General features: G+C 63.5%; 89 protein-coding genes, 4 tRNA genes and 1 pseudogene. 41 read left to right on the forward strand and 53 right to left on the reverse strand.

Going from position 1 to position 89,669, the window contains the following annotated elements; translation table 11 throughout:
* Window positions 1–222 precede the first annotated feature (222 nt).
* From fecA to ACI2KK_RS19685, 3 genes are all read left to right on the forward strand, one after another.
* On the forward strand, window positions 223–2,532 hold the full coding sequence (gene fecA / locus ACI2KK_RS19675) for a TonB-dependent Fe(3+) dicitrate receptor FecA (protein WP_404670202.1): 2,310 nt from the start codon (window positions 223–225) through the stop codon (window positions 2,530–2,532).
* A 327-nt stretch (window positions 2,533–2,859) separates the two neighbouring features.
* Window positions 2,860–3,207, forward strand: a complete 348-nt coding sequence (locus ACI2KK_RS19680; protein WP_404670203.1) for an HPF/RaiA family ribosome-associated protein — start codon at window positions 2,860–2,862, stop codon at window positions 3,205–3,207.
* Between the two features lie 127 nt (window positions 3,208–3,334).
* Window positions 3,335–3,619: a DUF3509 domain-containing protein gene (locus ACI2KK_RS19685; protein WP_404670204.1), complete on the forward strand. Its 285-nt coding sequence runs from the start codon at window positions 3,335–3,337 to the stop codon at window positions 3,617–3,619.
* Window positions 3,620–3,637: 18 nt separating this feature from the next.
* Here ACI2KK_RS19685 and ACI2KK_RS19690 read toward each other — a convergent pair whose 3' ends face one another.
* Both ACI2KK_RS19690 and ACI2KK_RS19695 read right to left on the reverse strand, forming a co-directional pair.
* Window positions 3,638–3,937: a hypothetical protein gene (locus ACI2KK_RS19690; protein ID WP_404670205.1), complete on the reverse strand. Its 300-nt coding sequence runs from the start codon at window positions 3,935–3,937 to the stop codon at window positions 3,638–3,640.
* Window positions 3,938–4,042: 105 nt separating this feature from the next.
* The gene (locus ACI2KK_RS19695; RefSeq protein ID WP_369989765.1) at window positions 4,043–4,513 is read right to left on the reverse strand and encodes a phosphate-starvation-inducible protein PsiE; all 471 of its coding nucleotides are present in this window, start codon (window positions 4,511–4,513) and stop codon (window positions 4,043–4,045) included.
* A 239-nt stretch (window positions 4,514–4,752) separates the two neighbouring features.
* Between ACI2KK_RS19695 and ACI2KK_RS19700 the strand changes: the two genes are divergently transcribed.
* Window positions 4,753–5,016, forward strand: a complete 264-nt coding sequence (locus ACI2KK_RS19700) for a YebG family protein (RefSeq protein ID WP_217887763.1) — start codon at window positions 4,753–4,755, stop codon at window positions 5,014–5,016.
* A 65-nt stretch (window positions 5,017–5,081) separates the two neighbouring features.
* Here ACI2KK_RS19700 and ACI2KK_RS19705 read toward each other — a convergent pair whose 3' ends face one another.
* A complete protein-coding gene (locus ACI2KK_RS19705; RefSeq protein ID WP_404670206.1) occupies window positions 5,082–6,104 on the reverse strand; it encodes a Glu/Leu/Phe/Val dehydrogenase dimerization domain-containing protein in 1,023 nt (340 codons plus the stop codon).
* A gap of 123 nt (window positions 6,105–6,227) precedes the next feature.
* Between ACI2KK_RS19705 and ACI2KK_RS19710 the strand changes: the two genes are divergently transcribed.
* Window positions 6,228–7,034 carry a SirB1 family protein gene (locus tag ACI2KK_RS19710; RefSeq protein WP_404670207.1) on the forward strand — a complete coding sequence of 269 codons (807 nt, stop codon included), beginning with the start codon at window positions 6,228–6,230 and terminating at the stop codon, window positions 7,032–7,034.
* On the opposite strand, the gene maiA is transcribed toward ACI2KK_RS19710, so the two are convergent.
* The 3 genes from maiA to hmgA are packed head-to-tail and all read right to left on the reverse strand — an operon-like array spanning window position 7,028 to window position 10,271.
* The gene (gene maiA / locus ACI2KK_RS19715; protein WP_404670208.1) at window positions 7,028–7,660 is read right to left on the reverse strand and encodes a maleylacetoacetate isomerase; all 633 of its coding nucleotides are present in this window, start codon (window positions 7,658–7,660) and stop codon (window positions 7,028–7,030) included. The two genes, ACI2KK_RS19710 and maiA, sit on opposite strands and share 7 nt — an antisense overlap.
* A gap of 13 nt (window positions 7,661–7,673) precedes the next feature.
* Entirely contained in the window at window positions 7,674–8,966 is a 1,293-nt protein-coding gene (gene fahA / locus ACI2KK_RS19720) for a fumarylacetoacetase (RefSeq protein WP_404670209.1), read from the reverse strand.
* Window positions 8,967–8,969: 3 nt separating this feature from the next.
* A complete protein-coding gene (gene hmgA, locus ACI2KK_RS19725; RefSeq protein ID WP_404670210.1) occupies window positions 8,970–10,271 on the reverse strand; it encodes a homogentisate 1,2-dioxygenase in 1,302 nt (433 codons plus the stop codon).
* 196 nt (window positions 10,272–10,467) lie between these two features.
* Here hmgA and ACI2KK_RS19730 point away from each other — a divergent pair, with 196 nt between their 5' ends.
* Window positions 10,468–11,250 carry an IclR family transcriptional regulator gene (locus ACI2KK_RS19730; protein ID WP_404670211.1) on the forward strand — a complete coding sequence of 261 codons (783 nt, stop codon included), beginning with the start codon at window positions 10,468–10,470 and terminating at the stop codon, window positions 11,248–11,250.
* Window positions 11,251–11,773: 523 nt separating this feature from the next.
* Here the strand turns inward: ACI2KK_RS19730 and ACI2KK_RS19735 are convergent.
* The 4 genes from ACI2KK_RS19735 to ACI2KK_RS19750 all read right to left on the reverse strand — a co-directional run bounded on the left by ACI2KK_RS19735 (window position 11,774) and on the right by ACI2KK_RS19750 (window position 14,948).
* On the reverse strand, window positions 11,774–12,688 hold the full coding sequence (locus ACI2KK_RS19735; protein WP_404670212.1) for an SDR family oxidoreductase: 915 nt from the start codon (window positions 12,686–12,688) through the stop codon (window positions 11,774–11,776).
* 117 nt (window positions 12,689–12,805) lie between these two features.
* A complete protein-coding gene (locus tag ACI2KK_RS19740) occupies window positions 12,806–13,711 on the reverse strand; it encodes an alpha/beta fold hydrolase (protein ID WP_404670213.1) in 906 nt (301 codons plus the stop codon).
* Between the two features lie 174 nt (window positions 13,712–13,885).
* Complete coding sequence (locus ACI2KK_RS19745) at window positions 13,886–14,572, reverse strand: LrgB family protein (RefSeq protein ID WP_217841813.1); 687 nt, start codon at window positions 14,570–14,572, stop codon at window positions 13,886–13,888.
* Window positions 14,562–14,948 carry a CidA/LrgA family protein gene (locus tag ACI2KK_RS19750; RefSeq protein WP_404670214.1) on the reverse strand — a complete coding sequence of 129 codons (387 nt, stop codon included), beginning with the start codon at window positions 14,946–14,948 and terminating at the stop codon, window positions 14,562–14,564. Before ACI2KK_RS19750 ends, ACI2KK_RS19745 begins: the two co-directional genes overlap by 11 nt.
* A 99-nt stretch (window positions 14,949–15,047) precedes the next feature.
* Here ACI2KK_RS19750 and ACI2KK_RS19755 point away from each other — a divergent pair, with 99 nt between their 5' ends.
* On the forward strand, window positions 15,048–15,926 hold the full coding sequence (locus ACI2KK_RS19755) for a LysR family transcriptional regulator (RefSeq protein ID WP_404670215.1): 879 nt from the start codon (window positions 15,048–15,050) through the stop codon (window positions 15,924–15,926).
* Window positions 15,927–16,171: 245 nt separating this feature from the next.
* Here ACI2KK_RS19755 and ACI2KK_RS19760 read toward each other — a convergent pair whose 3' ends face one another.
* Entirely contained in the window at window positions 16,172–16,627 is a 456-nt protein-coding gene (locus tag ACI2KK_RS19760) for a flavodoxin (RefSeq protein WP_404670216.1), read from the reverse strand.
* Window positions 16,628–16,831: 204 nt separating this feature from the next.
* On the opposite strand from ACI2KK_RS19760, the gene ACI2KK_RS19765 reads away from it, so the two are divergent.
* The 5 genes from ACI2KK_RS19765 (at window position 16,832) to ACI2KK_RS19785 (ending at window position 19,695) form a co-directional block, all read left to right on the forward strand.
* Window positions 16,832–17,449: a hypothetical protein gene (locus ACI2KK_RS19765; RefSeq protein WP_404670217.1), complete on the forward strand. Its 618-nt coding sequence runs from the start codon at window positions 16,832–16,834 to the stop codon at window positions 17,447–17,449.
* 291 nt (window positions 17,450–17,740) lie between these two features.
* Window positions 17,741–18,316 carry an antibiotic biosynthesis monooxygenase gene (locus tag ACI2KK_RS19770; protein WP_404670218.1) on the forward strand — a complete coding sequence of 192 codons (576 nt, stop codon included), beginning with the start codon at window positions 17,741–17,743 and terminating at the stop codon, window positions 18,314–18,316.
* Between the two features lie 46 nt (window positions 18,317–18,362).
* Window positions 18,363–19,055: a dihydromonapterin reductase gene (gene folM, locus ACI2KK_RS19775; protein WP_369989746.1), complete on the forward strand. Its 693-nt coding sequence runs from the start codon at window positions 18,363–18,365 to the stop codon at window positions 19,053–19,055.
* 9 nt (window positions 19,056–19,064) lie between these two features.
* Complete coding sequence (locus tag ACI2KK_RS19780; protein WP_404670219.1) at window positions 19,065–19,361, forward strand: DUF1244 domain-containing protein; 297 nt, start codon at window positions 19,065–19,067, stop codon at window positions 19,359–19,361.
* Window positions 19,354–19,695: a HopJ type III effector protein gene (locus ACI2KK_RS19785; RefSeq protein WP_404670220.1), complete on the forward strand. Its 342-nt coding sequence runs from the start codon at window positions 19,354–19,356 to the stop codon at window positions 19,693–19,695. Before ACI2KK_RS19780 ends, ACI2KK_RS19785 begins: the two co-directional genes overlap by 8 nt.
* Before the next feature lie 303 nt (window positions 19,696–19,998).
* Here the strand turns inward: ACI2KK_RS19785 and ACI2KK_RS19790 are convergent, their stop codons facing one another.
* Both ACI2KK_RS19790 and fabV read right to left on the reverse strand, forming a co-directional pair.
* The gene (locus ACI2KK_RS19790; RefSeq protein ID WP_404670221.1) at window positions 19,999–20,895 is read right to left on the reverse strand and encodes an alpha/beta fold hydrolase; all 897 of its coding nucleotides are present in this window, start codon (window positions 20,893–20,895) and stop codon (window positions 19,999–20,001) included.
* Window positions 20,896–21,035: 140 nt separating this feature from the next.
* Complete coding sequence (gene fabV / locus ACI2KK_RS19795) at window positions 21,036–22,247, reverse strand: enoyl-ACP reductase FabV (RefSeq protein WP_404670222.1); 1,212 nt, start codon at window positions 22,245–22,247, stop codon at window positions 21,036–21,038.
* A gap of 212 nt (window positions 22,248–22,459) precedes the next feature.
* Between fabV and ACI2KK_RS19800 the strand changes: the two genes are divergently transcribed.
* A complete protein-coding gene (locus ACI2KK_RS19800) occupies window positions 22,460–23,524 on the forward strand; it encodes a hypothetical protein (protein WP_404670223.1) in 1,065 nt (354 codons plus the stop codon).
* A 297-nt stretch (window positions 23,525–23,821) separates the two neighbouring features.
* Here the strand turns inward: ACI2KK_RS19800 and ACI2KK_RS19805 are convergent, their stop codons facing one another.
* On the reverse strand, window positions 23,822–24,673 hold the full coding sequence (locus tag ACI2KK_RS19805) for a LysR substrate-binding domain-containing protein (protein WP_404670224.1): 852 nt from the start codon (window positions 24,671–24,673) through the stop codon (window positions 23,822–23,824).
* Between the two features lie 134 nt (window positions 24,674–24,807).
* On the opposite strand from ACI2KK_RS19805, the gene ACI2KK_RS19810 reads away from it, so the two are divergent.
* The 4 genes from ACI2KK_RS19810 to ACI2KK_RS19825 are packed head-to-tail and all read left to right on the forward strand — an operon-like array spanning window position 24,808 to window position 28,967.
* Entirely contained in the window at window positions 24,808–25,863 is a 1,056-nt protein-coding gene (locus ACI2KK_RS19810) for an agmatine/peptidylarginine deiminase (RefSeq protein ID WP_404670225.1), read from the forward strand.
* A complete protein-coding gene (aguB, locus tag ACI2KK_RS19815; protein WP_404670226.1) occupies window positions 25,860–26,756 on the forward strand; it encodes an N-carbamoylputrescine amidase in 897 nt (298 codons plus the stop codon). The genes ACI2KK_RS19810 and aguB overlap by 4 nt, the downstream gene beginning before the upstream one ends.
* Window positions 26,757–26,758: 2 nt before the next feature.
* Window positions 26,759–27,853, forward strand: a complete 1,095-nt coding sequence (locus tag ACI2KK_RS19820) for an extracellular solute-binding protein (protein WP_404670227.1) — start codon at window positions 26,759–26,761, stop codon at window positions 27,851–27,853.
* 4 nt (window positions 27,854–27,857) lie between these two features.
* Entirely contained in the window at window positions 27,858–28,967 is a 1,110-nt protein-coding gene (locus ACI2KK_RS19825; RefSeq protein ID WP_404670228.1) for an agmatine/peptidylarginine deiminase, read from the forward strand.
* A gap of 137 nt (window positions 28,968–29,104) precedes the next feature.
* Here the strand turns inward: ACI2KK_RS19825 and ACI2KK_RS19830 are convergent, their stop codons facing one another.
* From ACI2KK_RS19830 to ACI2KK_RS19840, 3 genes are read right to left on the reverse strand one after another with little or no spacing between them, the layout of a single operon-like run.
* On the reverse strand, window positions 29,105–30,781 hold the full coding sequence (locus ACI2KK_RS19830; RefSeq protein ID WP_404670229.1) for a phosphoethanolamine transferase: 1,677 nt from the start codon (window positions 30,779–30,781) through the stop codon (window positions 29,105–29,107).
* A gap of 16 nt (window positions 30,782–30,797) precedes the next feature.
* Window positions 30,798–31,334: a cytochrome b/b6 domain-containing protein gene (locus ACI2KK_RS19835; RefSeq protein WP_404670230.1), complete on the reverse strand. Its 537-nt coding sequence runs from the start codon at window positions 31,332–31,334 to the stop codon at window positions 30,798–30,800.
* A complete protein-coding gene (locus ACI2KK_RS19840) occupies window positions 31,334–31,600 on the reverse strand; it encodes a PepSY domain-containing protein (protein ID WP_369989727.1) in 267 nt (88 codons plus the stop codon). Before ACI2KK_RS19840 ends, ACI2KK_RS19835 begins: the two co-directional genes overlap by 1 nt.
* A 147-nt stretch (window positions 31,601–31,747) precedes the next feature.
* Here ACI2KK_RS19840 and ACI2KK_RS19845 point away from each other — a divergent pair, with 147 nt between their 5' ends.
* The 3 genes from ACI2KK_RS19845 to ACI2KK_RS19855 all read left to right on the forward strand — a co-directional run bounded on the left by ACI2KK_RS19845 (window position 31,748) and on the right by ACI2KK_RS19855 (window position 35,342).
* Window positions 31,748–32,413, forward strand: coding sequence for a response regulator (locus ACI2KK_RS19845; protein ID WP_404670231.1), 666 nt, complete (start codon window positions 31,748–31,750; stop codon window positions 32,411–32,413).
* A complete protein-coding gene (locus ACI2KK_RS19850; protein WP_404670232.1) occupies window positions 32,410–33,765 on the forward strand; it encodes an ATP-binding protein in 1,356 nt (451 codons plus the stop codon). Before ACI2KK_RS19845 ends, ACI2KK_RS19850 begins: the two co-directional genes overlap by 4 nt.
* A 398-nt stretch (window positions 33,766–34,163) precedes the next feature.
* Window positions 34,164–35,342: an acetyl-CoA C-acetyltransferase gene (locus tag ACI2KK_RS19855; RefSeq protein ID WP_404670233.1), complete on the forward strand. Its 1,179-nt coding sequence runs from the start codon at window positions 34,164–34,166 to the stop codon at window positions 35,340–35,342.
* 119 nt (window positions 35,343–35,461) lie between these two features.
* Here ACI2KK_RS19855 and ACI2KK_RS19860 read toward each other — a convergent pair whose 3' ends face one another.
* Complete coding sequence (locus ACI2KK_RS19860) at window positions 35,462–36,169, reverse strand: SDR family NAD(P)-dependent oxidoreductase (RefSeq protein ID WP_404670234.1); 708 nt, start codon at window positions 36,167–36,169, stop codon at window positions 35,462–35,464.
* 76 nt (window positions 36,170–36,245) lie between these two features.
* On the opposite strand from ACI2KK_RS19860, the gene ACI2KK_RS19865 reads away from it, so the two are divergent.
* On the forward strand, window positions 36,246–37,202 hold the full coding sequence (locus tag ACI2KK_RS19865) for an arsenic resistance protein (RefSeq protein WP_404670235.1): 957 nt from the start codon (window positions 36,246–36,248) through the stop codon (window positions 37,200–37,202).
* Between the two features lie 171 nt (window positions 37,203–37,373).
* On the opposite strand, the gene ACI2KK_RS19870 is transcribed toward ACI2KK_RS19865, so the two are convergent.
* Window positions 37,374–37,901 carry a histidine phosphatase family protein gene (locus ACI2KK_RS19870; protein WP_404670236.1) on the reverse strand — a complete coding sequence of 176 codons (528 nt, stop codon included), beginning with the start codon at window positions 37,899–37,901 and terminating at the stop codon, window positions 37,374–37,376.
* Window positions 37,902–38,091: 190 nt separating this feature from the next.
* A pseudogene (locus tag ACI2KK_RS19875) lies at window positions 38,092–39,087 on the reverse strand (5-methyltetrahydropteroyltriglutamate--homocysteine S-methyltransferase); the annotation flags it as partial.
* A 364-nt stretch (window positions 39,088–39,451) separates the two neighbouring features.
* Here ACI2KK_RS19875 and ACI2KK_RS19880 point away from each other — a divergent pair.
* The 3 genes from ACI2KK_RS19880 to ACI2KK_RS19890 all read left to right on the forward strand — a co-directional run bounded on the left by ACI2KK_RS19880 (window position 39,452) and on the right by ACI2KK_RS19890 (window position 42,643).
* Window positions 39,452–40,930 carry a methylenetetrahydrofolate reductase C-terminal domain-containing protein gene (locus ACI2KK_RS19880; protein ID WP_404670237.1) on the forward strand — a complete coding sequence of 493 codons (1,479 nt, stop codon included), beginning with the start codon at window positions 39,452–39,454 and terminating at the stop codon, window positions 40,928–40,930.
* Between the two features lie 163 nt (window positions 40,931–41,093).
* A complete protein-coding gene (locus ACI2KK_RS19885) occupies window positions 41,094–41,777 on the forward strand; it encodes a hypothetical protein (RefSeq protein ID WP_404670238.1) in 684 nt (227 codons plus the stop codon).
* An 11-nt stretch (window positions 41,778–41,788) separates the two neighbouring features.
* Window positions 41,789–42,643 carry a hypothetical protein gene (locus tag ACI2KK_RS19890; protein WP_404670239.1) on the forward strand — a complete coding sequence of 285 codons (855 nt, stop codon included), beginning with the start codon at window positions 41,789–41,791 and terminating at the stop codon, window positions 42,641–42,643.
* A 368-nt stretch (window positions 42,644–43,011) separates the two neighbouring features.
* Here the strand turns inward: ACI2KK_RS19890 and ACI2KK_RS19895 are convergent, their stop codons facing one another.
* A complete protein-coding gene (locus ACI2KK_RS19895; RefSeq protein ID WP_404670240.1) occupies window positions 43,012–44,088 on the reverse strand; it encodes a helix-turn-helix domain-containing protein in 1,077 nt (358 codons plus the stop codon).
* Window positions 44,089–44,316: 228 nt separating this feature from the next.
* On the opposite strand from ACI2KK_RS19895, the gene ACI2KK_RS19900 reads away from it, so the two are divergent.
* A complete protein-coding gene (locus tag ACI2KK_RS19900) occupies window positions 44,317–45,594 on the forward strand; it encodes a flavohemoglobin expression-modulating QEGLA motif protein (RefSeq protein ID WP_404670241.1) in 1,278 nt (425 codons plus the stop codon).
* A gap of 115 nt (window positions 45,595–45,709) precedes the next feature.
* Here the strand turns inward: ACI2KK_RS19900 and ACI2KK_RS19905 are convergent, their stop codons facing one another.
* Both ACI2KK_RS19905 and ACI2KK_RS19910 read right to left on the reverse strand, forming a co-directional pair.
* Window positions 45,710–45,925, reverse strand: coding sequence for a hypothetical protein (locus ACI2KK_RS19905; protein WP_404670242.1), 216 nt, complete (start codon window positions 45,923–45,925; stop codon window positions 45,710–45,712).
* Window positions 45,918–46,058, reverse strand: a complete 141-nt coding sequence (locus ACI2KK_RS19910; RefSeq protein WP_404670243.1) for a hypothetical protein — start codon at window positions 46,056–46,058, stop codon at window positions 45,918–45,920. The genes ACI2KK_RS19905 and ACI2KK_RS19910 overlap by 8 nt, the downstream gene beginning before the upstream one ends.
* A gap of 797 nt (window positions 46,059–46,855) precedes the next feature.
* Here ACI2KK_RS19910 and ACI2KK_RS19915 point away from each other — a divergent pair.
* Window positions 46,856–47,941 (forward strand): DUF3396 domain-containing protein, encoded by a 1,086-nt coding sequence (locus tag ACI2KK_RS19915; protein ID WP_404670244.1) that lies wholly within the window; start codon window positions 46,856–46,858, stop codon window positions 47,939–47,941.
* 173 nt (window positions 47,942–48,114) lie between these two features.
* Here ACI2KK_RS19915 and ACI2KK_RS19920 read toward each other — a convergent pair whose 3' ends face one another.
* From ACI2KK_RS19920 to ACI2KK_RS19935, 4 genes are all read right to left on the reverse strand, one after another.
* Window positions 48,115–48,330 carry a hypothetical protein gene (locus ACI2KK_RS19920; RefSeq protein WP_404670245.1) on the reverse strand — a complete coding sequence of 72 codons (216 nt, stop codon included), beginning with the start codon at window positions 48,328–48,330 and terminating at the stop codon, window positions 48,115–48,117.
* Entirely contained in the window at window positions 48,323–48,463 is a 141-nt protein-coding gene (locus tag ACI2KK_RS19925; protein WP_404670246.1) for a hypothetical protein, read from the reverse strand. The genes ACI2KK_RS19920 and ACI2KK_RS19925 overlap by 8 nt, the downstream gene beginning before the upstream one ends.
* A gap of 639 nt (window positions 48,464–49,102) precedes the next feature.
* Complete coding sequence (locus tag ACI2KK_RS19930; protein ID WP_404670247.1) at window positions 49,103–49,318, reverse strand: hypothetical protein; 216 nt, start codon at window positions 49,316–49,318, stop codon at window positions 49,103–49,105.
* Between the two features lie 737 nt (window positions 49,319–50,055).
* Window positions 50,056–50,199: a hypothetical protein gene (locus ACI2KK_RS19935; protein ID WP_404670248.1), complete on the reverse strand. Its 144-nt coding sequence runs from the start codon at window positions 50,197–50,199 to the stop codon at window positions 50,056–50,058.
* A gap of 1,403 nt (window positions 50,200–51,602) precedes the next feature.
* Here ACI2KK_RS19935 and ACI2KK_RS19940 point away from each other — a divergent pair.
* Together ACI2KK_RS19940 and ACI2KK_RS19945 are read left to right on the forward strand one after the other, a co-directional pair.
* The gene (locus ACI2KK_RS19940) at window positions 51,603–52,793 is read left to right on the forward strand and encodes a reverse transcriptase family protein (RefSeq protein WP_404670249.1); all 1,191 of its coding nucleotides are present in this window, start codon (window positions 51,603–51,605) and stop codon (window positions 52,791–52,793) included.
* Window positions 52,786–53,517 carry a retron Ec48 family effector membrane protein gene (locus ACI2KK_RS19945; protein ID WP_404670250.1) on the forward strand — a complete coding sequence of 244 codons (732 nt, stop codon included), beginning with the start codon at window positions 52,786–52,788 and terminating at the stop codon, window positions 53,515–53,517. Before ACI2KK_RS19940 ends, ACI2KK_RS19945 begins: the two co-directional genes overlap by 8 nt.
* A gap of 276 nt (window positions 53,518–53,793) precedes the next feature.
* On the opposite strand, the gene ACI2KK_RS19950 is transcribed toward ACI2KK_RS19945, so the two are convergent.
* The gene (locus tag ACI2KK_RS19950) at window positions 53,794–54,570 is read right to left on the reverse strand and encodes a hypothetical protein (protein WP_404670251.1); all 777 of its coding nucleotides are present in this window, start codon (window positions 54,568–54,570) and stop codon (window positions 53,794–53,796) included.
* Window positions 54,571–55,330: 760 nt separating this feature from the next.
* Here ACI2KK_RS19950 and ACI2KK_RS19955 point away from each other — a divergent pair.
* Entirely contained in the window at window positions 55,331–56,284 is a 954-nt protein-coding gene (locus ACI2KK_RS19955; RefSeq protein ID WP_404670252.1) for a PIN domain-containing protein, read from the forward strand.
* Window positions 56,285–56,485: 201 nt separating this feature from the next.
* A protein-coding gene (locus ACI2KK_RS19960) for an IS5 family transposase (RefSeq protein ID WP_404670253.1) occupies window positions 56,486–57,339 on the forward strand; the annotation gives its coding sequence in 2 pieces (ribosomal slippage) (window positions 56,486–56,827 and window positions 56,830–57,339; 852 coding nt in all).
* Between the two features lie 163 nt (window positions 57,340–57,502).
* On the opposite strand, the gene ACI2KK_RS19965 is transcribed toward ACI2KK_RS19960, so the two are convergent.
* The 4 genes from ACI2KK_RS19965 to ACI2KK_RS19980 all read right to left on the reverse strand — a co-directional run bounded on the left by ACI2KK_RS19965 (window position 57,503) and on the right by ACI2KK_RS19980 (window position 60,293).
* Entirely contained in the window at window positions 57,503–58,201 is a 699-nt protein-coding gene (locus ACI2KK_RS19965; protein WP_404670254.1) for a hypothetical protein, read from the reverse strand.
* Between the two features lie 151 nt (window positions 58,202–58,352).
* A complete protein-coding gene (locus tag ACI2KK_RS19970; protein ID WP_404670255.1) occupies window positions 58,353–59,507 on the reverse strand; it encodes a Fic family protein in 1,155 nt (384 codons plus the stop codon).
* Window positions 59,508–59,748: 241 nt separating this feature from the next.
* Window positions 59,749–59,824, reverse strand: a tRNA-Thr gene (locus ACI2KK_RS19975).
* A gap of 58 nt (window positions 59,825–59,882) precedes the next feature.
* Window positions 59,883–60,293, reverse strand: a complete 411-nt coding sequence (locus ACI2KK_RS19980) for a pilin (protein ID WP_369989694.1) — start codon at window positions 60,291–60,293, stop codon at window positions 59,883–59,885.
* Window positions 60,294–60,510: 217 nt separating this feature from the next.
* On the opposite strand from ACI2KK_RS19980, the gene ACI2KK_RS19985 reads away from it, so the two are divergent.
* From ACI2KK_RS19985 to yacG, 4 genes are read left to right on the forward strand one after another with little or no spacing between them, the layout of a single operon-like run.
* The gene (locus tag ACI2KK_RS19985; RefSeq protein WP_404670256.1) at window positions 60,511–61,719 is read left to right on the forward strand and encodes a type II secretion system F family protein; all 1,209 of its coding nucleotides are present in this window, start codon (window positions 60,511–60,513) and stop codon (window positions 61,717–61,719) included.
* A 2-nt stretch (window positions 61,720–61,721) separates the two neighbouring features.
* A complete protein-coding gene (locus ACI2KK_RS19990) occupies window positions 61,722–62,588 on the forward strand; it encodes a prepilin peptidase (RefSeq protein ID WP_404670257.1) in 867 nt (288 codons plus the stop codon).
* Window positions 62,588–63,211, forward strand: a complete 624-nt coding sequence (gene coaE, locus ACI2KK_RS19995) for a dephospho-CoA kinase (RefSeq protein WP_404670258.1) — start codon at window positions 62,588–62,590, stop codon at window positions 63,209–63,211. The genes ACI2KK_RS19990 and coaE overlap by 1 nt, the downstream gene beginning before the upstream one ends.
* Window positions 63,208–63,408: a DNA gyrase inhibitor YacG gene (gene yacG / locus ACI2KK_RS20000; RefSeq protein WP_217841780.1), complete on the forward strand. Its 201-nt coding sequence runs from the start codon at window positions 63,208–63,210 to the stop codon at window positions 63,406–63,408. The genes coaE and yacG overlap by 4 nt, the downstream gene beginning before the upstream one ends.
* Window positions 63,409–63,666: 258 nt before the next feature.
* Here yacG and ACI2KK_RS20005 read toward each other — a convergent pair whose 3' ends face one another.
* The gene (locus tag ACI2KK_RS20005) at window positions 63,667–64,350 is read right to left on the reverse strand and encodes an energy-coupling factor ABC transporter permease (protein ID WP_404670259.1); all 684 of its coding nucleotides are present in this window, start codon (window positions 64,348–64,350) and stop codon (window positions 63,667–63,669) included.
* Between the two features lie 118 nt (window positions 64,351–64,468).
* Between ACI2KK_RS20005 and ACI2KK_RS20010 the strand changes: the two genes are divergently transcribed.
* The 3 genes from ACI2KK_RS20010 to ACI2KK_RS20020 all read left to right on the forward strand — a co-directional run bounded on the left by ACI2KK_RS20010 (window position 64,469) and on the right by ACI2KK_RS20020 (window position 66,784).
* Window positions 64,469–65,098, forward strand: a complete 630-nt coding sequence (locus tag ACI2KK_RS20010) for a DUF1780 domain-containing protein (RefSeq protein ID WP_404670260.1) — start codon at window positions 64,469–64,471, stop codon at window positions 65,096–65,098.
* 132 nt (window positions 65,099–65,230) lie between these two features.
* Complete coding sequence (locus ACI2KK_RS20015; RefSeq protein ID WP_217841777.1) at window positions 65,231–65,404, forward strand: DUF3094 family protein; 174 nt, start codon at window positions 65,231–65,233, stop codon at window positions 65,402–65,404.
* Window positions 65,405–65,488: 84 nt separating this feature from the next.
* Window positions 65,489–66,784 (forward strand): NAD(P)/FAD-dependent oxidoreductase, encoded by a 1,296-nt coding sequence (locus ACI2KK_RS20020; RefSeq protein WP_217841776.1) that lies wholly within the window; start codon window positions 65,489–65,491, stop codon window positions 66,782–66,784.
* 243 nt (window positions 66,785–67,027) lie between these two features.
* On the opposite strand, the gene ACI2KK_RS20025 is transcribed toward ACI2KK_RS20020, so the two are convergent.
* The 6 genes from ACI2KK_RS20025 to rluD all read right to left on the reverse strand — a co-directional run bounded on the left by ACI2KK_RS20025 (window position 67,028) and on the right by rluD (window position 72,325).
* A tRNA-Lys gene (locus tag ACI2KK_RS20025) sits at window positions 67,028–67,103 on the reverse strand.
* A 6-nt stretch (window positions 67,104–67,109) separates the two neighbouring features.
* A tRNA-Pro gene (locus ACI2KK_RS20030) sits at window positions 67,110–67,186 on the reverse strand.
* Window positions 67,187–67,190: 4 nt separating this feature from the next.
* Window positions 67,191–67,266: transfer RNA gene (locus ACI2KK_RS20035), tRNA-Asn, on the reverse strand.
* Between the two features lie 365 nt (window positions 67,267–67,631).
* Entirely contained in the window at window positions 67,632–70,196 is a 2,565-nt protein-coding gene (gene clpB / locus ACI2KK_RS20040) for an ATP-dependent chaperone ClpB (protein ID WP_404670261.1), read from the reverse strand.
* Window positions 70,197–70,625: 429 nt separating this feature from the next.
* A complete protein-coding gene (gene pgeF / locus ACI2KK_RS20045; RefSeq protein ID WP_404670262.1) occupies window positions 70,626–71,366 on the reverse strand; it encodes a peptidoglycan editing factor PgeF in 741 nt (246 codons plus the stop codon).
* Window positions 71,363–72,325 carry a 23S rRNA pseudouridine(1911/1915/1917) synthase RluD gene (gene rluD / locus ACI2KK_RS20050; RefSeq protein ID WP_217841773.1) on the reverse strand — a complete coding sequence of 321 codons (963 nt, stop codon included), beginning with the start codon at window positions 72,323–72,325 and terminating at the stop codon, window positions 71,363–71,365. Before rluD ends, pgeF begins: the two co-directional genes overlap by 4 nt.
* Before the next feature lie 149 nt (window positions 72,326–72,474).
* Here rluD and ACI2KK_RS20055 point away from each other — a divergent pair, with 149 nt between their 5' ends.
* Together ACI2KK_RS20055 and ACI2KK_RS20060 are read left to right on the forward strand one after the other, a co-directional pair.
* Window positions 72,475–73,494 (forward strand): outer membrane protein assembly factor BamD, encoded by a 1,020-nt coding sequence (locus ACI2KK_RS20055; RefSeq protein WP_217841772.1) that lies wholly within the window; start codon window positions 72,475–72,477, stop codon window positions 73,492–73,494.
* Window positions 73,495–73,588: 94 nt separating this feature from the next.
* Window positions 73,589–73,813: a PP0621 family protein gene (locus tag ACI2KK_RS20060; RefSeq protein ID WP_404670263.1), complete on the forward strand. Its 225-nt coding sequence runs from the start codon at window positions 73,589–73,591 to the stop codon at window positions 73,811–73,813.
* A gap of 319 nt (window positions 73,814–74,132) precedes the next feature.
* Here the strand turns inward: ACI2KK_RS20060 and thiO are convergent, their stop codons facing one another.
* Genes thiO through pilV form a run of 5 tightly spaced genes read right to left on the reverse strand, consistent with a single transcriptional unit; the run spans window position 74,133 to window position 77,151 of the window.
* A complete protein-coding gene (gene thiO / locus ACI2KK_RS20065) occupies window positions 74,133–75,230 on the reverse strand; it encodes a glycine oxidase ThiO (RefSeq protein WP_404670264.1) in 1,098 nt (365 codons plus the stop codon).
* 53 nt (window positions 75,231–75,283) lie between these two features.
* Window positions 75,284–75,682 (reverse strand): type IV pilin protein, encoded by a 399-nt coding sequence (locus tag ACI2KK_RS20070; protein ID WP_404670265.1) that lies wholly within the window; start codon window positions 75,680–75,682, stop codon window positions 75,284–75,286.
* A 1-nt stretch (window position 75,683) separates the two neighbouring features.
* The gene (locus ACI2KK_RS20075; protein ID WP_404670266.1) at window positions 75,684–76,154 is read right to left on the reverse strand and encodes a hypothetical protein; all 471 of its coding nucleotides are present in this window, start codon (window positions 76,152–76,154) and stop codon (window positions 75,684–75,686) included.
* Window positions 76,151–76,798, reverse strand: coding sequence for a PilW family protein (locus ACI2KK_RS20080; protein WP_404670267.1), 648 nt, complete (start codon window positions 76,796–76,798; stop codon window positions 76,151–76,153). Before ACI2KK_RS20080 ends, ACI2KK_RS20075 begins: the two co-directional genes overlap by 4 nt.
* Entirely contained in the window at window positions 76,795–77,151 is a 357-nt protein-coding gene (gene pilV, locus ACI2KK_RS20085; RefSeq protein WP_404670268.1) for a type IV pilus modification protein PilV, read from the reverse strand. Before pilV ends, ACI2KK_RS20080 begins: the two co-directional genes overlap by 4 nt.
* 138 nt (window positions 77,152–77,289) lie before the next feature.
* On the opposite strand from pilV, the gene ACI2KK_RS20090 reads away from it, so the two are divergent.
* The gene (locus ACI2KK_RS20090) at window positions 77,290–77,739 is read left to right on the forward strand and encodes a GspH/FimT family protein (RefSeq protein WP_404670269.1); all 450 of its coding nucleotides are present in this window, start codon (window positions 77,290–77,292) and stop codon (window positions 77,737–77,739) included.
* On the opposite strand, the gene ispH is transcribed toward ACI2KK_RS20090, so the two are convergent.
* The 6 genes from ispH to murJ form a co-directional block, all read right to left on the reverse strand.
* Window positions 77,740–78,687, reverse strand: coding sequence for a 4-hydroxy-3-methylbut-2-enyl diphosphate reductase (gene ispH, locus ACI2KK_RS20095; protein ID WP_404670270.1), 948 nt, complete (start codon window positions 78,685–78,687; stop codon window positions 77,740–77,742).
* 14 nt (window positions 78,688–78,701) lie between these two features.
* Entirely contained in the window at window positions 78,702–79,139 is a 438-nt protein-coding gene (fkpB, locus tag ACI2KK_RS20100; protein WP_217841764.1) for an FKBP-type peptidyl-prolyl cis-trans isomerase, read from the reverse strand.
* A complete protein-coding gene (gene lspA / locus ACI2KK_RS20105; protein ID WP_217841763.1) occupies window positions 79,132–79,644 on the reverse strand; it encodes a signal peptidase II in 513 nt (170 codons plus the stop codon). The genes fkpB and lspA overlap by 8 nt, the downstream gene beginning before the upstream one ends.
* Window positions 79,637–82,468 (reverse strand): isoleucine--tRNA ligase, encoded by a 2,832-nt coding sequence (gene ileS, locus ACI2KK_RS20110; RefSeq protein ID WP_404670271.1) that lies wholly within the window; start codon window positions 82,466–82,468, stop codon window positions 79,637–79,639. The genes lspA and ileS overlap by 8 nt, the downstream gene beginning before the upstream one ends.
* A complete protein-coding gene (gene ribF / locus ACI2KK_RS20115; protein WP_369989658.1) occupies window positions 82,465–83,415 on the reverse strand; it encodes a bifunctional riboflavin kinase/FAD synthetase in 951 nt (316 codons plus the stop codon). The genes ileS and ribF overlap by 4 nt, the downstream gene beginning before the upstream one ends.
* Window positions 83,416–83,533: 118 nt before the next feature.
* Complete coding sequence (murJ, locus tag ACI2KK_RS20120) at window positions 83,534–85,072, reverse strand: murein biosynthesis integral membrane protein MurJ (protein WP_404670272.1); 1,539 nt, start codon at window positions 85,070–85,072, stop codon at window positions 83,534–83,536.
* 250 nt (window positions 85,073–85,322) lie between these two features.
* Here murJ and rpsT point away from each other — a divergent pair, with 250 nt between their 5' ends.
* A complete protein-coding gene (gene rpsT, locus ACI2KK_RS20125; RefSeq protein WP_003247625.1) occupies window positions 85,323–85,601 on the forward strand; it encodes a 30S ribosomal protein S20 in 279 nt (92 codons plus the stop codon).
* A gap of 251 nt (window positions 85,602–85,852) precedes the next feature.
* On the opposite strand, the gene ACI2KK_RS20130 is transcribed toward rpsT, so the two are convergent.
* From ACI2KK_RS20130 to ACI2KK_RS20140, 3 genes are read right to left on the reverse strand one after another with little or no spacing between them, the layout of a single operon-like run.
* A complete protein-coding gene (locus ACI2KK_RS20130) occupies window positions 85,853–88,156 on the reverse strand; it encodes an MlaD family protein (protein WP_404670273.1) in 2,304 nt (767 codons plus the stop codon).
* Window positions 88,149–88,772 (reverse strand): paraquat-inducible protein A, encoded by a 624-nt coding sequence (locus ACI2KK_RS20135; RefSeq protein WP_404670274.1) that lies wholly within the window; start codon window positions 88,770–88,772, stop codon window positions 88,149–88,151. The genes ACI2KK_RS20130 and ACI2KK_RS20135 overlap by 8 nt, the downstream gene beginning before the upstream one ends.
* Entirely contained in the window at window positions 88,759–89,418 is a 660-nt protein-coding gene (locus tag ACI2KK_RS20140) for a paraquat-inducible protein A (RefSeq protein WP_217841757.1), read from the reverse strand. Before ACI2KK_RS20140 ends, ACI2KK_RS20135 begins: the two co-directional genes overlap by 14 nt.
* Between the last annotated feature and the right edge of the window lie 251 nt (window positions 89,419–89,669).

Genomic DNA, 89,669 nt, shown 5'->3' on the forward strand with positions numbered 1-89,669 from the left:
GCCGGCAAGCCGGCTCCTACAGGTACGGCACTGGCCTGAAGCTTATGCAATCCCTGTGGGAGCAACTGTCTTGCTCAATTTCTAAAAGCTGGCGCGATCCCTGTAGGAGCCGGCTTGCCGGCGATGAGGCCGGTACAGAAAAAATATTTTCACCGACCTGAGCCATTTCCCCAGCCTCGCGTGACAGAGAAGGCAGAACCCTTCTCACAGGACCACCGCACCATGCTTCTGCGCCCCAGCCCCCTCGCCTGCGCCCTGCTGCTCGTCGCCCCGTTCGCCATCGCCGAGCAACGCGCCTACCACATCGCCCCCGGCAACCTCGAACAGGCCCTGAACCAGTTCGGCCGCGAAAGCGGTGCGCTGATCTCGTTCGGTTCGAACGTCACGCAAGGCCTGAGCAGCCCGGGCCTGGACGGCCAGTACGACACCGCGCAAGGTCTCGACGCCCTGCTGCGCGGCAGTGGCCTGCAGGCGCGCCAGGAGGCCGACAATGCCTACAGCCTGCAACCGCAGCAGGTGCCGGCAGCGGGCGCAGCCGTGGAGCTGGGCGCCTCGACGGTGGTCGGCGACTGGCTGGGCGAAGCGCGCCAGGACAACGTCTTCGAGCACCCCGGTGCCCGTGACGTGGTACGTCGCGAGGAGTTCGAGCGCAGCGGCGCCAGCACCGCCCGCGAAGTGCTCAACCGCATCCCCGGGGTCAACGCCCCCGACAACAACGGCACCGGCAGCCACGACCTGGCGCTGAACTTCGGCATCCGCGGCCTCAACCCGCGCCTGGCCTCGCGCTCCACGGTGCTGATGGACGGCATCCCGGTGCCCTTCGCACCTTACGGCCAGCCGCAACTGTCGCTGGCACCTATCAGCATGGGCAACATGGATGCGGTGGACGTGGTGCGCGGCGGCGGCGCGGTGCGCTACGGCCCGCAGAACGTCGGCGGCATCGTCAACTTCGTCACCCGCGCCATCCCGGAACAAGCAACGTTCAAGGCGGCGATGCAAAACCAGATCAGCCCGTCGTCCAGCCACGACGGTTTCAAGAACAGCGCCAACCTGCTGGTGGGCGGCACCAACGCCAACGGCCTGGGCGGTGCCCTGCTGTATTCCGGAGTGCGCGGCGGCGACTGGCGCGAGCACAGCGACACGCAGATCGACGACCTGATCCTCAAGGGCAAGCTGCAACTGGACGAGGCCAACAGCCTGCACGCCATGGCCCAGTACTACGAGGGCGAGGCCGAGATGCCCGGCGGCCTGAGCAGCGCCGATTTCGACGCCGACCCGTACCAGTCGACGCGCCTGAAGGACAAGTTCTGGGGCCGCCGCACGCTGTTCAACTTCGGCTACGACTACAAGCAGGACGACCGCCAGTTCAGCGTCAACAGCTTCTTCACCAAGACCCTGCGCAGCGGCTACCTCGACCAGGGCAACTTCGTCTCGCTGTCGCCGCGCGAGTACTGGGTGCGCGGCATCGAGACCCGCTTCTCGCAGGGCCTGGCCCTGGGCGACAGCTGGCACGAGCTGGGGGTGGGCTACCGCTACGTCAACGAAGCCGGCCACGAACTGCGCTTCCGGGAGCCGACCAGCGCCGACGTACTGCCCACCACCAACAGCCGCAACGACCGCGACACCCGTGGCAGCACCGAAGCCCACGCCATCTACCTGGACGACCGCATCGACATCGGCCGCTGGACCATCACCCCGGGCGTGCGCTACGAGATGATCGACTCCGAGCAGAGCAACAAGCTCAACGGCCAGCGCTACCAGGGCAGCTACAACACCGCGCTGCCGGCACTGAACGTGATGTACCACCTGACCGACAGCTGGAACCTGTACGCCAACACCGAGGGTTCGTTCGGCAGTGTGCAGTACAGCCAGATGCCCAACCGGGTCAGCAGCGGCGAGGTGAAACCCGAGAAAGCACGCACCTGGGAAGTCGGCACCCGCTACGACAATGGCGACCTGCAAGCGGAGATCGGCGCGTTTCTGATCAATTTCGACAACCAGTACGAAAGCAACCAGACCAACGATTCGGTGATCGCCCGCGGCGAAACCCGCCACCAGGGTATCGAGACCAGCCTGCGCTACGCCCTCGACGGCCTGAGCCCGGCGCTGGCCGGGTTCGATGTGCATGCAAGCTACGCCTTCGTCGATGCCACCATCCGCGAGGACGGGCCGAACAAGGGCAACCAGGTGCCGTTCTCGTCGCGCCACAAGGGCGCCTTGGGTGTGGGTTACACCGAGGGCCCATGGCAGTTGAACCTGGACAGCAGCTTCCAGAGCAGCCAGTACGCCGACAACGCCAACACCGGCACCGAAAGCGCCGACGGCAGCACCGGGCGTATCCCCGGCTACATGCTGGTGAGCACCCGCGCCGGCTATGATTTCGGGCCGCAGCTGTCCAACCTGAAAGTGGCGGTGGGGGTGAAGAACCTGTTCAACCGCGAGTACTACACCCGCTCGTTCGACGACAACAACAAGGGCAAGTACGTGGGTGAGCCGCGGACCTTGTATGTGCAGACTTCGGTGGAGTTCTGACGACTGAGCAATGGCTTGGCGGAAGCGGGATTGTCTCGCGAGGGATGGCACCGGCTGCGCCGGTGTTCGCGGGCAAGCCCGCTCCCACAGGTACTGTGCCTGATCCAGGCTGTTCACAATCCTGTGGGAGCGGGCTTGCCCGCGAAGCAGGCGACGCGATGCCAGGGGTAATGTCCGATACCCGGCTTGGCTGAAAAAATTATTTTCAAATTGGGCTTGAATTCGTTCTCCAGTTGCCTGACCTTAGAGTCAAGAGGCGCACAAAGACCAACGCCCTCAAAGGCTTGGCAGCGCTTTCTGTGAGCAAGCTGAATAAGGATTGAAGTCATGCAAATCCAGGTCAACAGCAGCAATCAGATCCAGGGCAACGTCCGCTTGAACGAGTGGGTCCGCAGTACTCTGCAGAGCAACCTCGAACGTTACGAGGACGACCTCACCCGCATCGAAGTGCATTTGCGCGACGAAAACGGCGCCAAGCCCGGCACCCATGACAAACGCTGCCAAATGGAAGCGCGCCCCAAAGGCCACCAGCCGATTTCCGTGACCCACAGCGCAGGCTCCCTGGACCAGGCCGTCGATGGCGCGGCCAGCAAGCTCAACCACGCACTGGAGCATTTCTACGGCAAACTGCGCAGCAAGCGCGGGGGGCTGGAGCTGAGTGACCCGGACGCCTGACCCGTCAGCCACACACAACAACGCCCGGGCTTGCGCCGGGCGTTTTCGTTTTCACCGATCAGCGGGCCTGAACCAACCCCGCCCTGCCCCGGTCAACCCCTGCAGTCATTCATTGCAGACAGCGACCATGAACAACCCCTTCGAGCACATCAGCGCCGCCTTCGCCCCCGAATACCGGGTAAACCTGAGCATCGAACGCCTGGACGGCAGCATCATGTTGACCCTCTCCGATGACAGCGGCGTGGTGGCCAAGCGCCTGATCAGCCAAGCCCAACGCAACGACCCGGTGCGCCTGCAGCGGGTCATCGACAGCATCCGCCTGGGGCTGGCCATCGAGCTGGGGCAAAACCCGCTGGAGGTGCTTGCCGCATTGACCGGCGAAGCTCGCCGTCCGTGGCGAGTAGCCATTTGAAGCGTCGCTGCCGCATGTTCAACGCATCAGCAAGGTGCCAATGAAACGCTCCACGTCGGGCAGGCGGACGCCTTGCAGACGCAAGCCAGGGTCGAAGGTGTCAGGCTGGCTGAATATACCGCTAAGCCCTTGATCGTAGGTCGGCTCCTCGCCTTGCACCAAGTGCTCGAACACCTCGTCCACCAATGAGCGCGATGAGACCACTTGTTCATCGATCAGGTCGACGACCTGGGTGATGAACACCTCTTCTGGGGTGACCCCGAACATCATGCAAGCCTGCGCCAGGTATGCGTACACAGATTCAGCATCGAGATGCATACGGTTCTCCTATCGGCCAGCCGAGCTCGCGACTCAGGTCGCGACAGATAACCCGCTGCCGACAGGCATTCAAACGCCTGCGAGGCGTTCATGAGCCGTACATAGTTATTTGCCGTCCTCGACTTCCTTGCCGTTGGCGTCCAGCACCTTGGTGGACGGGTAGCGGTAGGATGCGTAGCGCACCACCAGGATGGAGAAGGCCAACAGCAGGATGCCGCCGCACACGTACAGCAGGCCGGCATCCGGCGCCTTGTGGTGCGACACGTCGCCGATCAGCAGGCGGGTCAGCGCGGTGATGGCCACGTACAGCAAGAAGCGGATGGGCATGTGGTTGGTCTTGAAGTAGATCCCCACCATCGCCCCCAGCTCCAGGTAGATGAACAGCAGCAGGATGTCATCGACGCTCACCCCGCCCTTGCCCAGCATGTCGATGAAGGTGGCCACCGCCGCGTAGGCGGTGATTGCGCCGATACCGAACAACGCCAGGTAGTGGAACGCCTCCACGCACAGGTTGCCCAGCGAGTCGGCCGAGCCGTGCAGGCCCTTGCGCAGTTTGTCTGCCCATTTGTTGTTCACGATGTTCGATTCCCCGATAAGACAGAAGGATGATGGATGGCGCGCATGACGCTTGTGCCATGCAGTTAAAGGGCCATGCCCCCTGCCTTGGAAGGTGGCCGATTGCCGCAGGGCACCTGTGGGCTAGGCTGTTTTTCTGTGCAAAGGGCCATCATGGTGGTTGCAGGCAGGTGGCCTGCCCCTGTACTGTATGCGCATACAGTAAAATCCCAACCAGCTAAAAGGCACAGAGGTGATGAATGGCCGTCGAAGTGGTGTACCGCAGCAGCCGCGACCCGGAGCGCTTGTTCATGGATAAGGCCGAAGCAGACCGTCACGACAAGATGCTCGAACTCGCCGAGCGCCTGGCCGAAGTGCTGCAAAAGGCCGTGCCGTCGCTGAGCGAAAAGCAGGTCGAGGAAGCCGGCATCTATATGGCCAAGAACCGCGATGTGTTCGCCCGTGCGTTCAAGAGCCAGCCAGATGCGCTGTCTGAATTGCTGGAAGGCGGGGAAGCCGAGTAACAAGCATCGCGGGGCAAGCCCGCTCCCACAGGTATGCTGTGGGAGCGGGCTTGCCCCGCGATGGGTCATCCGCCATAGAGCATCCGCTCCGCCAACATCTGCGCTACCCGCGCCGGCGAGCGTTTTTCGGCCTGGGCGTGGGCAAACACTTCGGTCAACCGGGTGGGGATGCGCGCCAGGTGCGCGGTGATACTGCCCAGGTCCGCCCCGCGGTGGGTCAGCGCCACGTAGATCAGCCCGCCAGCATTGATCACGAAATCCGGGGCATACAAAATGCCGCGCTGCTCCAGTTGGTCAGCCACCTGCAAGGTGGTCAGCTGATGGTTCGCCGCCCCCGCCACCGCCGCGCAGCGCAGTTGCATAACCGTCTGCCCGTTGAGCACCGGCCCCACCCCGCAAGGGGCGAAGATATCGCACGGGGTGCTGGTCAATGCCTCGTTGACTACCGGGTGCGCCCCGAACTGTTCCACCGCCAGGCGCACCTTGCCTGGGTCCAGGTCACTGACCAGCAACTCGGCCCCGGCTGCGTGAAGTTGCTCGGCCAACGCATACCCCACATTGCCCAACCCCTGCACCGCCACCCGCAAGCCCTCCAGGTTGTCGCTGCCCAGCCGCGCCATTGACGTGGCGCGAATGCCGGCGAACACGCCCATGGCCGCATGGGGTGACGGGTCGCCCGAGGCGGTGGTGCTGGTGACGTGGGGGGTGGACTGGGCAATGCAGTCCATGTCCAGGGTCGAGGTGCCGCTGTCCACGGCGGTGATGAAACGCCCCTGCAAGCTGTCGACAAAGCGCCCGAAGGCCTCGAACAGCGCGGCGCGGTTTTCCACATGGGCGTTGCGCATGATCACCGCCTTGCCACCGCCCAGCGCCAACCCGGCAAGCGCAGCCTTGTAGCTCATGCCCTGAGCCAGGTGAATGGCATCGATCATCGCACTTTCGTCATTGGCGTAGGGCAGGTAGCGGCAGCCGCCCAAAGCCGGCCCCAGCTGTTCGCTGTGGATGGCCACTACCGCCTTCAACCCGGTGGGCGGGTCAATGAACAGGTGCAGTGACTGGGTGCGGGTACTTTGCATGAGCGCGAACATCGGCGGGCTCCCCGGCAGGTGCTGCATCCAGTATAGGCAGCAGCCCACAGCCCGCTGCACAGGCAGACCACTGGACGAAAAGCACTGCCAGGGCTAAAAGTACAAGCGTGATGGAGACCCGCCATGAATTCACGCCAAGCCTGCCTGGCCTGCCTGGAACGCGAGCCACCCGCCCTGCTGGAAGCCAGCCTGTGGATCGCTGCCGAGCATGACCGCAGCGTCGACCCGGCCACCTGCATGGCCCAGTTGCGCGACCTGCAACGCGACATCAGTACCCGCCTGCCGATGCTGCCGCTGAGCGAACTGGCCCAGCCGCTGCTGCGCCAGCTCAATGCCCTGGGTTTTCAGCAGGACGAATACCACCCGCTGCGCCCGCAGGCGGCGCTGATGGACAAGGTGCTGCAACGCCGCCGCGGCCAGCCGCTGCTGCTGGCGATACTCGCCCTGGACCAGGCCCAGCGCCTGTCGATTCCACTTGAAGGGGTCAACTTCCCCGGCCACTTTTTACTGCGCGTACCCGGCGCCGACCACCTGCTCGACCCCTGCGGCGGCCGCCGCCTGTACCCGGCCGACTGCCGCGAACTGCTGGCCCGCCAGTTTGGCCCGGACCTGCCCTTGACCGGCGAGCACATGCGCAGCGCAACGCCCCGGCAGATGCTTCAGCGCCTGTCGCGCAACCTGCGCCAGCTGCACAGCAGCAACGACAACGCCATGGCCGCGCTGGTGGATGCCGAACGGGTGATGCAGCTGGGGCCGGTGCAGGTCAGCGACTACCTGGCCCGGGCCACCCTGTACCAGCTGTTGGACTGCCCCCAGGCCGAACGCTTTGACCTGGAGCATGCCTTGCTGCTGACCGACGACCCGGTGCAACGCCTGAAACTCAGTGAACGCCTGGGCCAGCTACCGTCGGGCAAGCGTTCGATTCACTGAGGCGGGGTGTCCGGCTGGCGTGCCGGGTGGGCCTCGATGAAAGCTGGGTGTTGCGCGGCCAGGGCCGCTACCCGGCGAATGCGAGGGTAGGCGGCCAGGTCGATGTTGAAGCGCTCGGCCGCATACAGCTGCGGGATCAGGTACACATCCGCCAGCCCCGGCGCTGCGCCGAAGCAAAAGCCCTCATCACCAATCAACTGCTCCACCGCAGCCAGGCCCTGGCTGATCCAGTGGGCGATCCACTGGTTGACCTGGGTTTCGTCGTGCCCCAGCTGGCGCAGCTGGTTGAGTACGCTGACGTTGTGCAACGGGTGCACATCGCAACCAATGATTGCCGCCACACCACGTACCCGCGCCCGCGCCTCGGCCCCGTCGGGCAGCAGCGCAGGCTGTGGATAAGCCTCTTCCAGGTACTCGATGATCGCCGGCGATTGCAGCAGCAAGCTGCCGTCATCGGTGCGCAGGGCCGGCACCCGGCCCTGGGGGTTGAGGGCAAGATACGTCTCGCCGCGCTGCTCGCCCTTGAGCAGGTTGACCGGCACAGCCTGGCAACCCAGGCCCTTGAGCGCCAGGGCGATGCGAACCCGGTACGACGAGGTGGAGCGGTAGTAGGTGTAAAGCTGCATCGCCCTGCCCTCCTCAGTTGGCTGCGACTATGGTGCCGCGGCACTCGCCGAAGCCGATGCTGGCAACGCCCTCAGCCACGCAGCGGGCGCGCAGGATGATTTCGTCACCGTCCTCGAGGAACTTGCGCACCTCGCCGCTGGCCAGCTCCACCGGGTGCTTGCCGCCCTCGGTGATCTCCAGCAGGCTGCCGAACGAGCCCTCAGCCGGGCCAGACAAGGTGCCGGAACCAAACAGGTCGCCCGGTTGCAGCTGGCAGCCGTTGACGCTGTGGTGGGCGATCAGCTGGGCCACGGTCCAGTACATGTTCAGGGTGTTGCTCAGCGCCAGGCGCTGGGCCGGCAGGTTCTGCTCACGCATGTTCGCGGTCAGCAGCAGCACTTCCAGTTCGATGTCGAAGGCACCCTGGGCCTGGTCCTGCGCATTCAGCAGGTAGGGCAGCGGCTGCGGGTCGCCTGCCGGGCGGGCGGGCTGGGCGCGACGGAACGGTGCCAGCGCCTCGGCGGTGACCACCCAGGGCGACAGGCTGGTGATGAAGCTTTTGGACAGGAACGGGCCCAGCGGCTGGTATTCCCAGGCCTGGATATCCCGCGCCGACCAGTCGTTGAGCAGGCACAGGCCGGCCAGGTGCTGCTCGGCCTCGCCGATCGGGATCGCCTGGCCCATGGCATTGCCCTGGCCGATCCAGATGCCCAGTTCCAGCTCGTAGTCCAGCCGCGCGCAGGGGCCGAAGCTTGGTTCGGTTTGACCTGCCGGCAAGGTCTGGCCCTTGGGACGGATCACCTCGGTGCCCGAAGGGCGCAGGGTGGAGGCGCGGCCGTGGTAGCCGATGGGCACGTACTTGTAGTTGGGCAGCAGCGGGTTGTCGGGGCGGAACAGCTTGCCGACGTTGGTAGCGTGCTGGATACCCACGTAGAAGTCGGTGTAGTCACCGACCTTGGCTGGCAGGTGCATCTGGCACTCGCTGGCCGGGTACAGCGCCGCCTGCAGCGCAGCCTGATGCTCGCTGTCTTCGCCCAGCAGGGCCAGCAGGCGTTCACGCAAGGCCACCCGGGCCGGGCTGCCGAGGGCGAAGAAGGCGTTCAGCGCACCGCCCCGGGTGGCCTCGACGGCTGCCTTGGCGGCGCCATCGAACAGGCCGGCGGCCAGCACCGCCTCAAGGTCGAGGATGGCGTCACCGATGGCCACGCCGCAGCGCGGCGCCTGCGAGGGGCGGCTGAAAATGCCCAGCGGCAGGTTCTGCAACGGGAAGTCGCGGTGCCCGTTGGCGTGCTCGACCCAGCTGCGGGCATTGGCGGTGTGGTTCATCGGTTATCTCCGGTTCGGGTTGAAGGTGCTCGGCAGGGTGGCCCAGCAACTGTCGTAATCAGCCTGCAACTGCGGGCTTTCGAGGGCCTGCTGGCTCGGGCGCAGCACCTGGCTGGTCTCGAACATGAAGGCCATGGTGTTGTCGACCTTGTGCGGCGCAAGCTCGGCGGCAATGGCCTTGTCGCAGGTTTCGGCGTCGGGGCCGTGGGCGCTCATCACCCCGTGCAACGAGGCGCCGCCCGGCAGGAAGCCCTCGGCCTTGGCATCGTAGGCGCCGTGGATCAGGCCCATGAACTCGTTCATCAGGTTGCGGTGGAACCATGGCGGGCGGAAGGTGTTCTCGGCCACCATCCAGCGCGGCGGAAAGATCACGAAGTCCATGTTGGCCAGGCCATGCACGCTGGTGGGCGAGGTCAGCACGGTGAAGATCGACGGGTCGGGGTGGTCGAAGCTGACCGTGCCGAGGGTGTTGAAGCGGCGCAGGTCGTATTTGTAGGGCACGTTGCTGCCGTGCCAGGCCACCACGTCCAACGGCGAGTGGGCCAGCTCGCAGGCCCAGTGCTCGCCCAGGAACTTCTGCACCAGTTGCACCGGGCCGCTGGCCTCTTCATAGCAGGCCACCGGGCTGAGGAAGTCGCGCGGGTTGGCCAGGCCGTTGCTGCCGATCGGGCCCAGGTCGGGCAGGCGCAGCGGCGCGCCGTGGTTTTCGGCGATGTAGCCACGGGCCTGGCCGTCGGGCAGCTCGACACGGAACTTCATGCCCCGCGGGATCACCGCAATTTCCAGCGGCTCGACCTCCAGTACACCCAGCTCGGTGGCAATGCGCAGGCGGCCTTGTTCAGGCACCAGCAGCAGCTCGCCGTCGGCATTGAAGAACACCCGCTCCATGCTGCGGTTGGCGCGGTAGATGTACACGCTGACCCCGGCCGGTTTGTCTGCGGCGGCGTTGGCCACCATCGGCAACCAGCCGTCGATGAAGTCGGTGGGCTCGCTTGGCAGCGGCTGCGGGCTCCAGCGCAACCGGTTGGGGTTGATCGCCCCCAGCGCGCCGGCCAGCGGCTGGCGCTGGCAGCGTTCGAAGCGCGGGTGCAGGGCCGACGGGCGGATGCGGTACAGCCAGGTGCGGCGCAGCTCGCTGCGGGCCATGGTGAACGCGGTGCCCGAGAGCAGCTCGGCGTACAGCCCGTAGGGCGCTTTTTGCGGGGAATTCTGCCCCACCGGCAGGGCGCCGGGCAGGGCTTCGCTGGCGAATTCATTGCCGAAACCGCTCAGGTAGGCGAGTTCTGGGGCGGTGCTGCGGGTCATCGATGCCTCCGGGCTGCGGGGAGCTTTTACGGGCAGCTGGCTGCGGGGCCCGACCTGATGCAACCACTTGGCGGCAGGCTGGCAGCGCGTCTGCATTGTTTTTATCGTAATCAGATTACGAATAACGTAATTTGCTCCTGTGCAGGCGTCAAGCTATAAAGGCGCCACCTCGCAAAATCCGGACAGACACCCGCCCATGGCCAGAGCCAGCACCAGCGCCGACACCGGCAAACAGAAAGTCCGCTCGGCGGAAGTCGGCACCGATATCCTCAAGGCATTGGCCGAACTGTCGCCGTCCACCTCGCTTTCGCGCCTGGCCGAACACGTCGGCATGCCGGCAAGCAAGGTGCATCGCTATTTGCAGGCGCTGATCGCCAGCGGCTTCGCCGAGCAGGACCCGGCCACCAACCACTACGGCCTGGGCCGTGAGGCGTTGCGGGTGGGCATGGCGGCGCTGGGCAGCATCGATGTGCTGAAGGTGGCGGCGTTGCCGCTGTCGGAGCTGCGCGACGAGCTCAACGAAAGCTGCTTTATCGCCGTGTGGGGCAACCAGGGGGCGACCGTGGTGAGCATCGAGCCTGCGGTGCGGGCGGTGACGGTGGTGACCCAGATCGGTTCGGTGCTGCCGCTGCTCAGCTCGTCCACGGGGCTTGTGTTCGCCGCGCACCTGCCGGCGCGCGAAACCATCGAGCTGCGCGACCGCGAGCTGGTCGCCCTGGGCCAGACCGCAGACGATTACCTGCAGTTGCTGGAGCAGATCCGCCAGCGCGGCCTGCACCACGTGCATGGCTTGCTGATGCCGGGAGTGGATGCGCTGTCGGCGCCGGTGTTCAACGCCATGGGCCAGGTGGCTGCGGTGATGACCGTGGTCGGGCCGACTTCTATCTTCCATGCCGACGAACACGGCCCGGCCGCCAAGCGCTTGCTGGCCGCGGCCCGGTCGGTCAGCTGGCGGATGGGCTTCGCAGGCGACCGTTGAAAAGCCTTACAAAGCGTTACTCATGTTCAGCGGGTGATCTGGTTATAGTCCTGCCGCCACTTTTACCCGAAACGTAAAGGTGAATGTCAGAAGAGGCTATTTTTCCCACAGGATCAAGCGCTTATTCTGATCTCACTGGCCGGCACGAAGCGCTTCTCCCCCCCTGCACTTCGCGCCCGCCCAGGTTCACCGACGTTGATTTTGAAGCTCCTTGATCTAACGTCTCGATTGGCCGCTGCGTTTGCAGCGGCCTTTTTTATGCCTGTGAATAACTGCCTCGAATTGGCCCGTGCTTGTGGGGGGTTAACTGTCTCGCTCGATATTTCGAGGCTGGCGCGATCCCTGTAGGAGCGGCCTTGTGTCGCGATGGGCTGCAAAGCAGCCCCGGCAATTTCGAGTGATATACAGATATTGGGGCTGCTGCGCAGCCCATCGCGACACAAGGCCGCTCCTACAGGGATCGCGCCAGCTTGTAGAAAATGAGCAAGACAGTTGCCCGCACAGACTCCACGACCCCGCGCGCTCAATCCGCCGGGTACTTCTGCAAATTCGCCATCATCTGCTGCAACGCCTGCAAGCTGTCCTGCGGGTGCACGGCCCCATCGAAATCACCGATGCGCCCCCAGTTGTCGGCCACCTGCTCGGGGGTAAAGCCTTCGCGCGGGTCGAAGCCCACCCCCAGGCTGCGCTCCCAACGCAGCTTGCCGACCCAGCCACCGCCCACCTCGAACAGCTCGCCGCTGTCCTGGCACTGTTCACTGCCCAGGTACACCACCACCGGGCTGACCAGCTCGGGCTTGAGGCGCTCGAACACCTGCGGCGGGATCAGCCCCTCGGTCATGCGGGTGCCGCCGGTGGGGGCGATGGCGTTGACCAGGATGCCGTGCTTGCGGCCCTCGATGGCCAGGGTGCGGGTCAGCCCGTACAGGCCCAGCTTGGCCATGCCGTAGTTGGCCTGGCCAAAGTTGCCGTAGATGCCCGAGGTGGACGCGGTGAAGATCACCCGGCCCCAGTTCTGCGCCCGCAGGTGCGGCCAGGCGGCGTGGGTGACCTTGTAGGCGCCCTGCACATGCACCTGGTAGACCAGCTCCCAGTCGCTGCCGTCCATCTTGTGGAAGGTCTTGTCACGCAGAATGCCGGCGTTGTTCACCAGCACATCCACCCGGCCGAAGCTGTCCAGCGCCTGCTCGACGATACGCGCGCCGTCGGTGACCGAGTCGTGGTTGGCCACTGCGGTGCCGCCGGCGGCGCGGATTTCCTGCACCACGCGGTCGGCTGCCGACTGGTTGGCGCCTTCGCCATGGGTGGAGCCGCCCAGGTCGTTGACCACCACCCGCGCGCCGCGCGCGGCGAACAGCAGGGCATGGGCACGGCCGAGGCCGCCGCCGGCCCCCGTGACGATCACTACGCGGTCTTGCAGGTCGAGTGGCTGGCTCATGGGCAGGGCTCCAGGCGGGTCAAGGGATGCCCGGCAGTGTCCGCCAGCGCCAGGGCGCGGACAATCAAGCCCACCCAGGCGAATGCCGGGTGATAACGCAGCGCGATGATCGCCCGGTCAGGACCAGGCGACCTTCTGCGGAATGTAGGTCAGAGGCTGCTCACGAAAGGCCAGGTAATGGCGCAGCACCTGTACCGGCGCCTCGGTGTGCGGGTAATGGCCGATGCCCTGCAGGGCGACGGTGTCCGGGTCGGGCACCTCCTCCCGGTAACGCTGCAGCATGTGCGCCCCGGACAGCGGGTCGACCACCCCGTTGATGAAGCGCAGCGGCACACCGCCCTGGCGCAGGGCACCGCCCCAGCGTTCGCGCTGAGCGTAGCGCTCGGGCATGAAGTTGATCAGCTTGTGCAGGATGCGCGCGCCACGGTTGGCGACGATCAGGCTCCACAGGTCGTCCAGCGCGCTCTCGCTGGGGTGGGTGCAGGGCCCGTAGACCTGGCTGACGTTGCGCACCAGGTCGTCACGCCCGAACGAGCGCCCCACCAGCCAGCCGACGCGGCTGAGCAGCAGCTTCTGGATCAACAGCATGCGGCAGCTCTCGGGGAACAGCCCGCTGTTGAGAAACACGCAGCTGGCGATGTCGAGGCGCTGTTCGTGGTGCCGGGCCAGCAGCTCTTGAGCAACGCTGCCGCCGTAGTCGTGGGCCAGCAGGTGCACCGGCTGGTCGATCTTCAGGTGGGCCAGCAGCGCCTGCTGCAGGTCGGCCTGTTCGAGCAGGCTGTAGTCGTGGTCTGGAGGCTTGGCCGAATCGCCGAAGCCGAGCATGTCGCAGGCGACCACACGAAAGCGTTGGGTTAACGGTGCCCACAGGTAGTGCCAATCCCAGCTGGCGGTGGGGAAACCGTGAAGCAATAGCAGAGGCTCTCCATGCCCTGCTGTCCAGTAACGGATGCTCTGGCCCCGGAAGGTGAAACCCTGGCTCCGGGTGCGCCAGACGCACAATGGAATTTCAGCCAGTGGCATCAGGGTCTTCCCGGTGTGTAAGTGTCGGAATAGGGCAAGGCTGCGTTCATTGCAGGTTCACCTCGGCACATGCATGTGCTCTCTATGTCGAGGCTCAGTGTAGGAGGCAATACCAAGGTATTAAGTCGCCTTGGCAGCCAGCCTGATGACCGAGCGAGCCTGTGGCACGAACGGTCACACCAGCATCACCAACAAGGGCGCGGCGAACAGGTTGAGCAGGCCGGTCAGCACCATTACCAGGCCTGCCACCGAGCCCTCTTCGCGGCCCACTTCGCGGGCCCGGCTGACACCGGCGCCGTGGGCGCCGACACCGAACAGTGCGCCGCGGGCCAGCGGCGTGCGCAGTGGCAGCCAGCGCAGCAGGATGCCGCCGAACATCGCACCAAGCACGCCGGTGAACATCACGAACACCGCGGTGAGCTCCGGCACCCCGCCCAGGTCCTGGGCCACCGGCATGGCGAAGGGGGTGGTGATCGAGCGCGGCAGCAGCGACAGGCTCACCGACTCGTCCAGCGCAAGGCCATGGGCCAGCGCCCAGGAGCTGCCGATCGACGCCACGCTACCGGCCAGCATGCCCACCAGCAGCGCCGGCCAGTGCCGCGCCAGCAAGGCGCGCTGCTGCCAGATGGGCACCGCGAACGCCACCGTCACCGGGCCCAGCACGCCCATCAGCCAGTGGGTGTTGCGGGCGTACTCGGCGTAGGCGGTGTGCAGCGGCACCGCCACCGCCAGCAGCAGCGCCGGCACCAGTATCAGCGGCGACAGCAGGTAGCGCCCGGTGCGCCGGTACAGCCAGCGGCTGCCCAGGTAGGCGGCCAGGGTGAAGGCCAGCCAGAACAGCGACATGGGCTCAAGGTTCATGGCGCAGCCTCCAGCGGCACACCGCTTCCACGGTGATGGCGGTGACCAGCATCACCAGCAGTGTGCTCACGGCGATCACCAGCAGGATGCGCCAGCCTTCGCTGCGCAGCAGGCTGCCGTAGTCCAGCAGGCTCATCAGCGCGGGGATGAAAAACAGCAGCATCTCGGCCATCAGCCAGCCGGCGCCCAGTTGCAGAGCGGCGGGCTTGAGCAGGCCGGTGGCGAACAGCAGCAGCAACAGGGCCAGGCCCATCACGCCGCCTGGGATCGGCCAGCCGAGCCAGGCGGCGAGCTGGCCGCCGATCAGAAACAGGGCGAGCAGCACCGCAAGCTCAAGCAGCAGACGCAGGGTTTTCTTCAGTAATGCAGGGTTCATGGCGGGGGTTCCTCGACAACATGGCCATTGTAAAAGTCAGCCAGCCACGCCAGAAGCGAATTGTTAGACTTGCGGCCATTCCAATATGGAATTCAAGGCATGGACTTCAAACAACTGCGCAGCTTTATCGAAGTGGTGCACAAGGGCGGCTTCACCCAGGCCGCCGGCACCTTGCACATCAGCCAGTCGGCGGTCAGCAAGCAGGTCGCCCAGCTGGAACAGAGCATCGGCCAGCCGCTGCTCGAGCGCCACGGCTCGCAACTGCACCTGACCGCCGCCGGGCGCATCGTGCTGGAGCGTGGCGAGGTGCTGCTGCGTCAGCGCCAGGAGCTGCTGAACGAGCTCGACGACCTGGGCCAGATGGCCCGTGGCGAGCTGCGCCTGGGCTTGCCGCTGCTGGGCAGCGATGCGCTGTTTGCCGGGTTGTTCGCCGAGTACCGGCGGCGCTACCCGAACATCCACATTCAGTTGCTCGAAGGTGGCAGCCGCATGGTCGAGCAGGCGGTCAACAGTGGCGAGTTGGAGCTGGGCGGCAGCCTGACGCCGAGCGACCCGGCGTTCGACTACCAGCCGTTTTGCAACGAGCCGCTGGATGCCCTGCTGCCGGCCGATCACCCGTTGGCCGGGTTGACCGAGGTGGCGCTGGCGCAGTTGGCCGAGACGCCGTTTCTGCTGTACCAGCGCAGCTTCGTGCTCAATGACCGGTTGCTCAGCGCCTGCCAGCAGGAAGGCTTTACCCCCAAAGAAGGCGGGCGCAGCGGGCAGGCGGACTTTTTGGCGGCGCTGGTGGCCGCCGGGCAAGGGGTGGTGCTGCTGCCGGCCATTGTCGCGCGGGCGCTGGAGCGGCCGGGGGTGGTGCGGCTGCCGTTGCGCGCGCCGGATTACCTGCGCTGGGACATTGCGTTCATCTGGCGGCGCGGGGCGTACCTGTCGCGGGCGGCGCAGGCGTGGTTGGCGTTGTTGCGTGAGCGGGGTTGAAGGGCGGGTCTGCTGTACCGGCCCTATCGCCGGCAAGCCGGCTCCTATGGAACAAATCACAACTCGTTGATTTAACGAAGATTCTGTGGGAGCGGCTTTAGCCGCGAACACCGGCGAAGCCGGTGCCATCTACCGCGGCGCCTGCTTCGCGGCTAAAGCCGCTCCCACAGGGACTGCATAAACTTCACGCCAGCGCCGTACCTGTAGGAGCCGGCTTGCCGGCGATAGGGCCAGAGCAGGCAAAATCAGCCCTTCAGGGCTTGCGCAAACTCGGCCAACCAAGGCTCGGCATCGGTTTCGGGGGTGACGGTTTCGCTGGCGTCCAGGCGTAGCATCGGCAGCACCTCGTTCACGCCCAGCTCGGCGAACAGCTCGCGCAGTTGCTCGCCACCGCCGCAATACGTGTCGCCATAGCTCGAATCGCCTAGGCCGATCACCGCACCCGGCAGGCCGCGCCAGGCTGCCGGCAGGGTGTCGCGAATGCTGCTGTACAGCGGCATCAGGCTGTCGGGCAGCTCGCCCATGCCGGTGGTCGAGGTCACTGCCAGCAGCGCCTGCGGGGCGAAGCCTTCGAGGTCCTGCAGGGTGGCGCGGGCGGCGTGCCAGGCTTCGAAGCCGGCGGCCTTGAGCAGCGACTCGGCGTGGCGGGCAACTTCTTCGGCGGTGCCATATACGGAGCCGGAAATAATGGCGACTTTCATCGGGTAAGCGTTCCGAAACTGAGTGAAAACGTAGGATACTAGCACCCAACAGTGGCAAAAGGCCGCCTGCGCCAAAAGTCACAAGCCTGGCAGCTGTTTGCGACAGCCCGTCGCCCGATCCGACCAATGACCTGAACCAAGCGCATTCGCCGCGGTCAATCGCCGTGAAGCAATCGCCATTTTCGATCGCCACCGAGTTCGACCATGCAAGCAGACGCCCTCCTCTCCCAGGACGAGCTGGACTTCATCCAGGACATGCAGCACATCCCCCAGCTGAACCTGGCCGACCCCATGTCGAGCCTGCTGGTCAATGGCGACCGTCGGCTGAAGGACTTGCTCACCCGCCTGGTGGCCAACGAGCAGGTAACCTTGCAGGCGAACTTCAACAACCAGCAGATCAGCTTTCCGCTGCAACTGGTCGAAGACGAATTCCATTCCATGCACCTGCAACTGGGCGCACCGGACATCTACGAAGACGGCCCGATGCTGCGGCCCTGGCGCCTCTCGTTGGATCAGCCGGCCCCGCTGCTGGACGACCACCACCAACCCAGCCAGCTGTGGGTGCGCGATATTTCGTTCAAGGGCGTGCTGCTGGAAATCCGCGGCCTGCCCGAAGCGCCGACGCACTTCGACCTGCATTTTGCCCCCGAAGGCATCCCGGCCATCGGCCTGAGCGGCGTGCTGCAACGGCGCATCGGCCCGGACCTGGCCGCCTACGACCTGACCCGCAGCCCCGCCGAAGAGATCGAGCGGCTGCGCGAGTACATTCTGCAAGCGCATCGCCAGGCGCACCCTGAGCTGCATGCGCAGGTTGCGGTCTGACCGCATCCAAATCCCTGTAGGAGCCGGCTTGCCGGCGATCACCGGCGCAGCCGGTGCCATCCTTCGAGGGCCCTATCGCCGGCAAGCCGGCTCCTACAGGGGGTCAGCGCACAGCCGCCGGCATCAAATCGCGGGGCAAGCCCGCCCCCACGCAAACCTCCCCTTGCCTGTAACCGCTTTTCAGCGATAATCCGCGCCCGATTCTTGCAAGCAAGCCTGCGCCGCCCACCACCCCGGGCCGCACGCCATAGGGGCCGGCTACCCGCCAGCCCCGCCGCCAGGAGATACACGATGTCTACCCACCCCGTCACCTTGATGGTGTCGCGCCGCGCCGCCCACGGCCGCTACCAGGACCTGCTGGCCTGGCTGCACGAAGGCGAGCAGCTGGCCACCGACTTCACCGGCTACCTCGGCTCGGGCATCCTCGCCCCACCCGCCGAAAGCGACGAATTCCAGATCATCTTCCGCTTCACCAACGCGCAGACCATGCACGCCTGGGAACATTCGGCCTCGCGCCGGGCCTGGTTGCAACGTGGCGACGGCCTGTTCGAACGCCCCGTCGAGGCGCGCGTGAGTGGCATCGATGACTGGTTCGGCACCCATACGGTGCAAAAGCCGCCACGCTGGAAGCAGGCCACGGCCATCTGGCTGGCGTTCTTCCCGGTGTCGCTGTTGTTCAACGCGCTGTTCGGCCACTGGCTGGGCTACCTCGACCTGCTGCCCCGCGTGCTGCTGAGCACCCTGGCTCTGACGCCGCTGATGGTGTACCTGTTCATCCCGCTGTCCACCCGCCTTCTGGCCGGCTGGCTCAACGCCACGCCCAAGGCCGGCACGGGCAGCGCCGCCGAGGCTCGCAAGGCTACCTAGTTCGGGTATGCTGGGGCATCCGCAAAAACCACAGACCGCCCCGAACATGAACAGCCCCATCCTCATCACCGGAGCCAGCCAGCGCGTCGGGCTGGCCCTGGCGCTGGAACTGGCGCAGGCCGGCCATACGGTGGTCAGCGCCAGCCGCCAGATCCATTCGCAAGCGGCCCATCCGAACATCCAGCAGTTCCAGGCCGACCTGACCGTGGCCGCCGAGCGCCAGGCACTGATCGACCACCTGCACAGCCACTACGACGGCCTGCGCGCGGTGATCCACAACGCCTCGCTGTGGCTGGACGACAACCTCGACAACCTCGAGACCATGTTCCGCCTGCACGTCGAGGCGCCCTACCACCTCAACCTCGCCCTTGGCGGCTTGCTGGGCAAGGTGGAGAAGGCCGACATCATCCACATCTGCGACGAAACCTCCTCGCGCGGCAGCAAGAGCCACATCGGCTACGCCGCCACCAAGGCGGCGCTGCAGAACATGGTGCTGTCGTTCGCCGAAAAGTACGCGCCGAGCGTGCGCGTCAACGGTATCCTGCCCGGCCTGCTGATCCTCAAGGAAGACGGCGACGAGCAGTACCGCCAGCAGACCTTGAAAAAAGCCCTGCTGGAATTCGAACCCGGCGCCCGACCGCTGATCGACGCCGTGCTGTTCTTGCTGCAAAGCCAGTACAGCACCGGCAGCCAGGTGGTCATCAACGGTGGCCGCCACTTGAAGAACCGCATGACCTGAGGCCCACCCATGACTGCGCAACAACAACTCGAACTCGAAGCCGCCGCGTTCCGGCGCCTGGTCGACCACCTGCAAAAGCGTACCGACGTGCAGAACATCGACCTGATGAACCTCTCCGGCTTTTGCCGCAACTGCCTGTCCAAGTGGTACAAGGCTGCCGCCGACGAGCGCCAGGTCGAGCTGACCCTGGATGACGCCCGCGAAGCGGTGTACGGCATGCCCTACGCCGAGTGGAAAGCCCAATACCAGAAAGAAGCCAGCGCCGAGCAACAGGCGGCGTTCGAACAAGGAAAACCCCGTGACTGATCTGAACACCCTGCGCAGCAGCCTGGCCAGCGGCGAACACCTGTTTGCCGACACCCTGGCGTTCATTGCCGAGCACTACAGCTACCAGCAACAAGCTTTCGACAACGGTGAGGTGCACAACGCCGCCGGGCAGAACGAAGGCTCGTGCAAGACCCTGGGCCTGGCCCTGCTCGAAGGTTTGAGCGACCAGGAAGCGCTGCTGGCCTTCGGCGAGCACTACCGCAGCGTGGTCGCCACCCCCGAGGGCAGCGACCATGGCAACATCCGTGCGCTGATCAAGCACGGGCTGGCGGGCGTCAAGTTCGCCGCCCAGCCATTGACCCGCAAGGGCTGACGTACGCCGGCTCCTATGGAACAAATCACAACTCGTTGATTTAACGAAGACTCTGTGGGAGCAACTGTCTTGTGCTGCCTGTTGCGGCCTCATCGCTGGCAAGCCAGCTCCTACAGAAGCTCATGCAATCCCTGTGGGAGCGGCTTTAGCCGCGAACACCGGCGAAGCCGGTGCCATCTAGCGCGGCGCCTGCTTCGCGGCTAAAGCCGCTCCCACAGGTGTCGCGGGCGCGCTTGCGGCCGCAGTTATCTGTGCGACAGCGCAGCCCGAAGGGCTGGGTGATCTCCTACAGGGAATGAGCACTCAGCTGATGACCCTGCCCGGCACCGGGTCGGCTAACTGCCCGGCCTGCAGCCAGCCCAGCGCAATCGGCCACAGGCTGTGGCGAAAGCGCTCGTGAAAGAACGCGAAGTGGCCAATCTCACCCACCGCAATATCCCCAGGCGCCACCCGCAGGTGGCGGCGTTCGCCAGCGTGCAGGTAAGCCAGCAGGCGCTCGGTGGCCGCCACGGTGCCGAACGGGTCGTCGGTCAGGCTCACCGCCAGCGTTGCCGCACGCACGTGGGAGAACGGCAGCGTTTGCAGTGAACGCCCGCTGGGGCGGTGCTCGTAGCGCGCCGTGGGCGTGCTCCAGTCATGCACCACGCCCGCCGGCGTGTCCTCCAGCCAGCCCAGGCGCTTGCCGGGGAAATAACCGAACAACCGGGTCAGCAGCGGCATCAGCACATGCCACTTGCCGTACAGCCGCCAGCGCTGCCCGGCGGCGTAGTCGCGCCAGTAGGCGAACTGCGCGCCCACCAGCACCGCATGGCGCACCTGCGCCGCCGACGGCGCCAGGCCCAGGGCCCAGCCGCCGAAGCTGTGGCCGACCACATGCACCGGCTGGCCGGGGTGCTCGGCAGCGGCCAGTTGCAACATGGCTTCGAAGTCCAGCCGCCCCCAGTCGCTCCACGAGGCCTGGAAGCCGCGCAAGGACGCCGGGCGCGATTCGCCGATGCCACGGTAGTCGTAGGTGAGCACGTCGAAGCCCTGGGCGAACAGGTAGTCGGCAAAGCGGGAGTAGTAACGGCAGCGCACCGAAGTGGCAGCATTGATGATCACCAGCGGGCGCTGGGAATCGGCGGCGTCATGGCGCCAGCGAAAACCGGCGAGGCGGTAGCCGTCGGCGGCGGTGTGGCTGAAGGGGGTGGGGCTGCTCATGGCGCGGCTCTTTGAGGTTGTGCGCCAAGCTTACAAAAAATGGTTGCCTGCACCAACGCAATCGCGGGGCAAGCCCGCTCCCACGCAGCCCGAAGAGCGGGCGTGGGAGCGGGCTTGCCCCGCGATGGTTGCAACGGCGATTACAGCTCGATGCAGTCGAACTTCACGTCGGTGGCCACGTCTTCGTCGTAGTTGACGTCAGCGCGCTCGAAGCCGAACAGGTTGAGGAACTGCTTCTTGTAACCGGCGTAGTCGGTCAGCTCGAACAGGTTCTCGGTGGTCACCTGCGGCCACATGGCCTTGCAGGCGTCCTGTACGTCGTCGCGCAGTTCCCAGTCGTCCAGGCGCAGGCGGGCTTTCTCGTCCACTTCGGCCGGGGCGCCGTCGGCGCGGTACATGCGCTCGCGGAACATGCGGTCGAGCTGGTCCTGGGTGCCTTCGTGGACGCCCTTCTCCTGCATGATCTTGAACACCATCGACAGGTACAACGGCATCACCGGGATGGCCGAGCTGGCCTGGGTGACCACCGACTTGAGCACCGCCACGTTGGCGCCGCCTTTCACTTCACCGGCCAGCTTCTTGTCAAGGCGCAGGGCGGTTTCGTCCAGGTCCTGCTTGGCCTGGCCCAGGGCGCCGTGCCAGTAGATCGGCCAGGTGATTTCGGTGCCGATGTAGCTGAAGGCCACGGTGCGCGCACCTTCGGCCAGCACGTCGGCGCCAGCCAGGGCGTCGATCCACAGCTGCCAGTCCTGGCCACCCATGACGGTGACGGTGTCGGCGATTTCCTGCTCGGTGGCCGGCTCGATGCTGGCCTCGATGATGGTGTCCTTGTTGGTGTCGATGGCGGTCGACTTGTACGGCTGGCCGATCGGCTTGAGCGCCGAACGGATCACTTCACCGGTCTGCGGCAGCTTGCGCACCGGCGAGGCCAGCGAGTAGATGACCAGGTCGACCTTGCCGCCCATTTCGTTCTTGATCAGCTCGATGACCTTGGCGCGGGCTTCGTCGGAGAAGGCGTCACCGTTGATCGACTTGCTGTACAGGCCTTCGGCCTTGGCGAACTTGTCGAAGGCCGCCGAGTTGTACCAGCCGGCGGTGCCGGCCTTGGTCTCGCTGCCCGGCTTTTCGAAGAACACGCCCAGGGTATCGGCCTTGAAGCCGAACGCTGCGGTGATGCGCGCTGCCAGGCCGTAGCCGCTGGAGGCACCGATCACCAGGACTTTCTTCGGACCATCCTCGCGCACGCCCAGCTTGCGGGTGGCTTCGATCTGGTCACGGACGTTGAGCTCGCAGCCCTTGGGGTGAGTCGTGGTGCAGATGAAACCGCGAACCTTGGGATGAATGATGGCCAATGTCTGTACCTCGTCAGGTTTAGGCTGAGCAAGCGCCCGAATAGAGGGCGTTTGCGTTTGATCTGGAGGGTGAGACTACCCCCGAACGTAATCCGACACATATTACGGGGTGAGGCCGGGGATGCAAAACCGCCCCACCCGGAATCACTGCCCTCTCGCTTGCCTGGCTGTGACTGCGCACGCTGCGCAACCACCCTGCAAGGAGACGCCCGATGATTCGCACCACCCTGCTGGCCGCCAGCCTGATACTCGCAAGCCACAATGCCCTGGCCCACCCCACGCGCCTGGCCAACGCGGTGGAATACGGTACCGCGCACTGCCTGAAGCCTGCGCAAGCCAGCGACACCACCGTTTGCGAGGTATCGGCCATGGTGCGGGTTGGCGATCGCCTGATCCTCGCCAACGACAAGCCGATCCCCGGCGGCTCGACGCTGTTCAGCCTGCCGCTGGAGAAGGACCGCATCGGCGAGGGGTCGCCGACCTATCTCAAAAGCCCGGCCATCGACCAGAGCCGCAAGCTCGAAGCCATGACCCTGACCCTCGACGGGCTGCATGTGATCGCCAGCACCGGGTTCAACCGGGTGGGCGACGAGCGCGATGCCAGTTCCGATGCCTACAGCACCCTGCTCTACTGGCCGGCCAACCAGCCGGAAAACGCCCGGGTGGTGGCCCCCTCGACCCGCCAGGGCATCACCAGCTCGCGCGCCCTGCGCGAGCAGATCGCCAGGGCTGTGGGGGCGCCGTTCTTCCAGGTCGAGGGGCTGTCGGTGGCACCGGGCAACCGTCTGCTGCTGGGTATCCGCAAGCAGGGGCAGGATTACCAAAGCGCCAGCGACGTGTTCAAGATCCTGGCGGCGCCGTTCAGCATCGATAAGGACATGCTGCGCCTGCAAGGCGATTTCGAGCTGTTGTTCGAATTCACCCCGCAAGTGCCCGGCGAAGGCAAGCCGCTGGGGCTGTCCTCGATCGAGTATGACCGTTTCAACCACGACGCCCTGCTGGCCCTGACCAGCTTCGAGGATGAAACCTCCATCGGCGGTTACCTGTGGTCGATCCCGATACAGCCGCTGCTGGCACGCAAGCCGGTCACCCCCGAACTGTTCGTCGATGGCATGGGCGCGCCGCTGCGTTTTGGCAACAAGCCGGAGGGGCTGGAAGTGCTGGACGCCTCGACCTTGCTGATCGTGCATGACGATGACCGTATGCAGGTAGGCAGCAGTGCCGACAGCCAGGCCAGCGGGCCGGATGAGTTTGCTTACAGTGCGGTGAAGTTCTGACAGTAGCCGCGATGGATGGCACGGGCCTGGCCCGTGCTCTCCCTGTAGGAGATTACCCAGCCTCTTTGGGCTGCGCTGCCACGCAGAGAACTGGTCTCGCAGATATACCGCGCCCCTGTGGGAAGCGGCCTTGTGTCGCGATGGGGCGCGAAGCGGCCCCAAGGTCTCGGCCTCATGCAAAATTGCCGGGGCTGCTGCGCAGCCCATCGCGACACAAGGCCGCTTCCCACAGAGACCTCGTTAAATCAATGAGTTGTAGTTTGGTCCACGAGAGCCGGCTTGCCGGCGATGAGGCCGCTACCCGCCCGCCAACGCCTCCTTCAACCACGCCAGAAACCCCTGCGCCAGCGGGTCAGCCTGGCTGTCGCGGTGCACCAGGCAACTCCAGGCCGGGCCGCGCACGCGCTGGGCCGACAGCGCCTGCAAACGCCCTTCGCCAACCAGCCGGCGCGCCAGCAACTGGCTGACCAGGGCAATGCCCAACCCCTCCCCCGCCGCATCCAGCAGCAGCCCCGGGTCAGAGAAATTCAGGCCCTTGCCCTGCTGGCCAACCGGTTCGCCGCCCTCCACCTGCCAATGGCTCCAGTCCATCTCCCGCTCGCCGTGCAGCGTGGTGCGCCCTTCAAGGGGCAGCGCCGGGTGGCAGGCCGGGTACAGCTGGTCCTGGTGCAGCACGCTGAAGCTGCATTCGGCCTGGGCGCCGATGTCGTCGCGGATCGCCAGGTCGATGGTTTCGCTGGCCATGTCCGGCACCTCGAAGCTGGTGAACAGCCACAGGTCGACCTCTGGGCAGCGCTGGTGAAAATCGGCCAGGCGCGGCAGCAGCCAGTGGCGGGCGAAGGCCGGCGTGGTGTTGACCACCAACTGGTTGGGCTTGCGGTACTGATCGAGCCGGCGGATGCCCACCGCCAACTGCTGCAGCAGGCTCTGGGTGGTGCTGAGCAGGTCGTGGCCGGCATCGGTGAGGCTGACGCTGCGCCCGCTGCGGTGGAACAGTGGTTGTTCCAGGTAGCTTTCCAGGCTGCGGATTTGCTGGCTGATGGCCGACTGGGTGAGGTTCAGGGCCTCGGCAGCCTTGTGGAAGCTGCCCAGGCGGGCGGCGGCTTCGAAGCCGCGCAGGGCGTTTAGCGGGGGCCAATGCTTGAGCATGCTGATAAACCTGACTAATCAAAAATCCGCTAAATCTATCGTTTGTCGCGCCCTGCAGCCAGCCATAACATGGGCATCAACACCCGCGACGGCGGGCTTCGTTGATAAAAATCCCTAATAGATCGGAGTTCTCTATGGACCTGTCCCACTACAGCGGCTGGCGCATGCCTGCCGAATGGGCCCGCCACGCCGCCACCTGGATGATCTGGCCGCACAACCAAGCGTTGTGGGAGTCGGGCTGGGGCGTGAGCCTGGCCGAGGTGCAGCGCGACTACGCCCGGGTGGCCAGCGCCATCGCCCGCTTTGAGCCGGTGAAGATGGTGGTCGACCCCAGTGCCGTGCAAAGCGCCCGCACCCTGTGCGGCGCCGGCATCGAGCTGGTGGAACTGGCCGTCGATGACAGCTGGTGCCGCGACAGCGGGCCAACCTTCCTCACCCACCCGCAGTTGGGCGTGGCGGGCCTGAGCTGGCGCTTCAATGCCTGGGGTGGCAAGTCCGAACACGCCAAGGACCGCAGCCTGGCCCGGCGCATCCTCGACGAGCTTGGCCTAGAAGGCCTGAGCACGCCGCTGTGCAACGAAGGCGGGGCCATCCACGTGGACGGCGAAGGCACGCTGATCACCACCGAGTCGGTGCTGCTTAACCCCAACCGCAACCCCGGCATCAGCAAGGCCGAGTTCGAAGACTGCTTCGCCCGCCTGCTGGGCATCCGCAAGACCATCTGGCTGCCGGGCGACCCGCAGTACGTCACCGGCGACATGACCGATGGCCACGTCGATGGCGTGTGTGCCTTCGCCCGCCCCGGCGTGCTGCTGGTGGACGCCACCCACGACCAGGGCTCGGTGTACGCCGAAGTGGCCCGGGAGAACCGCCGCGCACTGGAACTGGCCAGCGACGCCCAGGGCCGCAGGTTCGAACTGCTCGACCTGTACGAAGCCACGGCCGCAGTCGACACTGAAGCCGAGGTGTTCTGCGCCTCGTACACCAACTTCTACCTGGCCAACGGCGCGGTGATCATGCCGGCCTACGGCATCGACGCCGACCAGGCCGCCGCGCGCCAGCTGGCCCTGGCCTTCCCCGGCCGCGAGATCGTGCCGGTGCGCATCGACCATATCGCCCACGGCGGTGGCGGCATCCACTGCATCACCCAGCAGCAGCCGGCCTGGCCGCTGCAAGGGGCGCGGCCATGAGCATGCTGCGCATCGCCACCACGCAGATGGCCTGCAGCTGGGACCTGGCGGCCAACCTCGAACGCGCCGAACAGCTGGTGCGCCAGGCGGCCAGCCAGGGCGCCCAGGTGATCCTGCTGCAGGAACTGTTCGCCACCCCGTACTTCTGCATCGAGCAGTGCCACAGCCACCAGGCGCTGGCCGAGGATTACCACCACAGCCCGCTGCTGCGCCGCTTCGCAGCCCTGGCCAAAGAGCTCGGCGTGGTGCTGCCGCTGAGCTGGTACGAACGGGCCGGCAACGCCTTTTTCAACTCGCTGAGCGTGGCCGACGCCGACGGCCAGCTGTTGGGGGTGTACCGCAAGAGCCATATCCCCAACGCCATCGGCTACCAGGAGAAGGAGTACTTCAGCCCCGGCGACACCGGTTTCAAGGTGTGGGACACCGCCTTCGGCCGCCTGGGCATCGGCATCTGCTGGGACCAGTGGTTCCCCGAGACCGCACGCTGCCTGGCGCTGATGGGCGCCGAGGTGCTGTTGTTCCCCACTGCCATCGGCAGCGAGCCCGGCGCCGCCGGGCTGGACTCGCGCGACCACTGGCAGATGGCGATGCGCGGCCACGCCGCCGCCAACCTGCTGCCGGTGGTGGCCGCCAACCGTGTCGGTGAAGAAGTGGCCCGCAGCGACGGGCAAGTGTCGATGCGCTTTTACGGCTCGTCGTTCATCAGCGACCACAAGGGCGCGCTGCTGGCCGAGGCCGACCGCAGCAGCAGCGGCGTCTGGCTGCACGACCTGGACCTTGCGCAGATGCGCGAAGACCGCCTGAGCTGGGGCATCTACCGCGACCGCCGCCCCGACCTGTACGCACCGTTGCTGACCCTGGACGGCCGTACCCAACCTGCTGCGAGGGCCTGAGCATGCCACGCCGTTCATTGCATTCGCTTGCCCTGGGCGCCCTGCTGGCCTGCACAGGCCTCGCCCAGGCCGAACAGGAGCCGCTGCGCCTGTACAACTGGGCCGACTACTTTGCCGAGGACACCCTCAAGCGCTTTACCGCCGAAACCGGCATCCCGGTGATCTACGACGTGATGGATGGCAGCGAGGTGCTCGAAGCCAAGCTGATGTCCGGGCGCAGCGGCTACGACCTGGTGTTCCCTGGTGACACCGTGGCCGAGCGGCTGATGCGCGCCGGCAGCCTGCAGCCGCTGGACCGCACGCAACTGACCGCACTGGACGACATCGAGCCGGGCCTGCGCGCCTTGCACGAGCGTTACCCCAAGGCCAGCAAGGCTACCGTGCCCTACACCTGGGGCACCATCGGCCTGACCATGGATGTGCAAAAGATCCGCCAGCGCCTGCCCGACGCGCCGCTGGACAGCCTCGACTTGCTGTTCAAGCCGGAACTTGCCGCCAGGTTCGCCGACTGCGGCATCTCGATGATCGACTCGCCCGACGAGGTGCTGGCGGTGGTGCTGCACTATCTGGGCCGCGAGCCGCGCAGCGCCAAGCCCGACGACCTGGCCGCCGCCAGCGCGCTGCTCAAGGGCATCCGCCCTTACGTGCGCAAGTTGCAGTCACAACCGGTGACCGAGCTGGTCAACGGCAACACCTGCCTGTCGTTGGGCTACAGCGGTGACGTGATCCAGGCCCAGCGCGGCGCCGAGGCTGCCGGCAAGGCCATCGACCTGCAATACCGCGTGCCCCGCGAAGGCACCACGGTGTGGATGGACACCATGGCCATCCCCGCCGACGCCAAGCACCCCGAGTACGCCTATCGTTTCATCAACTTCGTGATGCGCCCGGAAAACATGGCCGCCATCAGCAACGCCACCGGCTACCCCACCGCCAGCGCCAAGGCGCGGCCGATGGTCGAGGCGCGGCTGCGTGACAACCCGGACATCTACCTCGATGCCGCCAGTTATGCCCGGCTGATCACAGGCCAGGACATCCCCCAGGCCGACATGCGTGCGCGCATGCGCGTCTGGACCCGCTTCAAGACTGCACAGGACTGAGCCCATGCCCACCCGTCGAACCTTTTTGCAACTGTCCATGGCCGCCGGCGTGGGTGCCGGCCTCGGCCTGCCCCTGGGCATGGCCCGCGCTGGCGCTGGCGAGCGCTGGTTCATGCCCGACGAGGGCGAGCCACAGCACTGCGCGTACCTGGCTTTCGGCGCCCAGGACGCCATCTGGGAAGACTTCACCGCCGATGTACAGGCCGCGCTCGGGCGCATTGCCCGGGCCATTGCCGTCTACCAGCCGGTGACCGTGTTCTGCCGCGCCAGCGAGCGCGAGCTTGCCGAACATGCCTGCGGCGCCCACAACATCACCTATGTCGAAACTGCGCTGGACGATATCTGGATGCGCGACATCGGCGCCAACCTGGTGCTGGACGACGACGGCGCCCTGGGTGCGGTGGATTTCAACTTCAACGGCTGGGGCAACAAGCAGCGCCACCGCCAGGACGCCAAGCTGGCCGCCACCATGGCCCGCCTGGCCGGCGCGCAGTACCAGCGCAGCGAGCTGGTGGGCGAAGGCGGCGGCATCGAGGTGGACGGCCACGGCACCGGGATCATGACCGAGAGCTGCTGGGTCAACGGCAACCGCAACCCCGGCTGGAGCAAGGCCGAAGTCGAGGCCGAGCTGAAGGCACGCCTTGGCCTGCGCAAGATCATCTGGTTGCCAGGTATCAAGGGCCAGGACATCACCGATGCCCATGTCGACTTTTATGCGCGCTTCGCAGGCCCCGGCGTTGTGGTGGCCAACCTGGACAACGACCCGCGTTCCTATGACCACGCGGTGACCCGCCGGCACCTGGAGATACTGCAGAACGCCACCGATGCCGACGGGCGCAAGTTGCAGGTGCACACGCTGTCGCCACCGCTCAAGCCGCGGCGCAGCAAGTTCAGCCAGGGCAACGACGACTTTGCGGCGGGGTATATCAATTACTTCGTCATCAATGGCGCGGTGATTGCGCCGCAGTTTGGCGATGCCGAGGCCGATGAGAAGGCGCGGGCGTTGCTGGTAAAGCTGTACCCGGGGCGCGAGGTGGTGCAGCTGGAGATCGATGCCATCGCGGCCGGGGGCGGCGGGATTCATTGCGTGACCCACCAGCGGCCGGCGGTGTAGGGGGGCTGCTTTGCAGCCCTTTCGCGACACAAGGCCGCTCCTACAGGTTACGCGTCAGGCCGAGCATCACGCGCCCCCTGTAGGAGCGGCCTTGTGTCGCGAAAGGGCCGCAACGCGGCCCCCGACAATCTACAGCCTTACCCCCCACACCCCGCCCGGCGCCCCTCGCCCAACCACGCACTCAACTGCACCGGCGCCAGATGCACCAACCCTTCTGCGGTCTCGCACACCGGCTGGATGTAGTTGTCGCTGAACAACAGCTTGCCGTGCACAAAATGCTCGTCCTTGCGCAGGTTGGGGTTGTCGATGCGCGTCCCCAGCCGCGCCGCCAGCCACTTGCCGATCTCGTAATGGCTCACCCAACGCTCCGCCGCCAGCAGGTCCATGGCCGGGCCCGGCGCGTCGCGGCTGAGCACGATCACCGGCACGTCACTGACCTCGGGCACCAGGTCGTTGTGGCCCCACTTGCCGTCCTCGCCCAGGCGCTGGCCATGGTCACCGGTAATCACCAGGTAGCGCTCGCCCTCCAGGCGGTCGAAACGGGCGATCACCTCTTCCAGCAGGCCATCCAGATAATGGATGGAGTTGTCGTAGGCGTTGGCCTGGCCCTCGGGGCCGCGGTCCGGCCAGGGCACCTGGCCCGGTTGGTGGGTGTAGTTCTGCGCATAGGGCAAATGCGCGGTGCGCAGGTTGAGCACCACGAAGTTGCGCGCCGCGAAGCGCTGCTGGTCGAGGATCTCCAGCAGGGCGTGGTCCTGGCGCTTGAGAAAGCGCAAAGGGTGGTCCTCGCGGGTAATCGACACATCCAGGTGGCGGCTGCCCAAATGCGCCAGCAGGCGCGACTCCTGGGACGAGATCCAGTGGGTGCGCATGCCGGCCTGGCGGGCAAAGCGGAACAGGTTGACCTGGCCCTCGCGCAGCAGGTGGTCCTGGCCCGGCTCGCGGATCGGGTTGAGCAGGTAAGGCAGGCTCACGTCGGTGGCCACCCCGGCCGACACGCCGGGGCGCACCAGGGCGCTGGGGTGGCTGGCCAGGTACTGCTGCAGGCGTGGGGTGGTCTGCCGGGCGTAGCCGTATACGCCCATGCGCTCGCTGCGCAGCGAGTCGGCCACCACCAGCCACACATGCTGCGCAGTGCTGGGGATGGTGCTGAGCCGGTACGGCGCGAACGGCGCCTCGGGCAGCGCCTGCTGCGGGCTGAACGCCAGGCGCACGGCCCAGGCCGAAAACGCATTGAGGCTGTTGTGCAGGCCGCTGCGGGTGGGGCCGGGGGTGAACGAGTCGAGGTTGCGGTAGGTGGCGCGGTAGGGCTTGGCCAGCAGCACCACGGCAATCAGCACCAACGCCCAGCGGCTGGCCGGCAGTGCCACCCGCCCGGGCAAGTACCAGTGCAGGGCAATCAACACCGCATACGGCAGCACTACGCTCAGGCCCGCCGTCCAGTGCGCACCCAGGCTGTGCCGGGCGGTCTGCCCCACCTCGCCCGGCTCACGCAGCAGGCTGTGGATATCGATGGCGCTCAGCGGCTCGCCGAAGAAACTGATATTGGCCAGTTGCAGCAGTTGCATGGCGGCGAACAGCAGCAGGATCGCCACCACCACCGCCCGCAGGTTGCACAGCCACAACGCCAGGCAAAACGCCCACAGCCCGGCGACCCAGCCGGCTTCAAGCTCGGCGCGGTTGTTGCCGGTAAACAGTTGCTGGATGAAGTCATCGGCCAGCAGCAACAGGCAGCTCAGGCTGGCCAGGGCGCACAGGCGCAGCCAAGCCGCGCCGCGCTCGGGGCGCGGGCGCAGGGTGAGGGACAGCAGCATGGGGAGCTCTCGGGGGTCAGGGTTCGTCGCGGTGGCGGCGCCGGCCGGTGATCATCGACAGCGGCAGGTTCTCGCCCATGCGCAGGCTCTCCACCAGGGCCGCCACTACATGCACGCACACCAGCGCCAACAGGCTGTCGGCCAGCAGGCTGTGCAGGTCCATCGGCCAATCGGCGCCCCACAAGGCGTCGACTTCTTCGGCCAGAAAGCCGGTCAGGCCCAAGCCGCCGATGCAGGTGAGCATCAGCAGCATCACCAGGGCGCCGACAGGCGAATGGCCGAGGCGGTGGTACGGGCGGTTGTGCAACAGCGCGCGGATATGGGCGCCAAGGCGCGCAGGGGTCGGCCAGAAGTCGGCCCAGCGCGCGCTGCGCGGGCCGGCGAAGCCCCACAGCACACGCACCGCCAGGCAGCCGACAGCGTAGTAGCCCAGCCACTGGTGCCAGCTCTCGCCTTCTTCGTTGATGAAGTAGTTGGCGACGAACACGCCGGCGAACGACCAGTGGCACAGCCTTAGCAGCGGGTCCCACAGGCGTACCGTGGCGCCGGTCATCAGTCTTCGATCTCGGTCTTCACTGCCTTGCCGCTGACCGGGTCGTGGTAGATCTCGACCTTGCGGCCGTCCTTGTCGAAGCCGTAGATCTCGTAGCAATTACCCTTGGTGACCTTGAACTTGTTGATCTTGTAACCCTGCTCCTTGAGCTGGGCCTGGAACTTGTCCGGGTCCTGCCAGGTGCTCTTGTCGGCGGTGGTGCACTGGGTGGCGGCGAAGGCGCTGGTGCTACCCAGCAAAAGGGCTAAGGCAAGGAGTGTACGCATGGCAATGATCTCCGGTTGGAAGGTGTGGACCCGCACGATGCGCTACCAGGCTTAATGCCAGCTTAGTAGGTCATGACTAGTTACATTTCATTGGGCGACAGGCTGCAGGCAGGCCCCATCATGGCGCCTTCGACGGGAGGCCCTTGCATGCGTGTACTGCTGGTGGAAGACGATCAGGCCCTGGCCCAGGGCATCCGCACCGCCTTGCGCGGCGAGGGCTACACCCTGGACTGGCTGGCCGACGGCCTGGAGGCGCAGCGCGCGCTCAACGACGAGACCTTCGACCTGGTGCTGCTCGACCTCGGCCTGCCCCGCTGCGACGGCCTCGACCTGTTGCGCACCCTGCGCGCCAGCGCCCAGGGCGATGTGCCGGTGCTGGTACTGACCGCCCGTGACGCCACCCGCGACCGTATTCAGGGCCTGGATGCCGGGGCCGACGATTACCTGGTCAAACCCTTCGATGTGGACGAGCTCAAAGCGCGCATCCGCGCCCTGCTGCGGCGCAGCCAGGGCCGTGCGCAACCGCTGCTGGAGCACGCCGGGGTAAGCCTGGACCCGGCGCGTTTCGAGGTGCGCCACCACGGCCAGCCGGTGGCCCTGACGCCTATGGAGTTCCAGCTTTTGCACCAGCTGCTGGCGCGCCCGGGCACGGTGCTGACCCGCGAGCGCCTGGGCGAAATGCTGTACGGCTGGCACGAAAGCGGCCCGGGTAACACGCTCGAAGTGCTGGTGCACAATTTGCGGCGCAAGCTCGACAGCGGGCTGATCCGCACCGTGCGCGGGGTCGGCTACCTGATCGAGGACGCGCCATGACCGCCATCCGCACACGCATCCTGCTACCCACCCTGCTGCTGGTGCTGGTGGGCAGCCTGGGCCTGGTGCTGAGCGTGCTGCGCGACAGCCACCGCGACATCGAGAACGTCTACGACGCCCAACTGGTGCAGGCCGCACGGGTGCTGCAGGGCATGTTCCGGCAGATGCCCGCCGGGCAGGACTGGCAGCAGGTGCACCAGGCATTGGAACAGGCGCTGGACCTTTCGGGTAGCGAGATTCTCAGCCACCCCTACGAAATCAACCTGGCGTTCCAGGTGTGGCGCAGCGACGGCCAGTTGCTGATGCGCTCGGCCGACGCTCCGCAACTGGCCGCCCCGCCCGCGCCAGGCATTCACGACCTGCTGTACCAGGGCCAGGACTGGTGCGGCGTGCTGCTGGAAGACCGCCAGCGCGGCCTGCTGATCTGGGTGGGCGAGCGCGACGACCTGCGCCAGGACCTGATCCAGCGCATCGCCGACCAGGCCCTGGCCCCGGCGCTGGTGGGCATTCCGCTGCTGGCGCTGGGTATCTGGCTGCTGCTGGGTTGGGGCCTGCAGCCGCTGCAACGCCTGGCCCGGCACCTGCGTGCGCGGCCGGTGGACAGCCTGGAGCCGCTGGCCAGCGCCGACCTGCCGCCGGAGCTGGCGCCCATGGCCCAGGCGCTGAACCACCAATTGCTGCAACTGACCCGCCTGCTGGAGCGCGAACGGCGCTTCATTGCCGACGCCGCCCACGAACTGCGCACACCCCTGGCGGTGCTGGCGATTCACGCCGGCAACGCCCGCCGCGCGGGCAGCGACAGCGAGCGCGACGAGGCGCTGGGGTTTCTTGAACAGGGCGTGGCCCGCGCCACCCGCCTGGCCAGTCAGCTGCTGACCATGGCCCGCCTGGAGCCGCTGACCCAGACCCGCCAGCGCGTGCGCCTGGACGCCCTGGCCCGTGAAGAGCTGGCCCAACTGACGCCGCTGGCGCTGCGCCGCGAGGTCGAGCTGGTGCTGGAAGAACCCGGCCCCTGCCACCTGCACGCCGACCCCACGGCGGTGACGGTGATGCTGCAGAACCTGGTGGGCAACGCCCTGCAGTTCAGCCCGGCGGGCAGCGAAGTGAGCGTGGTGCTGAGCCGCCATGAGCAGTGGCTGCATTTGCAGGTGCTGGACCAGGGGCCGGGGGTGGAGGCTGAGCAACTGGCCCGGCTGAGCGACCGTTTCTACAGTGCCAACAACCCGCAGGGTGCGGGGCTTGGGCTGGCGATCGTGGCGCTGGTGGTGGAGCAGTTGGGCGGTGGGGTGCATTGGTTCAACCGCAGTGAGGGCGGGTTTGGGGTGCAGGTGCGGTTGCCGGCTGGGGCGTGAAGATCTTTGCGCTGCTTTTTGCAGGAACCATTTTTTGCCGATGACCCAGAGGCGGGTGTGATTCCTGTGGGAGCAACTGTCTTGTGCAGCCTGAGCCGGCCTCATCGCCGGCAAGCCGGCTCCTACAGGTACAGCGCAGGCCTGGAGCTTATGCGATCCCTGTGGGAGCGGCTTTAGCCGCGAAGCAGGCGACGCGGTGGTTGGCACCGGCTATGCCGGTGTTCGCGGGTAAACCCGCTCCCACAGGCCTTTGCTGGGTACCAGAAACAGTGGATACCTCCAGAACTGCCCCATTCATTTACAAACCCGATCAATCACAAAGAAAAACAAACTTCTCAAATGAGCGCCGCGCAGGGATGCTGTGGCGATCGATCGTGCCCACCTTCCGGAGAACAACAATGAACGAAGTCGTCATCGTCGCCGCCACCCGCACTGCCATCGGCAGCTTCCAGGGGGCCCTGGCCAACGTGCCTGCCGTGGAGCTGGGCGCAGCAGTCATTCGCCAGTTGCTCGAGCAGACCGGCCTGGACCCGGCCCAGGTCGACGAGGTGATTCTCGGCCAGGTGCTCACCGCCGGTGCCGGGCAAAACCCCGCGCGCCAGGCCGCGGTAAAGGCCGGCCTGCCCTTCGAAGTGCCGGCGCTGACCCTGAACAAGGTGTGCGGCTCGGGCCTCAAGGCCCTGCACCTGGCCGCCCAGGCCATCCGTTGCGGCGATGCCGAGGTGGTGATTGCCGGCGGCCAGGAGAACATGAGCCTGGCGCCCTACGTGCTGCCCTCGGCCCGTACCGGCCAGCGCATGGGCCATGGCCAGATGCTCGACAGCATGATCACTGACGGCCTGTGGGACGCCTTCAACGACTACCACATGGGCATCACCGCAGAGAACCTGGTGGACAAGTACCAGCTCACCCGCGAGCAGCAGGACGCCTTTGCCGCCGCCTCCCAGCAAAAGGCCGTGGCGGCCATCGAGGCCGGGCGCTTCCAGGCTGAAATCACCCCCATTCACATCCCGCAGAAAAAGGGCGAGCCACTGGTGTTCGACACCGACGAGCAGCCCCGTGCCGGCACCACCGCCGAATCCCTGGGCAAGCTGCGCGCGGCCTTCAAGAAGGACGGCAGCGTCACCGCCGGCAACGCCTCCAGCCTGAACGACGGCGCCGCTGCGGTACTGCTGATGAGCGCCAGCAAGGCCAAGGCCCTGGGCCTGCCGGTGCTGGCCAAGGTCGCCGCCTACGCCAGCGCCGGGGTGGACCCGGCGATCATGGGCATCGGCCCGGTGTCGGCCACCCAGCGCTGCCTGGCCAAGGCCGGCTGGCAGTTGAGCGAACTGGACCTGATCGAAGCCAACGAAGCCTTCGCCGCGCAGGCGCTGGCGGTGGGCAAGGGGCTGGAGTGGGATGCGGCCAAGGTCAACGTCAACGGCGGCGCCATTGCCCTGGGCCACCCGATTGGCGCCTCGGGCTGCCGGGTGCTGGTGACCCTGCTGCACGAGATGATCAAGCGCGATGCGAAGAAGGGCCTGGCCACGTTGTGCATTGGTGGCGGGCAGGGCGTGGCGCTGGCGATCGAGCGCTGATTTTTGCTGTTAGCTGCAACAACAGTGGTGGGTTTGATGGCCCTATCGCCGGCAAGCCGGCTCCTACAGGGGGCGCGTACGTCTGTAGAAGCCGGCTTGCGGCGATGGGGCCAGTGGGCTCAGAACCGCTCGTCGCGAATGGCCGGCAGGGTGATGTCGCGCACGTAGCTGGCCGATGACAGGCTGAGCATCATCCGGCACACCTGCACCACATCGTGCAGCGGGATCAACGCCCCCTCCCCCCGGCGCTCGGCGTCGGCCAACGGCACGTCCAGGCCGTCCTCGGTGTTGAGGTAGCCGAGGTTCAGGCAACTGACCCCCAGCCCCTGCTGGCGGTAGCCTTCACGCAGTGCTTCGGCGATACCACGCAAACCGAACTTGCTGGCACCGAAAGCCACCTCGGGCCGGCCGCTGCCGGGCAGGCCCGAGGTGGAACCGGTGAGAATGATGCGCGGGCGCGGGCTTTTTAGCAGCACCGGCAGCAGGCGCTTGATCAGCAGCAACGGCGCGGTGAGGTTGCAGCCGACCATGTGCTCGATGTGTTGGTCGTCATCATCGACAAAGCGGTAATCGTCCTCGAAGGCCCGCGCCTCCCACAGGCCGACGTTGTACACCAGTACGTCCAACCCGCCTGCGGCCACCGCCTCGAAGATCGCCGCTGCAGCCTCACGCGGCCGGGCCAGGTCCGCCTCAACCCACTGCACCTGCCGCGCACCCTGCGCAGGCCGGGTGCGGGCCACGCCGATCAGCGTATCGCCCGCCCCGCCAAGGCCCTCGACCAGCGCCCGGCCCAATCCTTTGCTCGCACCTACTACCAGTATTCGCATGCTGCCACTCCCTATGGACTGCGCCAGATAGTACCCTGCCCGGCCAACCCCGCCACCCGCCATTGCCAGGACGCCCGTGGACAGAGAGCAGCTCGAACTCAACCAGATACCCGTCTATTTCATCGCCGTGGCCATTGCCGCCGCCGTCGGCCTGCTGGCCCCCATTGCTGCCCGGCCGCTGGAGCTGCTGGTGACCCCGGCCATCGCCGTGCTGATGTACGCGATGTTCTTGCAGATCCCCTTCCTCGACCTGCGCGCAGGGCTGGGCAACCGGCGCTTCATGGCCGCGCTGCTGCTGGCCAACTTCGTGCTGGTGCCGCTGTTGGTGTGGGCGGGCACTCGCGGGCTGGTCGAACACCCGGCGCTGCTGGCCGGGGCGCTTTTGGTGCTGCTGACGCCGTGCATCGACTACGTGGTGGTGTTCACCCACATCGGCAAGGGCGAGTCGCGCCTGACGCTTGCGGCCACGCCGGTGCTGTTGCTGCTGCAACTGGCGCTGCTGCCGTTGTACCTGGCGTTGATGCTCGGCGGTGCGAGCGAGGTCCAGATCCAGCTGGCGCCGTTCTTCGAGGCCTTTGTGCTTTTGATTGCACTGCCGCTGCTGCTGGCGGTGATGACCAGCGCCGGGGCCCGGCGCTCGACGGTGGTTGCCCGGTGGAACGACGCCTGGGCCTGGCTGCCGGTGCCGGCCATGGCGCTGGTGCTGGTGGCGGTGATCGGCTCGCAGGTGGGCGTGGTGGCCAGCCGGCTGGGCGAACTGCTGCCGGTGTTGCCGGTGTATGTAGGGTTTGCCGTGCTGGCGCCGCTGCTAGGGCTGCTGGCGGCGCGGCTGCTGCGCTTGCCGGCGGGTGAAGCGCGGGCGGTGACCTTCAGTGCGGCGACGCGCAATTCGCTGGTGGTGCTGCCCCTGGCCCTGGCGCTGCCGGAGCCGATCCGCACGCTGGCAGCGGCGGCGGTGATTTGCCAGACCTTGGTGGAGCTGGTGAGTGAGCTGGTGTATGTGCGGGTGGTGCCGAGGGTGATCAAGGGCTGATTGCGGGCCCGGGCAGATTGCTGGGGAAGCTGCTGCCTTGTGTTGCCTGTTCTGGCCTCATCGCCGGCAAGCCGGCTCCTACAGGTACTGCGCAGTCTTGAAGGCCATGCGATCCCTGTAGGAGCCGGCTTGCCGGCGATGAGGCCGGTGCAGGCGCTGGCATTCTGAGGGTTAGCCAGACAGCTGCAACCGCCACAGCCCGTAGTGGCTGAAGCGCACCCGCGCCAGCGGCAGCACGTCGATTTTGTGGAAGCACTCCAGCGGCGCGCCCAGCGCGTGCAGCATCGCTGCGCGGATGACGAAGGGGTGGGTGATCGCGCTCCATTCGCCCGGTGTTAAAGCGCTGTCCATCCAGTGCGCCACGCGCTGGCACAAGGCGGCGATGGTTTCGCCACCGTGGGGCGCGGCGTGGGGGTCGGCCAGCCAGGCTTGCAACATTGCCGGGTCGAGGTGCTTGAGCGCCAGGCCCTGCCAGGTGCCCAGGTCGTAGTCGCGCAGGGCTTGCTCAATGCTGGCGCCCAGGCCTTCGGCGGTTTGCCGGGTGCGGAGCTCCGGGGCGGTGAGGGTGCGGGCGGTTGTGGATAACCCTGCCAGCGGGGGTGGCGGCTCGCGAAGCGGGTCGTCGGCCTGGGCGAAGCGGCCCAGGCGCTGGGCGTCGGTTTGCGCGTGGCAGATGAGGGTGAGGTGGATCGGCGGCATGCGGGCGGCCTTTAGCGGCAGGGTCCGGGCACTTTAATCGAAGTCGCTTGGCTTGTCGGGCCCTTGTAGGAGCCGGCTTGCCGGCGATCACCGGCGCCGCCGGGGCCAGACTCAGGTGATCTGTTGCCTGGGCTGGCCTCATCGCCGGCAAGCCGGCTCCTACAGGTATAGCGCAGGCCTGAATAGCTCAGGCGCACAGGGCGCGGGCGGGTTCGGGCTGCTCGACTTGCTTGGCCAGTTGGGCCACTTCCTGGCACTTGTGTACGGCCTCTTTCAGCTCGCCTGCCAACAGCGAACACGACGGCGCTACCCACAGGCGCTCGCCCAGGCGTTCATGGGCGTGGCGCAGTACGTCCAGTGCCTGGCCCAGCTCGCAACGCCCGCCGTTGCGGCCGTCGACCACGCCCAGCGACAGCACCTTGTAGGCCGGCAGGCGGTCGAGGATAGTCGGGAACTGCTGCGGGGCGCTCACCAGGTCGATGTGCAGGCCGTCCACCGGCAGGTTGGCAGCCAGGCCCAGGTTGGCATCCAGGCCGCCGAAGCAGATGGCGATAAGCTTTTTCAGCGGCGCGCGCTGGAGGATGTTGTAGACCCGCTCGTAGGCGTTCTTCCAGTCCTGTGGCAGGTCGAGGGCGAGGATCGGCTCGTCGATCTGCACCCACTCCACACCTTGGCTGGCCAGGCGGTTGAGGACCTGGTCGTACACCGGCAGCAGGCGCTCGAGCAGTTCGAGCTTGTCGAAGTCGCCGCCCTTGGTGCTGCCCTGCCACAGGTAGCTCAGCGGGCCGATGATCACCGGTTTGACCGCATGCCCCAGGGCCAGGGCTTCGTCAACCTCCTCGAACAGTTGCTCACAGCTCAGGGTGAAGGGCTGCTCGAGGGTGAACTCGGGGGTGGTTTGCTGAGCATTGGCCATGCCGAACAGGCTGTGCAGGCCGGGCTGCGGCGGGATGACGCCAAAGGTCAACGAATGCTTGAGCAGCAGGTCGTGCCAGGCGAAGTCGCCCACTGGCAGCAGGTCGATACCGGCGGCCTTCTGCAGTTGCCAGTGGGCGGCGCGCAGGTTGCGGCCCACGGCACGCAGGCCGGCCTCGTCGAGCTCACCCTTGCAGAAGGCTTCCCGGGCGTTTTCCAGCTCACGCTCGCGACCGGAGTGCGGGAAGCCCAGGGTGTGTGCCAGTGCCATGTGCGTGTTCCTTGAATCCTGAAAATGAATGAGGTGATTTTGGCGGTGTGGATTGCGTGAGACAAACTCATAAAATTTGAGATGAACATCAAGATTGTTCATGATTGTCGGGGCGAGAACCCCATCCCCTGTAGGAGCGGCCTTGTGTCGCGAATGGGTCGCGTAGCGGCCCCGGCAATCTTGCGTGGTTCCGAGATTCTGGGGCTGCTTTGCAGCCCTTTCGCGGCACAAGGCCGCTCCTACAGAAGAGGTGTACGCTTGCACACTGATGTCTCAACCAGCACAGTCTCCCGCGCATCCAGACATGCCCCCCTGCCCGCCCATGCGCCACACTGCCACCCTGCCCCAACCCGGTAGCCCCACCATGAGCCTGCTGAAATCGGCCCTGGACGCCAACGCCTTCGCCTGCATCCTGGAGTTCGTGCCCAAGCCCTCCGCTGCGCGCTTCGCCACCCTGGAAACCTTGATGGCGCGCCAGCAACTGTGCGGCTGGCCGATGACCGTGGCCATCGGCGACCGGGTTGGCAGCGCGCTGGACCTGTCGCCGCTGGACGCCTTCACCAGCCTGCAGCAACCGGTGCCCGCGCTATTGCACTTTTCGGGCAAAGACCGCGAGCGCCGCGACCTGCTGGCGCAGCTGCAACGCATGGACGCCGCCGGGCTGGACCAGCTGCTGCTGCTGACCGGCGACCGCCTGCCCGGCCACACCCCTGGCCAGCGCCCGGTGCGCTACCTGGAGTCGGTGGCGGCGCTGCAGATCGCCCGCCAGGCCCGCCCGCACTGGCTGCTGGCCGCAGCCTTGAACCCGTTCAAGTACCGCGAGGCCGAAGGCGGCGCGCAGTACTTCAAGGCAGAGAAGAAACTCGCCGCCGGCGCCGATTTGCTGATCCTGCAACTGGGCTTTGACATGGCCAAGCATCAGGAAGCCCTGGACTGGATGCAGCGCCAGCCACAGCCGAAACCGTTGATGGCCTGCATCATGGCGTTGACCGATGGCCGTGCGGCAATGCTCGAGCAGGTGGCCGGGGTCACGGTCACCCCGTCGATGCGCGCGCTGCTGGCGGCCGAGGCCGCAGTGTGCAAGCAGTACGCCAAGGAGCGCGGCAACCACCGGCTGGCGTTGCAAGTGATCGGCCTGCGGTTGATGGGCTATGCCGGGGTACACCTGTCGGGCATCCACGACGTGGAGCAGTTCGAGGCGCTGGAGCAGGCCATCACCGCGCTGCAGCCGCTGTACCAGGACCTGGACAGCTGGGCCCTGGCCTGGCTGGACGCCTGGCAGCAGCCGGGCACCGCGCCGGTCACCTTCCACCCGCCCGGGCAGGACTGGCGCCTGGGGCAACGGCAGATCAGCGCATCAACCAAAGAAAAAGCCCGCTACCACCTGCTGTCGGCCATGCACCACCAGCTGTTCAGCCGTAGCACCGCGCTGAGCAAGGCGTTCGGCTGGGCGGTGACCCGGCCGCTGTGGGCCAACCCCACGGCCGCGCAGTGGCTGCACCAGTTGGAACGTCGCATCAAGCGGCCAATGGTGGGCTGCGATACCTGTGGAAGTTGCCGGCTGGAAGACACCCTGTACATCTGCCCCGAGACCTGCCCCAAGGGCCTGGCCAACGGGCCCTGCGGCGGAACGCGCCTGGACCGCTGCGAGTTCGGCGACCGCGAATGCGTGCACAGCGCCAAGTACCGGCTGGCGGTGGGGGTCGGGCGCACCGAGGTGCTGGTGGAACGGCTGATACCTTGCGTGCAGGTGGAGGGGCGCCAGCGCAGTTCTTGGCCGGGGTGGTTCGCCCAAGGCCAGCCCGAGCGGGTGCATGGGGAGCCTCTACCGCTGGAAGAGTGATGGCGTCTTGCCGTCTCTATCACACAGCCTCCGGCCCCCTGTAGTATCCCCGGGCCCGGGGCAGAATGAGAATTGCTCTCTCATATGCGATATCACTTTGATATCATGCTTTGCGCCCACAGGCCGATACCGCCCGTATTCAACCGTAATAAAGGAATGCCCGATGCGTTACTTGCAAGGATGCGCAGTGCTGCTGCTGTGCCTGATCTTCACCGGCTGCGCCCACGTTCAACCGCCTGTTGAGCTCGACCAGGAATTCTGGAGCGACAAGGAACAAGTGATCGGCGTGGCCATGACCCCCGTGGTACCGCCGCGGCTGATACTGACCGGCAACCAGGGCCTGCTGGACCTGGCGATCAACACCGGCGTCAACAGCAAGCTCAGCACCCATGTGAGCACCTGGGACCTGACCGACGTCAACACCCTGCCCGATGCCATCATCGCCAAGCTCGAAGCCAAGGGTTACAAGACCAAGCGCATCGAAGAACGCATCGACCTGGCCAAGTACAAGGAAACCAAGTTCAAGGAAGGCTACATGGAGCGTGACATCAGCTCCCTGAAGACCGCCTACGGCATCGACCGACTGTTGCTGGTGGCCATCGACAGCACCGGCGCCACCCGCAGTTACTACAGCGTGGTGCCCACCAGCGCGCCGATCCCGATCGTTAGCGGCCGTGGCATTTTGGTGGACGTGCAGGACAGCCGCCTGCGCTGGTTCAAGCGCTTCGAGGTGACCCAGCCGGCCCAGGGCGAATGGGACCAGCCGACCTACAGCAACCTGTCCAACGCCTTCTACCAGGCTGTGGATAACAGCCGCCAGCTGTTCGTCACCCCCTTCGCGCAATGAAGCGCGGGCTGTTGCTGGCGCTGCTGTTGAGCGGCTGCGCCCAACAGGCACCGCGGCCGGCCGACATTCACGACGCCACGGCACTGCGCTACCTCAACGAGCACGGCGCACGCCTAGAAGTGCAGGTGCCCGCCCAGGGCTGGGTGGATGCCAGCCTGATGATCGACGCCGAAGCCGCCGCCAAGGCGCGTGCCACCAACCAGTCGCTGGCGCGTAATGCCACCAGTGGCGGCGGCGCCATCGGCCTGCTGCTGGCCAGCGCGATCAACACCCAGGTTGGCGAAGCCTCGCTGCAACGCGAAGCCGAACGCGATGCCCGCCAGGCGGCGCAGTCGATGGCCGTGGTGCTGGCCGACCACCCGTACAACGGCAAGCTGCAGCAGTATTACAACGAGGCCGCCGGCAATGCCGGGCTGCGCCCCGGCAGCGGGCCGGTGACCGCGGCGTTGCACATCGCCCCGCAAGTGGTAGTGAGCCCGGACCGCGGCAGCTTCCGGCTGGTCAGCGACGTGCAATTGCAGGATATCGCCGGCAGCCTGCTGTACCGCACGCGCCTGGAAGTGCAGAGCCTGTCGCTGCGCCGCTGCGGCGAGCATTGCATCGACGACGGCGGGCTGGATGCGCAGAAGGTCGATGCGCTGCTGGCAACTTGCATCGAGGAGTCGATGCGGCTGCTGGCGGCCGACCTGAACCAGGGCCCGGCGGCCCAGCGCAGCCAGGAGCAGACCGTGCGCTACCTGCTGGACGGGCGGCGCATGGTGGAACGCGGGCGGTTGTTGCCGCCGTCGGCGCAGTACAACCGCTACCGCAACCTGGACGGGGCGCTGAAGGCGGTGCCGGTGGCGCTGTTCGAGGCGGCGCAGTGAGGGTTGTGCGGGGGTAGCCGTGTTGCGCTGCCTGTGCCGGCCTCATCGCCGGCAAGCCGGCTCCTACAGGGATCGCGTGAGGCTGAAGGTTAGGCGGTCGATGTAGGAGCGGGCTTGCCCCGCGATGGGATGGCACCGGCGGCGCCGGTATCGCGGGCAAGCCCGCTCCCACAGGGATCGCGCCAGCTTTTAGCAATTGAGCAAGACAGTTGCTACGGCAGGGATTACACAAGCTTCAGGCCAGTGCTGCACCTGTAGGAGCCGGCTTGCCGGCGATGAGGCCGGTTCAGGCAGCACAAGACAGTTGCTCCTGCAGCGCGATGCATATTGCGAACCCGTTCGCACGGCGCCAAGGGCTGGGCGTACGTTTATCGATACAAGTCATCCAGCGCTGCATCCAGTCGCTCCAGTTTGCGCGCCTGGTGGAACTGGTAGACCGTCAGGCCCAGCAGCTCCGCCGCCTTGGATTCACTGACAATGCCCTCCCCCAGCGCGCGGTAGACCAGTTGCTGGTACAGCCGCGTAGTCTCTTGCCGGTACGCCGCCCCCGGCTCCTTCTTGCGCCAGCCCTGCTTGACGAACAGCATGAACAGGCGTTCGCGCACGTTGTGCGGGATGATCTCCAGGTCCCCGGCGCGATACAGGCAACCCTGCATGCTGAGGCCGTATTCAGCCTTGAGCAGATACAACTCCTGCACCTCCAGCCGTTGGCGTTTGTGGCCCAGATGCTGGCGCATGGCGCTGGCCGGCGCCAGCAATGCCGAGGCAAAACGGTTACAGGCCTTTTCTTCATCCAGCCCTTCGGCCAGGCGCCCGTGCATCAGCAGGTGGCCCAGCTCATGGGCCAGGGTGAAACGTTGGCGATCCCCCGGCCAGTTGGCCGACACCACAATCACCGGCTGGCCCGCCACGCAGGCCTGTAAACCGTCAAATTTCGCCTGCGCATCGACCTGGGTGATGATTACCAGAATGCCGTGGGTTTCCAGCACGTCGATCAGGTCAGGGATAGGGCTGCAGCCAAGCCCCCACAACTGGCGAAGCTGATCTGCCAGGTTGTCGACGGCCTGCAGCGAAGCCAGCTGCACCGGCAGCCCGGCCGGCACGCTGAATGGCTGTACGGGGTAGCCCGGCCACAGGTTGATCAGCTCTTGCCAACGCTCGGCCTGGTCCAGCACGTCAGCTTCGATGCGCTTGAGGATCGCCTTGGGGGTGCTGCAACGCTTGCGATACTCGACCCCGGCCAGCTCGACCTTGGCAGGGCGGAAGAAATACTCGGCACGCACCGACAGCGCCTTGCACAAACGAACGAGCACGCCAGAACTGGGCATGCTCTGGTCGTGTTCGTACTTCTTGATCATGTTGGCGCTGACGCCCACCTGATCACCTAACGCCTGCATCGACAGGCCAGCAGCAGCGCGGGCACGTTTGAGCCGCTCGCCGATCATTGGCTGCCTCCTTGCTGGTTTATGAAAAAGTAAAATATTTTAAAACTATAAACCTGCCGTGCCGAGCCGTCGAGCCGTCGGCGACGGGCGTGCGGGCAGCCTCAACCCACCCTGCATTGCGCCAACAGCGTGGGAGCGGGCTTGCCCCGCGATACCGGCGCGGCCGGTGCGCTGTTCGCCAACGGCTATGCTTTTGTGACGCTGACCAGCCCCTCAAGGAAGCCGTCCATGAGTGCCAGCACCCTCGCCGAACTCGACGCTGCACTGCCCAAACTGGCCCGCAAGGTTCGCGTCCTCGAAGCCCTGGCCTGGCCGGATGACATCGAACCGGTATTCCTCGCCCAGTGGCGCGCGGGCAAGCCGCAGTTGCCGAAGGTGACCCAGCAACCGCGCGATCACCGCACCGAAATCGCCGCCCTGGAGACCTTCATCGGCCAGTGCGACCAGGGCCACCCAGCCGGGCATTACCTGGCCGCCACCGCGCGCAGCTACGCCACCGCCGGGCGCATGCTCGGGGCCATCGGCACGCCGGCCTTTACCCGCTATTCATCGGCGCTGTACCGGCGCCCGGACTTTCTCTACCCCCGGCAAAACCTGAGCATGCTCGATGCCGCGCGGTTCTTTTTGAAGACCACCGACGCCCTGCTGGGCGGCGGGCAAATACCACCGAGCGAGGCGAACATCCCCGCCGAGGACTTCGCCGCCTGGCTGCAGCCGGAGCTGGACCGCTTTTTCGGCACAGGCCAGGTGAGCATTGCCCTGGACCCGGCCCTGGCAGCCAAGGCGATTGCCGGCAGCAGCCGCATCCGCCTGCGCGCCAGCGCGCTGTTCAGCGAGCTGGACAAGCAACAGTTGCTGCAGCACGAAGCCTTTGTGCATGTGGCCACCGCGCAGAACGGCGCCCGCCAGCCCAACCTCAAGTGCCTGGGCCTGGGCGCGCCGCGCACCACCCAGACCCAGGAAGGCATCGCCACCCTGGCCGAGCTGTTCACCGGCAGCATGGACATCAACCGCCTGCGGCGCATCGCCCTGCGCGTGCTGGCGGTGCAGCAGGCGCTGGATGGCGCCGACTTTATCCAGGTGTTCGAAGGGTTTGTGCAGGCCGGCCAGTCGCAGGAGGAGTCGTTCCGCTCGACCCAGCGGGTGTTCCGCGGCGCCGACCTGCGCGGCGGCTCGGCCTTTACCAAGGACGCGGCCTACCTGACCGGGCTGCTGGGGGTGCATACCCTGCTGCGGGTGGCGGTGCGCGACAACCGCCCGGAGCTGGTGAGCCATTTGTTTGCCGGGCGCCTGAGCCTGTCCGATACCCTGCGCCTGGCGCCGCTGTTCGAAACCGGTTGGCTCAAGGCGCCGACCTATGTGCCGGCCTGGGCCAGTGATATGCGCAGGCTTGCGGCCAACCTTGCGTTTTCGGCGTTTATTTCGCAGATCAAGTTGGACGGGCTTAATTTGCCGTTGTTTATGGCGTTTGCGGATGAGCATGAGGGGGATGCTAGTGCGCGGTGAGGGTTGAGCCATGCTGGCTACCGGGCCAATGGACTCACTGCCGGCTCACCGACGTGGGAGCGGGCTTGCCCCGCGATGGGCCGCAAAGCGGCCCCCGCCACACAGGCTTTTCAGCTCATTCCTCCTTCACCGTTCCGAGTTTGCCAATCTGCTCACCGGCCAAGCGGCTGATGGTGCGGATCGCCTGATGGATGCCCGCCGTGTTGCGGAAACTCAGGTGCGGGTTGTGTTCGCATTCCAGTAGCTCGTCGTGCTGCACCAGCGCCTCGCCGAGCAGTTCGAGGGTCCAGACATGGCTCTGGATCAGGGACAGGCGGTCTTGGTCAGTCATGACGGGCCTCCTGGTTGGCGCGGGTGGCCAGGGAGTGGCTGTCGATCAGGTAGAAGCGATGGGGTTTGCGCGCCGCAGGGGATGGGCGGCGGAGAGCGGATGCGAGGATCCGGCTCAGGATGCGAGTAAGCATGCATGAGACTCCAAGTTTTGAGATTGGAGCTACCACGATCCTTCCTACGGGATTGGGTGGCAGCTGTGCATGGGGTAGGAATACCGAGAAACTTGGAACCCGGCCAGGCCGAAGCCTGCCCACACACAGCCGCCATGACACGCCGCAGCACGCGAAAAACGCGAGCCAAGAGTGATTGGGGACGCCTAGTGCGAGCGCCAAGTTTACCAGCAGGTTCCTACACCTGGTCGCGGGTATTGCTGCGACCGGCTGAATTTGTCCCTGGGTAGATTCGCCATGCGGCAGTTGAGCAGGGTAGAAATTTCCCGGTTTTTTGAAGGAAAAAACTTACCTAGCTGACTCTGCGATACACGCTACTGCAGTACCGCATTAGATGCCGAGACCCGCACCGCTAGATATGAGCCGGGTGCACCTGCAATGCGATGACCGGTGCATGCCCGAATGCCAGTAGGTGCATAGCTGTTGCTGGAGATATATGAATCGTCATCAAGAGGGGGCTGTCGGAACCGTTCATTCAGGGATCGCATTTCCCTCTCGCAACAGCTTGGAAGCGCCCCTGTTCAATGAAGTAAATAGTTACAAACTCACAGGACTTTGTATCTGTGCGGACTGTAGCCGAGGTGCGCAAGAAGTTGCGCAATCACTCTCTGCTACGGTCCCCCCGAAAGGTGCCCGTAGAGCAGCTCGGATGGGCAGCGGCCATCGCCCGCGGCGCGATGTTGATCCTGACCCGGGGGCGTGGCCCGCGCGCCCCTATCCCCGCCCCCGCACCGGTCTACTGAAGTGGAGAACATTACATGAAGCAGGAATTCCACCTGGCCGAAGCGCTGGCCAAGCATCCCCAGTCGCTGGAAGTACCCGGCAACCTGCTGATGAAAGGCGGCCCCGAAGACTACATCGGAGCCGTGCTGTGCCTGCGCGGTACGCTCTATTTCAAAGAGGCGCATACCGCTCTGGTGAGAGAAGCGTTATGTCAGTGCTTCGACGACTTCAAAGAATTGGCCGCCCCCTCTCTTACGTGGCTATGGCGAGAAGAGCCCCCGCAAGGAAAACCGTTGACGGCTTATGCTGAAGCCCGTCCCTTGCGCGAGATGATGCAGGCAATGGATGAAGACGATCACCTGAGTTTCTGTTACACCAGCGGCAAACAATCACGTGACGCCAGTGGTTGGCTGTTTGATATTTATGGCAAGCGAGGCTGGCAGGCCAAAAAAGGGCGTGGGCTCAGCGTGCTGGAGTTTTCAGTACCTCTGCTTTACCAGGAGCAGAACCCTCTGAATTTCTTGCGCCTGTTCTTGAACTTCTCACGTCGACTTGCCGCAGAGCAAGGCTACGCCGGGCACGCATTCAACCTTTCACCTACCAGCCGAGACAGTAACGAACCTACCGAGGCCTTCATGGCCGCGCGGATGCCGAGCCTGGATGCAGGAACGGCTGCCCTTTTGGCCAACATTCCAGAGTTCAAACCTACCAGAATCAAGACTGTCAGCTGGCTGACCGTACTCGACCAGGCACGCGTGGAGCAGGCCGGCGGTCTCGCGATGTTGCGCACGCAACTTCCGGCCAGTCACTTTGCCTTCTACGACTACGGTGCCGGTGTGGTGATTCAGGCCGGCGCTTACCCATCAGGAGGAGATGGCGATGATCCTAAGCCGGCAGCCTACGTGCTTTTGAATCATGTGCTCAAAGGCATCCGCTACGAAACAGTCGGTTCACTACACGGCGGCTCTCATGACGGTGAGCTGCGGCTCGTGGGCTGGTCGGCTGACCAATGGCTCAAGCGCTTGGATGTGAATGACGATGATCTACCGGCTTGGCGCACCAGGCTTCTCGACAACGAACCCAAACTGGACGCTGCCAATACCCTGCCTGAACGCATATAAACCGCTCGGGATTGCGCCGTCGTCATCTGCACGCGAGGAAAGCTAGAGCCCGCTCGAACCTTTCAATGTGTATCGAGTGGTTTTCTGCAGGTGTTCTACCTGTCGCCGTGTGGAAAGCACTGTAAGCCCTGCGATGGGCCGCAAAGCGGCCCTCGCCTCACAGGTGGTTCAGCTCAATCCCTTTTTACCGTTTCCAACTTACCGATCTGCTCACCGGCCAAACGGCTGATGGTGCGGATCGCCTGGTGGATGCCCGACGTGTTGCGGAAACTCAGGTGCGGGTTGTGTTCGCATTCCAGTAGCTCGTCGTGTTGCACCAGCGCCTCGCCGAGCAGTTCTAGGGTCCAGACATGGCTCTGGATCAGGGACAGGCGTTCCTGGTCAGTCATGAAGGGCCTCCTGGTTGGCGCGGGTGGCCAGGGAGTGGCTGTCGATCAGGTAGAAGCGATGGGGTTTGCGCGCCGCGGGGGATGGGCGGCGGAGAGCGGATGCGAGGATCCGGCTCAGGATGCGAGTAAGCATGCATGAGACTCCAAGTTGGGTTGGAACCACCACGCACTGTCGCCAAACAATGGGTGGCAGCTGTACGCAGGTTGGCGAACCGGGAACTTGGAACCCGGCAGGCCCGAAGGCCTCCCGCGCACAGCCGCCATGGCACGAGGCTGCAGACGCAAAAAAAGCGCCTGCAATCGTGTGGGGCGCTGCTGCGCCAAGTTTATCCAGGTCGCCAAACCCGGTCGCGGAATTTGCCGCGACGGAGGGAATTTATGCTTCGGGGGCGGGTTGTGCAAGGGTTGGGAGGTGGGGAGAAGGTGCTAAATGTTGCCGGAATTGGACAACGGGCTGAGGTGTGGTCGCTGGGATAAGTGACTCTGCACGACAACCGGGACGAGGATCTCGGGGGGCCGAAAATTATCTGCATAAAAATGTGCAGAAGCGGCGACATTTTGAACTGAACAAAGTGGCGAAAACCCCGGCTTAATTAGCTTCCGGAGGGGCGACTTGTGCGCAGAAAAATGTGCAAAAATTCCCGAAACTGCGAAGGGACTCTGTGAGAGGAAAACTCGTTAACGGCTGTGAGGACCAAGCCCCATCACCCAGACTTTCGATTGAACCCCGCGATGGGCCGCAAAGCGGCCCTCGCCTCACAGGTGGTTCAGCTCAATCCCCCTTCACCTTTTCCAGCTTGCCGATCTGCTCACCGGCCAAGCGGCTGATGGTGCGGATCGCCTGATGGATGCCCGCCGTGTTGCGAAAACTCAGGTGCGGGTTGTGTTCGCATTCCAGTAGCTCGTCGTGTTGCACCAGTGCTTCGCCAAGCAGTTCGAGGGTCCAGACATGGCTCTGGATCAGGGACAAGCGGTCTTGGTCAGTCATGACGGGCCTCCTGGTTGGCGCGGATGGCCAGGGCGTGGCTGTCGATCAGGTAGAAACGATGGGGTTTGCGGGCCGCGGGGGATGGGCGGCGGAGAGCGGATGCGAGGATCCTGTACCGATTTGCGATGAGCATGCATGAGGTCCTTTTCGGTTTAAGCACCACACCCATCGTCGCCAAACGATTAGGGTGGCAGCTGTACGCAGGTTGGCGAACCGAGGAAAAGGAACCCGGCAGACCCGAAGGTCTCCCACGCACAGCCGCCATTACACGAAACTGCGGACGCAAAAAAAGCGCCTGCAATCGTGGTCGGGGCGCCGTTGCGCCTTTTACGTTCGGGTCGCCAAACCCGGTCGCGGAATTGGCCGCGACGGAGGGGAATTTATGCCTTGGTGGGGAGATATGCAAGCTTCTGGAGGCGGGGAAAAGTCGCTAGGTGTTGCGGGATTTGGACAACAGGCTGAGGTGTGGATGGCAGGGCCTGATCTCAGGATCATGGCTGGGCAGCAGAATTATTATCTATAAAATTTTTAGATTTCGCCCAGAAAACATTGGGCGAAGCCCAATTTGCGAAAATTTATTATCTGAAAAAACGCGCATTACTAAGTGGAAAGCGGCAGGTGCATAAGCGGGCTAGCAAGACGCTTCTGACGGCGGATACCCGAAAGCCCGAAAGAAAAAGCCCGGCAATGTGCCGGGCTCCAAAATACGTTTTGCTTAAGCGCATTTCTGTTGGGCTTCAACCATGATTTCGTTTCGACGTTTGGTAGCTTCGGTCAGCACGGTACTGTAAACGCGCTTTTTTCTCGGCAGACTTCGCATTGCGAATGAACTCAGCGAAGGGACTCTTGACCTTCTCAGAGCGTGGCTTGAACGGGATCATGGGTAGCTCCTTGACCATTACGCATCCAAGCGCAGCAACCAATTACTCACGGGCGAAGTGCTCGGGGCTGAGGTATTCAATCGTGTTGACACCAACCTTGTACAGGCAACCTGAAGTGCCGATGTACTGCGCATACTAGAAAATCTGAGACGTATCGAAGGCTAGGAGCCTACCTGAAAAACAAAACCGCCATAGAGGGCGGTTTCATTGGGGTTTCCGGAAGTCATCGGGCCTTGCCGGAAAATGTAATGGTGCGGAGACAGGAGTCGAATCAGGCACCCATAGACCCCGTATTTATTGACCTTAAGCCTCTATATTCCCAAACCGTATACCTAACCATATACCTAAAACCCAATTCACCCTCCCCCTGTCTCGGCGGCATCGCTAGACACAACCCGCCAAGCAGCAACACTGCCCGCCTGTCTACCGACCGCTTAGCGGGCCAGCCGGCTAACTGATGAGATGCAGCCGCGCCCCGGCAACAAGCGGCACGTCAAGCTTTCGGGATCGTTTGGGCCTCAGCTGAATGAAACAGAAGACGGACATCCCAGGGAAAACCTCAGCTGTAGGGAAACCGCGAGTCCCCGTACCCGTGTAGGGGGGGTATGGGGAGGCCTCAAAACGGCAAATGCACGACGCCCCACCCTGGTATCTAGTCAGTGAGGGGGCGCAACGATGAGCTACAGACTTCATGGTCCCTAACCCGGCAAAGCGGCCAGTTCGGGAAGTCTAGGGGGTTGCCTCGCTGCTTGCTTCAGCCCTTTTCGGGGCGTGGGGAGTGTGACCATTAAGAACTGGTGTTCTTGGTGTTTCAAAAGCGCTGGAAGCCAGCAAACAAGGGACCTATAGCTAGGGAACACCATTGAGAAATATGTGGAACACTAAGGCTCAGTAACACAAAAGGTGTTCCGTATCTGCAAGACTCGAGTGGAGCAATCTAGATGGGGCTTGAGGTAGATCCGGGGCATGCCAGAGTGGTACACCACGACGGTGCAAAGCCCGATGAGCGGGTGAAGGGCTGGAATCTTTACCCCTAGGAAAAAAGTGAAAAAACGGCCTTAGACCATAGATTTTCCTGATGGTTCAGCGCGTCTTCTCAGGAGGCATTGCATTTATTTTTTGGCGTATGTAGATTAGCGTTGCGTAAGCGTACCGCTTATGTGCTGCAATCGATTGCTTATAGATCCTGGGTTTTGCTCGTATGAGCGTCTGAAGTTTCTGACTTTGGACTTGTCCGGAGGCTCGCACCTCCGATCCCCTCCGAGAAACGTGGAGGAGACAGGGACGGTAGGTTTGGCCATGTGAAGGATGGCAGCTGCCAGCGATCTGATCGATGAATGCATCATCCTTCACTGCACCCTTGAGTATGGGTTGGTCAAACCTATTTTTAATAGGATTTAAAAATGGCGCTACTCAATCCTAGAAAAGTTTCAACGGGCTCGATTTCAAGTATTGAAAATCTTTGTAGTGCACTTTCTGTATCGCTCGACGAAATTCACGCGACACTGTCTCTTCCTGATGAGGAAAAATACGCAGTTTCCCAAGTATTCAAGAGCGATGGCAGCGTTCGACTGGTCCACAATCCGCATTTCTTGCTCAGGAAAATTCAGCGAAGAATAAACAAGCGTATATTTTCCAGGCTCAGCGTTATTGAGTGGCCAGACCATCTTTTTGGCTCCGTACCAAATCAACGAGAGCAAGATACTAAACGTCTGATTAACAAAGACTATGTGTCGTGTGCCGCCAAACACTGTGGCGCGAAGAGCTTATTGAAAGTTGATGTCAAAGATTTCTTTGACAACATCCACAAAGACTTAGTGCTTGATATATTTAGCAATTTCATGAAATTTGACAGAGAAGTCTCTGAATTGCTTGCAGAGATTTGCTGTTTTAGGTCTCATGTAATCCAGGGAGCCCTAACCTCAAGCTATCTGGCCAGTTTGTGCCTCCATGATATTGAGGGCGCCGTGGTTCATAGATTGTCGCGGAAAAGTCTTGTATATACGCGCTTAGTAGATGACATAACGGTTTCATCAAAGGTATCAAACTACGATTTTAGTTATGCTCTGGACATTATTAGGGCGATGCTTACTAGTAAGGACCTCCCGCTTAACGTTGTTAAAACTCGATCTATTTATGTTTCCAGCGAGCCTTTGACTGTCCATGGTCTAAGGGTCGCATTTCCTCAGCCTCGCCTTCCATCTGGAGAGATCGCTAGGATCAGGGCAGCCGTAAAAAATATAGAAAATTTAGCATCAGAGCGCGGCTATAGAACAACTCACGCTTACCGACACGATTTCAATCGCTGTATGGGGCGAGTAAACAAATTAGTCAGGGTGGGTCATGATCGATACGACTCGCTGCTCGCACGACTTAAGAAAATATTTCCTTTGCCTTCAAAAAAGGATATCGAGCGTGCGCGTGCAATGCTGGACCGCCTGGCTCGTGACTGTGCTACTAAACGTAGCACCTATTGGTATGCAAAGCGATACTATAAGCTTCAAGAAAGATTAATTATCCTAAAACGTTCATTTCCAGCTGTCACAAAAGAAATCAGAAAGTCGTTAAAGGGTTTGAAGCCTGATTATGAATAAAAAACTTGGCGAAATTTGGCGCGATTACCCATATCTAAACTACCTTGTCGTCGGACTATTATTGGTCGCCGCAACAGGCATAATACTGAGCACTATAACTATAATCATCACCGGCATTGACGGCGAGTTCGCCAGGCCTCCTTGCTTTAACAACGGATGCATTAAGAAGTTTTTAGAAATATATGACCAATCCTTTTTGATACTCATAGCAACTCTCAATTTACTTGTAGGGCTTGCGACGATTGGGGGGATAATAGTTGCGCTCATGAGTTTTCTAAATAGTGCGAACGCCACAGCACTATCAAACCACATCTCACATTTTTCTATATTTCAAAACTACATAGCATTAGAGATCTCCAAGCGCAACCGTATATCTCCTTCATCTGTAGATACATTTGTTTGGTATAATTTAATTTTCTCTGATTCGCGAAATGGGAAAACTTCAATTTCTGATGATTACTGCACCATCATCTCAGCTTTAAATAGTGAAATACTTTTTTCTAATGAACAAGCAAGAACTGCGCTTCAAGGCTCATTTCGATACATGCCACATCAGAAAAGAATCATCGATGCTCTAGGCTGTATGGGGGTCGCGCTAGGCCATCAGCCTAGAAATGAATTTTACGAGATTGAAGATCAAGTTTTTTCTTTGATATCTAGCCTAAATAAATCTTTTTGTTTCTCGGACAAAGTACCTGAGTTAGTGAAGAGGCAATACGTTTAATTTATCGAAATGCAGTATGTAATCTTTCCCGCTTCCATGGCAATTTCAGCTGGATTTCCACGTTCGCTATGCCTCAGAGAAAACATTTCAATATGTCCGCTGCTGGGGGTACCGGGTAATCTCGAATGACTGATATTGGCTGTTAGCGTCCCTCCGCCAAGGGCCGCTCTGGGTCGCCCCACGGTGATCGTCCGTAAATCCATAGCGGCCCTTGGCGGAGGATAGCAAACGGCCAAAATCAGATATTCAATCCATCAGCAAAACTAGAGAACTCAATTAACCTTCATCCAACTTCAGCTCAAATGCTATAGGAGCACTTCTTAGCAACTGACCTGGCCCTGGACCAAAGCGTCTGGGTACTGTCTCTTGCTCCAATGATGTCGCCCAAATATTGCAAACTTTGGCAGAATCAAGTTGCTGGCTGTTTTCGGCAATCGTGACAAATCTTTTGATCAATGCTGCGATTATTGCATACGAAAGTGATATGACGTGCGGAAGCACTCTAAAACCGGTCTCAGAAAATCCATCATAGGCAATTTTGTTATCTCTACCCAACAGGTAGCTTTTGGTTATCGCACTATATGTCCGATGTGTATACTTGCTGAGATCGCTATAAAGATCGCTTAAGTTTTTGGCTTTATCTTGGCACTCAAATTTTCTTATGAATTCTCTAAAAACCCTATGCGGAATGACTTCGCTATTATACCACCTAGCAAGATCTTTCCTTGCCCCATCACCAGCCAAATAAAAGTAGGCCGAAATATCCATTGTTTCAACCGCATCACGGAATAAGCGCGAGGCAATTCGATGCCTCTTTTCCTCTGTTAATTTCAAGGCATCTATTAGCGCCTCCAAGGCATCTATCTGTATTAGCCAGATCGCTTTGTCGAGAGTTCGTTCATCTCGATCAAAGTACATATCCTTTTCTGCATAGTGAAGCTTTATTGACGATAGAACCTTATAAGCTTCTCGATGAAATTGCTCTTGCCCCTCATACTCATACGGCTCATTCCACGCTTCTTCTGTGTCTCTGTCCCATACAAAACTTGGCATAAGTCTCGCCCATAAATTCAACTGTCATTGATACATCATGTCGCAATTTCCATTGTGATGGCGTGCCGCATAATGTTCTTGTCGATATCTTAGGTGTCACCAGCTCCCGGCCTCGGTAGAAAAACTCGTATACCCTAGACGAAAATTCATCCAAAGCTGCCACGACATACCACCCTGCTATAGCGTCTGCAGCGGACTACTCCAAGGTATTCCGCACAGCGGTGTGGTACATAATGAAGTTAGTCCGGATCACTAGCAGTCGGCAAGAAAAAGCCGTTGATAGCGTAGACCGCATGGCGAAATTGGAATGACGGCTGTTAGATAGAGGTTGGTCAGATGTTGAGGCGGACATGTGAGTACCGCGAGGCTGCGGGTTTGTAGCTGCTTGGCGTTGAACTAGGTGAGGGAGCGCTTTTGGCCAGTTGCTGCCGTTCGCGAGGGCCGCTTTCGACCCGCTGGTACGGTAAGTGCTTCCTAATCCTTTCCGTTGTGAAGCGATTGAGACAGCTCATGCCTTCAAATCAGGTAAAGAGCGGTCATAACGCTCTTACCGGCAAGGCCTGTTGAAGCAATGTACGACCGGAGCCCCTACCATGCCCTCAACCGCGTCTCGTGCACAGCTACGTCGCAAGCAGCATGTGCTACTGTCATATTCCGCTCGACGGCGGCTTAGATCACCTTGTACGAAGGGTGATACTGCTGCGGGGTATGGGCTCCAGTTTTGGGCAGAGCTATCATTTAATTGCTGGCGAGGAATAAAGTGACAAAGCTATTTGTGGATACGAATATATATCTCGATTTCTATCGGGATGCGCAAGATAGATTATCTTTGTTTGAGGAGCTAAAAACACTGAAAAACAACCTCATAATTTCAGAGCAAGGGTATAGAGAGTTTCAGAGAAATCGGACATCACAGCTAATTAATCTTGCCGCGGCGATCAAGAGAACCTCATCAACCTCCATATTTACCACGGCAGTGGTGCGGGACATGGTTGAGCATAAGGAAGCAACCCGTCTACAGTCAGAGGTTCGTAGGCTCGGAAAAAAATTGATGAGCAAGATTGATGCAATGCTTGAACCGAAGCCGGGAGACGATCCTGTGCTTGATGCGTACGAAAATCTAACTAAAAAATGCACTTTCATGGCAACGAAAAACGAACTTATTGCCAAGGCTAAAATACGAAAGATTTTAGGAAACCCACCAATTTCACCTGATAGACACTCGGTTGGCGACGAGCTACTGTGGGAAGAGTTGCTTGAATTCTGCGATGAGAATTTGATAATCGTATCAAAAGATAGGGCTTTCACAGAAAACAAGAAGGTTCTTAGAGATGAATTTGCTTCTATCAATCCTGGGAAAAACCTGACAATCGTAGAGTCGGTGAGTAAAGCGCTTAAATTATTAGGCGCAGCTTCAGACCGCTTAGAAGCGACAGAGGCTGAAATAGATTTCAATACCAAGAAATCTTTATCAATAATGGCCAACTCCATAATGGAAATTGCAATCAGAAAGTCATCCCCAATAATTTCAAGGATCGAAGATGATTTTTTATCTTTGAAAATCAAAAACGTAACTTTGGGCCAAAGAGGTCCTGACGAACATCACCTTGCTGATGCAATAGATGAGCTCATAAAGATGAAACTAATCGCAGACATTGGCAGTGGTATTTATGAGCTGACCGAAGAAGGTCAAGCCTATGAGCCGTTTGACTGAGCCATGTCTATTAAAAACATTATCATAATGAATAAGCTGGCCTTTTCTAGGGTGTTGCGATTTTCGCGGAATTAAGTCTTTCATCTACGACTCGTTACATTGATTGCCCGCTCTAAGGGGTTAGGCTTTGTACGAAAACCTTTGAAACTCCGTGGCTCAGATTTCCGTAGAGTTCTCGCCTTTTAGGCGAAGGACTCTGCTATGCCCAAGAGATACGAACTTTCTGACGAACACTGGGATATAGTCGCCGACCTCTTTGCCACAAATCAGCGTACCGGACGTCCAAGAGTTGACGATCGCTTGATGCTCAACGGCGTGTTGTGGGTGCTGTGCTCCGGCGCAGCCTGCCGGGATATGCCTGAGCGATTAGGCCCTTGGTCGACGGTTTATCAACGATTTCGAGACTGGCGAAATCAGGGCACCTTCGGTCAAATGCTCAAACGCCTACATGTCAAACTCAACGCTGAAGGCCTGATTGATCTAGACACTTGGTGTATTGACTCAACGGCAGTGAAAGCAACCCGGGCCTCATCTGGAGCAGGCAAAAAAGGGGGGCAGAAGAACCAGCGGACCACGCGCTCGGTAGAAGTCGGGGCGGACTAACTACGAAAATTCATATGGTTTGCGATGCCCGGGGTGTGCCCTTGCACTTCACCCTTTCCGGCGGGCAAGCCAGTGACATTTCCCATGCCCAGCCTTTGCTCGATGGCGTTTGCTTCCCAACCAAAGGAGGCCGGCCGCGCAAGCGATGTCGCAAATTGCTGGCCGACAAAGGCTACGACTCAGATGCTTTGCGCCGGTATTGCGACCGCTATCACATGCAGCCAGTGATTCCTTTCCGAGCCATGAAACGCAAGCCGACGCCAGGTTTGCCGCGCCTGCTCGACAGACCAAAGTACAAAGAGCGAAACGTTATCGAGCGGCTATTTGGGTGGCCGAAGGAACACCGCCGCTTGGGAACCCGCTACTGCAAGCTCGCCCAAAGCTACTCCGCAATGGTCACGCTGGCTTGCTGGCGGCGGTGTCTGCGACATTATTTTTCGTACAAAGCCTAAAAGGCGAGAACTCTACGAAAAATCAGGGCTCCAGCGTTTCTCACGGAGTTTCAAAGGTTTTCGTACAAAGCCTAAGGCTAACAATCGTGATGTGTCCGCGCAATCACCGCCTGCCCCATAGCGTAGGGCTCAGTATGTAGAAAATACTTCAGAAAGTCGTTGTTCAGGGATGACTTGCGTAGCTGCACATCAGCTGGGAGATGATGGGTTGCTGAACATACGAGACCATCGCGCTCAGTAGCACCATCCCGATCACGGTAGATAGCCAAGCACGAACACCACCAAAGTCATGAAGCAGGCGATGCATTTTAACCACACAAAGGCCGACGAAACACGCGTAGCCAGCCAAAACTATCCATTCTGAGGCCGTTGCCATTTGACTGTGTAGGATCGCCGAGGTGACAGCCTGATCGTAATGGGCGGAGTCACAGCTCTGTGCCATGGCCTTCAAACGTGCTCCGAGTGCTGGCATCTCAAAAATCTTGAGTAACACCAACCAACCAGCGAGATAGAAAAAGGTGTTTACGCTGACCAAGAGTTCACGCCCACTCCCCAAGACTCGTGCGGCCAATCCGAAACACACTCCATAGCAAGCCACAAGCAACCAATTCGCCAAAGTCATCACGCAGGCAAACTCAACGCTTGGTGTAATGCCCGCCAAGCGAGACGCTGGCAAACCCAGCACACCCAGTCCGATCGAAACGAGTATGCCAAACAACCAAGCCCGCGAACAGATTCCCTTACGCCCCTTCATCTCATCAAAAAACTCTGAATTTGATTGAATTAGAGTTCGCGCATCGGAGACCGATGCACACACGGTAGGCCACATCTTTTCCAGAAAGAATCCCGCTATTTTTTCCAAGTCGCTTTCTCTTTAAGTCTAGGGTTGCAGAATAAAAATTCGAAACCAAAAGCACAGCGGGTCACAGTTAAAAACTACGCAAGTACTTTAGGGATTTTTAGTACTATCACGAGAACTCACAAAGCCGCAATTTAGCATTTGAACTACAGTTTCACGGCCTATCAAGCGGCTCCGGAATAAACCCCTGCTCCCTCAGCGCCTTGATCACCCCACGTACCAGGTAATTGTTGGAAAAGCCAACGGTGTACTGCCTAGAACCAGGGCTGACCGGCAGCAGCATCCCCTGCTCCACCAGATTCTTGATCTGATAAGTCCGCTGGTTGGTCGTAAGCGTAGGCAGCGCCTGGGCAATATCACTGGACTTCACAACCTTCATCTTCACCACGCTGGCGAGAATGTGTTCCTCGGTCTGCGTAATCCACTCGCGGCTGCGTGCAAAGCTCACCGCCGGCAACAGGATGGCTTGGGTGAGGTAACCATAGTCGGTGAGCTTGTCCACCTTCTGCAGCTCGTCACGAATGCCCTGCAGCACATAGGTACACCACGCTTCCAACCCTGCTGTGGTACCGGTATCGGCAACACTCAGCATGTTGTAGTACTGGTCCCGGTCATTGCAGAACACCGCCGTGGGGTTGAGCACCCTGCCACCGGTGTTCACGTTGAACCCGTACTTCATCAACAACGCATAGGTCAGCAGCCTTACCACCCGCCCGTTGCCGTTGCCGAACGGGTGAATCCAGCCGAAGCGGTGGTGCGCCAGGGCGACTTTCATCAGTGCGTATTTTGGTGAGTCGTCGCGGTTGATGAAGCTGACCAGCTCTTGCATGTACTGCGGCACCAGCACGCCGTCCGGGGGCAGATGCTCTGCCTGCGCGATCCTGACCGCGCCTTCGCGATAGGCGCCAGGCGTTCTGTCGCCTTCACGCTGCAACCCATGCACGGTCATGGCGTGAAGCTCTCGAATCGTATGCTCTGTCAGGTCTACACCGGGCTGTATCACCGCTTCGATGTAGTCCATTGCCTTTTCGATGTTGGCAATTTCCAGCAGTTGGTCTGTGCTCTCGGCTGTGCCTTCGACCTTGCTGTCGATGTAGTCGGCCAGCGTAGTGTGGTTGCCCTCGATTCGAGCGGACCCCAAGCTCTCCAGCGTGTGGAACAACGCCTTCAGCTGAAAGAAAACCTGGGGTGGGGTGTCGCCTTCCAGCCTTAGCCTGCGCAAAAACTCGAGCTCGGCCAGCACGTCAACCAACGGCGAGTCGAAGGACGGGTTCAGCAGCTGCAGGTCGTGGTGAGAAAACTGGGGCATCTGAAAATTATCTCTAAACGGCAAAAGCATTATCTAGAAAAAATTCGATTTATACCCCGTAAACGCTAGGCATAACCGGTATTGCAGCTAAACACTATCTAGAAAAGCGTGCAACCTTAAGTGGAAAGCTGTGATCCATTAAGTCAAAAAACGCGCAGACCGCGGGCACAAAAAAGCCCGCACAAGGCGGGCTTTGATGGGGTGCCACATAGCGAGAAATCGCCACTGGCCAAGCATGTAATGGTGCCGGAGACAGGAATCGAACCTGCGACCTTCGCGTTACGAGTGCGCTGCTCTACCGACTGAGCTACACCGGCGTGTTGCGCAACGTACCACTGCCGTGGCGGTTACGCAAACCCCTGTTTCAACTCACTTTCACGGTGCCTTGCAGCCGTTTGGCGCAAGGTCTTCCTCCACCGTGGTGGCGCAGCTCCAGCCGGCCTGGGTGCGGGTGAGCGTGAGGGTTTTGCCCAGTACGTTGGCCGGTGCATCGGCCAGGGTGCAGACGATGCTGGCGGTGCCGGCGGCGGCATTGCCGCTGGCGGTGATGGCGCAGTGGGCGGTGGCGGGCTGGCCGCCCAGGCTTGCGACGTCGGGGACGTCCTTGCCGCTGTTCAGGCGAACGTCCATCGGGGTTTTCAGGGCGGTGATTTCCAGCAGCGCGGCGCTGGCTTTGGCGCTGGACTGGTGGTTGGTGTACATCGGGATGGCGATGGTCGCCAGTATGCCGATGATCGCCACGACGATCATCAGTTCGATCAGGGTGATGCCGCGTTGCCCTTTCATGAACGGTATTCCTTTGCAATGCGTTAAGGCCGGACTGGCTGACGAGGCGCCCCCGCCGACAGCGGCGCAGTAGGCCTGAACCGACACCTTTTGTCACCCCTGGGCGGCGGTGCGTCATCGTTGCTGGACTACTCTAGTGACCGTCACGCCAACGCGCCCGGGGTTGGGCCCGGCAAGCTGTTACGGGGCTTGTCGCACTACTGCAAAGGACTCGCACATGCACACCTCTACCCGCCTGTACGCCTGGGAAGGCGTCAATGCATCCGGTACTTATCAACAGGGCCAACAGGCCGGGCGCAGCCCGGCGTTCGTGCAGGCGTGGTTGCGCCAGCAGGGTATCCGCGCCACCCGCGTGCGGCCGGCGGGCGGGGTGCGCTGGCGCTGGCCGCAGCGGGCGGGCAAGGCGGATGCGGCGGGGTTCAGCCGGCAACTGGCGACGCTTTTGACGGCGGGGGTGCCGCTGCTGCAGGCGTTCGAGGTGATGGCGCGCAGCAGTGCGGATGCGGCCATGGGGGCGCTGGTGGCGAGGTTGAAACAGGATGTGGCGGCGGGGTTGGGGTTTGCCGATGCCTTGCAACGCCACCCTGCGTGGTTCGATGGGCTTTACTGCAACCTGATTCGGGTGGGTGAGCAGTCGGGCACCTTGGACCGGCAGCTGGAGCAGATGGCGCTGATGCTGGAGACGCGCCAGGCCCTGCGGCAGAAGGTGCGCAAGGCGATGTTGTACCCGGCGCTGCTGTTGAGTACCGGGCTTGGGGTGGCGGCGTTGCTGTTACTGGAGGTGGTGCCGCGCTTCGAGGGGATGTTTGCCAATGCCGAGCAGGCGTTGCCGGCATTTACCCAATGGGTGATCGACTTGTCCGCAGGGCTGGGCCGGAACGTTGGTTGGCTAGTGGTGTTGCTGGCTTCGTTGGGCGTGGGGTTGCGCGAGCTGTATCGGCGGCACCTGCCGGGGCGGTTGTGGATGCTGCGCCTGACCTTGCGGGTGCCGGTGTTGGGGCGCTTGCTGGGGCAGGCGGCGCTGGCGCGGTTTGCCCGCAGCCTGGCCACGGCCTATGGCGCGGGGGTGGCGTTGCTGGATGCGCTGGACACGGTGGCGCCGGTGAGCGGCAACAGCCTGCACGAGGCGGCCATTCGCCGCCTGCGCCAGGGGGTGGCGAACGGGATGGGGTTGCAGCAGGCGATGGAGGCGGACGGGTTGTTCCCGCCGCTGTTGTGCCAGCTGGTGGCGGTGGGTGAAGCCAGCGGCACCCTGGACCTGATGCTGGGCAAAGCGGCGCAGCATTACGAAACTCAGGTGGCCGAGGCGCTGGAGCAGTTGACCGCGCTGCTCGAGCCGGCCATCGTGCTGACCCTCGGGCTGCTGGTTGGTGGCCTGGTGGTGGCGATGTACTTGCCGATCTTCCAGTTGGGTAGCCTGATCTGAACATGAATGCCTGGACCGTTATCGTCGACCATCCGCCCTTCTTCTATTGCCTGGCTGCGCTGCTGGGGTTGCTGGTGGGCAGCTTCATCAATGTGCTGGCGTACCGCTTGCCGGTGATGCTCGAGCGCCAGTGGCTGCGCGAGGCGCAAGAGGTGCTGGGGCTGCCGCAAACCGTGCACGAGCGCTTCGACCTGTGCCTGCCGGCCTCGCGCTGCCCGCACTGCCAGCACCGCATCCGGGCGTGGGAGAACATTCCGGTGTTGAGCTACCTGGCGCTGCGCGGGCGTTGCTCGGCGTGCAAGGGACGCATTGGCGTGCGCTACCCGTTGGTGGAGCTGGGCAGCGCGCTGCTGTCGTTGCTGGTGGCCTGGCATTTCGGGCCGGGGCTGGCGGCGTTGCTGGTGATGCTGCTGACCTGGGGGTTGCTGGCGCTTAGCCTGATCGATGCCGACCACCAACTGTTGCCAGATGTGCTGGTGTTGCCGCTGCTGTGGCTGGGGTTGGTGGTCAATGCCTTCAGCCTGCTGGTGCCGTTGAGCGATGCGCTGTGGGGTGCGGTGGCGGGTTACCTGAGCCTGTGGTCGGTGTACTGGGTGTTCCGCCTGCTGACCGGCAAGGAGGGCATGGGCTTTGGCGACTTCAAGTTGCTGGCGATGCTGGGGGCCTGGGGCGGCTGGCAGATTTTGCCGGTAACCCTGATGGGCGCGTCGATTGCCGGGGCGCTGATCGGGCTGGTGTTGCTGCGCCTGCAACGCGCGCAGCGGGGTACGCCGCTGCCTTTTGGGCCCTACCTGGCGATTGCGGGGTGGATCGCATTGCTCTGGGGTGATGAAATAGTCGCCTCTTACCTGCAACTACTTGGCCCCTGATGAGCACAGCGCCCTTCACCCCCTGGATTCTTGGCCTGACCGGCGGCATCGGCAGCGGCAAAAGCGCCGCCGCCGAGCGTTTCGTCGAGCTGGGCGTGCACCTGGTCGATGCCGACCAGGCGGCGCGCTGGGTTGTCGAGCCGGGCCGCCCTGCCCTGGCCAGCATCGTCGAGCGCTTTGGCCCCGGCGTGCTGCAGGCGGACGGGCAACTGGACCGCGCGGCCCTGCGCCAGCTTATATTTGCCGACCCTGGCCAGCGCCAGTGGCTGGAGCAATTACTGCACCCGCTGATCGGCCAGGAGATTTTCAGCTACCTGGCCAAGGCCGAGACGCGCTATGCGGTGTATGTGTCGCCGCTGCTGATCGAGTCGGGGCAGTACCGCAAGACCCAGCGCATTCTGGTGATCGACGCGCCAACCGAATTGCAGGTGCAGCGCACCCTGGCGCGCGACAACACCAGCCCCGAGCAGGTGCAGGCGATTCTCAAGGCCCAGTTGGCCCGTGAAGAACGCCTGCGCCATGCCGATGACGTGGTGGTCAATGACCGCGACTTGCAAGCCTTGCATGACCAGATTGACCGCCTGCACCACTTTTACCTGACTTTGCGAGGAGGCCAGCCATGAGCCAGCCAATGACCGTTGAATGCCCGACCTGCGGGGCGCCTGTGGAATGGGGGGACAAAAGCCCGTTTCGGCCGTTTTGTTCAGACCGCTGCAAGCTGATCGACCTGGGGGCCTGGGCTGCGGAGGAACACAAGATCGCAGGGTCGCAGGAGTCTGAGGATGAGCTGTATTCGGGGGAGCTTGAGCCTCGGCACTGAGGGTTTGCCTGGTTGAATGCCATCGCGGGGCAAGCCCGCTCCCGCGCTGCCTGGTGATGTTGGGCTGGGGCGTGGGGGCGGGTTTGCCCCGCGGTGTTTTCGGGCCCCGGGGGTTGGCAGCGCAGTACCTGTGGGAGCGGGCTTGTCGGGGTGCCGAACCACCGCGAAGCAGGCGCCGCGGTGGATGGCACCGGCTTTGCCGGTGATCGCCGGCAAGCCGGCTCCTACAGGGGTGCGCGGCATATGTGCTATCCCGACTCAGCGCCCGTCGTCCTTCCACGGCGCCTGCAGGTAGCGGGTGCGGTTGAAGGTTTCCAGCCATTCGGGGCAGAACACCACCAGGGCGCTGATTACCGTGCCGTTGATGAACGCCTCGGGGAACATCATCAGCCACAGGTAACCGATGAAGTCGCTTAGCCACTCGGGCAGGGCGAACAGGCCGTCGAGCCAGAGCAGGCCGAGGGCGGCCAGCACGCAGAGCACCACCGTGAGGGCAGCGGGGAAGAACCCGCAGCAGAAGATATACACGAACAGGTTACGTGGCTGGGCACGCTCCACCAGCAGCGCGCAAACCTCGGTGATCAGCACCGGCAGGCCGACGATCAGCAGGCCGTTGACGCCCAATGCGGCGAGGTCCTGGCGGCCGAGCAGCAACAGGCCGATCTGGGCGAGAAAACCGCCCAGAATGGCCAGGGGCCAGTCCAGCAACAGGGTGACGGCGGTCATGCCGAGAAAGTGGTAGGACACCCCGGTGTCGAAGTCGCGGCGCACCAGCCACAGCGCAAACAAGCCGAACACAGTGCCGAACAGCAGGTGCTGGCGGCGGCTGTCACTGACCAGTTCGACCCAGCGGGTACGGCTGGCGGCCCAGGCCAGCAAGGGCAGGTAACCGAGCCAGCCGAGGGTGAGGCTGGTGCTGGACAATACCTGTGCGCTGATCACCTGGTGAATACCCCTGGCTGCCTTGTGGACAAGCCTGAGTCTACACCCATTCCCTGTCGCTGATTCCTACGCACAAACAGCATCTTACCGTCATGGATTAGCGACTAAGCTTGAACCCATGGACGACTCAGACTACTTGCGCCTGCTTACCATCCAGGCCGAACAAGCCAATGCATTCCTGTCCAATGCGCGCAAATGGGAGCGCGAGCGTTGGGTCTGCCAGCGCCTGCTGCAAGGGCTGAACATCCCCTACCGCAGCGACGACTTCACCCCGGCCGGGCAAGAGCCGCCGGATGTGCTGTTTCGCGATGCGGCGTTCGAGGTGTTTTTTGTGCTGGACGAGGGCCGCCGGCTCAACGACGAGTGGCGCGAAGAGCTGCAGCGCCGGCGCAGCGCGTTTTCGCTGAGCCAGCTGGTGCGCCGCGAGGCGCGGCCGCGGCGGATCAGCGCCCAGGAACTGCTGGACCGCCTGGCACCGACCTTGCGCAAGAAGGCGCACAACTACCGCGAGCGCGGGCTGGACCTGGGCGAGCTGGACATCATCGCCTTCGCCAGCCTCAAGCGTGAGGTGCTCGACCTCAACAGCCACTTCCCGCCGCCCACCGAATACCTGCGCCAGGGCTGGCGCTCGCTGTCGCTGGTGGGGCCGACCTTCGCCCGGGTGCTGTTCGCCCACCCGGATGCGCCGGACTTTTTGCGCGGCAACCTGGGGCGCAGCATCGTGTTCGATGTGGGCATCAGTCTTTGATCCACTGCCGAGACTGTTTGCGATGGCGTACACTCGGCGCCAGGGATAGAAAGCATTATCATTTGTTTCAAGTGCTTGCGTGAACGCTGTGGCGTGCACGCAGTCTCAAACGTCTACCTGACGAGGCCCACCATGACCAGCCGCCTGAGCCCTGAAGATCAGCGTCGCGTCGATGAGTACCTGAGTGCCCCCCAGCATCGTGTCGAGCGCAGGCCTTTCCGGCCTTGGCTGCTCCTGTTGCTGGTGGTGGCCGTGACCATCGGGTTGGGCCTGTTGAGCCGCTTGCTGAGTGGGTTGGTGCTATGAGCTGCCTTGCGCTCGCCCTCCCCTCGTGCCGTGCGCGGCCGGGCCTTGTGCCCACGAATTCCGTAAAACTTGTGAGATATCCCCATGACTCATCGCATCGTGATTGTCGGCGGCGGCGCCGGCGGCCTGGAACTGGCGACCCGCCTGGGTAAAACCCTGGGCAAGCGCAAGCAGGCCGAGATCACCCTGGTCGACGCCAACCTGACGCACATCTGGAAGCCGCTGCTGCACGAAGTGGCTGCCGGCTCGCTGAACTCCTCGGAAGACGAACTGAACTACGTGGCCCAGGCCAAGTGGAACCACTTCAACTTCCAACTGGGCCGCATGAGTGGCCTGGACCGTGAAGGCAAGCAGATCCAGCTGGCCGCCACCCTCGATGAAGAGGGCCGCGAGCTGCTGCCTGCGCGCACCCTGGGCTATGACAGCCTGGTGATTGCGGTGGGCAGCAACACCAACGACTTCGGCACCCTGGGGGCGGCGCAGCACTGCATCTTCCTCGACAGCCGCAAGCAGGCCGAGCGCTTCCACCAGCAGTTGCTCAACCACTACCTGCGCGCCCATGCCGGTGCGCCGGAAAGCGGCAAGATCAGCGTGGCCATCGTCGGTGCCGGCGCCACTGGCGTGGAGCTGGCGGCCGAGCTGCACAACGCGGCCCACGAGCTGGCGGCCTACGGGCTGGACCGCATCCAGCCCAAAGACATGCACATCACCCTGATCGAGGCGGGCCCGCGGGTACTGCCAGCGCTGCCGGAACGCATCAGCGTGCCGGTGCACAAGACCCTGGAAAAGCTGGGGGTGACGGTGATGACCAACGCGGCAGTCAGCGAAGTGACCGAGGATGGCCTGAAAACCGCCGGCGGCGAAGTGATCCAGGCGAGCCTCAAGGTGTGGGCGGCGGGCATTCGTGCGCCGGGCTTCCTGAAGGACATCGACGGGCTGGAGACCAACCGCATCAACCAGCTGGTGGTGCGCCCGACCCTGCAGACCACCCTGGACGACAATATTTTCGCCTTTGGCGACTGCGCCGCCTGCCCGCAGCCGGGTAGCGACCGTAACGTGCCGCCGCGCGCCCAGGCTGCGCACCAGCAGGCTTCGCTGCTGGTGAAGGGGCTCAAGGCGCGCCTGGAAGGCAAGCCGCTGCCGAGCTTCGAGTACAAGGACTACGGCTCGCTGGTGTCGCTGTCGCGGTTCTCGGCGGTGGGCAACCTGATGGGTAACCTGATGGGCAGCGTGAAGCTGGAAGGCTGGCTGGCGCGTATGTTCTACGTGTCGCTGTACCGCATGCACCAGATGGCGCTGTATGGCGTGTTCCGCACGGCGATGCTGATGCTGGGCAGCAAGATCGGCCGCGGCACCGAGCCGCGCCTGAAGCTGCACTGAGGCTGATGCGCGCTCTGTAGGAGCCGGCTTGCCGGCGATGGGGCCAGCAGCGCCAGCACATGCCTGACAGGCAAATGAAAAAGGGCATCCCGGTTGGGGTGCCCTTTTTTATTGTGCATTGCCTGGGCGGGCCCTATCGCCGGCAAGCCGGCTCCTACAGGGGGCGTGGGTGGGCCGCGAATAGGGCGAGATAAAACGCAGGCAAAAGAAAAAGGGCATCTCATTTGAGATGCCCTTTTTACATGGTGGGTCGTGTAGGATTCGAACCTACGACCAATTGGTTAAAAGCCAACTGCTCTACCAACTGAGCTAACGACCCGGAAAATGGTCGGGGTGAGGGGATTCGAACTCCTGACATCCTGCTCCCAAAGCAGGCGCGCTACCGGACTGCGCTACACCCCGAGATTGGCTCCGCGACCTGGACTCGAACCAGGGACCCAATGATTAACAGTCATTTGCTCTACCGACTGAGCTATCGCGGAACTGAACTTCGGTACAACCTTTACAGCTTCGAAGTCTGTGTTAGCTTCGAACTCTTTAGCGTTGTCGCTGCTGAGGCCGGCTATTCTACATTCTTCGTTTTGCTTGTCAACCACTTTTTTTCACTCAACTTACTGATTTGTAAGTTGTTTTGCGGTCACCGGTGTTGCTGGTGATTCGCTTAGTGCCTGACAGCGGGGCGAATATTAGGGGCACTCTGATTTTTGTGCAAGCATTTTTTTCAAAATTTTCAGCGAGTTATGGCTGACGCTGGAAAACCAGGGGTTTGAGGGCCCTATCGCCGGCAAGCCGGCTCCTACAAGGAAGGCATATCCCCTGTAGGAGCCGGCTTGCCGGCGATGCTTTTTCAGGCAAAGACGATCTCGTCCCCTTCCACTTGTGCAGTGATCGCCGCGCCAGGCACAAACTGGCCGCCGAGGATCAGTTGCGCCAGCGGGTTCTCGATCCAGCGCTGGATCGCTCGCTTCAGAGGGCGTGCGCCATACACCGGGTCGTAACCGACGGCGATCAGCTTGTCCAAGGCTTCCGGGCTCAGGCTCAGCGACAGCTCGCGCTCGGCCAGGCGGCTGCGCAGGCGGCCGAGCTGGATTTCGGTGATGCCGGCGATCTGCTCGCGGCCCAGGGGCTCGAATACCACCACCTCGTCGATACGGTTGATGAACTCGGGGCGGAAGTGCGAGCCCACTGCGTCCATCACCGCCGCACGCTGCGCCTCGCGGTCACCGACCAGTTCCTGGATTTGTGCCGAGCCCAGGTTGGAGGTCATCACGATCACCGTGTTGCGGAAGTCCACGGTGCGGCCATGGCTGTCAGTCAGGCGGCCATCTTCAAGCACCTGCAGCAGCACGTTGAACACATCCGGGTGGGCTTTTTCAACCTCGTCCAGCAACACCACCGAGTACGGCTTGCGGCGCACGGCTTCGGTCAGGTAACCGCCCTCTTCATAGCCGACATAGCCTGGCGGGGCGCCAATCAGCCGGGCCACGGAGTGTTTCTCCATGAACTCGGACATATCGATGCGCACCATGGCCTCTTCGGTATCGAAGAGGAACTCGGCCAGCGCCTTGCACAGCTCGGTCTTGCCCACGCCGGTCGGGCCGAGGAACAGGAACGAGCCGCTCGGGCGGTTGGGGTCGGACAGCCCGGCGCGGGAGCGGCGCACGGCGTTGGCCACGGCGGTGACTGCTTCGTCCTGGCCGATCACGCGCTGGTGCAGCAGGCCTTCCATCTTCAACAGCTTCTCGCGCTCGCCTTCGAGCATTTTCGACACCGGGATGCCGGTCCACTTGGACACCACTTCGGCGATTTCTTCCTCGGTGACCTTGTTGCGCAGCAGCTGGTTCTCGCTCTTGCCGTGCTGGTCGACCATCTGCAGGCTGCGCTCCAGGTCCGGGATGACCCCGTACTGCAGCTCGGCCATGCGGCTGAGGTCGCCTTTGCGGCGGGCGGCTTCAAGCTCCTGGCGGGCTTGCTCGATTTTTTGCTGGATCTGCGCCGAACCTTGTACCTCGGCCTTTTCAGAGGCCCAGATTTCTTCGAGGTCGGCGTATTCACGCTCGAGGCGCTCGATTTCTTCGGTCAGCTTCTCCAGGCGCTTCTTGGCTGCTTCGTCCTCTTCTTTCTTCAGCGCCTGGGATTCCACCTTCAGCTGGATCAGGCGACGGTCGAGGCGGTCGAGCACTTCGGGCTTGGAGTCGATCTCCATGCGGATACGGCTGGCAGCCTCGTCGATCAAGTCGATGGCCTTGTCCGGCAGCTGGCGGTCGGTGATGTAGCGGTGGCTGAGCTTGGCCGCGGCAATGATGGCGCCGTCGGTGATGGCCACCTTGTGGTGCACTTCATAGCGCTCTTTCAGGCCACGCAGGATGGCGATGGTGTCTTCCTCGCTCGGCTCTTCTACCAGTACCTTCTGGAAACGGCGCTCGAGGGCGGCGTCCTTTTCGATGAACTGGCGGTATTCGTTCAGCGTGGTGGCGCCGACGCAGTGCAACTCGCCACGGGCCAGGGCCGGCTTGAGCATGTTGCCGGCGTCCATGGCGCCCTCGCCCTTGCCGGCGCCGACCATGGTGTGCAGCTCGTCGATGAACAGGATGATCTGGCCTTCCTGCTTGGACAGCTCGTTGAGCAGGCCTTTGAGGCGCTCTTCGAACTCGCCGCGGTATTTGGCACCGGCAATCAGCGCGCCCATGTCCAGCGCCAGCAGGCGCTTGCCTTTGAGGCCGTCGGGCACTTCGCCGTTGATGATGCGCTGGGCCAGGCCTTCGGCGATGGCGGTTTTACCGACGCCGGGCTCACCGATCAGCACCGGGTTGTTCTTGGTACGGCGCTGCAGCACCTGCACGGTGCGGCGAATTTCGTCGTCACGGCCGATCACCGGGTCCAGCTTGCCTTCTTCGGCGCGCTTGGTCAGGTCGACGGTGTACTTGTCCAGGGCCTGGCGCGATTCTTCGGCGTTGGCGTCATTCACTGCCGCGCCGCCGCGCAGGTTGTTGATGGCGTTTTCCAGGGCCTTCTTGCTCACGCCCTGGCCAAGCAGCAGCTTGCCGACCTTGCTGTTCTCGTCCATGGCGGCGAGCAGCACCAGTTCGCTGGAGATGAACTGGTCGCCCTTCTGCTGGGCCAGGCGGTCGGCCTGGTTGAGCAGGCGCGCCAGGTCCTGAGACATGTTGACGTCGCCGGTGGGGTTCTGGATTTTCGGCAACTGGTCGAGCTCTTTGCTCAACGCCTTGCGCAGGCTGTTGATGTCGAAGCCCACCTGCATCAGCAGCGGCTTGATCGAACCGCCCTGCTGCTCGATCAGCGCCTGCAGCAGGTGCAGGGGCTCGATGGCCGGGTGGTCCATGCCAACGGCAAGGGATTGGGAGTCGGATAACGCCAGTTGCAGCTTGCTGGTCAGTCGGTCTATTCGCATGGGGATACCTTCCTTTAAAGGGCAGGCGGAGCGATGGACAGCACCTTTGTGAAGAACCTGCCTGAGATGACCAATAGATAAGGCTGATTCTGGAAGATTCAAGCGTAGCGGGGTTGACGAGGGTCAGCCTGGAGTATCGGCGTTGGGGCATTCGCGGGTAAACCCGCTCCCACAGGGACCGCACGCCCCTCAAACCTGCACCGCACCTGTAGGAGCCGGCTTGCCGGCGATGAGGCCGCGACAGGATGCTCACAACCCTCAACAGCAGTGCGGTACCTGTGGGAGCGGGCTTGCCCGCGAACACCGGCGCAGCCGGTGCCAGGCACCGCGTCGCCCGCATCGCTGGCAAGCCAGCTCCTGCAGGATTGCGCAAAGCCTGAGCCCAACGCTGTACCTGTGTGTGGGTTTACCCGCAGAGGCCGCGACAGGCTAACGCGTATTCAGCCAGACCAGCGAAGCGAAGCGCCCGCCCTGGGGCGTACGGCGGTAGGAGAAGAAGCGCGGGTCACCGACGGTGCACAAGCCACCGCCGTAAACGGCGGTCACGCCGCAGGCGGCCAGGCGGATGCGCGCCAGCTGGTAGATGTCGGCCAGCAGCTTGCCCGGGCGCTCGCCCGGCACAAAGGCATCGACTGCCTCGGGGTGCTGGGCGGTGAAGGCATCGCGCACCTCCATGCCCACTTCGAACGCCTGCGGGCCGATGGCCGGGCCCAGCCACACCAGCACCTCTTCGGGTGGTAGGGCCAAGCGCTCGAGGGTGGCCTCCAGCACGCCACCGGCCAGCCCGCGCCAGCCGGCGTGGGCGGCGGCCACGCGGGTGCCGGCGCGGTCGCAGAACAACGCGGGCAGGCAGTCGGCGGTCATGGCGGTGCAGGCGATGCCGGGCTGGTCGGTCCAGCTGGCGTCGGCTTCGGCGACCACGCCGGGGTTGGCGTCGGCCACCACCACGCCGTGCACCTGCTTGAGCCAGGCTGGCTGAATAGTGAATTCGTCGCTCAGGCGGCGGCGGTTCTCGGCGACCGCCTGCGGGTCGTCGCCCACGTGGTCACCGAGATTGAAGGTATCAAAGGGCGCCAGGCTGACGCCGCCGGCGCGGGTGGTGACGCAGGCGCGGACCGAGGCCGGGGCAGGCCAGTCGGGGAACAGCAGCGCCAGCGCCAGCTCACTCATCCGATGAAGCTCTCGCGGTCCTGGTCGAGCAGCGACAGCAGCCACTGGAAGTCATCCGGCAATTCGGACTTCCATTCCATGCGCTCGCCGGTGGTCGGGTGGTCCAGTGCCAGGAAGCGTGCATGCAGGGCCTGGCGCGGGAAGTTTTTCACCGCCTCGACCATGGCCACGCTGGCAGCCGGCGGGATTCGGAAACGCGTACCGTAGGTTTGGTCGCCGACCAGCGGGTAACCGACATGGGCCATGTGCACGCGGATCTGGTGGGTGCGGCCGGTTTCCAGCTTGACCCGCACATGGGTGTGCGAACGGAAGCGCTTGAGCACGCGGTAGTGGCTGACCGCAGGCTTGCCGCCGTCGGTGACCGCCATGCGCTGGCGCTCACCGCCGTGACGGCCGATCGGGGCGTCGATCTTGCCACCGGCGATCACCACGCCGACCACGATGCATTCATAGATGCGGCTGACCGAACGTTTTTGCAGCTGGTCGACCAGGTTGGTCTGCGCCTGCAGGGTCTTGGCCACCACCATCAGGCCGGTGGTGTCCTTGTCGAGGCGGTGCACAATGCCTGCGCGCGGCACGTTGACGATGTCCGGCACGTGGTGCAGCAAGGCGTTGAGCAGGGTGCCGTCGGGGTGACCAGCGGCCGGGTGCACCACAAGCCCTGCTGGCTTGTTGATCACCAGGATCTGGTCGTCCTCGTAGACGATGTCCAGCTCGATGTCCTGAGCCACCCATTCGCCCTGGGCTTCCTGCTCGGCTTCAAGGGCCAGGACAGAGCCGCTGTGGACGATATCGCGCGGCCGCAGTACCGCGCCATCGACGGTCAGGCGGCCATCTTTGATCCACGAGGACAGGCGCGAACGCGAGTACTCGTCGAACAGTTGGGCGGCGACTTGGTCGAGGCGTTGGCCGCCCAGTTCGGACGGGACCTCTGCGCTAAGTTGAATGATCTCGGACATGCTCGAATCGACGGGCGTTCAGCCTTTGGTTTCGGCTGCGCGCTTGTGGTTAAATACGGCTTCTTTTGCCCCGGGGTTTGGCCGGGGGCGCTCATCATAACAGGACGGCACCGCCCAAGACAGCGGCCGTCAAAGGGACGCAAGCCGCCATGCAAGTGAAACACCTGCTGCTGATCGCCATCCTCGGGCTCACCGCTGCCTGTTCCTCGAACAAGGAAGTCATTGACGAGAACCTCAGTGAGGCTGAGCTGTACCAGCAGGCGCAGGCCGACCTGGACAGCCACAGCTACACCAGCGCCGTGAACAAGCTCAAGGCCCTGGAATCGCGCTACCCGTTCGGCCGTTACGCCGACCAGGCCCAGCTCGAGCTGATTTACGCCAACTACAAGAACACCGAGCCAGAAGCTGCCAAGTCGGCCGCCGAACGCTTCATCCGCCTGCACCCGCAGCACCCGAACGTCGACTACGCCTACTACCTGAAAGGCCTGACTTCGTTCGACCAGGACCGTGGCCTGGTGGCGCGCTTCCTGCCGCTGGACATGACCAAGCGTGACCCGGGTGCCGCGCGCGACTCGTACAACGAGTTCGCCCAGCTGACCAGCCGCTTCCCCAACAGCCGCTACGCCCCGGACGCCAAGCAGCGCATGATCTACCTGCGCAACCTGCTGGCCTCCTACGAAATCCACGTGGCCAACTACTACCTCAGCCGCGAGGCTTATGTAGCGGCTGCCAACCGTGGCCGCTACGTGGTGGAAAACTTCCAGGAAACCCCGTCGGTAGGTGACGGCCTGGCGGTGATGGTCGAGGCGTACCAGCGCATGCACCTGGACGAGCTGGCCGCCACCAGCCTTGAGACTCTCAAGCTCAACTACCCGGACCACCCGAGCCTGGTCGACGGCCAGTTCGTCGCCAAGGAAGACGAAAACGGCAACCGCTCGTGGCTGTCCAAGGCCACCCTGGGCCTGATCGAGACCGACACCCCGCTGCCGCCGGGTGAAACCCGCGCCAACCAGGACGTGGTGCGCCAGTTCCAGGACGCCCGCGCCGAGATGCCGCAGGAGCTGCTGCCCAAGGACGAGAACGGCGACCCGATCCTGCCGGAAGGCCCGAAAGAAGCCGAGAAGGACCGTTCGTGGTTCAGCTACATGACCTTTGGTCTGTTCGACTGATACGGCGGTACATGAGAAAGGGAGGCCTCGGGCCTCCCTTTTTTTATGCCTGCGTCCTAGACTGTCGGCTTCTTTTATCGACAAGCTGGACACCATGGTTCGCCTACTCTTCTGGATCGCCCTGATCGCTGCCGCCTGCTGGCTGTGGCGCAAGTTCAAGACCAGCCAGCAATCGCCTGCCGAGCCACGGCTCGAAGACCCGCTGCGCATGGTGCGCTGCGCCCATTGCGGCGTGCACCTGCCCAATGACCGTGCGTTGCAGCGCGGCAGCGAGTGGTATTGCAGCCAGCAGCATCTGGAGCAGGGGCCAGGGCGCTGAGACCGGCCATCGACGCACCTGCTCCCACAGGATCACGCACAACCTGTATCAAGCACCGTACCTGTGGGAGCAACTGTCTTGAGCTGCCTGAACCGGCCTCATCGCCGGCAAGCCGGCTCCTACAGGTTCAGCGCAGGGCTCAGGTTCGGCGCAATCCTGTGGGGGCTTTAGCCGCGAAGCAGGCACCGCGGTGGATGGCACCGGCTTCGCCGGTGTTCGCGGTGGTCCGGCATCCCGGTAAACCCGCTCCCACAGGGACTGCATAAGCTTTAGACCAGTGCCGTACCTGTAGGAGCCGGCTTGCCGGCGATGAGGCCGGTCAGCCCAGCCGCCCGGCCGGGGCGTAGGGCGCGGGGTCGATAATTGGCGGGCGCGCCAGCAGCAGGTCGGCGAGCAGCTGACACGAGGCTGGCGCCAGCACCAGGCCGTTGCGGTAATGGCCGCAGTTCAGCCACAGGCCCGGGTGGCCTGGTACTTCGCCGATATACGGGATGCCTTCGGGTGAACCCGGGCGCAAACCGGCCCAGTGCCCCACCACTTCGGCGCCTGCCAGCGCCGGCAGCAGGTCGATGGCCGAGGCCTTGAGGCTGGCCAGCGCATCCTCGGTCGGGGTCTTGTCGTAGCCGGCGTGCTCCAGCGTGCTGCCCACCAAAATATGCCCGTCGCGCCGCGGAATCGCATAGCGCCCCTTGGCCAGCACCATGCTCGGCAAAAAGTCCTCGGCGCACTTGAACAGGATCATCTGGCCCTTCACCGGCTCCACCGGCACTTTCAAGCCAAGGGTCTGCAGCAGGTCGCCACTCCAGGCGCCGGCACTGAGCACCACCTGGTCGGCAGCCAATACACCGGTTTCGGTCTGCACGCCGGTAATGCGCCCGCCCTCTTGAACGAAACCACTGATCTGGCAATGCTCGCGCAGGGTGACGTTGGGCAGCGCCAGCAGCGCGGCCTTGAGCGACTTGACCAGGCGCGGGTTACGCACGTTGGCGACACCGGCCATGTACACCGCATGCCGGTAGCCTGGGCCGAGCACCGGCACCGCGTCGTAGGCGGCCGAGATATCCACGGCGCTCAGCGGGCGCTGCTCGCGGGCGGCCCAGGCCAGGGCTTCGGCCTCATCATCGAGGTCCAACCAGTACAGCCCGGTGGTGTGCACCTCGGGGTCCAGCCCGGTGCTGGCGAACAGGCGCTCGCCCAGTTGCGGGTAGAAATCCTGGGACCAGTGCGCCAGGGCGGTCACCGCCGGGCTGTAGCGCCACGGGTACAACGGCGAAACAATGCCGCCACCGGCCCAGGACGACTCGCGCCCCACCTCGCCCTGGTCGCAGACCACCACCTGGTCGACCTCGGCGGCCAGGTTGAAGGCGCTCAGCAGGCCGATGACTCCGCCGCCGACAATCACTACTTGCTTGCTCATCGCTAGATCCAACACCTGAAGTAATTCCACGGTGCACGGGCACCTCTTGACCTTCAGCTCCCCCAGCACTGCGTGGCGCTTTCGCTGGCGCCCGGGTTGCCGCGCACGCCAGCCTGGTCGAGCTGGAAGTCGCCGCACGGGTCAAACGCCATGGACGAGCCCGGCAAGCGCAGGGCCAGCAGGGTGAAACCGTACTGGTCGCGTTGGGCCTGCAAGCGGTAATGGCGGCTGCCTGTGGGCAGGGGTGTCACCAGCGAGTCGTTGTCGGCATAGCTGCCAACGCGGGCGTGATGGCGCTCCAGGCGTAGGGCCGCATCGTGCAGCAGACCGACCACTTCGCTGCGTGCGGCGCGCCGCAGGGCGTCGCTGTAACTGGGGTAGGCAATGGCTGCCAGCATGCCGATCAGCGCCACGACAATCAATGTTTCAATCAGGTTAAACCCTTGCTGCATGTCAGCCCTCCTGCAAACGCTGGCGCCAGCTGACCCGGCGCAGCGTGGCGGAGGCGTCCAGCGCGTACACCGCCTCCAGCACCTGGCGCGCGCGTGCTTCGCTGCTGATGGCGGTCACCCGCACCAAGGTCACAGGCTCGTCGGGCGGCAGGCCGGCGGCACGGGTGGTGCTGCCCAGGTGTTGCAGGAAGACAAAGCCGCTTGGGGTTTGCTGCCAGGGCTGCACCGGGGCCTGGGGTGGAATTGCCGGAGGCAGGCAACTGACGCAGCGCGGCGGCAGCGCACCGGGCAACAGGGCTGCACCTTCGAGCAATCCGGCTTCTGCCTGTTCGAACGCCCGGGCAACCGCCAACTGCTCACCCACCAGCCGCTGCCGGGCCTGCGCCTCGTGCAGCACTTGAGCTGCCAGCAGGCCCAGCAGCAGGCTCAGGCCGAGGGCCAACAGCAGCACCACCCCGCGTTGGCGACTCATGCCTCACCCGCCAGGTTACGCAGCGCTACGCTGATGCGGTGCTGCTGCTCGAGCTGATGCATTGGGTCGTACAGGGTGAGCTGTATGTCCAGGCGCTCGCCCTCCTCGGCCTCGAGCCGGGTCACTTGCAGCGCCTTCACGTTGTCGATCAGGCTGGCGTTCTGGCTGCGGGTGGTCAGGCTCAGGCTGCCGTTACGCAGCTGGTAGCTGAGCCGACGTACCGGCAGGGCGAGGAGGTTTTCCCCCGACACATGCTGGCCATCCTGCACCTTGGCCCAACTGCGGCAATCGGTGAGTACGGTCCAGTCCGGGGCGCCGGACAACCCCGGCAGCGCGGCACCGACCAGTGTCAGGCTGCCATGGCCGATGGTGATCGGCTCGGCGAACGCCTGGGCGGCATCAGGGCTGCCGAAGTCCGCCCCCTGCAGTTGCAGACAACCGAACATGCCGGCCATGCGCACATCCTCGGCGATACGCAGCAGCACAAGACGGGCGTCATCCTGCAAGCGCGCGGCGGCCCCCTGCTGGGCCCAGGCCTGATGCGCGGACAGGAACAAGCGGCTGGCACCGGTCAACAGCAACGCAGCCAAGGCCAGCGCCAGCAGGGTTTCGATCAGACCGAGCCCGGTTTGCCGGCGCTTCATGGCAGCACCTTGCCCTGCAGGCGTAACTGCCGGGCTTCGCGGGCATCAGGCCAGTGCAATTCCAGTTGCAGGGTGTTCCCTGCCGGGCTGATACGCAGGCTGGCCGATGCCCCCAGCGCCGAAACCACCTGCCCGCGCCAGCGCGCCTCGTCATTTGCCGAAAAACGCCCGGCCGCCCTCACCTGCTCCAACATGCCCTGCGCCAGTTGCACTGCCTGGCCTTCGCGCCGGGCGCTGTCGAAGCCCTGCACGCCGCGCATCTGCAACGCTGCCGCCGTCACCAAGCCCAAACCCAGCACCGTCATTGCCACCAGCACCTCCAGCAACGCCATACCACCTTGCTTTGCCTGCATCGCTCCCCTCCTGGGAAATTTCCCCTGCTGTTCACCGACCTGGCCGACTGGCCGGCACGCGCACCGACCGCGACACTTCAGCGAAGCACTTCCAGGGAGGAATGCACGGTGAAGCAACAAGGGGTAACACTGATACAAATGATGTTCGCGCTGGCCGCAGCCGGCCTTCTGACGCAACTGGGGGTAACGGCCTACAGCAGGATGAGCGATGACCTGCACCAGGCAGCCGTGACCCGGGCGCTGGCCCAGACCCTGCGCGAGGCGCGCAACCAGGCGGCGCTGCGCCACCGGGCGGTACTGGTGCAGCCGCTACAAGGGGATTGGGGCAAGGGTTGGCAAATGACGCTGGAGCACAACGGCCAGTTGCTTGGGGAGTATCAGCCGCCAAGGCCGATGCGGATCGTGGCCAGTGGCACCAGGGTGGTGAGGTTCAGCGCACGGGGGGCGCCGTTGGGGATGGGGTTTGGCGGCATCACGCTGCTCATCTGTCAGCGCGTACCGCCGCTCAGCCTGCAGCAGGTGGTGCTGAGCCCGAGCGGGCGGGTGAGCCTGCGCAACGAGGAAGATGCCCGTTGCGCAGGGGGCTGATCAGATCAGCGAGCGTACCCGCAGCTCTTTGGGCATGGAGAAGGTGATGTTCTCCTCGCGCCCGTCCAGCTCTTCGGCGCCGGTGGCGCCCCAGGCCTTGAGCTGCTCGATGACGCCACGTACCAGCACCTCGGGGGCCGAGGCGCCGGCGGTGATGCCGATGCGCTGGACGCCATCGAACCAGGCGCGTTGCAGGTCTTCGGCGCCGTCGATCAGGTAGGCCGGGGTGCTCATGCGCTCGGCCAGCTCACGCAGGCGGTTGGAGTTGGAGCTGTTGGGGCTGCCGACCACCAGTACCACGTCGCATTCGTCGGCCAGTTGCTTGACGGCGTCCTGGCGGTTTTGCGTGGCGTAGCAGATATCGTCCTTGCGCGGGCCGCCGATGTTGGGGAAGCGCGCACGCAACGCATCGATGACCCGGCTGGTATCGTCCATCGACAGCGTGGTCTGGGTGACGAAGGCCAGGTGGTCCGGGTCGTTCACCTGCAGTTGGGCGACGTCTTCCTCGTCTTCGACGAGGTAGATGGCGCCACCGTTGCTGGCGTCGTACTGGCCCATGGTGCCTTCGACTTCCGGGTGCCCTTCGTGGCCGATGAGGATGGTCTCACGGCCGTCACGGCTGTATTTGGCAACCTCGATATGCACCTTGGTCACCAGCGGGCAAGTGGCGTCGAACACCTTCAGGCCGCGGCCGGCGGCTTCCTGGCGCACGGCTTGGGATACACCGTGGGCGCTGAAGATGACGATGACGTCATCCGGCACCTGGTCCAGCTCTTCGACGAAGATCGCGCCGCGGTTGCGCAGGTCTTCGACCACGAACTTGTTGTGCACCACTTCGTGGCGCACGTAGATCGGCGGGCCGAAAACCTCGAGCGCACGGTTGACGATCTCGATCGCCCGGTCGACCCCGGCGCAGAAGCCGCGCGGGTTGGCGAGTTTGATTTGCATGCTCGGCTCCAGGCTCACACGGCCTTCACGTCGAGGATTTCCACCTCGAAGCTCAAGGTCTTGCCAGCCAGCGGATGGTTGAAATCGATGGTCACCTGGTGGTCATCGAAGTCTTTGACCACACCGGGCAGTTCGGTGTTGGCGGCATCGTTGAAAATCACCAGCAAGCCGTCGGACAGCTCCATGCCTTCGAACTGCGAGCGCGGCATTACCTGCACGTTCTGCGGGTTGTGCTGGCCGAAGGCGCTTTCCGGGGCAAGGCTCAGGGTGCGCTTGTCACCGGCCTTGAAGCCGAACAGCGCGGCCTCGAAGCCGGGCAGCAGGTTGCCGTCGCCAACCTTGAACACGGCCGGGGCCTTGTCGAAGGTGCTGTCGACGGTGTCGCCGTTTTCCAGGTGCAGCGCGAAGTGCAGGGTGACTTCGGTGTTCTGGCCGATACGGGTCTCAGTCATGGACAGGCTCCTCGGACTTCTTGCTCTTGAACATATCCAGCGCCAGCATCACCGCGCCCACGGTGATGGCACTGTCGGCCACGTTGAAGGCCGGGAAATAATGGCGGTTTTGCCAGTGCACCAGGATGAAGTCGACCACGTGGCCCAGCACGACACGGTCGTACAGGTTGCCCAGCGCGCCGCCCAGCACCAGGGCCAGCGCCACGGCCAGCCAGGTTTCGTTGCGGCCCAGGCGCTTGAGCCAGACCACCAGCACGGCACTGACCACGATCGCGATCAGGGCGAACAGCCAGCGCTGCCAGCCGGAGCTTTCAGCGAGGAAGCTGAACGCGGCGCCGGTGTTGTAGGCCAGGGTCCAGCTGAAGTAGTCGGGGATGACCACGATCTGCTGGTACAGGCTCAGCGCGCCCTCAAAGTAGACCTTGGTGGCCTGGTCGAGGACCAGCACCACCAGGCTCAGCCAGAGCCAGGCAAGGCGCCCGAAGCGCCCAGCTGCATTAGGCATAGTGGCGTACCTCGCCGCTGCCGCTCAGGTTGTCGACGCAACGGCTGCAGATTTCCGGGTGCTCCGGGTGGCTGCCGACGTCGGCGCGGAAGTGCCAGCAACGGCCGCACTTGGCGTGGCCGGACTTGACGATCTTAAGCTTCAGGCCTTCGACTTCGGTGGCAACCGCATCGGCCGGCGCCTGGGCGAACGGCACGACGCTTGCGGCCGAGGTGATCAGCACGAAGCGCAGCTCGTCGCCGAGCTTGTTCAGGTCGGCGGTCAGGCCGTCCTCGGCGAACAGGGTGACTTCGGCCTGCAGGTTGCCGCCGATCACCTTGGCGCTGCGCTGGTTTTCCAGCTCCTTGTTGACCGCGGCCTTGACGGCCATGACGCGGTCCCAGTAAGCGCGGTCCAGCTCGGTGCCTTCGGGCAGCTCGCTCAGGCCCTGGTACCAGCCGTTGAGCATCACCGACTCGTTGCGCTCGCCTGGCAGGTACTGCCAGATTTCATCGGCGGTGAACGCCAGGATCGGCGCGATCCAGCGCACCAGGGCCTCGCTGATGTGGTACAGCGCGGTCTGGCAGGAACGCCGGGCGACACTGTTGGCGCCGGTGGTGTACTGGCGGTCCTTGATGATGTCGAGGTAGAAGCCGCCCAGCTCTTGCACGCAGAAGTTGTGCACCTTGGAGTAGACGTTCCAGAAGCGGTATTCGCCGTAGTGCTCTTCGAGCTCGCGCTGCAGCAGCAGGGCGCGGTCTACCGCCCAGCGGTCCAGGGCGATCATGTCTTCTGGCGCCAGCAGGTCGCGGGCCGGGTCGAAGCCGGACAGGTTGGAGAGCAGGAAGCGCGCGGTGTTGCGGATACGCCGGTAGGCGTCGGCGCTGCGCTGCAGGATCTGCTCGGAAACCGCCATTTCACCGGAGTAGTCGGTGGCCGCAACCCACAGGCGCAGGATGTCGGCGCCCAGGGTGTTGTTCACTTTCTCGGGTTCGATGGTGTTACCCAGCGACTTGGACATCTTGCGGCCGTTCTCGTCCACGGTGAAGCCGTGGGTGAGCAGCTCGCGGTACGGCGCGTGGCCGTCGATGGCGCAACCGGTCAGAAGCGAGGAGTGGAACCAGCCGCGGTGCTGGTCGGAGCCCTCGAGATACAGGTCGGCGCGCGGGCCGGTGGCGTGGCCGATGTTGTGGGAGCCGCGCAGCACGTGCCAGTGGGTGGTGCCGGAGTCGAACCACACGTCGAGGGTGTCGCTGATCTTGTCGTACTGGCCGGCTTCAGCGCCCAGCAGTTCGGCGGCGTCGAGCTTGAACCAGGCTTCGATGCCTTCTTTTTCGACGCGCTTGGCCACTTCTTCCATCAGCTCGACGGTGCGCGGGTGCAGCTCGCCGGTTTGCTTGTCGAGGAAGAACGGGATCGGTACGCCCCAGTTGCGCTGACGCGAGATGCACCAGTCCGGGCGGTTGGCGATCATCGAGTGCAGGCGCGCCTGGCCCCAGGCCGGGACGAACTTGGTGTCTTCGATGGCTTTGAGCGCGCGCTCGCGCAACGGCTCGCCGGTGCTCGGCTGCTTGTCCATGCCGACGAACCACTGCGCGGTGGCGCGGTAGATCAGCGGGGTCTTGTGGCGCCAGCAGTGCATGTAGCTGTGGCTGATGGTTTCGCTGTGCATCAGCGCGCCGACTTCGCTGAGCTTGTCGACGATGGCCGGGTTGGCCTTCCAGATGAACTGGCCGCCGAAGAACGGCAGCGATTCGACGTACACGCCGTTGCTCTGCACCGGAGTGAGAATGTCGTCGTTGACCATGCCGTAGCGCTTGCAGGTCACGAAGTCGTCTTCACCGTAGGCGGGCGCGGAGTGCACCACGCCGGTACCGGCGCCCAGCTCGACGTAGTCGGCCAGGTACACCGGCGACAGGCGGTCGTAGAACGGGTGGCGGAAGTTGATCAGCTCCAGGGCCGAACCCTGGGCGGTGGCGATGACGGTGCCTTCCAGCGCGTAGCGCTTCAGGCACGACTCGACCAGCTCCTGGGCCAGTACCAGCAGGCGCTCGCCGGTGTCGACCAGGGCGTAGGTGAACTCCGGGTGGATGTTCAGCGCCTGGTTGGCCGGGATGGTCCACGGGGTGGTGGTCCAGATCACAATGGCGGCAGGCTTGGCCAGCGAGGCCAGGCCGAAGGCGGCTGCGAGTTTGGCTTCATCGGCGACCGGGAAGGCGACGTCGATGGTCTGGGATTTCTTGTCGGCGTATTCGACTTCGGCTTCGGCCAGGGCCGAGCCGCAATCGAAGCACCAGTTCACAGGCTTGAGGCCCTTGAACACGAAGCCTTGCTTGACCATTTCGGCCAGGGCGCGGATTTCACCGGCCTCGTTGGCGAAGTCCATGGTCTTGTACGGGTTGGCCCAGTCACCCAGCACACCCAGGCGGATGAACTCGGTCTTCTGCCCTTCGATCTGCTCGGCGGCGTACTCGCGGCACAGCTCGCGGGTGCGGTCGGCGGTGAGGTGCTTGCCGTGGGTGACCTCGACCTTGTGCTCGATCGGCAGGCCGTGGCAGTCCCAGCCCGGGACGTACGGCGCGTCGAAGCCGGACAGGGTCTTCGAACGGACGATCATGTCCTTCAGAATTTTGTTCAGCGCATGACCGATGTGGATCTTGCCGTTGGCATAGGGCGGGCCGTCGTGCAGGACGAACTTCGGACGGTCCTTGCCAATTTCGCGCAGCTTCTGGTACAGGCCAATGCTGTCCCAGCGCTGCAGGATCTGCGGTTCGCGCTGAGGCAGGCCGGCCTTCATGGGGAAGGCGGTGTCCGGAAGGTTTAGCGTGGCTTTGTAGTCGGTCATTTCAGGCTCTTGGTTAGCGGTTGAGCGTGCCAATGTGCACGTGCGGCGGCGATATCCGCATCGATCGCCGACTTCAGCGCCTCCAGGGAGGCGAATCGCTGCTCTTCACGCAGCTTGTGGTGGAACTCCACCGTGAGGCGCCGGCCGTAAAGGTCGCCGGCAAAGTCCAGCAAGTGAATCTCGAGGTGCGGGCGGCCATCACCGGCAACGGTGGGACGCACGCCGATATTGCCGACACCCGGCCAGTGCTTGCCGTCGATCTCGATGCTGGCCAGGTAGACCCCGGACAGCGGCACGCGGCGGCGCTTGAGCTGGATGTTGGCGGTAGGGGTGCCGAGCTGGCGGGCCAGCTTCTGGCCGTGCAGCACGCGGCCGGTGATGCGGTACGGGCGGCCCAGCAGGTGTTCGGCGAGCTCGAAGTTGCCTTCGCTCAGAGCCTTGCGCACTTCGGTGCTGCTGACACGCAGGCCGTCCTGGATCACCGTGTTGGCGGCTTCGACGCTGAAGCCGAACTGCTTGCCGGCTTGGACCAGGTAGTCGAAGTCGCCGGCGCGGTCGCAGCCGAAGCGAAAATCATCGCCGACTTCGAGGTGGCGTACACCCAGGCCGTCGACCAGTACCGCCTTGACGAACTGTTCGGCGCTGAGGGTGCTCAGGCGCTGGTTGAACGACAGGCACAGCACCCGGTCGATGCCCTCGCCGGCCAGCAGCTCGACCTTGTCGCGCAGCCGCGCCAGGCGGGCCGGGGCGGTGTCGGGGGCGAAGTATTCGCGCGGCTGTGGCTCGAAGACCACCACGCAGGTGGGCAGGCCGAGTTCCTGGCCACGTTCACGCAGGCGCGCGAGTATCGCCTGGTGGCCACGGTGGACCCCGTCGAAGTTGCCAATGGTGGCGACACAGCCCCGGTGCTCGGGGCGCAGGTTGTGAAGACCTCGAACCAGCTGCATAACGCGCTTCTTGCTCATAAAGTGGCCGATTATAACCACACCCGGGCGCTGGCGACAGGCAGCAGCGCCACCGGTGGGCGTGGAAGCTGAAAAACCGACGCCTGGCCCAAGCCCGGCATCAGTGCAACGCGTTGCGAGCGAAATGCCGCGGGCGGAAACCGCACAGGTACAGGCAGCCGAAATAGGTGACCACGCCTGCACCGATCAAGGCGCCCAGGCGCAGGAAGCGCGCAAGCATGTTGCCCTGCTCCCAGGCCGGCATGTAATGCATGCCCAGCAACAGCACACCGGACATCAAGCCCACGGCCAGTATCAGCTTTAACAGAAACAGCAACCAGCCCGGCTGCGGCTGGAACAACTGCTGGCTGCGCAGCTTCCAGTACAGAAGGCCGGCGTTCAGGCAGGCGCCGAGGCTGATGGCCAGGGCCAGGCCGGCATGGGCCAGCGGGCCGATCAGGGCCAGGTTGAGCAGTTGCGTGCAGACCAGGGTGAACACGGCGATTTTCACCGGCGTGCGGATGTTCTGCTGGGCATAGAAGCCTGGGGCCAGCACCTTGACCAGGATGATCGCCAGCAGGCCCACCGAATAGGCAATCAATGCGCGCTGGGTCATGGCCGCGTCGAGGGCGGTGAACTTGCCGTACTGGAACAGCGCCACGGTCATGGGCTCGGCCAGAATTGCCATGGCCAGGGTGCAGGGCAGCACCAGCAGGAAGCACAGGCGCAGGCCCCAATCGAGGATGCGCGAATACTCTTCGCGGTCCTTGTTGGCGTAGGTCTTGGCCAGGGTCGGCAGCAGGATGGTGCCCAGGGCTACGCCCAGCACGCCGGAGGGCAGCTCCATCAGGCGGTCGGCGTAGTACATCCAGGATACCGAGCCTGCCACCAGGAACGAGGCGAAGATGGTGTTGATGATCAGCGAGATCTGGCTCACCGACACGCCGAGGATGGCCGGCAGCATCTGCTTGAGTACCCGCCATACACCGGTGTCGCGCAGGTTCAGGCGCGGCAGCACGAGCATACCGATCTTTTTCAGTGCCGGCAGTTGGTAAAGCAGCTGCGCCAGGCCACCGGCCAGCACACCCCAGCCCAGGGCCATGATCGGCGGGTTGAAGTACGGGGTCAGCAACACGGCGAAGGCGATCATCGCCACGTTGAGCAACGTAGGGGTGAAGGCCGGTACGGTGAAGCGGTTCCAGGTATTGAGGATGGCGCCGGCCAGCGAAGACAGCGAGATCAGCAATATATAAGGAAAGGTCACCCGCAACAGCGAGGTGGTCAGCTCGTATTTTTCGGCGCTGTTGACAAAGCCTGGCGCGGTGGCCCACACCACCCAGGGCGCGGCGAGGATGCCGATGACCGTCACCAGGGCCAGCACCAGGGTCAGCAGGCCGCTGATATAGGCGATGAAGGTGCGGGTGGCCTCTTCGCCCTGCTGGGTCTTGTACTCGGCCAGAATCGGCACGAAGGCCTGGGAGAACGCCCCTTCGGCAAAGATGCGGCGCAGCAGGTTGGGCAGTTTGAAGGCGATGAAGAAGGCGTCGGTGGCGACGCCGGCGCCGAAAACCCGGGCCAGGATGGTGTCGCGGACGAAGCCGAGCACCCGGGAAACCATGGTGATGGAGCTGACTGCAGCCAGGGATTTGAGCAGGTTCATCGAAAAGTTTCACGCCAGGGGCAGAGGGCGCTGCCAGTCGGCGCCCGAATGTGCGATACTCCCGCGCCTTCGCAGGGGTGCCAAAAATTCCCGAGTTTACAGGTCACGTGGCAGAAAGGAATCTTTCAGCTGTTTGACACCACCACTCGGCGGAACCCTGCAGGTGGCCTTGACATCCGCTCGACTCATCGGCATGATTCGCGGCCTATTTTGTTTGCTATTTACCTAAAGTCTTTCGAGGAGCTCGACGGTGGCCAACACACCTTCCGCCAAGAAACGTGCAAAACAGGCTGAGAAGCGTCGCAGCCACAACGCCAGCCTGCGTTCCATGGTCCGCACCTACATCAAGAATGTAGTTAAAGCCATCGACGCAAAAGACGCCGAAAAAGCGCAAGCCGCTTACGTTCTGGCTGTACCAGTAATCGACCGTATGGCCGACAAAGGTATCATCCACAAGAACAAAGCTGCTCGCCACAAAGGCCGTCTGAATGGCCACATCAAGGCGCTGAAAGAAGCTGCAGCTGCCTAAGCGACGCTTTAGTCGAAAAAACCGGCCCTAGGGTCGGTTTTTTTATGCCTGCGATTGGGTGGTTTGCCCTGGTGCCCGGCACGCTGGATAGGACTACTTGCCGCCAACGCTGTGGGAGCAGCAGCCTTGTAGCGCCCACTCGGGCCTCATCGCCGGCAAGCCGGCTCCTACAGGTGCGGCGCAGGCCTGAAGGTTATGTAGCCGCTCCTACAGAGGTAGGGCCGCATCGCATTACGGCCCTGCCCTTTTCATCACTTGCCGATCTGGATCTTCGGCGCCCACTGCAGCCAGGCTTCTTCAGGCTTGTCGAACAGGGCGAAGGTCTGCTGCGGCCGCGCCGGGTTGCCCATCTGCTCGCCATCGGGCGTGGCGAAAGCGATACCGCCGTCGATCAGCGTCTCCAGTGACTCGGTACGCACCGTGGCGCCCTTGAACAGCCCCCAGTCGAAGCCGAAGCCGCTGCTGTTCCAGAACCGGCTGCCGCCACGCACCAAGCCTGCATAGCGCGGCTCGATGAGGATGTGGATAAGTACCCGGTCAGCGGTTTGCCCCAACTCGAAGCCTGTGACCTTGCCTACCGCTACTTCACGGTAGGTGACTGGCACCCCGGGCTTGATAGAGCCACGCCGTGGCGCGCTAAGGGTCAGCGGCAGGCCGACTTCCTCGCCTTTTACCTCCGGTGCATCGGCCAGGGCGATGAAATCGCGCTGCGGGCCCTTGTCCTTGAGTGCCGGCAATACCTCCAGGTACTGGCCGCCGACCAGGGTGTCGAGGTTTTCGGTGCGCACCAGGCCGAACGCCGGCTTGACCACCCAGAACTGGGTGCCGGCGCGGGCGATACGGCTTTCTGCCTGGTTGATACGGGCTTTGAGCAGCACGGCCTGCAGGTCGGCGGTCAGGTCGACACTCTCGACACTGCCGACATCCAGGCCACGGAAACGGATCGGCGTGCCAGGCTTGAGGCCATCGGCGCGGTCGACGCGGATGGTCACCAAGGTGCCGCCGCGGTTGGCGGCTTCCTGGCTTTCGTGCAGGCGGAAGCGCGGAATGCGCCGCTTGAGCGGCACGTCGGGCCTTGGGGTGTCGAAGGCGATGCCGCCGTTCATCAGCGTCTGCAGCGACTCGCTCTTGACCTGAATACCTGACAGCCCGCCACTGAGGGTGATACCGCTGGCATTCCAGAAGCGCGTCGAGCCGTTGACCAGGTTGGCGTACTCCTTCTCGATGTGCACGCCGATGAGGATGCGCTTGCTGCTGTTGCGGGCGAACTGGTAGCTCTGCACGCTGCCCACGCGCACCTGGCGGTACATGACCGGGCTGCCGACCTCGAGCGAACCCAGGGCGTCGGCGAACAGCACCATGTGCAGGCCGGGCGCCTTGAGGTCCAGTGGCGGCGCCTTGGCCCGTGCCTCGAACTCACGTTGTGGCTTGGCATTGCGCTCGCCCGGGCGGATGGCAATGTAGTTGCCCTTGACCAACGCCTCCAGGCCGGTGATGCCGGCCAGCGAGATGGACGGCTTGACCACCCAGAACTGGGTGCCTTCGACCAGGTAGTCCTCGGCCAGCGGGTCCAGGGTCAGTTCACCGGTTGCGCTGGAGAGGTCGCCTTCGACCTTGAGGTCCTTGAGCGTACCGATCTGGATACCTTTATAGAGCACCGGCGTGCGGCCCTTCTGCAGGCCGTCGAAGTCGCTGAACCTGACCTTGACGCGAATGCCCGCCTGGGCGGCATCGAAGTCTTCGTACAGGCGGAACGGCAGGCTCGGGTCGGTCGGCGGGCTGTCCTTGCGGTTTTCCGGGGTGGCGAAAGCGATACCGCCGGCGACGATGCTCGACAGCGATTCGGTGCGCACCTTGACGCCGGACAGGTCGGCATCGATGCTCACCCCACTGGCATTCCAGAAGCGCGTGTGCTTGCGCACGAGGGTTGCATAAGCAGGGGCGATGAACACCTTCACCTCAACGGTGCTCTGGTCATCGGAGAGACGATAGCTTTTCACCCGGCCGACCTGGATCTGCTTGTAGAACACCGGGCTATCGCGGTTCAGCGAACCCAGGCGCTCGGCCTTGAGGGTCAGGTGCAGGCCAGGCTCGGTATCGGATAACGGCGGGGCCTCCTTCAACGCGGTGAAGCGCTTGGTGGGCTCGCCCTCCCCTGGGTCCACGGCAATGTAGTTGCCCGACACCAGCGTCTCGAGCCCGGTGATACCGGCCAGGCTGACGCTGGGCTTGACCAGCCAGAAGCGCGTGCCCTTGGTCAGGTGCGGCTCGGCCTCCTTGCGCATCTCGATGGTGGCGATGACGCCGCGGGTGTCACCCTTGTTGTCCAGCACCAGGCCGGTCACCTTGCCTACCGACATGCCCTTGAAGATGACCTCGGTCTTGTTGGCGACGATGCCCTCACCGGTCTCGAAGCGCACCTGGATCTCGACACCGGCGTCACGGTAGGCCTGCCATGCCAGCCAGCCACCGATCGCCAGGGCGATCAGCGGCAGGATCCAGATGGCCGACCAGTTGGAAGCGGGGCGGGTTTTAGCCGTAGGCAGGTCACTCATGGTCGTCATCCGACTCCGTGTTGTCCCAGATCAGTCGGGGATCGAAAGTTAAGGCTGCGAGCATCGTCAGGATCACCACGGTGGCGAAGGCGACGGCGCCCAGGTTGGCTTCGACACTGGCGATACGGCCGAAATTCACCACCGCCACCAAAATGGCGATGACGAAAATGTCGAGCATCGACCAGCGCCCGATGAACTCGATGAAACGGTACATCCAGATACGCTGACGGGCCGACAGCGGCTGGCGGCGCTGCACCGAGTAGAGCAACAGGCCGATGCCCACCAGCTTGAAGGTGGGCACCAGAATACTGGCGATGAACACCACGGCGGCGATGGGCAGCATGCCGTGCTTCATCAGAGTGATGACACCCGACATGATGGTGTCCGGGCTACCCTGGCCCAGCGCGCTGACCGTCATGATCGGCAGAACGTTGGCCGGGATATACAGGACCATCGCCGTGAGCAGCAAGGCCCAGGTGCGCACGATACTGTTGGGGCGGCGCTCGTGAACCACGGCGCCGCAGCGGGTGCAGGTCTGGGAGTCGCTGTATTGCTCACGGCGGTTGAGCTCATGGCATTCGCCACAGACCAGAATGCCCGCATCAATCGCCCGCATGGACATCCTCCCCGGACAACGCCACCCAGATCTGGTGGGGCGACATCACCACCTCCAGCCAAACCTGGACCAGCAACAGGCTGATGAAGCAGAACAGGCCAAGGCCAATGCTCAGTTCGGCCAGGTCGACCAGCTTGACGATGGCCACCAGCACGCCCATGAAGTAGACCTCGAGCATGCCCCACTCACGCAGGTGGTGGTAGATACGATAGATCAGCAAGCCGTAGCTGCGGCCGATATCCAGGCGGATGCTCAGCAGCACGGCGAGCTGGCAGAGCAGCTTGAGCAGGGGGACGGCCATGCTGCACAGGAACACCACCACGGCGATGCCGCGCATTTCGGAGTCGTACAGGCCGAGCACGCCGCTCCAGACGGTGTCGTCGGAGGTCTGGCCGAGCAGGTGCAACTGCATGATCGGCAGGAAGTTGGCTGGCACATAAAGCAAAAGTGCGGTCAGCACCAGGGCCAGGCTGCGATTGACGAGGTTGTGCCGGTGGGCGTAGAGCTCGTAGCCGCAGCGTGGGCACAGGGCCTTCTCGTCGTTTTGCAGGGTGGCCTTGCGCATCAGCAAGTCGCATTCATGGCAGGCGATGAGTTCGTCCAGCGGCAGCTGTGCCAGTGCTTCGGGGTCGGCTGGGTTGGGCATAGGAAAGTTCTGAAAGAAAGCGTGGGCTCTATTCTAGTGTTCCAGCTCGAAATGTGGGAGGTGGGTGTGGCGCTGCTTGCCGGCGATGGGGCTGTGTATTGCCCGCGCTGGCCTCATCGCCGGCAAGCCGGCTCCTACAGGGATCTTTTTCGAGCCCAAAGACAAAACCCCTACCTGCATGCGCAGATAGGGGTTTTGCGAAATGAATCTTGACGATGACCTACTCTCACATGGGGAAACCCCACACTACC

Origin of the sequence: Pseudomonas sp. NPDC089406, assembly GCF_044900265.1 — a bacterium.
GTDB lineage: Bacteria > Pseudomonadota > Gammaproteobacteria > Pseudomonadales > Pseudomonadaceae > Aquipseudomonas > Aquipseudomonas fakonensis.

Bases quoted from the DNA above. Each gene is read 5' to 3' on its own strand.
- ACI2KK_RS19905 (WP_404670242.1), bottom strand. From the start codon at position 45,925: ATGACTGACCAAGACCGCCTGTCCCTGATCCAGAGCCATGTCTGGACC.
- ACI2KK_RS19685 (WP_404670204.1), top strand. From the start codon at position 3,335: ATGAACAACCCCTTCGAGCACATCAGCGCCGCCTTCGCCCCCGAATAC.
- ACI2KK_RS19980 (WP_369989694.1), bottom strand. From the start codon at position 60,293: ATGAAAGGGCAACGCGGCATCACCCTGATCGAACTGATGATCGTCGTG.
- maiA (WP_404670208.1), bottom strand. From the start codon at position 7,660: ATGCAGCTTTACACCTACTACCGCTCCACCTCGTCGTACCGGGTTCGC.
- ACI2KK_RS19900 (WP_404670241.1), top strand. From the start codon at position 44,317: ATGAGTGCCAGCACCCTCGCCGAACTCGACGCTGCACTGCCCAAACTG.
- ACI2KK_RS19835 (WP_404670230.1), bottom strand. From the start codon at position 31,334: ATGACCGGCGCCACGGTACGCCTGTGGGACCCGCTGCTAAGGCTGTGC.
- ACI2KK_RS19820 (WP_404670227.1), top strand. From the start codon at position 26,759: ATGCCACGCCGTTCATTGCATTCGCTTGCCCTGGGCGCCCTGCTGGCC.
- ACI2KK_RS19830 (WP_404670229.1), bottom strand. From the start codon at position 30,781: ATGCTGCTGTCCCTCACCCTGCGCCCGCGCCCCGAGCGCGGCGCGGCT.
- ACI2KK_RS19845 (WP_404670231.1), top strand. From the start codon at position 31,748: ATGCGTGTACTGCTGGTGGAAGACGATCAGGCCCTGGCCCAGGGCATC.
- ACI2KK_RS19680 (WP_404670203.1), top strand. From the start codon at position 2,860: ATGCAAATCCAGGTCAACAGCAGCAATCAGATCCAGGGCAACGTCCGC.
- ACI2KK_RS20020 (WP_217841776.1), top strand. From the start codon at position 65,489: ATGACTCATCGCATCGTGATTGTCGGCGGCGGCGCCGGCGGCCTGGAA.
- ACI2KK_RS19800 (WP_404670223.1), top strand. From the start codon at position 22,460: ATGATTCGCACCACCCTGCTGGCCGCCAGCCTGATACTCGCAAGCCAC.
- ACI2KK_RS20140 (WP_217841757.1), bottom strand. From the start codon at position 89,418: ATGCCCAACCCAGCCGACCCCGAAGCACTGGCACAGCTGCCGCTGGAC.
- coaE (WP_404670258.1), top strand. From the start codon at position 62,588: ATGAGCACAGCGCCCTTCACCCCCTGGATTCTTGGCCTGACCGGCGGC.
- ACI2KK_RS19885 (WP_404670238.1), top strand. From the start codon at position 41,094: ATGCGTTACTTGCAAGGATGCGCAGTGCTGCTGCTGTGCCTGATCTTC.
- ACI2KK_RS19810 (WP_404670225.1), top strand. From the start codon at position 24,808: ATGGACCTGTCCCACTACAGCGGCTGGCGCATGCCTGCCGAATGGGCC.
- ACI2KK_RS19855 (WP_404670233.1), top strand. From the start codon at position 34,164: ATGAACGAAGTCGTCATCGTCGCCGCCACCCGCACTGCCATCGGCAGC.
- ACI2KK_RS19945 (WP_404670250.1), top strand. From the start codon at position 52,786: ATGAATAAAAAACTTGGCGAAATTTGGCGCGATTACCCATATCTAAAC.
- murJ (WP_404670272.1), bottom strand. From the start codon at position 85,072: ATGAACCTGCTCAAATCCCTGGCTGCAGTCAGCTCCATCACCATGGTT.
- ACI2KK_RS19805 (WP_404670224.1), bottom strand. From the start codon at position 24,673: ATGCTCAAGCATTGGCCCCCGCTAAACGCCCTGCGCGGCTTCGAAGCC.
- ACI2KK_RS20070 (WP_404670265.1), bottom strand. From the start codon at position 75,682: ATGCAGCAAGGGTTTAACCTGATTGAAACATTGATTGTCGTGGCGCTG.
- folM (WP_369989746.1), top strand. From the start codon at position 18,363: ATGAACAGCCCCATCCTCATCACCGGAGCCAGCCAGCGCGTCGGGCTG.
- aguB (WP_404670226.1), top strand. From the start codon at position 25,860: ATGAGCATGCTGCGCATCGCCACCACGCAGATGGCCTGCAGCTGGGAC.
- ACI2KK_RS19910 (WP_404670243.1), bottom strand. From the start codon at position 46,058: ATGCTTACTCGCATCCTGAGCCGGATCCTCGCATCCGCTCTCCGCCGC.
- ACI2KK_RS19870 (WP_404670236.1), bottom strand. From the start codon at position 37,901: ATGCCGCCGATCCACCTCACCCTCATCTGCCACGCGCAAACCGACGCC.
- ACI2KK_RS20060 (WP_404670263.1), top strand. From the start codon at position 73,589: ATGGTTCGCCTACTCTTCTGGATCGCCCTGATCGCTGCCGCCTGCTGG.
- fecA (WP_404670202.1), top strand. From the start codon at position 223: ATGCTTCTGCGCCCCAGCCCCCTCGCCTGCGCCCTGCTGCTCGTCGCC.
- ACI2KK_RS19850 (WP_404670232.1), top strand. From the start codon at position 32,410: ATGACCGCCATCCGCACACGCATCCTGCTACCCACCCTGCTGCTGGTG.
- ACI2KK_RS19710 (WP_404670207.1), top strand. From the start codon at position 6,228: ATGAATTCACGCCAAGCCTGCCTGGCCTGCCTGGAACGCGAGCCACCC.
- ACI2KK_RS19935 (WP_404670248.1), bottom strand. From the start codon at position 50,199: ATGATCCCGTTCAAGCCACGCTCTGAGAAGGTCAAGAGTCCCTTCGCT.
- fkpB (WP_217841764.1), bottom strand. From the start codon at position 79,139: ATGACTGAGACCCGTATCGGCCAGAACACCGAAGTCACCCTGCACTTC.
- ACI2KK_RS19690 (WP_404670205.1), bottom strand. From the start codon at position 3,937: ATGCATCTCGATGCTGAATCTGTGTACGCATACCTGGCGCAGGCTTGC.
- ileS (WP_404670271.1), bottom strand. From the start codon at position 82,468: ATGACCGACTACAAAGCCACGCTAAACCTTCCGGACACCGCCTTCCCC.
- clpB (WP_404670261.1), bottom strand. From the start codon at position 70,196: ATGCGAATAGACCGACTGACCAGCAAGCTGCAACTGGCGTTATCCGAC.
- ACI2KK_RS19950 (WP_404670251.1), bottom strand. From the start codon at position 54,570: ATGCCAAGTTTTGTATGGGACAGAGACACAGAAGAAGCGTGGAATGAG.
- ACI2KK_RS19990 (WP_404670257.1), top strand. From the start codon at position 61,722: ATGAATGCCTGGACCGTTATCGTCGACCATCCGCCCTTCTTCTATTGC.
- ACI2KK_RS19880 (WP_404670237.1), top strand. From the start codon at position 39,452: ATGAGCCTGCTGAAATCGGCCCTGGACGCCAACGCCTTCGCCTGCATC.
- ACI2KK_RS20090 (WP_404670269.1), top strand. From the start codon at position 77,290: ATGATGTTCGCGCTGGCCGCAGCCGGCCTTCTGACGCAACTGGGGGTA.
- ACI2KK_RS20010 (WP_404670260.1), top strand. From the start codon at position 64,469: ATGGACGACTCAGACTACTTGCGCCTGCTTACCATCCAGGCCGAACAA.
- pgeF (WP_404670262.1), bottom strand. From the start codon at position 71,366: ATGAGTGAGCTGGCGCTGGCGCTGCTGTTCCCCGACTGGCCTGCCCCG.
- pilV (WP_404670268.1), bottom strand. From the start codon at position 77,151: ATGCAGGCAAAGCAAGGTGGTATGGCGTTGCTGGAGGTGCTGGTGGCA.
- ACI2KK_RS19750 (WP_404670214.1), bottom strand. From the start codon at position 14,948: ATGAACCCTGCATTACTGAAGAAAACCCTGCGTCTGCTGCTTGAGCTT.
- ACI2KK_RS19740 (WP_404670213.1), bottom strand. From the start codon at position 13,711: ATGCCACTGGCTGAAATTCCATTGTGCGTCTGGCGCACCCGGAGCCAG.
- rluD (WP_217841773.1), bottom strand. From the start codon at position 72,325: ATGTCCGAGATCATTCAACTTAGCGCAGAGGTCCCGTCCGAACTGGGC.
- ACI2KK_RS19790 (WP_404670221.1), bottom strand. From the start codon at position 20,895: ATGAGCAGCCCCACCCCCTTCAGCCACACCGCCGCCGACGGCTACCGC.
- ACI2KK_RS19745 (WP_217841813.1), bottom strand. From the start codon at position 14,572: ATGAACCTTGAGCCCATGTCGCTGTTCTGGCTGGCCTTCACCCTGGCC.
- yacG (WP_217841780.1), top strand. From the start codon at position 63,208: ATGAGCCAGCCAATGACCGTTGAATGCCCGACCTGCGGGGCGCCTGTG.
- fahA (WP_404670209.1), bottom strand. From the start codon at position 8,966: ATGAACCACACCGCCAATGCCCGCAGCTGGGTCGAGCACGCCAACGGG.
- ACI2KK_RS19770 (WP_404670218.1), top strand. From the start codon at position 17,741: ATGTCTACCCACCCCGTCACCTTGATGGTGTCGCGCCGCGCCGCCCAC.
- ACI2KK_RS20075 (WP_404670266.1), bottom strand. From the start codon at position 76,154: ATGAGTCGCCAACGCGGGGTGGTGCTGCTGTTGGCCCTCGGCCTGAGC.
- ACI2KK_RS20130 (WP_404670273.1), bottom strand. From the start codon at position 88,156: ATGAGTGACCTGCCTACGGCTAAAACCCGCCCCGCTTCCAACTGGTCG.
- ACI2KK_RS19755 (WP_404670215.1), top strand. From the start codon at position 15,048: ATGGACTTCAAACAACTGCGCAGCTTTATCGAAGTGGTGCACAAGGGC.
- hmgA (WP_404670210.1), bottom strand. From the start codon at position 10,271: ATGACCCGCAGCACCGCCCCAGAACTCGCCTACCTGAGCGGTTTCGGC.
- ACI2KK_RS19825 (WP_404670228.1), top strand. From the start codon at position 27,858: ATGCCCACCCGTCGAACCTTTTTGCAACTGTCCATGGCCGCCGGCGTG.
- ispH (WP_404670270.1), bottom strand. From the start codon at position 78,687: ATGCAAATCAAACTCGCCAACCCGCGCGGCTTCTGCGCCGGGGTCGAC.
- ACI2KK_RS19920 (WP_404670245.1), bottom strand. From the start codon at position 48,330: ATGACTGACCAGGAACGCCTGTCCCTGATCCAGAGCCATGTCTGGACC.
- ACI2KK_RS19930 (WP_404670247.1), bottom strand. From the start codon at position 49,318: ATGACTGACCAAGACCGCTTGTCCCTGATCCAGAGCCATGTCTGGACC.
- ACI2KK_RS19730 (WP_404670211.1), top strand. From the start codon at position 10,468: ATGGCCAGAGCCAGCACCAGCGCCGACACCGGCAAACAGAAAGTCCGC.
- ACI2KK_RS19940 (WP_404670249.1), top strand. From the start codon at position 51,603: ATGGCGCTACTCAATCCTAGAAAAGTTTCAACGGGCTCGATTTCAAGT.
- ribF (WP_369989658.1), bottom strand. From the start codon at position 83,415: ATGCAGCTGGTTCGAGGTCTTCACAACCTGCGCCCCGAGCACCGGGGC.
- ACI2KK_RS20055 (WP_217841772.1), top strand. From the start codon at position 72,475: ATGCAAGTGAAACACCTGCTGCTGATCGCCATCCTCGGGCTCACCGCT.
- thiO (WP_404670264.1), bottom strand. From the start codon at position 75,230: ATGAGCAAGCAAGTAGTGATTGTCGGCGGCGGAGTCATCGGCCTGCTG.
- ACI2KK_RS19895 (WP_404670240.1), bottom strand. From the start codon at position 44,088: ATGATCGGCGAGCGGCTCAAACGTGCCCGCGCTGCTGCTGGCCTGTCG.
- ACI2KK_RS20080 (WP_404670267.1), bottom strand. From the start codon at position 76,798: ATGAAGCGCCGGCAAACCGGGCTCGGTCTGATCGAAACCCTGCTGGCG.
- ACI2KK_RS19970 (WP_404670255.1), bottom strand. From the start codon at position 59,507: ATGCCCCAGTTTTCTCACCACGACCTGCAGCTGCTGAACCCGTCCTTC.
- ACI2KK_RS20015 (WP_217841777.1), top strand. From the start codon at position 65,231: ATGACCAGCCGCCTGAGCCCTGAAGATCAGCGTCGCGTCGATGAGTAC.
- ACI2KK_RS19925 (WP_404670246.1), bottom strand. From the start codon at position 48,463: ATGCTTACTCGCATCCTGAGCCGGATCCTCGCATCCGCTCTCCGCCGC.
- ACI2KK_RS20135 (WP_404670274.1), bottom strand. From the start codon at position 88,772: ATGCGGGCGATTGATGCGGGCATTCTGGTCTGTGGCGAATGCCATGAG.
- ACI2KK_RS19700 (WP_217887763.1), top strand. From the start codon at position 4,753: ATGGCCGTCGAAGTGGTGTACCGCAGCAGCCGCGACCCGGAGCGCTTG.
- ACI2KK_RS19915 (WP_404670244.1), top strand. From the start codon at position 46,856: ATGAAGCAGGAATTCCACCTGGCCGAAGCGCTGGCCAAGCATCCCCAG.
- ACI2KK_RS19765 (WP_404670217.1), top strand. From the start codon at position 16,832: ATGCAAGCAGACGCCCTCCTCTCCCAGGACGAGCTGGACTTCATCCAG.
- ACI2KK_RS19860 (WP_404670234.1), bottom strand. From the start codon at position 36,169: ATGCGAATACTGGTAGTAGGTGCGAGCAAAGGATTGGGCCGGGCGCTG.
- ACI2KK_RS19985 (WP_404670256.1), top strand. From the start codon at position 60,511: ATGCACACCTCTACCCGCCTGTACGCCTGGGAAGGCGTCAATGCATCC.
- ACI2KK_RS19840 (WP_369989727.1), bottom strand. From the start codon at position 31,600: ATGCGTACACTCCTTGCCTTAGCCCTTTTGCTGGGTAGCACCAGCGCC.
- ACI2KK_RS19735 (WP_404670212.1), bottom strand. From the start codon at position 12,688: ATGAGCCAGCCACTCGACCTGCAAGACCGCGTAGTGATCGTCACGGGG.
- lspA (WP_217841763.1), bottom strand. From the start codon at position 79,644: ATGCCTAATGCAGCTGGGCGCTTCGGGCGCCTTGCCTGGCTCTGGCTG.
- ACI2KK_RS19705 (WP_404670206.1), bottom strand. From the start codon at position 6,104: ATGTTCGCGCTCATGCAAAGTACCCGCACCCAGTCACTGCACCTGTTC.
- ACI2KK_RS19780 (WP_404670219.1), top strand. From the start codon at position 19,065: ATGACTGCGCAACAACAACTCGAACTCGAAGCCGCCGCGTTCCGGCGC.
- ACI2KK_RS19760 (WP_404670216.1), bottom strand. From the start codon at position 16,627: ATGAAAGTCGCCATTATTTCCGGCTCCGTATATGGCACCGCCGAAGAA.